Annotated in this window: 98 protein-coding genes and 3 pseudogenes; 45 read left to right on the top strand and 56 right to left on the bottom strand. The window is 71.5% G+C overall.

Features of this window, described 5'->3' with window-relative positions; genetic code table 11:
• Window positions 1-1,575 (bottom strand): AfsR/SARP family transcriptional regulator (locus ABD378_RS39440; protein WP_344529425.1); only part of this gene is annotated, 1,575 nt, incomplete at its 3' end.
• Window positions 1,576-1,789: 214 nt separating this feature from the next.
• Here ABD378_RS39440 and ABD378_RS39435 point away from each other — a divergent pair.
• Window positions 1,790-2,377 (top strand): hypothetical protein, encoded by a 588-nt coding sequence (locus ABD378_RS39435; protein ID WP_344529423.1) that lies wholly within the window; start codon window positions 1,790-1,792, stop codon window positions 2,375-2,377.
• A gap of 24 nt (window positions 2,378-2,401) precedes the next feature.
• On the opposite strand, the gene ABD378_RS39430 is transcribed toward ABD378_RS39435, so the two are convergent.
• Both ABD378_RS39430 and ABD378_RS39425 read right to left on the bottom strand, forming a co-directional pair.
• A complete protein-coding gene (locus tag ABD378_RS39430) occupies window positions 2,402-2,893 on the bottom strand; it encodes a hypothetical protein (protein ID WP_344529421.1) in 492 nt (163 codons plus the stop codon).
• A gap of 58 nt (window positions 2,894-2,951) precedes the next feature.
• Window positions 2,952-3,803 (bottom strand): GbsR/MarR family transcriptional regulator, encoded by an 852-nt coding sequence (locus ABD378_RS39425; protein ID WP_344529419.1) that lies wholly within the window; start codon window positions 3,801-3,803, stop codon window positions 2,952-2,954.
• A gap of 202 nt (window positions 3,804-4,005) precedes the next feature.
• On the opposite strand from ABD378_RS39425, the gene ABD378_RS39420 reads away from it, so the two are divergent.
• Both ABD378_RS39420 and ABD378_RS39415 read left to right on the top strand, forming a co-directional pair.
• On the top strand, window positions 4,006-4,881 hold the full coding sequence (locus ABD378_RS39420; RefSeq protein WP_344529431.1) for an ABC transporter ATP-binding protein: 876 nt from the start codon (window positions 4,006-4,008) through the stop codon (window positions 4,879-4,881).
• On the top strand, window positions 4,878-5,726 hold the full coding sequence (locus tag ABD378_RS39415; protein ID WP_344529417.1) for an ABC transporter permease: 849 nt from the start codon (window positions 4,878-4,880) through the stop codon (window positions 5,724-5,726). Before ABD378_RS39420 ends, ABD378_RS39415 begins: the two co-directional genes overlap by 4 nt.
• 159 nt (window positions 5,727-5,885) lie before the next feature.
• Here the strand turns inward: ABD378_RS39415 and ABD378_RS39410 are convergent, their stop codons facing one another.
• The 3 genes from ABD378_RS39410 to ABD378_RS39400 all read right to left on the bottom strand — a co-directional run bounded on the left by ABD378_RS39410 (window position 5,886) and on the right by ABD378_RS39400 (window position 7,704).
• Complete coding sequence (locus ABD378_RS39410; RefSeq protein WP_344529415.1) at window positions 5,886-6,293, bottom strand: CoA-binding protein; 408 nt, start codon at window positions 6,291-6,293, stop codon at window positions 5,886-5,888.
• 91 nt (window positions 6,294-6,384) lie between these two features.
• Window positions 6,385-6,960 carry a TerD family protein gene (locus ABD378_RS39405; RefSeq protein ID WP_344529413.1) on the bottom strand — a complete coding sequence of 192 codons (576 nt, stop codon included), beginning with the start codon at window positions 6,958-6,960 and terminating at the stop codon, window positions 6,385-6,387.
• A gap of 288 nt (window positions 6,961-7,248) precedes the next feature.
• Entirely contained in the window at window positions 7,249-7,704 is a 456-nt protein-coding gene (locus ABD378_RS39400; protein ID WP_344529411.1) for a tellurite resistance TerB family protein, read from the bottom strand.
• A 97-nt stretch (window positions 7,705-7,801) separates the two neighbouring features.
• Here ABD378_RS39400 and ABD378_RS39395 point away from each other — a divergent pair, with 97 nt between their 5' ends.
• The gene (locus ABD378_RS39395) at window positions 7,802-8,479 is read left to right on the top strand and encodes a TenA family protein (protein WP_344529409.1); all 678 of its coding nucleotides are present in this window, start codon (window positions 7,802-7,804) and stop codon (window positions 8,477-8,479) included.
• A 9-nt stretch (window positions 8,480-8,488) separates the two neighbouring features.
• Here ABD378_RS39395 and ABD378_RS39390 read toward each other — a convergent pair whose 3' ends face one another.
• Window positions 8,489-9,133: a TetR/AcrR family transcriptional regulator gene (locus ABD378_RS39390; protein WP_344529407.1), complete on the bottom strand. Its 645-nt coding sequence runs from the start codon at window positions 9,131-9,133 to the stop codon at window positions 8,489-8,491.
• A gap of 135 nt (window positions 9,134-9,268) precedes the next feature.
• Here ABD378_RS39390 and ABD378_RS39385 point away from each other — a divergent pair, with 135 nt between their 5' ends.
• Window positions 9,269-10,717, top strand: a complete 1,449-nt coding sequence (locus tag ABD378_RS39385) for an APC family permease (protein ID WP_344529405.1) — start codon at window positions 9,269-9,271, stop codon at window positions 10,715-10,717.
• Window positions 10,714-12,363, top strand: a complete 1,650-nt coding sequence (locus ABD378_RS39380) for an amidohydrolase (protein ID WP_344529403.1) — start codon at window positions 10,714-10,716, stop codon at window positions 12,361-12,363. Before ABD378_RS39385 ends, ABD378_RS39380 begins: the two co-directional genes overlap by 4 nt.
• On the opposite strand, the gene ABD378_RS39375 is transcribed toward ABD378_RS39380, so the two are convergent.
• On the bottom strand, window positions 12,338-13,018 hold the full coding sequence (locus ABD378_RS39375) for a 4'-phosphopantetheinyl transferase family protein (RefSeq protein WP_344529429.1): 681 nt from the start codon (window positions 13,016-13,018) through the stop codon (window positions 12,338-12,340). The genes ABD378_RS39380 and ABD378_RS39375 overlap by 26 nt on opposite strands.
• Window positions 13,019-13,118: 100 nt before the next feature.
• On the opposite strand from ABD378_RS39375, the gene ABD378_RS39370 reads away from it, so the two are divergent.
• The 4 genes from ABD378_RS39370 (at window position 13,119) to ABD378_RS39355 (ending at window position 18,071) form a co-directional block, all read left to right on the top strand.
• Complete coding sequence (locus ABD378_RS39370; RefSeq protein ID WP_344529401.1) at window positions 13,119-13,745, top strand: YigZ family protein; 627 nt, start codon at window positions 13,119-13,121, stop codon at window positions 13,743-13,745.
• 102 nt (window positions 13,746-13,847) lie between these two features.
• The gene (locus ABD378_RS39365) at window positions 13,848-16,214 is read left to right on the top strand and encodes an FHA domain-containing protein (RefSeq protein WP_344529399.1); all 2,367 of its coding nucleotides are present in this window, start codon (window positions 13,848-13,850) and stop codon (window positions 16,212-16,214) included.
• Window positions 16,215-16,284: 70 nt separating this feature from the next.
• Complete coding sequence (locus tag ABD378_RS39360; RefSeq protein ID WP_344529397.1) at window positions 16,285-17,049, top strand: hypothetical protein; 765 nt, start codon at window positions 16,285-16,287, stop codon at window positions 17,047-17,049.
• Window positions 17,049-18,071 (top strand): serine/threonine-protein kinase, encoded by a 1,023-nt coding sequence (locus ABD378_RS39355; protein WP_344529395.1) that lies wholly within the window; start codon window positions 17,049-17,051, stop codon window positions 18,069-18,071. Before ABD378_RS39360 ends, ABD378_RS39355 begins: the two co-directional genes overlap by 1 nt.
• Here the strand turns inward: ABD378_RS39355 and ABD378_RS39350 are convergent.
• Window positions 18,068-19,267, bottom strand: coding sequence for a streptophobe family protein (locus tag ABD378_RS39350; protein WP_425583964.1), 1,200 nt, complete (start codon window positions 19,265-19,267; stop codon window positions 18,068-18,070). The genes ABD378_RS39355 and ABD378_RS39350 overlap by 4 nt on opposite strands.
• A gap of 293 nt (window positions 19,268-19,560) precedes the next feature.
• Between ABD378_RS39350 and ABD378_RS39345 the strand changes: the two genes are divergently transcribed.
• From ABD378_RS39345 to ABD378_RS39335, 3 genes are all read left to right on the top strand, one after another.
• Window positions 19,561-20,763 carry a DUF6777 domain-containing protein gene (locus ABD378_RS39345; RefSeq protein ID WP_344529391.1) on the top strand — a complete coding sequence of 401 codons (1,203 nt, stop codon included), beginning with the start codon at window positions 19,561-19,563 and terminating at the stop codon, window positions 20,761-20,763.
• Between the two features lie 126 nt (window positions 20,764-20,889).
• Complete coding sequence (locus ABD378_RS39340) at window positions 20,890-22,059, top strand: exonuclease SbcCD subunit D (protein WP_344529389.1); 1,170 nt, start codon at window positions 20,890-20,892, stop codon at window positions 22,057-22,059.
• A complete protein-coding gene (locus tag ABD378_RS39335) occupies window positions 22,056-25,139 on the top strand; it encodes an AAA family ATPase (RefSeq protein WP_344529387.1) in 3,084 nt (1,027 codons plus the stop codon). The genes ABD378_RS39340 and ABD378_RS39335 overlap by 4 nt, the downstream gene beginning before the upstream one ends.
• 217 nt (window positions 25,140-25,356) lie before the next feature.
• On the opposite strand, the gene ABD378_RS39330 is transcribed toward ABD378_RS39335, so the two are convergent.
• Both ABD378_RS39330 and ABD378_RS39325 read right to left on the bottom strand, forming a co-directional pair.
• Window positions 25,357-25,602 carry a hypothetical protein gene (locus ABD378_RS39330; RefSeq protein WP_344529385.1) on the bottom strand — a complete coding sequence of 82 codons (246 nt, stop codon included), beginning with the start codon at window positions 25,600-25,602 and terminating at the stop codon, window positions 25,357-25,359.
• A 699-nt stretch (window positions 25,603-26,301) separates the two neighbouring features.
• Window positions 26,302-26,703, bottom strand: a complete 402-nt coding sequence (locus tag ABD378_RS39325; protein ID WP_344529383.1) for a hypothetical protein — start codon at window positions 26,701-26,703, stop codon at window positions 26,302-26,304.
• 293 nt (window positions 26,704-26,996) lie between these two features.
• On the opposite strand from ABD378_RS39325, the gene ABD378_RS39320 reads away from it, so the two are divergent.
• From ABD378_RS39320 to ABD378_RS39305, 5 genes and pseudogenes are all read left to right on the top strand, one after another.
• Window positions 26,997-27,359 carry a PASTA domain-containing protein gene (locus ABD378_RS39320; protein WP_344529381.1) on the top strand — a complete coding sequence of 121 codons (363 nt, stop codon included), beginning with the start codon at window positions 26,997-26,999 and terminating at the stop codon, window positions 27,357-27,359.
• Window positions 27,360-27,485 carry an SAM-dependent methyltransferase gene (locus tag ABD378_RS44280; RefSeq protein WP_425583963.1) on the top strand — a complete coding sequence of 42 codons (126 nt, stop codon included), beginning with the start codon at window positions 27,360-27,362 and terminating at the stop codon, window positions 27,483-27,485.
• Window positions 27,484-27,666 (top strand): annotated as a pseudogene (locus ABD378_RS44275) (SAM-dependent methyltransferase); the annotation flags it as partial. The gene ABD378_RS44280 and the pseudogene ABD378_RS44275, both read left to right, overlap by 2 nt.
• A 26-nt stretch (window positions 27,667-27,692) precedes the next feature.
• Window positions 27,693-28,478: pseudogene (locus ABD378_RS39310) on the top strand (RHS repeat-associated core domain-containing protein); the annotation flags it as partial.
• 28 nt (window positions 28,479-28,506) lie between these two features.
• Complete coding sequence (locus ABD378_RS39305) at window positions 28,507-29,526, top strand: hypothetical protein (protein ID WP_344529379.1); 1,020 nt, start codon at window positions 28,507-28,509, stop codon at window positions 29,524-29,526.
• 272 nt (window positions 29,527-29,798) lie between these two features.
• Here the strand turns inward: ABD378_RS39305 and ABD378_RS39300 are convergent, their stop codons facing one another.
• A complete protein-coding gene (locus ABD378_RS39300; RefSeq protein WP_344529377.1) occupies window positions 29,799-30,245 on the bottom strand; it encodes an Lrp/AsnC family transcriptional regulator in 447 nt (148 codons plus the stop codon).
• Window positions 30,246-30,339: 94 nt separating this feature from the next.
• Here ABD378_RS39300 and ABD378_RS39295 point away from each other — a divergent pair, with 94 nt between their 5' ends.
• Both ABD378_RS39295 and ABD378_RS39290 read left to right on the top strand, forming a co-directional pair.
• Window positions 30,340-30,867 (top strand): rhodanese-like domain-containing protein, encoded by a 528-nt coding sequence (locus tag ABD378_RS39295; RefSeq protein WP_344529375.1) that lies wholly within the window; start codon window positions 30,340-30,342, stop codon window positions 30,865-30,867.
• A gap of 75 nt (window positions 30,868-30,942) precedes the next feature.
• On the top strand, window positions 30,943-31,788 hold the full coding sequence (locus ABD378_RS39290) for an SDR family oxidoreductase (RefSeq protein WP_344529373.1): 846 nt from the start codon (window positions 30,943-30,945) through the stop codon (window positions 31,786-31,788).
• Between the two features lie 13 nt (window positions 31,789-31,801).
• Here the strand turns inward: ABD378_RS39290 and ABD378_RS39285 are convergent, their stop codons facing one another.
• Window positions 31,802-33,517, bottom strand: a complete 1,716-nt coding sequence (locus ABD378_RS39285) for a DUF885 domain-containing protein (protein ID WP_386545906.1) — start codon at window positions 33,515-33,517, stop codon at window positions 31,802-31,804.
• A gap of 36 nt (window positions 33,518-33,553) precedes the next feature.
• Entirely contained in the window at window positions 33,554-34,066 is a 513-nt protein-coding gene (locus ABD378_RS39280) for an Lrp/AsnC family transcriptional regulator (RefSeq protein ID WP_344529369.1), read from the bottom strand.
• A 60-nt stretch (window positions 34,067-34,126) separates the two neighbouring features.
• On the opposite strand from ABD378_RS39280, the gene ABD378_RS39275 reads away from it, so the two are divergent.
• Window positions 34,127-35,407 carry a trans-sulfuration enzyme family protein gene (locus tag ABD378_RS39275; protein ID WP_344529367.1) on the top strand — a complete coding sequence of 427 codons (1,281 nt, stop codon included), beginning with the start codon at window positions 34,127-34,129 and terminating at the stop codon, window positions 35,405-35,407.
• Here the strand turns inward: ABD378_RS39275 and ABD378_RS39270 are convergent.
• Both ABD378_RS39270 and ABD378_RS39265 read right to left on the bottom strand, forming a co-directional pair.
• On the bottom strand, window positions 35,346-36,833 hold the full coding sequence (locus ABD378_RS39270; protein ID WP_344529365.1) for a GNAT family N-acetyltransferase: 1,488 nt from the start codon (window positions 36,831-36,833) through the stop codon (window positions 35,346-35,348). The two genes, ABD378_RS39275 and ABD378_RS39270, sit on opposite strands and share 62 nt — an antisense overlap.
• Before the next feature lie 141 nt (window positions 36,834-36,974).
• Complete coding sequence (locus tag ABD378_RS39265) at window positions 36,975-38,558, bottom strand: alkaline phosphatase D family protein (RefSeq protein WP_344529363.1); 1,584 nt, start codon at window positions 38,556-38,558, stop codon at window positions 36,975-36,977.
• A gap of 307 nt (window positions 38,559-38,865) precedes the next feature.
• Here ABD378_RS39265 and ABD378_RS39260 point away from each other — a divergent pair, with 307 nt between their 5' ends.
• Window positions 38,866-39,294, top strand: coding sequence for a VOC family protein (locus ABD378_RS39260; protein ID WP_344529361.1), 429 nt, complete (start codon window positions 38,866-38,868; stop codon window positions 39,292-39,294).
• On the opposite strand, the gene pdxR is transcribed toward ABD378_RS39260, so the two are convergent.
• Window positions 39,252-40,712 carry a MocR-like pyridoxine biosynthesis transcription factor PdxR gene (pdxR, locus tag ABD378_RS39255; protein WP_344529359.1) on the bottom strand — a complete coding sequence of 487 codons (1,461 nt, stop codon included), beginning with the start codon at window positions 40,710-40,712 and terminating at the stop codon, window positions 39,252-39,254. The two genes, ABD378_RS39260 and pdxR, sit on opposite strands and share 43 nt — an antisense overlap.
• A gap of 124 nt (window positions 40,713-40,836) precedes the next feature.
• Between pdxR and ABD378_RS39250 the strand changes: the two are divergent.
• Window positions 40,837-41,673: pseudogene (locus ABD378_RS39250) on the top strand (DMT family transporter); the annotation flags it as partial.
• Window positions 41,674-41,697: 24 nt separating this feature from the next.
• Here ABD378_RS39250 and ABD378_RS39245 read toward each other — a convergent pair.
• Window positions 41,698-42,543 (bottom strand): alpha/beta fold hydrolase, encoded by an 846-nt coding sequence (locus ABD378_RS39245; protein WP_344529357.1) that lies wholly within the window; start codon window positions 42,541-42,543, stop codon window positions 41,698-41,700.
• Window positions 42,544-42,734: 191 nt separating this feature from the next.
• Between ABD378_RS39245 and sigJ the strand changes: the two genes are divergently transcribed.
• Both sigJ and ABD378_RS39235 read left to right on the top strand, forming a co-directional pair.
• The gene (gene sigJ / locus ABD378_RS39240) at window positions 42,735-43,625 is read left to right on the top strand and encodes an RNA polymerase sigma factor SigJ (protein ID WP_344529355.1); all 891 of its coding nucleotides are present in this window, start codon (window positions 42,735-42,737) and stop codon (window positions 43,623-43,625) included.
• Window positions 43,626-43,868: 243 nt separating this feature from the next.
• On the top strand, window positions 43,869-44,630 hold the full coding sequence (locus ABD378_RS39235) for a GntR family transcriptional regulator (RefSeq protein WP_344529353.1): 762 nt from the start codon (window positions 43,869-43,871) through the stop codon (window positions 44,628-44,630).
• A 40-nt stretch (window positions 44,631-44,670) separates the two neighbouring features.
• On the opposite strand, the gene ABD378_RS39230 is transcribed toward ABD378_RS39235, so the two are convergent.
• The 3 genes from ABD378_RS39230 to ABD378_RS39220 form a co-directional block, all read right to left on the bottom strand.
• Window positions 44,671-45,828, bottom strand: a complete 1,158-nt coding sequence (locus tag ABD378_RS39230; protein ID WP_344529351.1) for an ROK family transcriptional regulator — start codon at window positions 45,826-45,828, stop codon at window positions 44,671-44,673.
• A 106-nt stretch (window positions 45,829-45,934) separates the two neighbouring features.
• On the bottom strand, window positions 45,935-46,597 hold the full coding sequence (locus ABD378_RS39225; protein WP_344529349.1) for a response regulator transcription factor: 663 nt from the start codon (window positions 46,595-46,597) through the stop codon (window positions 45,935-45,937).
• Window positions 46,598-46,611: 14 nt separating this feature from the next.
• The gene (locus tag ABD378_RS39220; RefSeq protein ID WP_344529347.1) at window positions 46,612-47,829 is read right to left on the bottom strand and encodes a sensor histidine kinase; all 1,218 of its coding nucleotides are present in this window, start codon (window positions 47,827-47,829) and stop codon (window positions 46,612-46,614) included.
• Between the two features lie 108 nt (window positions 47,830-47,937).
• Between ABD378_RS39220 and ABD378_RS39215 the strand changes: the two genes are divergently transcribed.
• The 3 genes from ABD378_RS39215 to ABD378_RS39205 all read left to right on the top strand — a co-directional run bounded on the left by ABD378_RS39215 (window position 47,938) and on the right by ABD378_RS39205 (window position 50,225).
• The gene (locus ABD378_RS39215) at window positions 47,938-48,870 is read left to right on the top strand and encodes an ATP-binding cassette domain-containing protein (protein ID WP_344529345.1); all 933 of its coding nucleotides are present in this window, start codon (window positions 47,938-47,940) and stop codon (window positions 48,868-48,870) included.
• A 2-nt stretch (window positions 48,871-48,872) separates the two neighbouring features.
• Window positions 48,873-49,610 (top strand): ABC transporter permease, encoded by a 738-nt coding sequence (locus ABD378_RS39210; RefSeq protein ID WP_344529343.1) that lies wholly within the window; start codon window positions 48,873-48,875, stop codon window positions 49,608-49,610.
• Window positions 49,611-49,727: 117 nt separating this feature from the next.
• Window positions 49,728-50,225 carry a hypothetical protein gene (locus ABD378_RS39205; RefSeq protein ID WP_344529341.1) on the top strand — a complete coding sequence of 166 codons (498 nt, stop codon included), beginning with the start codon at window positions 49,728-49,730 and terminating at the stop codon, window positions 50,223-50,225.
• Here the strand turns inward: ABD378_RS39205 and ABD378_RS39200 are convergent.
• The 9 genes from ABD378_RS39200 to ABD378_RS39160 all read right to left on the bottom strand — a co-directional run bounded on the left by ABD378_RS39200 (window position 50,203) and on the right by ABD378_RS39160 (window position 59,607).
• On the bottom strand, window positions 50,203-50,748 hold the full coding sequence (locus ABD378_RS39200; RefSeq protein ID WP_344529340.1) for a GNAT family N-acetyltransferase: 546 nt from the start codon (window positions 50,746-50,748) through the stop codon (window positions 50,203-50,205). The two genes, ABD378_RS39205 and ABD378_RS39200, sit on opposite strands and share 23 nt — an antisense overlap.
• A complete protein-coding gene (locus ABD378_RS39195) occupies window positions 50,745-51,818 on the bottom strand; it encodes an enoyl-CoA hydratase/isomerase family protein (protein WP_344529338.1) in 1,074 nt (357 codons plus the stop codon). Before ABD378_RS39195 ends, ABD378_RS39200 begins: the two co-directional genes overlap by 4 nt.
• A gap of 90 nt (window positions 51,819-51,908) precedes the next feature.
• Entirely contained in the window at window positions 51,909-52,904 is a 996-nt protein-coding gene (gene meaB / locus ABD378_RS39190; RefSeq protein ID WP_344529337.1) for a methylmalonyl Co-A mutase-associated GTPase MeaB, read from the bottom strand.
• Window positions 52,905-52,906: 2 nt separating this feature from the next.
• Window positions 52,907-55,120: a methylmalonyl-CoA mutase gene (gene scpA / locus ABD378_RS39185; protein WP_344529336.1), complete on the bottom strand. Its 2,214-nt coding sequence runs from the start codon at window positions 55,118-55,120 to the stop codon at window positions 52,907-52,909.
• Window positions 55,121-56,971 carry a methylmalonyl-CoA mutase small subunit gene (mutA, locus tag ABD378_RS39180; RefSeq protein ID WP_344529335.1) on the bottom strand — a complete coding sequence of 617 codons (1,851 nt, stop codon included), beginning with the start codon at window positions 56,969-56,971 and terminating at the stop codon, window positions 55,121-55,123.
• Between the two features lie 141 nt (window positions 56,972-57,112).
• Window positions 57,113-57,655, bottom strand: a complete 543-nt coding sequence (locus ABD378_RS39175; RefSeq protein WP_344529334.1) for a hypothetical protein — start codon at window positions 57,653-57,655, stop codon at window positions 57,113-57,115.
• Between the two features lie 84 nt (window positions 57,656-57,739).
• Window positions 57,740-57,874, bottom strand: coding sequence for a hypothetical protein (locus tag ABD378_RS39170; protein WP_344529332.1), 135 nt, complete (start codon window positions 57,872-57,874; stop codon window positions 57,740-57,742).
• Window positions 57,871-58,671, bottom strand: a complete 801-nt coding sequence (locus ABD378_RS39165) for a GNAT family N-acetyltransferase (RefSeq protein WP_344529330.1) — start codon at window positions 58,669-58,671, stop codon at window positions 57,871-57,873. The genes ABD378_RS39170 and ABD378_RS39165 overlap by 4 nt, the downstream gene beginning before the upstream one ends.
• Window positions 58,672-58,782: 111 nt before the next feature.
• A complete protein-coding gene (locus ABD378_RS39160) occupies window positions 58,783-59,607 on the bottom strand; it encodes an SDR family NAD(P)-dependent oxidoreductase (protein WP_344529328.1) in 825 nt (274 codons plus the stop codon).
• A 528-nt stretch (window positions 59,608-60,135) separates the two neighbouring features.
• Between ABD378_RS39160 and ABD378_RS39155 the strand changes: the two genes are divergently transcribed.
• The 3 genes from ABD378_RS39155 to merB all read left to right on the top strand — a co-directional run bounded on the left by ABD378_RS39155 (window position 60,136) and on the right by merB (window position 62,670).
• Entirely contained in the window at window positions 60,136-60,540 is a 405-nt protein-coding gene (locus ABD378_RS39155; protein ID WP_344529325.1) for an SAV_915 family protein, read from the top strand.
• Between the two features lie 74 nt (window positions 60,541-60,614).
• On the top strand, window positions 60,615-61,955 hold the full coding sequence (gene lysA / locus ABD378_RS39150) for a diaminopimelate decarboxylase (protein WP_344529323.1): 1,341 nt from the start codon (window positions 60,615-60,617) through the stop codon (window positions 61,953-61,955).
• Window positions 61,956-62,046: 91 nt separating this feature from the next.
• Window positions 62,047-62,670 carry an organomercurial lyase gene (gene merB, locus ABD378_RS39145; RefSeq protein WP_344529321.1) on the top strand — a complete coding sequence of 208 codons (624 nt, stop codon included), beginning with the start codon at window positions 62,047-62,049 and terminating at the stop codon, window positions 62,668-62,670.
• 139 nt (window positions 62,671-62,809) lie between these two features.
• Here the strand turns inward: merB and purB are convergent, their stop codons facing one another.
• Window positions 62,810-64,252, bottom strand: coding sequence for an adenylosuccinate lyase (gene purB / locus ABD378_RS39140; RefSeq protein WP_344529319.1), 1,443 nt, complete (start codon window positions 64,250-64,252; stop codon window positions 62,810-62,812).
• Between the two features lie 329 nt (window positions 64,253-64,581).
• Between purB and ABD378_RS39135 the strand changes: the two genes are divergently transcribed.
• Both ABD378_RS39135 and ABD378_RS39130 read left to right on the top strand, forming a co-directional pair.
• Window positions 64,582-64,932, top strand: a complete 351-nt coding sequence (locus ABD378_RS39135) for a hypothetical protein (protein WP_344529316.1) — start codon at window positions 64,582-64,584, stop codon at window positions 64,930-64,932.
• A gap of 193 nt (window positions 64,933-65,125) precedes the next feature.
• The gene (locus tag ABD378_RS39130) at window positions 65,126-65,548 is read left to right on the top strand and encodes an Rv1352/Rv1906c domain-containing protein (RefSeq protein WP_344529314.1); all 423 of its coding nucleotides are present in this window, start codon (window positions 65,126-65,128) and stop codon (window positions 65,546-65,548) included.
• 44 nt (window positions 65,549-65,592) lie between these two features.
• Here the strand turns inward: ABD378_RS39130 and ABD378_RS39125 are convergent, their stop codons facing one another.
• A complete protein-coding gene (locus ABD378_RS39125; protein ID WP_344529312.1) occupies window positions 65,593-66,372 on the bottom strand; it encodes an SGNH/GDSL hydrolase family protein in 780 nt (259 codons plus the stop codon).
• Window positions 66,373-66,389: 17 nt separating this feature from the next.
• On the opposite strand from ABD378_RS39125, the gene ABD378_RS39120 reads away from it, so the two are divergent.
• Window positions 66,390-66,878, top strand: coding sequence for a GNAT family N-acetyltransferase (locus tag ABD378_RS39120; protein ID WP_344529309.1), 489 nt, complete (start codon window positions 66,390-66,392; stop codon window positions 66,876-66,878).
• A gap of 34 nt (window positions 66,879-66,912) precedes the next feature.
• Here the strand turns inward: ABD378_RS39120 and ABD378_RS39115 are convergent, their stop codons facing one another.
• Window positions 66,913-67,386 carry a DNA-binding protein gene (locus ABD378_RS39115; RefSeq protein ID WP_344529307.1) on the bottom strand — a complete coding sequence of 158 codons (474 nt, stop codon included), beginning with the start codon at window positions 67,384-67,386 and terminating at the stop codon, window positions 66,913-66,915.
• A gap of 349 nt (window positions 67,387-67,735) precedes the next feature.
• On the opposite strand from ABD378_RS39115, the gene ABD378_RS39110 reads away from it, so the two are divergent.
• Window positions 67,736-68,356, top strand: coding sequence for a hypothetical protein (locus ABD378_RS39110; protein WP_344529305.1), 621 nt, complete (start codon window positions 67,736-67,738; stop codon window positions 68,354-68,356).
• Here ABD378_RS39110 and ABD378_RS39105 read toward each other — a convergent pair.
• Complete coding sequence (locus ABD378_RS39105) at window positions 68,346-71,543, bottom strand: carboxyl transferase domain-containing protein (RefSeq protein ID WP_344529303.1); 3,198 nt, start codon at window positions 71,541-71,543, stop codon at window positions 68,346-68,348. The genes ABD378_RS39110 and ABD378_RS39105 overlap by 11 nt on opposite strands.
• 70 nt (window positions 71,544-71,613) lie before the next feature.
• Here ABD378_RS39105 and ABD378_RS39100 point away from each other — a divergent pair, with 70 nt between their 5' ends.
• Both ABD378_RS39100 and ABD378_RS39095 read left to right on the top strand, forming a co-directional pair.
• Window positions 71,614-72,240: a TetR/AcrR family transcriptional regulator gene (locus ABD378_RS39100; protein ID WP_344529301.1), complete on the top strand. Its 627-nt coding sequence runs from the start codon at window positions 71,614-71,616 to the stop codon at window positions 72,238-72,240.
• Between the two features lie 12 nt (window positions 72,241-72,252).
• Window positions 72,253-73,968 carry an AMP-binding protein gene (locus ABD378_RS39095; protein ID WP_344529299.1) on the top strand — a complete coding sequence of 572 codons (1,716 nt, stop codon included), beginning with the start codon at window positions 72,253-72,255 and terminating at the stop codon, window positions 73,966-73,968.
• On the opposite strand, the gene ABD378_RS39090 is transcribed toward ABD378_RS39095, so the two are convergent.
• From ABD378_RS39090 to ABD378_RS39060, 7 genes are all read right to left on the bottom strand, one after another.
• Window positions 73,919-74,608: an HAD family hydrolase gene (locus ABD378_RS39090; RefSeq protein WP_344529297.1), complete on the bottom strand. Its 690-nt coding sequence runs from the start codon at window positions 74,606-74,608 to the stop codon at window positions 73,919-73,921. The two genes, ABD378_RS39095 and ABD378_RS39090, sit on opposite strands and share 50 nt — an antisense overlap.
• Window positions 74,609-74,657: 49 nt before the next feature.
• Window positions 74,658-75,140 carry an Lrp/AsnC family transcriptional regulator gene (locus tag ABD378_RS39085; RefSeq protein ID WP_344529295.1) on the bottom strand — a complete coding sequence of 161 codons (483 nt, stop codon included), beginning with the start codon at window positions 75,138-75,140 and terminating at the stop codon, window positions 74,658-74,660.
• A gap of 114 nt (window positions 75,141-75,254) precedes the next feature.
• Window positions 75,255-76,457 carry a MalY/PatB family protein gene (locus ABD378_RS39080; RefSeq protein ID WP_344529293.1) on the bottom strand — a complete coding sequence of 401 codons (1,203 nt, stop codon included), beginning with the start codon at window positions 76,455-76,457 and terminating at the stop codon, window positions 75,255-75,257.
• A gap of 3 nt (window positions 76,458-76,460) precedes the next feature.
• Complete coding sequence (malX, locus tag ABD378_RS39075) at window positions 76,461-78,056, bottom strand: maltose/glucose-specific PTS transporter subunit IIBC (protein ID WP_344529291.1); 1,596 nt, start codon at window positions 78,054-78,056, stop codon at window positions 76,461-76,463.
• A gap of 218 nt (window positions 78,057-78,274) precedes the next feature.
• Entirely contained in the window at window positions 78,275-79,120 is an 846-nt protein-coding gene (locus tag ABD378_RS39070) for an ABC transporter permease (RefSeq protein WP_344529289.1), read from the bottom strand.
• Entirely contained in the window at window positions 79,117-80,670 is a 1,554-nt protein-coding gene (locus ABD378_RS39065; RefSeq protein ID WP_344529287.1) for a DUF1349 domain-containing protein, read from the bottom strand. Before ABD378_RS39065 ends, ABD378_RS39070 begins: the two co-directional genes overlap by 4 nt.
• Complete coding sequence (locus tag ABD378_RS39060) at window positions 80,667-81,662, bottom strand: ABC transporter ATP-binding protein (RefSeq protein ID WP_344529285.1); 996 nt, start codon at window positions 81,660-81,662, stop codon at window positions 80,667-80,669. The genes ABD378_RS39065 and ABD378_RS39060 overlap by 4 nt, the downstream gene beginning before the upstream one ends.
• A gap of 111 nt (window positions 81,663-81,773) precedes the next feature.
• On the opposite strand from ABD378_RS39060, the gene ABD378_RS39055 reads away from it, so the two are divergent.
• The 3 genes from ABD378_RS39055 to ABD378_RS39045 all read left to right on the top strand — a co-directional run bounded on the left by ABD378_RS39055 (window position 81,774) and on the right by ABD378_RS39045 (window position 85,628).
• Window positions 81,774-83,018 carry a sensor histidine kinase gene (locus tag ABD378_RS39055; RefSeq protein WP_344529283.1) on the top strand — a complete coding sequence of 415 codons (1,245 nt, stop codon included), beginning with the start codon at window positions 81,774-81,776 and terminating at the stop codon, window positions 83,016-83,018.
• Entirely contained in the window at window positions 83,015-83,722 is a 708-nt protein-coding gene (locus tag ABD378_RS39050; RefSeq protein WP_344529281.1) for a response regulator, read from the top strand. The genes ABD378_RS39055 and ABD378_RS39050 overlap by 4 nt, the downstream gene beginning before the upstream one ends.
• A gap of 85 nt (window positions 83,723-83,807) precedes the next feature.
• Window positions 83,808-85,628, top strand: coding sequence for a glycoside hydrolase family 15 protein (locus ABD378_RS39045; RefSeq protein ID WP_344529279.1), 1,821 nt, complete (start codon window positions 83,808-83,810; stop codon window positions 85,626-85,628).
• Window positions 85,629-85,637: 9 nt separating this feature from the next.
• On the opposite strand, the gene ABD378_RS39040 is transcribed toward ABD378_RS39045, so the two are convergent.
• The 7 genes from ABD378_RS39040 to ABD378_RS39010 all read right to left on the bottom strand — a co-directional run bounded on the left by ABD378_RS39040 (window position 85,638) and on the right by ABD378_RS39010 (window position 97,917).
• Window positions 85,638-86,375, bottom strand: coding sequence for a class I SAM-dependent methyltransferase (locus ABD378_RS39040; protein WP_344529277.1), 738 nt, complete (start codon window positions 86,373-86,375; stop codon window positions 85,638-85,640).
• 7 nt (window positions 86,376-86,382) lie between these two features.
• A complete protein-coding gene (locus tag ABD378_RS39035) occupies window positions 86,383-90,816 on the bottom strand; it encodes an aminotransferase class I/II-fold pyridoxal phosphate-dependent enzyme (protein ID WP_344529275.1) in 4,434 nt (1,477 codons plus the stop codon).
• A 173-nt stretch (window positions 90,817-90,989) separates the two neighbouring features.
• A complete protein-coding gene (locus ABD378_RS39030; RefSeq protein WP_344529273.1) occupies window positions 90,990-92,663 on the bottom strand; it encodes a right-handed parallel beta-helix repeat-containing protein in 1,674 nt (557 codons plus the stop codon).
• 5 nt (window positions 92,664-92,668) lie between these two features.
• A complete protein-coding gene (locus tag ABD378_RS39025; protein WP_344529271.1) occupies window positions 92,669-93,631 on the bottom strand; it encodes a UDP-glucuronic acid decarboxylase family protein in 963 nt (320 codons plus the stop codon).
• Window positions 93,628-94,992, bottom strand: a complete 1,365-nt coding sequence (locus tag ABD378_RS39020; RefSeq protein WP_344529269.1) for a UDP-glucose dehydrogenase family protein — start codon at window positions 94,990-94,992, stop codon at window positions 93,628-93,630. The genes ABD378_RS39025 and ABD378_RS39020 overlap by 4 nt, the downstream gene beginning before the upstream one ends.
• A gap of 24 nt (window positions 94,993-95,016) precedes the next feature.
• Window positions 95,017-96,081: a UDP-glucose 4-epimerase GalE gene (gene galE, locus ABD378_RS39015; RefSeq protein ID WP_344529266.1), complete on the bottom strand. Its 1,065-nt coding sequence runs from the start codon at window positions 96,079-96,081 to the stop codon at window positions 95,017-95,019.
• A gap of 6 nt (window positions 96,082-96,087) precedes the next feature.
• Complete coding sequence (locus ABD378_RS39010; protein WP_344529264.1) at window positions 96,088-97,917, bottom strand: glycosyltransferase family 2 protein; 1,830 nt, start codon at window positions 97,915-97,917, stop codon at window positions 96,088-96,090.
• Window positions 97,918-98,040: 123 nt separating this feature from the next.
• Between ABD378_RS39010 and ABD378_RS39005 the strand changes: the two genes are divergently transcribed.
• Window positions 98,041-98,745: a TetR/AcrR family transcriptional regulator gene (locus ABD378_RS39005; RefSeq protein WP_344529262.1), complete on the top strand. Its 705-nt coding sequence runs from the start codon at window positions 98,041-98,043 to the stop codon at window positions 98,743-98,745.
• A gap of 6 nt (window positions 98,746-98,751) precedes the next feature.
• Here ABD378_RS39005 and ABD378_RS39000 read toward each other — a convergent pair whose 3' ends face one another.
• Complete coding sequence (locus ABD378_RS39000; RefSeq protein ID WP_344529260.1) at window positions 98,752-99,150, bottom strand: MerR family transcriptional regulator; 399 nt, start codon at window positions 99,148-99,150, stop codon at window positions 98,752-98,754.
• Between the two features lie 64 nt (window positions 99,151-99,214).
• On the opposite strand from ABD378_RS39000, the gene ABD378_RS38995 reads away from it, so the two are divergent.
• Window positions 99,215-100,498, top strand: coding sequence for an MFS transporter (locus ABD378_RS38995; RefSeq protein WP_344529258.1), 1,284 nt, complete (start codon window positions 99,215-99,217; stop codon window positions 100,496-100,498).
• Here the strand turns inward: ABD378_RS38995 and ABD378_RS38990 are convergent.
• From ABD378_RS38990 to ABD378_RS38970, 5 genes are all read right to left on the bottom strand, one after another.
• Window positions 100,473-100,949 carry a (2Fe-2S)-binding protein gene (locus ABD378_RS38990; protein ID WP_344529256.1) on the bottom strand — a complete coding sequence of 159 codons (477 nt, stop codon included), beginning with the start codon at window positions 100,947-100,949 and terminating at the stop codon, window positions 100,473-100,475. The two genes, ABD378_RS38995 and ABD378_RS38990, sit on opposite strands and share 26 nt — an antisense overlap.
• Window positions 100,950-100,959: 10 nt before the next feature.
• Window positions 100,960-103,278, bottom strand: a complete 2,319-nt coding sequence (locus ABD378_RS38985; RefSeq protein ID WP_344529254.1) for a xanthine dehydrogenase family protein molybdopterin-binding subunit — start codon at window positions 103,276-103,278, stop codon at window positions 100,960-100,962.
• Between the two features lie 138 nt (window positions 103,279-103,416).
• Window positions 103,417-104,745: an aldehyde dehydrogenase family protein gene (locus ABD378_RS38980; RefSeq protein ID WP_344529253.1), complete on the bottom strand. Its 1,329-nt coding sequence runs from the start codon at window positions 104,743-104,745 to the stop codon at window positions 103,417-103,419.
• 78 nt (window positions 104,746-104,823) lie between these two features.
• Window positions 104,824-105,390 carry a TetR/AcrR family transcriptional regulator gene (locus ABD378_RS38975; RefSeq protein ID WP_344529252.1) on the bottom strand — a complete coding sequence of 189 codons (567 nt, stop codon included), beginning with the start codon at window positions 105,388-105,390 and terminating at the stop codon, window positions 104,824-104,826.
• Window positions 105,391-105,394: 4 nt separating this feature from the next.
• Complete coding sequence (locus ABD378_RS38970) at window positions 105,395-106,090, bottom strand: type 1 glutamine amidotransferase domain-containing protein (RefSeq protein WP_344529251.1); 696 nt, start codon at window positions 106,088-106,090, stop codon at window positions 105,395-105,397.
• A 109-nt stretch (window positions 106,091-106,199) separates the two neighbouring features.
• On the opposite strand from ABD378_RS38970, the gene ABD378_RS38965 reads away from it, so the two are divergent.
• Complete coding sequence (locus ABD378_RS38965; RefSeq protein WP_344529249.1) at window positions 106,200-107,192, top strand: LysR family transcriptional regulator; 993 nt, start codon at window positions 106,200-106,202, stop codon at window positions 107,190-107,192.
• Between the two features lie 5 nt (window positions 107,193-107,197).
• Here ABD378_RS38965 and ABD378_RS38960 read toward each other — a convergent pair whose 3' ends face one another.
• On the bottom strand, window positions 107,198-107,593 hold the full coding sequence (locus ABD378_RS38960; RefSeq protein WP_344529247.1) for a nuclear transport factor 2 family protein: 396 nt from the start codon (window positions 107,591-107,593) through the stop codon (window positions 107,198-107,200).
• Window positions 107,594-107,669: 76 nt separating this feature from the next.
• On the opposite strand from ABD378_RS38960, the gene ABD378_RS38955 reads away from it, so the two are divergent.
• Window positions 107,670-108,245, top strand: coding sequence for a PadR family transcriptional regulator (locus ABD378_RS38955; protein ID WP_344529245.1), 576 nt, complete (start codon window positions 107,670-107,672; stop codon window positions 108,243-108,245).
• Window positions 108,246-108,255: 10 nt separating this feature from the next.
• Window positions 108,256-108,948 (top strand): HAD family hydrolase, encoded by a 693-nt coding sequence (locus ABD378_RS38950; protein WP_344529243.1) that lies wholly within the window; start codon window positions 108,256-108,258, stop codon window positions 108,946-108,948.
• A gap of 109 nt (window positions 108,949-109,057) precedes the next feature.
• On the opposite strand, the gene ABD378_RS38945 is transcribed toward ABD378_RS38950, so the two are convergent.
• A partial coding sequence (locus ABD378_RS38945; protein ID WP_486389306.1) for a ferredoxin reductase domain-containing protein occupies window positions 109,058-109,880 on the bottom strand: 823 nt, incomplete at its 5' end.

Here is a 109,880-nt window from a genome sequence, read left to right as displayed (position 1 = left end):
GAGGGCGAAGGCGAGGACCGTGCCGCCGAACGGCTCGGCGAGCCCGACGGCCGCTGCCGCCAACTGCTCCGCCTGCTCCACCTCGCCCAGCAGCAGATGCAGCTCGGCGAGGTTGGCGCGCTCGAAGGCGGTGGCGGTGGGCCGCCCGGCCTGCTCGGCGAGCGTGAGGGCCCGCCGCCCGTGGCCCAACGCCTTGCGGTGCTGCCCCGCCCGGCGCGCGTTCTCGCGCAACACGGAAAGGACGGTGGCGAGGAGGGCCGGGTCGCCGGACTCCTCGGCCGGTGCGAGGGCCTTCTCGGCGGGCGCGATGGCAGCCTCGTGCCGTCCCAGCAGGCCGTGGCAGATGGCCTGTTGGGCGAGTGAGCGCGCGAGGAGGATGCCGCCCCCGCCCGGCCCGAGAGCCACGTGCGCGCCGCGAGCCGCCGCGAGGCCCGCCTCGTACCGCCCCTCGTGGAACAGGATCATCGACTCCGCCATGCGGTGCGCCGCACGCACGTCCGCCGTGGCGTCCGGCCCCGGCGGATGGGCGTCGAGGACGGTGCGGGCCTGTTGCGGCGTCGCGGTGTGCGCCAGGATCTCCGCGAGGTGGGTGGCCGCCAACGTACAGGCGTCCGCGCTGCGTTGGACTTCGTACGCCGTGAGCGCCTCCCGCAGGACGCGGACCGCCTCGGCGTAGCGGCCCGAACGCTCCAGGGTGCGGGCCAGGGCCACGCGCACCCGTGCCGCGTCCGCCTCGGGGCCCGGGGGCTGATCGAGCGCCGCGCGGTGGAGCCGCACCGTCTCGGGGCCCGGACGAGCTCCCGGGTCGGCGAAGTCGAGGGCCGCGGCGCACAACTCGTACTGCCGGATCGCCGCACGCCGCATCCCCTGCCGCAGCCAGGCCTTGATCAGCACACGGTGGGCCCGTTCGTCCGCCGGGGCGGACTCCAGGAGAAGCCTGGCGGTCGCGGACGCCTCCTGCTCCTCGCCCGCCGCGAGCTGCGCCTCCGCGAGGGCGAGCGCGACCCGGCCGCGCAGTTCGGCCAGGCGTGTGCGGTGCGGTTCGGCCCAGGGGGCGTAGCGGTCCTCGGGGAGCAGCTCTCCGGTGAACTCGGCCAGAGCGGCGGCCAGTTCGGGCGTCCAGCCGCCGGACAGCGCGCTTTCGGCCAGGGATTCCGCGCGGTCCGTGTCGATCTGGACCGCGCCCGGCGCAAGCCGCAGCAGTGCCCCGTCGGCCACCAGGTACGAGGATGCCGACCGGGGTGTCAGTTCGGGTTCGAGCGCGTGCCGGGCCGCGTGCAGGGCGACCCGCAAGTTCCGCTGTGCGGCCGGGAGTTCGGCGTGCGGCCAGCACGCAGCCATGATGTGCTCGCGGTGCAGCTGATGTCCGGGGGCGAGGGCGAGCAGTTTCACCAGGGTCCGGGCGCTGGGGCGCGGCCACCGCTCGGCGGGCGGCGCCCCGTCGGTCCGCTCCGCCCGGAAACCGCCGAGCAGCCGGATGCGAAGCACGGGGGGAGAGATGCCGGGGCTCCCCTGAGTGTCGTACGCGTGTGCCGTTCCGCCCGTGCCGCCCGTGCCGCCCATGAGGGCAGTCACTCTAACCGCTCGCCCCCACCGGCCTGTTACCGGTGGATTACTGGCCGGATCACGCCCCTCGTCGCGGCACGTCAGACGGGTGCGGCGGACCTCATCGCGTCGACTTCGTCCGGCCGCCCGCGAGTCCGCCGGTCCGCGTTGACCTGCGGAGAAAGCCTCCCGAAGATATTGCCGATCACAGCCGCCGTCCCCTGTGTCCCTCTCTGGAGGAAGCGTGAAGCGTTCCCAAGTCCTTTCCGTGGGTGTCGCGTTGCTGCTCTCGGGCAGTGCCGTGGCGGCCAACGCCGCCGACAGCCCCGCCGCGCCCGCGGCGGGGCACACCGCCGAGCGCGCGTCCGCCGACGCCACGTGGTGCGAGAAGCAGGGCGGTGCCGCGCAGAAGCAGGTGCCGTACTACACCAAGACCGGGACGCAGATCGTCCGGCTCGGCGGTGAACGCGAGATGTGCGTCTTCACCGGCGAGGACGGCACCAGGATCACGATCGGCGCCCATACCCTCGCCGCCGACAAGCCCACGCTGGCCGCGCTCGCCTACGTCCACAGGCCCGCCGACCCGGGCGGCCACCCCGGCAACCCGTCGCTCGGCTACTGCGAGTCGATCAACGGCACGGCGATGTACGGCCCGAAGTCCACGGACGGCGGAGGCTGGGCCAAGAAGGGCGAGACCAACCCCTCGAACGTCGTCTCCGCCTGCATGTTCGCGGACGGTTCGGTGATCGACGCCTGGGGTCTCAAGTACCACTCGGCCGACGTGATCCGGGGCGCGGACCTGACGAAGAAGTTCCGCGCGGACATCCCGTAGCGCCCCGAACCTGAGGTCCGGCCGCTACGCGTGGCAGAGCACGCAGCCCTCCCAGTGCGGAATGGCGCTCAGGACACGGTGCCGCACGCACGACGCGACGGCCGCCTCGTCCGGGCCGGGGAAGGTGCAGCCGCCGCGGGGCCGCGCGTCGGCCGGATCGAACGCGGCGACGACCTCGTGGTACTGCCAGAGGTAGCCCTCGGCATGGGGCGGGCTGTAGTCCAGCTCGTCCCATCGGTGGTGGCGCAGGGCGAGGTCGAGCACACGCAGGACGAAGTCCTTGGCGTCGGCCCGCTGCCGAGGGGACCGGCCCCAGTCGATGTCCTCCAGGTCGAACCCGACCGCCCCGCGGCCCATGACGTTCTGGTCCTGCAGCGTCAGCAGAGCGGCGAAACGGTAGTCCCACGGGCTGCGTGCGAGATCGGACACGGCGAGCGTGAGCACGTCGATGAAGACCGCTGTGCCCGAGTTGGACAGGTCGAGGCTGCGGCCACCGCCATGGAACATGTTTCCCATGACGCCACGCTACTGACCGGGGGCGGCACGCTCGCGCGAGGCCCTCGGCGGGAGCTATCTATCCCAAGGCCTTGAGCTGTGCCGGGGTGAGCCGGTCCTGTTCGGCGCAGTGCAGGGCCTTGGACACGCGGGCCGGGGGCCAGGCCAGGGCCGTGGCCAGGTGGTGCTCCGTCAGAGACGCGTTCGCGTGACGCAGTGCGGCCAGTACGGTCAGCGCGTCGTCGACGGCTTCGGTGCCGCCGCTCATGTCGTCGCTGAGGGTCGCGAAGAACTGGCTCATGTGGGCGAGCCTGGCCCCCGCGGGCGTCGCCGCGTCGAGGACGTCGACTCCCCGCTGCGCGGTCTCCGCCCACATCGCGTGCTGCTGAGCGCTCGTCATCCAGGCCTGGAGCCAGACGTCGTCGTCGATGACGTACCGCTGGCGACGGTGTCCGGGCTCCCGTACACGGCGGATCACCTCAAGGCCCTCCAGGTAGCCGACGGCCAGGGACACCGACGCGGGGCTGACCCGCAGCCGCTGGACGAGGTCCGCGGCGGTGAGGCTGCCGGAGTCGTCCGTGATCAGGCAGGCAAGCACCCGCGCGGCCATGCGGGGCACCCCGGTCCTGACCATCAGCGCCGCGAGCTGCTCGGCGAAGTCGCGTACGTCATCGGGGTCACGCCCGTACGCGTCGGCGGGCGGGGCCGGTTCATGGCGCGGGATCTGCCTGCGTCGGCGGGCGCGCCTCCCGGTGGCCAGGTGGGCGTGGTCGACGCGGTAGGCCTCGGGACCGCCGTTCCGGGTCACCTCGCGGCTGATGGTCGATGTCGGCCTGCCGATGCGCCGGGCGATCTCGGCGTATCCGAGCCCCTCGGCGAGGCCCGCGCCGATGTGCCTGCGGTCCTCGTGGGTCAGCCTGCCTCCCGGCATACGCGTCGGCCTCCTTGCGTTCATCGGCAAGTCCATTGCAACGAATCCTGGAAATCTCCCATTGGGGAGGCTTGCTCGGCCAGTTATTCATTGATCGTGCACTGAACGCAACGTAGCTTCGCCGGCATCTGAACGGCTACGGGGAGGAGTTGACGTGACGACGACGAGCGAGGAGGTCGTGCTCGATGTCGAGGGACTCCGCATGCGCTACGGCACGTCCGACGTACTGCGAGATGTGACATTCCGGGCCCGGCACGGCGAAGTGCTCGCCCTGCTCGGGCCGAACGGGGCGGGCAAGACCACCACCATCGAGATCATGGAGGGGTTCCGCATGCGCTCGGCGGGCCGGGTCCAGGTGCTCGGCACGGACCCGGCGCTCGGCACCGAGGCATGGCGTGCGCGCATCGGGGTCGTCCTGCAGTCCTGGCGCGACCACGGCAAGTGGCGGGTGCGTGAGCTGCTCGCGTACCTCGGGACGTACTACGCCCCCTACTCCACCGACACGATCAGGCGGCCGTGGGACACCGATGAACTCCTGGCGGCGGTCGGCCTGACCGCGCACGCGGGCAAGAAGGTCAAGACGTTGTCCGGTGGACAGCGGCGCAGGCTGGACGTGGCGATCGGCATCGTGGGCCGCCCGGAACTGCTGTTCCTGGACGAGCCGACCGCGGGCTTCGACCCGGAGGCCAGGCAGGAGTTCCATGAACTGGTCCACCGGCTCGCCGACGATCACGAGACCACGATCCTGCTCACCACGCACGACCTGCACGAGGCGGGCAAGCTCGCCGACCGCATCATGATCCTGTCCGGGGGACAGATCATCGCGGACGGCTCGGCGGACGACCTGGCGCGGCGGATCGCGGGGGAGGACGAGGTGCGCTGGACGTGCGGCGGGCGGCACTTCGTGAAGTCGACGGCCGAATCGACGGCGTTCGTCCGTGGGTTGTTCCGCGAGTACGGCGAGGCCGTGGGTGAACTGGAGGTCCGCAGGGCCTCATTGGAGGACACCTACCTGGCGCTGGTGCGAGGCCAGGGCGAGACGGGGTCGCGCACGGCCGGGACGGCGGTGGCCCGGTGAACGCGACGAGCGTGGCGGTCCGTGCGGGCTGGGCCCGTGGCCTGATCGAGCTTCGGCAGTCGTTCACCAACGGCGGCGACGTCCTGTCGCATCTGCTGTGGCCGGTGCTGATGCTGACCGTCTTGTTCTTCATGCGGGACACGGCGTTCGGCACGAGCGGACTCCTGCTCGGCACCCTCGCCCTGCCGAGCATCCTCGGCATGAACGCGGCGATGGGCATGGTCAGCATGAGCCAGGCGCTCACCGCCGAACGCGAGGACGGCACCCTGCTGCGCGCCAAGGCCACGCCGAACGGGATGCCGGGCTACCTCATCGGCAAGGTCGTCTCCGTGGCGGGCGGCCTGCTCGCCGACCTGGCGATCCTGCTGATCCCCGGGATGCTCCTCGTCGAGGGCCTCGCGATCGGCGGCCCCGGCTCCTGGCTGACGCTGACCTGGGTGCTCGTCATCGGCATGGTCGCGACCCTGCCCATCGGCGCGGTCCTCGGCTCGGTGTTCACCAGCGCGCGCAGCCAGGGCCTGATCCAGCTGCCGGTCCTCGGCATGATCGCGATCTCCGGCATCTTCTACCCGATCACGGCCATGCCGGACTGGCTGCAATGGGTCGCCCAGGCGTTCCCCGTCTACTGGCTCGGCCTCGGCATGCGCTCGGCCCTGCTGCCGGACGGCGCGGTCGGCATCGAGATCGCCGACTCCTGGCGGCACTGGGAGACGGCCGGGGTGCTGGGGGCCTGGGCCGTGCTCGGCCTGCTCGTGGCCCCGGTCGTGCTGCGCCGGATGGCACGCAGGGAGTCGGGCTCCAGCGTGGCGGCGCGACGGGAGAGGGCGTTGCGGCGGGTCGGCTGACGGTGCGGTCCCGCGCCCCGTAAGGGGCGCGGGGAACTGCGCGACCGACCCCCACCGACCCGCGGGCCGATCATCGGGTCCGCGGGCCGATCACCGGGTCCACGGTCCACGGGCCCATCACCGGGCCCGTGCACCCTCACCGCACCCCCGGCGGAACGTCTAGCGCAACATCGGCAGTTCGATCGCCGGGCAGCGGTCCATCACCATCTCGATGCCCGCCGCCCGCGTCCGCTCGTACGCCGCCTCGTCGATGACGCCGAGCTGGAACCAGACCGCCTGCGCGTCGATGGCGACGGCCTCGTCGGCGGCCTGGCCCGCGAGGCCGCTGTTGAGGAAGACATCGACGACGTCGATCTTGAAGGGCACGGCGGAGAGGGACGGGTAGCCCTGCTCGCCGTGCACCGTCTCGGCCTTCGGATGGATCGGGACGATGCGCTTCCCGTAGGCCTGCAGGACCCCCGCGACTCCGTACGCCGCCCGCCCCTCGTTCGTGGACAGGCCCACGACCGCCCAGGTGTCCCCGAGTTCCGTCAGGATCTTGCGCACTGCTGCCGGATCGCCGTACACGTCCCGCTCCCTCTGCCGCCGATGGTCGGATGACTGTCAAGCACGTACGTCAGACGCGTCAGCACGTACGTCAGACGCGTCAGCGCGTACGTCAGACATTCACGCCGAAGTCCGACGCGATGCCGCGCAGCCCACTTGCATAACCCTGGCCGACCGCACGGAATTTCCACTCCGTTCCGTGGCGGTAGAGCTCGCCGAAGACCATGGCGGTCTCGGTCGACGCGTCCTCGGTCAGGTCGTAGCGGGCGATCTCCGCGTTGTCCGCCTGGTTGACCACGCGGATGAAGGCGCCCCGGACCTGGCCGAAGCTCTGGCCGCGGTTCTCGGCGTCGTGGATGGAGACCGGGAAGACGATCTTCGTGATCGTGGTGGGGACCTCGGCGAGGTTCACCTTCACGGCCTCGTCGTCGCCCTCGCCCTCACCGGTGAGGTTGTCGCCGGTGTGCTCGACCGAACCGTCGGGGCTCTTGAGCTGGTTGTAGAAGATGAAGTGCTGGTCGGAGACGACCTTCCCCGAGTCGTCGCAGAGCAGGGCGCTGGCGTCCAGGTCGTAGTCCGTGCCGGTGGTCGTGCGGACGTCCCAGCCCAGGCCGACCAGGACGGCGGTGAGGCCGGGGGCCTCCTTGCTGAGCGAGACATTGCCGCCCTTGGCCAGGGAAACTCCCACGATGTCCTCCTGAGGTCCTGAGGTGAAGTGCGTACCGGCCGTGGTCAGGGCCGGGGAGTTAAATCTACAGCACTGTAGAAGTAGCCGGGGTGCCGCGTCCCGATACCGCGTCCCGTTACGATGTGGCGCCCTCGACGGGCCGTCAAGAGAGCCGTCAAGACAGCCGTCCGGAACGAGAGTTCAGGTGTCAGGGGCTGTGGATGCGCGAGGTGCCCCTCGGGGGCGGACGGTGCGCCACCGAGTGACCCCGCCCGCCCCGTGCGCCCCGCGCGAGGCTTGACGGCCGTGTCAGAGGTCGAACTCGTGCGGCGGCAGGTCGAGGGCGTAGCACGCCTCCCGCACGACGGCCCGCTCCGTCGGGTCGAAGTCGCCGTCCGCGCCGCCGATGACGATGCCGATCTGGACCACGGCGCGCGCCTCCGCCGGCTTCTTCTTCGCCTTGGCGACCTCCTGCAACACGCTGACCTTGCCGAACGCGAAGTCGGCGGTGAGCTTGTCGACGTTGTCGTCGAAGCGGCGCCGCAACTCGTCGGCAGGGAAGTTCTGCAGCACCTCGTTGGTGGCGATGAGTTGGGCCACGCGCTGCCGTTCGGACGGGTCGATGGAGCCGTCCGCGGCTGCCACGAGGGCGCACATCGCCATACTGGAGTCGCGGAAGGCGCCGCTCTTGAGGTCGTTCTTCTTCGCCATGAGCTGGGTCTGCATCGTCGATGCGGATTCCTTGACGCGGTCCCACAGGGCCATGAGAGCTCCGTACGTTGGTTTCTTGTTTCTACAGCACTGTAGAAACTAACAGGAGTCGGCAGCACCGAGAAGTTCCGCCGAAGCAGGAGGACGGACGATGACACGGACCGCACAGGAGCTGCTCGACGCCGTGACGACGCGGCTTGCCCCGGACCCGGCGGCCAATCCGCTCGTCCCGCTGTTCGCGGACGGCACCGCGAACGGTTCCGCGATCACCGCTCTCGCTCTGGAGCAGCGCTCTGTGATCCCCGCCGACCGCCGCTCCTTCCTGCACCTGGCCGAACGCTCGGCCGCCACGGGGGAAGCCGAGTGCGAGGCCTTCTTCCGCACCCTCGCCGAAGGGGAGGCGCTCGCCCTCGACCGGCTCGGCGCTCTCGTCGCGGCGTGCGGCGTGGGCGAGGCGGACGCCGACGCGTACGAGCCGCGCGCGGGCTGCCAGGCCTATCCGGCGTACGTGGCCTGGCTCGCCCTGAATGGCGCTCCCGTCGACGTGGTCCTCGCCCTGACCGCCAACTTCGCCTCCTGGGGTGCCTATTGCGCGACGCTCGCCCGCGCGCTCCCGGCCCATTACGGCTTCAGCGAGGAGGACTGCGGGTTCTTCGCGTTCTTCGCCGAGCCCGCGCCGGACCTCGAGCGGCAGGCACTGGCCGCGGTGCGCGCGGGCATGGAGCGGGGCCTCGACGCGACAGGCTCCGCTCTGCGTCACGGGAGGCTGCTGCAGCGCTACGAGGCGATGTTCTGGGAGACGCTCGCCGACCCGAAGCGCGACCTCTGACGAGGTGGCCTACTCCCCGCGAAACTCCGCGAGTTGAGCCACGAGCCCCCGGATCAGCGCGTCGAGCCCCGCCGCGAACGCCTCATCGGCCCGCCCCGCCTTGTCGCCGCCCACGGCACTGCCCAGCGCGGCCGCCAGGACGGGCACCCGAGGCGCGTGCCCGGCCGGGTCGATCATCAGCGGCGGCGCCACCAGGTCGAGCGCCGAGCCGAGCAGGAAGGACTCGACGCTGGTCAGCGCCGTGACCAGACGTTCCTGTGGCCAGCCGCCGCGGGCCAGCGCCGTGACGACGGCCTCGTACATGCTGAGCGTGGCCGGCGAGCTGATGGTCGTGGTGGCCAGCAGGTCGATGGAGTGCGGGTGCCTGGCGAACGCGTCACGGTACGAACGGGCCCACGCGGCAAGGGCGTCGGGCCACGGCAGGGTGTCGAAGGCGGAGACGTCCATCTCCTCGACGACCAGGCGCCGTACGCCCTCGATGACCTCGGCGCGGCCGTCCAGATGGTTGTAGAGCGATGCGGTCTTCACCCCTAGCCGCGCGGCCAGGCGGGGCAGGCTGAACACGTCGGCCCCCTCGGCGTCGATCAGCGCGAGGGCCTCCCGCGCTATCAGGTCCGCGCTGAGCACCGGTATGCGAGGCCTCCCTCTGTCCATGGCTTGGCAACTCCCGTCTTCGGATGGGGTCTTCACAGCCGCCCCCGTGCAGAGTACGGTCCTGCCCAGCTCGGACTAAAGGCTTTAGTTTCCTTGGACGTCCCCGCCTGCCGCCTGCCCCCTTGGAGCACCCGCGTGACCGCACCCACCTCCCGCGTCGCCAAAGGCCTCAGCGGCGGCGCCGTCGGCACCGGCGACCTCGTCTTCTTCGTCGTGGCCGCTGCCGCGCCGCTGACCGTGATGGCGGGAGTGGCCCCGCTGGCGATCGGCATGGCGGGTCGGGCGGCGCCGCTCGGCTACCTGATATCCGGGCTGCTGCTCATCGTCTTCGCGGCCGGATTCACCGCGATGAGCCGCTTCGTGCGCAACGCGGGCGCCTTCTACGCCTACATCGGCCGCGGGCTCGGACGCCCGGCGGGAGCGGGGTCCGCGTACGTCGCGCTCTACTCGTACAACGCCATCGAGGTCGGACTGCTCGTCGCCTTCGGATGGTTCACCGAGTCCGGGTTCCAGGACCTGACCGGGGTCCGCGTGGCCTGGTGGATCTGGGCCGTCGCCGGGCTCGTCGCCGTCGGTGTGCTCGGCTATCTGAAGGTCACGTTCAGCGCCAAGGTCCTCGGTGTCGCGCTGGCCCTCGAAGTCCTCGTGCTCCTGGTGTTCGAGGCCGGGCTGCTCGCGCACGGCGGCGGGCCGCAGGGCCTCGACCTGGGCACGCTCTCGCCGGGGCACCTGGGCGGAGCGGGAGTGGGCGGCATGTTCGTGCTCGCCGTCGGCGCCTTCGTCGGGTTCGAGGCGACGGCCATCTACGCAGAGGAGGCACGGGAACCGGAGCGTACGGTGCCGCGTGCCACCTACATCGCGGTGGCGTTCCTCGCGTTCTTCTACACCTTCACGGTGTGGATGATCATCAACGCGTACGGATCCGACCGCGCCCAGGCCGTGGCCGACGGGGAGGGCGGCGCCGACATGGTCTTCACGGCCACCGAGCGGTTCGCCGGGGCCTGGGCCGCCGACTCCATGCACGTACTGATCATCACCAGCGCCTTCGCCGCGACCCTCGCCTTCCACAACGGCGCCGCCCGCTACTTCTACGCCCTGGGCCGCGAAGGGCTGTTGCCGCGCCGCCTGGCCGCCGTGTCCCCGAAGACGCGGGCACCCGTCACGGCGGTCGTGGCGCAGTCGGTCCTCGCCCTCGCCGTGGTCGCCGTGACCGTCGTCAGCGGCGCGGACCCCTACACCGTCACCTTTCTGTGGAGCAACGGCTCCGGCATCCTCGGCGTGATGCTGATGCAGGCCCTCGCCGCGCTCGCGGTGTACGGCTTCTTCCGGCGCGACCGCAGGGGCATGCCCGCCTGGCGGGTGGTCGTGGCCCCGCTGATCGCCTGCGCGGGCCTCGCGGTACTGATCGCGCTGGTGTGTGCCAACCTCGATCTCCTGACGGGGGCTTCGGGCGGCGTCAACGCGGCTCTGATCGCGCCGCTGCCCGTGCTGTTCGTGGCGGGAGCGGCTCTTGCCCTGCGGATCGGACGGCGCGACCCACAGGCGTACGAACGGCTGACGACAGTGGACGCGGAGAGCGTGTGACGGAGGGTCAGGGCAGCATGGTGGACGAGACGGTGACGCGGGTCTTTCTCGGGGCGGTGCGCACCGGAAGCGATGTCCACGGGGACACCACGGCACTCGCCGTGCGCGACGGACGCGTCCTCGCGCTCGGGGACGGGGCCCGCGCGCTCGCCGAAGTGGCGGACGACGTCGTCGAGTTGGGGGACGGCCTGCTCCTGCCCGCCTTCGGAGACGGCCATGCCCACCCCCTCTTCGGAGGTCTGGAGAGCTTCGGCCCGCAGATCAAGGACCTGGCATCGGTCGACGCGATCGTCGCGGAGGTCGGGCGTTGGGCCGATGCGCACCCGGACGCGGAGTGGATCGTCGGCGCCTCCTACGACCCGGCGCTCGCGCCCGACGGTGAGTTCGACGCCAGGTGGCTGGACGCGGCGGTCACCCAACGGCCCGTCGTGCTGCGGGCCCACGACTACCACACGGTGTGGTGCAACACGGAGGCGCTGCGCCGGGCAGGCGTGCGGGACTCGACGCCGGACCCGCGCCTCGGCTGGATCGTCCGGCGTCCCGACGGCTCGCCGCTCGGCACCCTGCGCGAGTGGCACGCCTGCGACCTGGTGCTCGACCAGGTGCCGGCCCGCGAGGAGGCCGAACTGGTCGAAGCCGTGCGCCGGGCAGGCCGGGCGTACGCGCGAGCGGGCATCACATGGGTGCAGGACGCCTGGGTCGAACCGGAGATGGTGGAGGCCTATCTCGCGGCGGCCCGGCACGACGCCCTGAGCGTCCGCGTCGACCTGGCCCAGCGCGCCGACCCCGACCGCTGGCGCGAGCAGCGGGGGCAGTTCGACGCGACGCGCGGGCGCGTGAGCGCCGATGGCGGCCCGCTGCTGTCCGCGCGCACGGTGAAGTACTTCAGCGACGGCGTGATCGAGGGCGGTACGGCCGCCCTGCTCGACCCCTATCTGGACGCGCCGCACAGCTGCGGCATGCCCGTGTGGGAGCCGCGCGCGCTCGCCGAAGCGGTGTGCGCGTTCGACGCCGACGGCTTCCAGACGCACATCCACGCCATCGGCGACGCGGGCGTACGGGCGGCGCTCGACGCGGTGGAGTCCGCGGTCCTCGCCAATCCGGCCTGGGACCGGCGGCCCGTGATCACCCACGTCCAGCTCGTCGACCCGGCCGACCTGCCGCGCTTCGCCGCACTCGGCGTCATCGCCAACTTCGAACCCCTGTGGGCGCAGCCCGACCCGCTCCAGACCGAGCTCTCGATGCCGCGGATCGGCGCCGAACGCTCCGACCGGCAGTACCCGATGGGGGAGTTGGCGCGCGACGGCGTGCGGCTCTCCTTCGGCAGCGACTGGCCCGTCAGTTCGTACGAGCCGCTCGAGGGCATCCAAGTCGCGGTCACCAGGCGCACGTTCGACGGGGACCCGGAGAGCGGCTGGACGCCGCACCAGCGGCTCACCGTGGAGCAGGCGCTTGCCGCGGCCACCAGCGGTGTCGCCCACCAGGCGGGCGCCGACGACCGGCTCGCCCTGGTGCCCGGTGCGCCCGCGGACCTGGTCCGGCTCTCCGCGGACCCGCGCACCGTGGACCCGATGGCCATCCGGCACGTGCGGGTGCTCGGCACCTGGCTGGGCGGGGCCCCTACGTACCGGGCGCCGGAGGAGTGAGGGGCAGGACGATGGCGGTGACGGCGATGCCGTCCCGTATCAGCCAGTTGCCCCGGAACCCCGTCAGCTCGCGGCCCGCCACCGTCGGCCCGGGGACGAGGAGGTCCGCGGTGAACGTGCCGTCCGGGTGCAGGTGCACGCGGGCGTCCTCGAAGCCGAGCCAGCGCCCGGTGAGCGGGAACCACGTCTTGTAGACGGACTCCTTGGCGCTGAAGAGGAGCCGGTCCCAGGGGACGTCCGGATGCCGGAAGCCGAGCCCGGCGAGGGCCGCGCGCTCCGACTCGTCGGTGACCAGGGCAAGGACACCGGCATCGGAGAGCGGAGCGGCCGGCTCCGCGTCGATGCCGATGGAGGTGACCGCCGAGGCGCGGGCCACGACGGCGGCGCGGTAGCCCGCGCAGTGCGTCATGCTGCCGACGATGCCGTCGGGCCAGCGCGGCGCGCCCTTGGGGCCCGGCAGGATCGGCACGGCAGGTACGCCGAGCTCGGCAAGGGCGGTGCGGGCGCACTGCCGGACCGTGGCGAACTCGCGGCGCCGCTTGTCCACGGCCCGCGCCACGACGTCCGCCTCCTCGGGGAAGAGGAAGGGATCGGCCGGGTCCTCGCGGGTCTCCACGACCGTGACGGGAGCGGCGCCGAGCAGCGACTCCAACACGTCATGACCGACGATGACTTGGCGTACGCGATTCGAGGGTGACGTCACAACGGATCACCGTACCGGGGCCGCGGCGTGAGCGGGGGCCTACCCTGGCGGGATGCACGACGAGTACCGCACAGTGGCCCGCGAGGCCGTGCACGAGACCGAGATCAACCGCTCGCGCTTCCTGTGCGCCCTCGCGCCCGCGGCCACCGAGGGGGAGGCCCAGGACTTCGTCGCGCGCATCCGCAAGGAGCACCCGTCCGCCTCGCACAACTGCTTCGCGTACGTCATCGGGGCCGACGCGGGGGTGCAGAAGGCGAGCGACGACGGGGAGCCCGGCGGGACCGCCGGTGTGCCGATGCTCCAGATGCTGCTGCGCCGTGACATGCGGTACGTCGTCGCCGTCGTGACCCGCTACTACGGCGGGGTCAAGCTCGGCGCAGGCGGACTGATCAGGGCCTACGGAGGCGCGGTCGGCGAGGCGCTCGACGCGGTCGGCACCCTGACCCGCAGGCGCTTCAGGCTCGCCACCGTCACGGTCGACCACCAGCGTGCGGGCAAGATCCAGAACGATCTGCGGTCGGCGGGGCGCGAGGTGCGTGACGTGCGGTACGGCGACGCGGTGACCATCGAGATCGGCCTTCCCGACGCCGACGTCGAGACCTTCACGGCCTGGCTGGCCGACGCGACCGCGGGCAGCGCGGTTTTCGAGCTCGGGGGAGAGGCGTACGGGGACGCCTGACGCCGGGCGGGGCCCTCGATGTGGCCGGGCGGGACCCCCGGATGTGGCCGGGCGGGCGCCCGAGCCCAGGCGTGGACGCGCCCGAATGGGTAGAATTCGGGCATGGGAGAGCGGCCTGTAACGCCGACTGCGCCCGAACTCGTCCTTGAGACCGACACCGGTTCCACGGTGATGAGTCCGAGCCGCGACTATCACGTCGGGCGCGATCCACTGAGCGACATCGTCATCGACGATGCCCGCGTCTCCTGGCACCACGCCGTCCTGCACGCCGAGCTCGACCACTGGACGATCGAGGACGAGCACAGCACGAACGGCACGTACGCCGACGGCCGACGCATCCACGAGTGGGGTGTCGGACCCGGCAGCGTCCTGCGCTTCGGCAGCGTCGCGGACGGCCCGCGCGCGGTGCTCACCGGCCGTGAGCCGTCCCCGCCCGCCGCGCCCGCGGCCCGCGAGCGCCCCTCCGGCGTCCGCACGCCATCGGCCACCGGCACCTTCCGGAAGCCGACATCCGTGCGCCCACTGCCCGCGCGCACCGTCCGCATCGGCCGCGCCGCCGACAACGACCTGGTCATCGACGATCTGGTCGTCTCACGCCGCCACGCCGAACTGCGGGTCCTCGCGGACGGCACGTACGAGATCGTCGACCTCGGCAGCCACAACGGCACGTATCTCAACGGCCAGCCGGTCGGCCGCGCCCCGGTCTTGCCAGGGGACATCGTCGGCGTCGGCCACCGTGCGTTCTGCCTGGTCGGCGACGAACTCCAGGAGTACGTCGACACGGGTGAGGTGTCGCTCGACGTCCAGGAGCTGACGGTCGCCGTCGACAAGGGCCGCAAGACGCTCCTCGACAAGATCTCCTTCCCCGTCGGCGAGAAGTGCCTGCTCGCCGTCGTCGGCCCCAGCGGCGCGGGCAAGTCCACCCTCCTCAACGCCCTCACCGGCCTGCGCCCCGCCGACGAGGGCACCGTCCTCTACGACGGCCGCGACCTGTACCGCGACTACGCCGAGCTCCGGCAGCGCATCGGTCTCGTGCCGCAGGACGACATCCTGCACGCGCAGCTCACCGTGCGCCGCGCCCTCGGATACGCCGCGGAACTGCGCTTCCCCCAGGACACCGAGAAGGCGGAACGCCGGGCCAGGGTCGACGAGGTCATCCGGGAGTTGGGCCTCGAGCAGCGCGTCGACCAGCCCATCCACAGCCTCTCCGGCGGCCAGCGCAAGCGTGTGAGCGTCGCGCTCGAACTGCTGACCAAGCCGTCGCTGCTCTTCCTCGACGAACCGACCTCCGGGCTCGACCCCGGCATGGACCGCTCGGTGATGAACATGCTGCGCGGCCTCGCCGACGACGGCCGGACGGTCATCGTCGTCACCCACAGCGTGCTCAGCCTCGACGGGTGCGACCGGCTCCTCGTGCTCGCGGCGGGCGGCAGGATCGCCTACTACGGGCCGCCCGGGGACGCGCTCCCGTTCTTCGGCTTCGACGAGTGGCCCGAGGCGTTCGAGGCCTTCGAGGGAGACCGCGACCGGGACTGGGCCGGGGAGTACCGGCGCTCGCCGTTCCACCAGCAGTACATCGTCAACTCCTCCGCGCAGCCGTATCTGGCACAGGACGCCGCGAACCCCGTGGCCTCCTTCGCGCCACCGCCGAAGGCGCAGAGCTGGGGGTCCCAGCTGCGGACGCTGGTGCGGCGGTACGCGGCCGCGCTCGGCGCGGACCGTACGTTCCTGGCGATCATGATCGCGCTGCCGTTCGTGATGGGCGCCATGGCCCGCGCGCTGGCAGGGAGCAAGTTGACCCAGGAGACGGCGCTGAACGCCCTGCTCATCCTCTGCGTGGGCGGAGTCCTGACCGGCGCGGCCAATGCCGTGCGGGAACTGGTCAAGGAGCGCGTCATCTACCGGCGCGAACGGGCCGTGGGGCTCTCCAGATCGGCGTACCTGATGTCCAAGGTCGTCGTACTCGGAACGATCACTGTGCTGCAGGCCGTCGTGCTGACCCTGGTGGCGCTGCTCGGCGTCGACCTGAACGCGCCGGGCGGCGAGGGAGTGCTGCTCCCACCCCTTGCCGAGATCACCGTGGCGGTGGCCCTGCTGGCGTTCACGGCCATGATGCTCGGGCTCCTGGTCTCGGCCCTGGTGCGCAAGGAAGAGGTGACGATGCCGCTGCTCGTGCTGCTCGCCATCGTCCAGGTGGTGTTCTGCGGCGCGCTCCTGAAACTCAACGGGGTGCCCGGCGTCGAGCAACTGGCGTGGCTCGTGCCCTCGCGGTGGGCGCTGGGCGCGATGGCGGGGACCATCGGCCTCGGCAGAATCGTGCCGGGGGAGCTGACGGCCGACCCGCTGTTCCGGCACTCGGCGGGTGTCTGGCTGCTCAACATGGGCATGTTGGTGGCCCTCTCGGTGGTCTTCGGCTTCGTGGTCGCGAGGCTGCTGCGACGGCACGAACCCGCGGTCATGCGGAAGTAGCAGCCGACAAGCAGCAAAGCAGAGCAGAAGCAGACCGGAGCAGACGAGAGCAGGAGCTGGAGCAGACGAGATGACCACCGCGGACTTCCGCCCCACACACGTCGTCCCCCAGGACGGGCTCCCCGCCTGGGAGGCACCGGACGCCGACCGCCCGACGACGCCGCTCGACGCGTTGCTGCCCGTACAGCTGGTCGACCGGCTCGGCGACTGGGGCCGGATCGTCTGTGCCAACGGGTGGTCCACGTGGGTCGACGGCCGCCTCCTGATCGCCGTACCGCCCGACCCCCCGGCCGCGGGCCACCCCCTCACCCACACGGCGGACCCGGGCCCGCTCCTGGCCAGGACGGAGGACGCGCTGGGCCGCTACCGCCGCGCGACGGAGGAACTGGCGGCAGGCAGGACGGACGGCGAGTCCTTCCGGAGCCAGACGCGCGGGCTGCGCGTGGGCATGGTCGTGGACGGCGGATCGACGTGGCTCTACGACGCCGAACACGAGCGGTGGGTGTACTACGACGGGACACGGCTCAGCACGTACGCGGCGGGGGAGGGCCCAAGCGTGCACGGCGACGGTGCGGACGGGGTACCCGCGGGCGGCGAGGAGCCAGCGGGCCCGGAGCCGACGCAGGTCGTGGCCGCGGCGGACGGAGTCCAGGCGCGCGCGCCGTACGGCGCGGGTGGTGCGGGGGATGTGGAGGCGACGCAGGTGGTGGGTGTGGAGGGCCGGGGGCAGGCCCATGGGCCGTATGGCGGAGGTGGTGGCGGGGCTTCTGAGGCGACGCGGGTGGTTGATGATGTTGCCGATCCCGACCCGGCGGCCCGGTCCGGTGACGCCTGATGGGGAGCGCGCCGCGCGACGACGTGCCGTCGGGCGCGAGTCCCCATTCCGGGCGGCCCTCCGAGCTGATCGGGAAGCAGATCGCGGGCTACCGCGTCGAGAGCGAGATCGGGCGGGGCGGGATGGCCGTCGTCTATCGCGCCAAGGATCTGCGGCTCGACCGGACCGTCGCCCTCAAGCTGCTCGCCCCCGAGCTCGCGCGCAACGACACCTTCCGGCAGCGCTTCACGCACGAGTCGCGCGTGGCCGCCGCGATCGAGCATCCGCACATCGTGCCGGTCTTCGAGGCGGGCGAGACCGACGGAGTGCTCTACATCGCCATGCGGTACGTCCCCGGGCTCGACCTGCGCCACCTGCTCGACGACTCGGGCCCGCTCCCCGTCGGAGCCGCCCTCCGCATCGCCGCGCAGGTCGCGTCCGCGCTCGACGCGGCCCACGATCACGGGCTGGTCCACCGCGACGTCAAGCCCGGCAACATCCTCGTCGCCAAGGGCACGGACAGCGACCACCCGGAGCACGTCTACCTCACGGACTTCGGCCTGACGAAGAAGTCGCTGTCGCTGACCGGCTTCACGACCGTCGGCCAGTTCGTCGGAACCCTCGACTACGTGGCGCCGGAGCAGATCTCGGGACGCCCGGTGGATGGCCGCTGCGACGTCTACAGCCTCGCTTGCGTCGTCCACGAGACCATGGCCGGCGGCCCGCCCTTCCAGCGTGACGACGACATGGCCCTGCTCTGGGCCCACCAGTACGACCAGCCGCCCCGCCTGACCGAGAAGCGCCCCGACGTCCCCGCGGCCCTCGACGGCGTACTGGCGAAGGCGCTGGCCAAGAGCCCCGATGACCGGTACGGCTCCTGCCTGGAATTCGCGGCCGCGCTGCGCGCCGCGGTCACGGGAGGCGCGCACGGGCACACTCCTACGCAGGTGGACCGCCACGTAGTGGGAGCCCCGCAGAGCCCGGGGGCGCCTCCGGAGCCGCCGAGCTGGGCGCGGCCGGTCTTCAGGCGGCTGCCCGGCTAGGACTGTGCGGGCTCGTCTTCCTGCACCTCGCCGCGCCGGTGGACCCGCCGCGCCAGCAGTCCGCCGATGAAACCGGTGACCAGGCCCCAGGCCACGGCGAGAATCAGCGCGGTCCCCAGCTGCGGATGCAGCTTCACCAGGCCCGACAGGCCGCCGCCCAGATCCCCGATGCCCAGGAGGGACAGGCCGGCGTGGGCGGAGAGGCGGGCGAGCAGACAGACCGCGAGCACCGTGAGGGCCAGCGCCACTGCCATGTGCACGGCGTGCTGCCAGGCCCGCATCCGCGCGGGTGAGCGTGCCGCCATCAGGAACGCGGCCCCCAGGACCAGGACCGCGGCGACGACCAGCAGCCACCACACCCGGCCGTCGTGTTCGGAGAGCGTCCGCAGACTGAGCGTGGAGTCGTCCGGAGTGCGCAGTACGTCGTCGAGGACGCGCGGCATGGGCAGTCCGAACGGCCCGTCCACGCGGCCTTCCCAGGACGCACCGAGCCCGATGGTAAAGGCGAGCCAGACGAGGTTGGGCAGCCCGAGCAGCAGCACCGCGAGCGTCTCGGCTGCATGCCCCTTGGTCACCGCCACGATCACTCCGATGACGAACCCCAGGGCGACGTACGCGAGCAGCAGGACCACCATGGCGTAGGCCCCGGGACGTACCGACTCCTGGAAGCGGAGGAGACCGGCGGGGAGCGGCGCACCGCGCGAGACCAGCAGCGCCACGACGAGGACGCCCACCAGCCACAGCAGCCCGAACACGAGGGTCAGCGGCACATCGGTCTCGAACCCGATCTTGGGCGAGCCGGCACCCAGCAGGTCGCCGATGTCGGCCGCTTCCCCCTCCCCGAGCGAGATCGTGAACCGGTGGCGGGCCAGCAGGCCGAGGCCGATGAGGACCAGGATCCACAGGACCGCGAACCGGGCGGCCCAGCCGATCAGTTCCCTCGTTCCGGCGACCGCCCGGTGCCGCAGCGGCCTGAGGAATCCGGCGCCGAGCACCAGAGCCCCGGCGAGGGTGATCGAGAGGGGGAGCACGGACAGCTCCGCGTTCGTCTCGGCGATGGCACCGGCGTCGCCGGAGAGCCCGACGGAGCCGCCGACCGCCATCACGACGACAGCCGCGACGACGCTGGGGAAGGCACCGTCCGGCAGGTCCGTCGCCCCGGCGGCCCACAGGCCGAGCGCGGCGAGGACGGCCATGGCCACCAGCGCGGCGAGCACGGCCACGAGGGCGTGGATCCAGCCATGGGGGGCCCGCCTGCTCTGCGGCGCGGGCTGCGCGCCTGCCCGCCCGGGCGGTCTCTGGTCGTTCACGTTGTCACGCTAAGCAGCGTCGCGGCAGCCCGCCCCTCGGGAGGGCCGACCGCGTCGGCTTGCGGGCTTCCGGGAAGCGGGACACACAATAGGCGCGTAACGGTAAAAGGTGTGCAGAACGGTTGAAAGAGTGACCGGATCTGTGCGCCGCAGATCCCCAACGCAGGGAAGAAGTGTTCGTGAGCGTCGAACCGCCGTCGTCAGGACGCCCCACAGGACCCCCGTCAGGCCCGATCTCGGGCCCTTCTCAGCCGGGCGCGACCCAGGCGGGTTCGACGCCACCACCCAGCGGGGACCGGCCGTCGGGCCCGCCGCCGGGCGGTCCGCTCAGCGGCGGCGGCCACGGCGGGGGACCCGGTGGGCCGGACGAGAGCCCCGGCGGGAGCCCGGAACCGGACCGCCCCTGGTGGAGGTCGGCGCCGCGCGTGGCGGCGATCTCCCTCGTGATCGTCGCCGCGGTCGTGCTGACCGTCGTGCTCACCCGGCCCGACAGCTCGGACGGCACCAAGGAATCCACCGGCGAGGTCATCCTCCAGCCCGCGGGGAAGCCGGGCCCTGATCCCTACACCGAGTCGACGGCCCGGGACGACTCCACGCCGTCGTCCCCGAGCGCACTGCCCAGCTCCTCGGCGTCGGCCAACGTGACGCGCGGTGTCGACGGCTCCGCCCCCGGCCTCTACGGCGGGACGCGCAAGGTCGGCAGCTGCGACGTGGAGAAGCAGGCCGCCGCCCTCAAGAAAGACCCGCTGAAGAACAAGGCGTTCGCCTCGGTCCTCGACATCGAGGCGTCCGCCGTCCCCGCGTACCTGCGGGCGCTCACACCCGTGCAGCTGCGCATGGACACCCGTGTCACCAACCACGGCTACCGCGACGGCGCCCCCACCGCCTATCAGGCCGTCCTGCAGGCCGGCACCGCCGTACTCGTCGACGACCGGGGCGTGCCGCGCGTGCGCTGTGCCTGCGGCAACCCGCTGCTGCCGCCTGTCGCGCAGAAGAGCACCCCGAAGCGGACGGGCGACGCGTGGCCGGGGTACAAGGCGTCGAACGTCGTGGTCGTGGCGCCCGCCACGCAGGTCGTGAACGTGTTCGTCATGTACGACCCGAAGAGCGGCGAGTGGTTCGAACGTGACAAGGGCGACACGGGCGCGGGCGACACGAAGACCCGGCCGCCGGTGCACCAGCAGTCCCCCTCCCCCTCTCCGTCCCTGTCCTCCTCGTCCCCCTCCAATTCCCCGTCCACTTCCCCGTCCACTTCCCCGTCCTCCGGGGAGCCCTCCTCACCGTCCGCCTCGTCCCCCACGCCGCAGCCGCCCTCCTCGGAGCAGGAGCAGCCGCCCTCGTCGCAGCCCGCGCAGCCGCCGTCGTCGCCGGTGGCAGATTGAGGTTCGTGATCGAGCAGGGGCCGACAGGCGCTAGCGTGGTGGGTGCTGTCGGCGGGGCCCGTGCTGGGGCGGTCCTTGATCCGGGGCGTAGGAGGGGAGAGCGAGCATGCGGGGCGGGGCGGCATCTTGAGAATTCTGCACACGTCCGACTGGCATCTGGGCCGGGCGTTCCACCGCGTGAACATGCTCGGCGCCCAGGCCGAGTTCATCGGCCACCTCGTCGCCACGGCGCGTGAGCGCGAGGTCGACGCCGTCGTCGTGTCCGGCGACGTGTACGACAGGGCGGTGCCACCGCTCGCCGCCGTAGAGCTGTTCGACGACGCGCTGCACCGCCTTGCGGACCTCGGCGTCCCGACGGTGATGATCTCCGGCAACCACGACTCGGCGCGCCGCCTCGGTGTCGGCGCCGGGCTCATCGGCCGCGCGGGCATCCACCTGCGCACCGCGCCCGCCGCCTGCGGGGAGCCGGTGGTCCTGGCCGACGGCCACGGGGACGGGGACGTGGCGTTCTACGGCCTGCCCTATCTCGAACCGGCACTGGTCAAGGACGAGTTCGGGGTGACGCGTGCGGGCCACGAGGCGGTGCTGGGGGCCGCGATGGACCGGGTGCGCGCCGACCTGGCCGCCCGGGCGCCGGGCACCCGCTCCGTCGTCCTCGCCCACGCCTTCGTCACCGGCGGCGAGGCCAGCGACAGCGAGCGGGACATCACGATCGGCGGGGTGGCCGCCGTGCCCTCCGGGGTCTTCGACGGCGTCGACTATGTGGCACTCGGCCACCTGCACGGCAGCCAGGCCATCAGCGAGCGGGTGCGCTACTCGGGCTCCCCGCTGCCGTACTCGTTCTCCGAGGCCGCGCACCGCAAGAGCATGTGGCTCGTCGACATCGGCGCGGCGGGGGAGATCGAGGCCGAGCGGATCGACTGCCCGGTGCCGCGGCCGCTCGCCCGCATCCGGGGAGACATCGAGACGCTGCTCGCCGACCCGGAGCTCGCCCGTCACGAGGAGGCCTGGGTCGAGGCGACGCTCACCGACCCGGTGCGCCCCGACGACCCCATGGCCCGCCTCTGCGAGCGCTTCCCGCACACCCTCAGCCTCGTCTTCGACCCGGAGCGCGCCCCCGAGGACCCGGACGTCTCGTACGCCCAGCGCCTGAAGGGCCGCAGCGACCAGCAGATCGCGGAGGACTTCGTGACCCATGTGCGGGGCGCGGGACCCGACCCGCGCGAACAGGCGGTGCTGCGGGCGGCGTTCGACACCGTCCGCACCGACGACACGCTGCGCGAGGTGGCCCGATGAGGCTGCACCGGCTCCGGATCACCGCGTTCGGCCCCTTCGGTACCACCCAGGACATCGACTTCGACGAGCTCTCCGCCGCCGGGCTCTTCCTGCTGCACGGACCGACCGGCGCGGGGAAGACGTCCGTCCTGGACGCCGTCTGCTATGGCCTGTACGGCTCGGTGCCAGGCCCCCGGCAGGGCAGCGGCCAGGGAGTGACGCTGCGCAGCGACCACGCGCAGCCCGCCGTGCGGACGGAGGTGTGCCTCGAACTCACCGTCGCGGGGCGCCGGTTGGAGGTGACCAGGCAGCCGCCGTGGGAGCGCCCGAAGAAGCGCGGCACCGGCACGACCATGGAGAAGGCTCAGAGCTGGCTCCGGGAGTACGAGGCCGCCGCCGATGGCGGCGGCGCGTGGAAGGACCTCAGCCGCTCCCACCAGGAGATCGGCGAGGAGATCACGCAGCTGCTCGGCATGAGCAAGGAGCAGTTCTGCCAGGTGGTGCTGTTGCCCCAGGGCGACTTCGCACGCTTCCTGCGGGCCGACGCCGAGGCCCGCGGCAAGCTGCTCGGGCGGCTCTTCGACACGCGCAGGTTCGCCGCGGTCGAGCAGCGACTCGCCGAGCAGCGGCGCGATGCCGAGGGCGCGGTGCGGGAAGGGGACGGGGAGCTCCTCGCCGACGCGCATCGGATGCAGCAGGCCGCCGGGGGCACCCTCGAGGCCCTCGAGAACGCCGAGTCGCCGCTGCCCGAGCTTTCGCCCGGCGATCCGGGGCTCGCCGAGTCCGTCCTTGCCTGGGCCGCCGTCGCCCGCACCACCGCCCGCGAACGGCGAACGATCGCCCGGTGCGCCCTCACGGCCGCCGAGTCCGCGCAGACCGCCGCGGGGCGGCGCCTTGACGACGTACGTGAACTCGCCCGGCTGCAGAGCCGGTTCGCCCAGGCGCGGGAGCGCGCCGGGCGCCTTCAGGAGCGCGCCGATGAGCACCGGCAGCGGCAGACCCAGATGGAGCGGGGCCGCAAGGCCGAGACGGTCGCCCCCGCGCTCGGCCTCCGCCGGGCCACCGAGGAGGAGCACCGCCGCGCGACCGCCGAAGAGGCACGCGCGCGTGGCCACCTGCCCGCCACGTTCGCGGACTCCGGCGCGTCGGGACTCGCCGCCGCCGCGCGCAAGGCCGCCGAAGAGCTCGGCGGCCTCGAATCCGCCCGGCGCGCCGAGCAGCGCCTGACCGAACTCGGCACGGAGCGCACGTCCTTGGAGCGCGAGGAGCGGGCCGACGACGAGCTGCTGCGCGAAGCGGCGGGCTGGCTGGACGGCTGGGAGGCGACCAGGACCGCACTCCAGGAGCGCATCGAGTCCGCCCAGGACGCGGCCACGCGCGCGGAGCATCTCGCGGGCCAACTGGAGCCCACGCAGGGCAGGTTGGACGCGGCGCGCCGCCGTGACCGCCTCACCCAGGAAGCCGCCACCGCGTACGAAGGCACCCTCGCGGCCCGCGAGCGTGCCACCGCGGCCCACGAACACTGGCTGACCCTGAAGGAACAGCGCCTCAACGGCATCGCGGCGGAACTGGCCGCGGGCCTGACCGACGGCGCCCCCTGCGCGGTCTGCGGAGCCACCGAACACCCCGTGCCCGCCCCGAAGACCGCCGGTCACGTCGACCGCGCCACCGAGGAGTCGGCGCTCGCCGCTCACCGGCAGGCGGAGGAGCGGCGCGCGGATGCCGAGCGGCACCTCGGCGAGGTGCGCGAGTCGTTGGCGGCGGCGAGGGCGGCGGCGAGTGGGTCGTCCGGCGGGGACTTCGCGACCCAGGAGCCGGAAGGCGTCCCGGAGGGGCCGTCCGTCGAGCGACTCGCCGCACTCGCCGAGGAGCTGCGAGGAGAACACGCCGAGGCGCGCAGTCGCGCCTCCGGGCTGCACGCTGCCCGGGAAGCCCTCGCTCAGGCCGAGCGCGAGCACGACCGCAGGGTCACGGTGCAGCAGGAGGCAGCCGTACGGGCAGCGTCGCGTGCCACCCTGCGGGACACTCTCGACCGCGAACAGGCAGCTCTGGACGTCGAGTTGACCCGCGCGCGCGGAGCGGGCGGCAGCGTCGCGGCCCGCGCGTCCCAGCTGGAGCGGCAGACCGCGCTCCTGACCGAGGCGGCGGAAGCCGCACGCGTCGCCGACGACACAGCCCAGCGGCTCAAGGACGCCGACGCGCGACTCGCCGACGCCGCCTTCCGCGCCGGGTTCGACACGCCGAGGGCCGCGGCCGATGCCCTGCTCGACGACGCGCGCCACCGCGAGCTGCAACACCGTATCGACGAGTGGCGGAACGAGGAGGCGGCGGTGCGTTCGCTCCTCGCCGAGCCGGACGCGGCAGCCGCCGCCCAACAGCCGCCGGCCGACCTCGGAGCCGCCGAGGAGGCCGCCGAGCAGGCCGACAGGCAGGCCCGCGAGAGCGCCTCCGCACTCGACGCGGCCGCGCGTCGCTGCGCCGAACTCGACCGGCTCTCCGACCGGTCGGCCACCGGAGCCCGGCGGCTCGCGCCGCTCCGAGCCGAGTACGACCGCGTGGCGCGCCTCGCGGGCCTCGCGGCGGGCACATCGGCGGACAACGAACGCAAGATGCGCCTGGAGTCCTACGTCCTCGCCGCCCGCCTCGAACAGGTCGCGGCGGCGGCGACCGCACGGCTGCGGCGCATGTCGTCCGGCCGCTACACCCTCGTCCACTCCGACGACCGCACGGGGCGCGGCCGTTCGGGCCTCGGCCTGCACGTGGTCGACGCCTGGACGGGCCGCGAGCGCGACACGTCCACGCTCTCGGGCGGCGAGACCTTCTTCGCCTCGCTCGCCCTCGCGCTCGGCCTCGCGGACGTCGTCACCGACGAGGCGGGCGGCGTACGGCTCGACACGCTCTTCATCGACGAGGGCTTCGGCAGCCTCGACGACCAGACCCTCGACGAGGTCCTCGACGTACTGGACTCACTGCGCGAGCGGGACCGCAGCGTCGGCATCGTCTCGCACGTCGCTGACCTGCGACGACGTGTCCACGCACAGCTCGAAGTGGTCAAGGGGCGAGCAGGGTCGGTCGTACGGCAGCGGGGAGCCAGCGACTGATCCGCCGGTGTGCTGCGGCCGTCAGGATGGATTCCTTCCCCGTTTTGCCCTCTCTGTCCTTGATCATCTTCGTCCTCATGTCCCCCGGCCGTCCCCCGGACTGCCCCTAGGTCTTGGCTGCCAGCGTGGTTGAATCGATGGTCCGTCCATCCCTGCAGATAGCGGGCCCATATCGATTCGAGTGACTACCGCTCCAAGTTCGCGGACGGCACTGGAGTTAGACGGGATCGGCCAGCCAAGCCGTCGAGGGTCCGTCCTTGCTGTTGGCCACGCGGTGGAAGTCCACGGGCGGGATGCCGGGGTGCCCGTGCCGTACGGTCCCTTGGTATACGGAGTCAGAGACGCATAGGGCGAAACCGTCGTCGCGTTCGTGCGATGCAGTCCTGAGGAACTCGGCGTCCAGCAGACGGCAGGCGTCGTTGAGGTCGGAGCCGACCCACCCGTCGAGCTCGTCGACCGCCACGTGTCCTCGATTCGCCGCCCGCAGCTGCCTCGGTGAGCAGGGTACGGAGGACCGCCGTCAGCGGGGCCTGAACGACGATCAGTTCGGTTCGGACCTGGCTCTCGACCTGCTGGCGGCGTCGCTGGTTGCTGTCCCGCTGTGGCTGCGCGCATCCAGAGGGCATGCATGGGTTCCAGTTGCTGCTCGGCTGTGACGACGGGTGCCTTGGGCGAGAGGATTTCGACGGGCGCCTCGACGACTGGCCATCGAGGAAGGCAGGGGCTGGGCTGCTGAAGGCGTTGTGGATCGAACTTTGAAAAATTCCCGCGTCCCGCGGCTCACGGGCCATCTCTGTAGGGCTGGGTAGAGCAGCCAGTAGGTGCAGGTAGTGGAGGGTGTCGTTGAATTCGCGGTGCTCACGGCCAGTCAGATCCGGCTTGTGGAATAGCCCTGGTCGCCCCATGCCCGCTCTTCGTCCAAGACCGTCCGAGACAGTCCAACAGCGTGGCATCTCAGCTGATCCCAGAGGATGGCATCCGTAGATGTTCAGGGCTGGCCCCTAGGCCGCTTCTGACGGCTCTTGAAACCGACTCGCGGCTGCAACAGGCGGTCTCCATGGGGGGCATACAGTGGCTCAGGGAGCCGGCTTACGTAATGCCAATCGATCACTCCATGCTGGAGGGATGCCCGGGGGCAGGGGAACAGTCGGCTCCGAGTAGGTCAGGTCACGAACAGCAGCGAGACCCACAGAATTGCCGCCATCAGCGGCAAGCCGTAGGTGATTAGTAGGAGAGCAATGGGCTTCCGCGCCCATGTCGCCCGCGTCGCCGCAAACTCCGGCAGTCTGTGGTGCGCCCGGTTCTGCACCACCCGGTAATAGTGAAACTGTCGATGACACACGAACATGCACGTCAGGGCCATCAGCAGACCGAAGGCCGCCAGAAGTCTCGCCGCGGTCAGATGCTCGCCTGAAGCGAGAAGTGTTGTGTAGGCAACCGCGAACAGGGACTGCCCTACCAGGAACAAGTTGTTGCCCGAGAACAGGAGGCTGTTCTCGTGAAGCATGTGCCCCCACAGCCTTGCATCCTCAGCGAGCCGCTGGGCTTCGCCATCATCGGCCATGCCGCCTGTGTGCCCGCCAGCAGCCCGGAGCTATCCGCTCCGGGCTGCGTATTTCGGCCTGACAGGTACGGTCACGGCGGAGCCCCCGGCGATGCCAGCGCCGAGGGCTCGTTGCGTGCCGGGATAGGTCGTTTCTGGTGGCTCTTGGGCGGTGGTGCGGAGCCAGATGACGATTGCGCCGATGGTCAGGGCGCCCTAATACTTGAGATGCAATGAAGCCCTCCTGGGAGGACATTGGCCTCATGAGGTCCGACGCTATTCGGGCCCCGCGGTGGAGATGGTGTACAGCAGGTTTGGTATCGCTGCTGCTGTTTTTCGCTGGTGCGACCGCGTGTGGTGGCGATGATTCCCCAGGCGAGACGCCTGCGCCGACGAAGACAGTCACAGAGACCACCGAGGCGCCCGCGGAAACTGAGCCAGCGGCCGAGCAAGCAGTCCTGCCGGACATGGTGGGCAAGTCCCTGCAGGACGCACAAGACATCGCCCAAGCTCACGGGTTCTACCTCCTCGATTCCACCGATGCCACGGGAATGGATAGGTTCCAGGTCTTGGACCGTAACTGGGTGGTCTGCTCCCAGGTGCCAGAGCCAGGGCGACACTCCACCGACGTCACGGTCACCTTTGACGTGGTCAAGGACGACGAGAGTTGCCCTTGAGTGACGCGCCGGGCCGGGCACTTCCTCGCCCAGGAACATGGCGTCCGGCAGTTCCTCGACATCGGCACCGGCCTGCCCACAGCCCCCAACCTGCATGAGGTCGTGCAGGGGGTGGTACCGGAGTGAGTACGCCCAGCAGGGCATGCCCATGGTGCTGCGCGACCTGCCGACCGCCGCCTCCCTCTTCGACGGGATGGATCTGGTCGACCCGGGTGTCACCCAGGTTCACAAGTGGTGGCCGGGCCCCGAGCAGGACGGCATCGACGACCGGGCCTTAGCCATGTACTGGGCGGTGGCACGTAAGCCCAGACAGGTCAGGTCGGGCGGGGGCGAGGCACCCCCACAGAGCTCGTCTATGAGGACGGCACTATCGCCTGGCACTCCCGAGCCACCCTGTGGGGAAGGACCAGTTGGAACCGCGACGCCACCGCATACACGCCCCTGCGTTTCCCCGGCCAGTACGCAGACCCCGAGACCGGCCTTCACTACAACTTCTTCCGGCACTACGGCCCGGACACCGCCCGCTACACCACACCGGACCCCTTTGGCCTCGTCCCCGCCCCCAACCCGGTCACGTACACCCACAATCCGCAGACCTGGAGCGATCCTCTCGGCCTTGCCCCGAAGGCATGCCTGACCGACAGGTACAAGTGGGACGGAAGCGCCCGGTTCGGGAAGCTGGACGACCTGAACCGCCCGACCGGCGTCTTCGCTTCTCTGCGAAAGGACATGCTGGACACCGGTACGCCGGCCGGTTCTACCTGGACGCCAGGCTGGAGGGGCCACGGGCCCAGCTTCAATGAAGCACGCGGGCACCTGCTCGCCAACCGCCTCGGTGGCCCAGGAAAGGGATCCCTGTCACGCCAGAACCTGGTCACGCTTACCCAAGACCCCGTGAATACGCCTGTCATGAGGGCAATCGAGGACAAGGTGTACCGTGCGGTCGACAAGGGAGAGAATATCCAGTATTCGGTGGTTCCCAAATATGAAGGAACTAATCCGGTTCCGACCAGGCTGGAAATCTCCGCGTACGGAAACCGGGGATTCTCATTGACCGAGAAACTGGAGAATCCCGCCGCAGGAGTACGGGCCGGTACCATCCCCATCCCGAAGCTGTGAGCCAACCGTTGCAACTCCAAGGACGATCATGACGCGCACCACCCCGCCGCGACCGGTGGACGTCGAGGCACAGTTCCCCGAACTGTCCAGCTACCGAAGGATGTGCACGCGGCTCCACCCGCGTCCCGGAGCGCCGAAGCCGACTGAGAGTTCGGTCAGCGGCCCCTTCCTGTGGCCTGCGCACGAGCCCTGGCCGACGTGCCGAGAGTCTCACGCCCGAGACAGGGGGCGGCGCATCGATGACGTACATCAGGAGCGTCGCATCCTGCAGGACGCCTGGCGTCGCAATCCCCAGACGGGCCCGTCGGCGGAGGACCTGGCCGCGCTGTCGGCACTGGAGCAGGAGCATCGCGTCCCAGGCCTCGGTGAGGCCGACCCGATCCCGCTCCTCCCGCTGGCCCAACTGTTCGCCAAGGACGTCCCCGGCCTCATGCCTCCCGATGGTTGTGATCTCCTTCAGGTGCTGTGGTGCCCCTTCGACGCACACGGCACCCCACGGACCCCGGACGTTCACCTGCGGTGGCGGAACTCGGCCGAGTGCGGCGAGGCCCTCGAAACATCTCCTGCCCCCGAAGTCGTCGGCAACGAGGGGTACGTGCCCGAGCCCTGCACGGTGGCACCCGAGCAGGTAATGGAGCACGAATATCAAGAGCTCCTCAGTGAGAACCTGCGATATCGAATCGAAGAATGGGAAGCGGAACTCGAAGAAGAAGCTGAGGAATCCGGCGACGAAGAGGAGTTCGTCACCTATCACCATGACCTTTCCATTGCACCAGGGTGGAAGGTCGGAGGCTATGCCTCATGGGCAGTGACCGGACCATCCGAAGACGTCTGTGCGTGTGGCGCCCCCATGCGGCTTCTGCTGACCATCGCCAGCCACGAGTGGGACGGAGGCACGCGCAGCTGGGTCCCTCTGGAAGACCGTGATCTCATCGCCACTTCGGGTGCGAACATCCCAACCCGGGTGACCGTTGGCCGAGGCGGTTCCTTGAACATCTTCGTGTGTGCTGCAGATGCAACCCACGCGCACAAACTCAGCCTGCAATGAACAAGTGCCTCGTGGCCGACTACCGAGGTGCCGATACCGCGGCGGCCTGGCTCGCGGGACTGCTCCTGCCGCGCTCAAGCCATGTCTGTCCGTCCCGGATGGATGTATGTATGTCCCGGGTCATCCAAGATTTTCGTAGCTGGTGATCGGCTCGGTCCGGTGGTCAATTGAGCAGGGTCCGCCGGCGGAGGAGAGCGTGCCTGGCGCGGTACCGGCAGACCGGCGGCGGCGCGCACCGTGATCCTCACCAAGCTCTCGCTGAGGGAGCCCGGTCAGCGGCCCAGTGGGCGCCTGGGCAGGGGGGAGGAGTAGACGATGCTGGTGGTCACGGAACCCAGCGCGCCGATCTTTCCCGCGACCTCCTCCAAGTGGTTCATCGAGCTCGCCGCGACCTTGATCACGAAGCAGTCGTCGCCGGTGACGTGGTGCGCCTCCAGGATCTCGGGAGTCGTCTCGACCAGGTCGTGGAACGGCTTGTAATTGCCGTTCGGGTAGCGCAGGCGCACGAACGCCAGGATGGGCAGGCCAAGGCGCTCCGGATCGACCACGGCCGCGTACCCCTGGATCACGCCCGCCTCCTCCAGGCGGCGGACCCGTTCGGTGACGGCGCTTGCGGACATGGAGACGGCGCGTGCCAGCTCGGCGTAGCTGGCGCGGCCCTCACGCTGAAGGACATCGAGGATGCGCCAGTCGGTGGCGTCCGTGGAATAACCGGTCATGCCTGAGAGGTAACAGGGGATTCCCCGGCTGATCAAGGGGTACGCCGGTGATCGGCTCTTCTGGGTCGGCGGCTTCGCCCGTAGATTTTTGGCCATGAGCAGAGAGACGACCACAGAGTCGACGGCCGCCACCAGCACGCAGGCCGCCGCCACCGGCGCCCCGAATGCCGTCCTACGGGTATCCCCCGCGTCCCCGGCGGCCGCCGCCGCGTACTTCGGCGCGAGCCTCGCCTTCCACGCCGACGTGTCCGACGTCGCGTCGGCGCTCGCCGGCGACGGCGACCCCGGCTTCGTCGTGGTCGACTCCCGCTCGACGGCGTCCTGGGACCAGGGGCACATTCCCGGGGCGATCCATCTGCCCACCGCCCTCATCGCCGAGCAGGCGGAGCAGCTCCTCGACAAGTCCGTCCCGGTCGTCACGTACTGCTGGGGCCCCGGCTGCAACGGCGCGACCCGCGCCGCCCTCGCCCTCGCCCAACTGGGCTTCCAGGTCAAGGAGATGCTGGGCGGCTTCGAGTACTGGGCCCGTGAGGGCTTCGAGTTCGAGACCTGGGAGGGCAGTGAGCGGCGTACTCCCGACGCCCTGACCTCCCCGGTCGACGCGGCGGACTGCGGCTGCTGAGAAGGCGGCGGGGCGGGGCGGCGAGCGCGTCAACTCGGATGCGCCCGAGCCGCGCACCCCGCATCATGATCTGTCATGCCCCTCCTTCCGCACCCCGCACCCGAAGCGCTGCGGCGCGACCCTCTGCCGCTGCGCGGCCGAACCGCCCTCGTCACCGGAGCAAGCCGACGCGGCGGCATCGGATACGCCGTGGCCCGGCGCCTCGCCGCGTACGGAGCCAGCGTCTATCTGCACCACCACGTACCGCACGACGCCGCGATGCCCTGGGGCGCCGACCGCCCGGCCGATGTCGTCGCCGGAGTGCGCGAGGCGCTCGGAGATCCGGAGGCGAGCGTCCACCACGGGCCCGGTGATCTCGCGGACCCCACCGCACCGGCCGACCTGATCGCCACGGCCGCCGACGCGCTCGGCGGGCGCCTCGACATCCTCGTCGCCAACCACGCGGTCAGCGGCGACGACGGCACCCTCGACACCATCGACGCCGCCATGCTGGACACCCACTGGGCGGTGGACACCCGGTCGGTGATCCTCCTCGTGCAGGCGTACGCCCGGCTGCGGGCCGACCTGCCGCCCCGTACGCCCGGCGGGCGCGTGGTGATGATGACGTCCGGGCAGGACATCGCGGGCGGCATGCCGGGCGAGATCGCCTACAGCCTGCAGAAGGGAGCCCTCGCCTCCGCGACGCGCTCCCTGGCCACCACGCTCACCGACCTCGCCGTGACCGTGAACGCCGTCAATCCCGGCCCCGTGGACACGGACTACATGACCGGTGACGACTACGCGGCCATCGCCGCCATGTTTCCCGCGGGGCGGTGGGGCATGCCCGATGACCCGGCCCGGCTCATCGCGTGGCTCGCCACGGACGAGGCCGAGTGGATCACCGGGCAGGTGATCGACTCCGAAGGCGGGTGCCGCCGTTGAGACGGCCCCGTTCTCAGAGCGCCGACAACTCGTCCACCAAGTCGTCGAGCCCCAGCGACCCCTGCGACAGCGCGGCCATGTGCCACGCCTTCGCGTCGAACGCGTCACCAAGACGCCGCCGCGCGTTCTCGCGGCCGAGCAGCCAGGCCCGCTCGCCCAGTTTGTAGCCGATGGCCTGGCCGGGGATGGAGAGGTAGCGGGTCATCTCGCTCGCCACGTACTCCGTGGGACGGCTGCAGTGCGCGTCGTAGAACTCCTGCGCGAGGTCAGGGGTCCAGCGCTCGCCCGGGTGGAAGGGCGCGTCCGCCGGGATCTCCAGCTCCAGGTGCATGCCGATGTCGACGATGACGCGCAGCGCCCGCATCATCTGGGCGTCCAGATAACCGAGCCTGCGCTCGGCGTCCGTGAGGAAACCGAGCTCGTCCATGAGCCGCTCGGCGTACAGCGCCCACCCCTCAGCGTTGGCGCTGACGATGCCGATGGTCGCCTGGTAGCGAGAGAGGCTCTCCGCGACGTGCGCCCACTGTGCCAGCTGGAGGTGATGGCCGGGGACGCCCTCGTGGTACCAGGTGGAGACCAGGTCGTAGACGGGGAAGCGGGTCTCGCCCATCGTCGGCAGCCACGTCCGGCCGGGGCGCGAGAAGTCCTCCGACGGGGCCGTGTAGTACGGGGCGGCCGCGCCGCCCGGCGGGGCGATGCGGGACTCCACCTTCCGTACCCGCTCGGCGAGTTCGAAGTGCGTGCCGTCAAGCGCCTCGATCGCCTCGTCCATCAGCTCCTGGAGCCAGACCCGCACCTCCGCCACGCCCTCGATGTGCGTGCCGTGCTCGTCGAGGTGGGCGAGCGCCACCCACGGCGTGGCCGCGCCGGGCAGGATCTTCTCGGCCTCGGCGCGCATCTCGCCGAGCAGCCGGTGGAACTCGGACCAGCCGTACGCGTACGCCTCGTCGAGGTCCAGATCGGTGCCGTTGAAGTAGCGGGACCAGCGGGCGTAGCGCTCGCGGCCCACCGTGTCGGGAGCGCCCTCGATCGCGGGCGCGTACACGTCCCGCATCCAGTCGCGCAGCGCGACGACCGACGCGGTGGCGGTGCGCGCGGCGGCGTCCAGTTCGGCGCGCAGCGAGTCCGGCCCCTCGGATGCGAACTCCTCGAACCAGCCGCGGCCCTCGCTTCCGCCGGCCCACTCGCCGAGCTGCTCGATGAAGGTGGCCGTCGGGCGGGGCGCCGCGAACAGCTTGCGATCCAGGCCGAGTTCGAGCGAGGCGCGATATCCCTCGTACGCGGCAGGCACGGCCCGCAGCCGTTCGGCGATCGCGGCCCAGTCCTCGTCTGTCTCCATCGGCGTCACGGTGAAGATCTCGCGCACCGCGTGTGGGATCGTGTGCAGATTGCCGACCGCGCGCAGCCCCTCATCGGCCTCGTGCACGGCGAGTTCGGCGGTGAGCCGCTCCCGCAGCAGTCGCGCGCACCGGCGCTCGGCGTCACTGTCGGCGCCGGGCAGACGCTCCGCCTCGTCGAGCCGGGCGAGCGTCGTGCGAGCGAGCTCCGCGACGGCGTCCTGTCCCGCCGGTGAGGTGTCCGGGAGCCTGCTGTGGCTGGCCTTGACGCCGAGATACGTGCCGTTGATGGGATCGAGGGCGATGAGCTCGTCGACGTAGCCGTCGGCGAGCTGGCGAGGCAGAAGCGGGCTCCTGCTCGCGTCCGCGTTCGGGATCTTTGTGTCTGACATGCGGATCATCCTCGTATGCGGGACGCGCCCGCGTCATCACGATTGGCCGGAGGCTTGCCCTTGGTCATCGGCGTCGGGCCCCGGAGGCAGCAGCGGCCCGCACTCCCACTGCTGGAAGATCAACCGTGTCTCCACGCGGGCCACTTCGCGCCGCGCCGTGAACTCGTCGAGGACGAGCCGCTGCAGATCGGCCGTGTCGGCCACCGCCACATGCACCAGATAGTCGTCGGGCCCAGCGAGATGGAACACCGACCGGGACTCCGGCAGCGCCCTGATCCGCTCCACGAACGGCCCGACCAGCTCCCGGCGGTGCGGCCTGACCTGCACGGAGAGCAGCGCCTCCAGACCGCGGCCGAGCTTCGCGGGGTCGAGCCGCAGCTGGTGCCCGAGGATCACACCGGAGCGGCGCAGCCGGGAGATACGGTCCAGACAGGTCGACGGCGCGACCCCGACCTGGGCCGCGAGATCGCGGTAGGTGATCCGGGCATCGTTCTGCAGCAGCCGCAGTATGCGGAGATCCACCGGGTCAAGTACGACAGATTCAGCCACTCGCCGAACGTAGCACGGGGTTCAACTATCAGGCACCGGCCTTTGTTCAGGCTGTCGTGCATGGACACGAACACGGAATCCCGCACCGGATCCGGCCACCCGGCCCCCACGGCAGTGTCGCCCGCACCGCGCGCCCTCGCCACCGAGGCCGTACACGCCGGACGCGACGACCTCGCCGGACTCGGTCTGCACGCCGCGCCGATCGACCTGTCCACCACCTACCCGTCGTACGACACCCGCGGCGAGGCGGCGCGCATCGACGCCTTCGCCGCCGACGGCGCCCTGGACGAAGGACCGCCCGTCTACGCCCGCCTCGCGAACCCGACCGTGGCCCGCTTCGAGACAGCCCTGGCCCGTCTCGAGGGCACGGAGAGCGCGGTCGCGTTCGCGAGCGGCATGGCGGCGCTGACCGCGGTCCTTCTCGCACGGGGAGCGGCCGGACTGCGCCATGTCGTCGCGGTCCGCCCGCTGTACGGCTGTAGCGACCACCTGCTGACGGCGGGGCTCCTCGGCTCCGAGGTGACCTGGGTCGACCCCGCCGGGATCGCCGACGCCATCCGCCCCGACACGGGCCTGGTCCTCGTCGAGTCGCCCGCCAATCCGACCCTGGCCGAACTCGATCTGCGCGCGGTGGCGCACGCCTGCGGCACGGTGCCGCTCCTTGCCGACAACACGTTCGCGACGCCCGTCCTGCAGCGGCCTGCCGAGAGCGGGGCGCGGCTCGTGCTGCACAGCGCCACCAAGTATCTGGGCGGTCATGGCGACGTCCTCGGCGGAGTGGTCGCGTGCGACGAGGAGTTCGCACGGCAGCTGCGGCAGGTCAGGTTCGCCACCGGCGGGGTGCTGCATCCGCTGGCCGGATATCTGCTGCTGCGCGGCCTTTCCACCCTGCCGGTGCGGGTACGGGCCGCCTCCGCGAACGCGGCGGAACTGGCGCGGCGCCTGGCCGGTGACCCGCGCGTGCGCCGCGTGCACTATCCGCGGCTCGGCGGCGCCATGGTCGCCTTCGAGGTCCACGGCGACCCGCACGCGGTGACCGCCGGGGTGCGGTTGATCACCCCGGCGGTCAGCCTCGGCAGCGTCGACACGCTCATCCAGCATCCGGCGTCCATCAGCCACCGCGTCGTGGACCCGGCGGACCGGCGGTCGTCGGGCGTGAGCGACAGCCTGCTGCGTCTGTCGACCGGGCTCGAGGACGTCGAGGACCTGTGGCGGGACCTCGACCGCGCCCTCGGCCCTCAGCCGTCCGGCGCCGACGCGTACGCCGGTGTGCCCAGGGTCAGTGCTGCTCCGCCCGCCCCTGCGGCTGGTCGTACGGCAGTCGCGAGCTCACCGGCGTAGCTTCGAGGCGGGCGGTGATGACCAGCGTGCCCTCCTCGATCTGGTAGTCGAGGGGAAGCCCGAGGCCGCGCATCGCGGCGACCATGCCCGTGTTGGACGCCTGCGTCACCGCGTACACGCTCTCGCAGCCCGCCTCGACCGCCAGCGTCACCAGGCGGCCGAGCAGTTCGCTGCCGATGCCGCGGCGCTGCCAGTCGTCCTCGACGAGCAGCGCGATCTCGGTCTCGTCGCCGTCCCAGAGCAGATGGCCGATGCCGACGATGCGCCCGGACGCGGTCTGCACCGCCAGGGTGCGGCCGAACCGCGGGCTGAGCAGGTGGTTGAGATAGCGGTCGGCGTCCCGCACGGGGCCGTGGTAGCGCATGCTCAGGGTGCGCTGCGAGCAGCGCTCGTGCATGGCCTTGGCCGCCTCGACGTCGGCGGTGTCGGCCCGGCGCACGGCGATGGAGCTGCCCTCGGCGAGCGTCAGTACGTCCTTGCTGCGCGGGATGCGCGGGCCGAGCCGGGTGTCGAGCTCGACCAGAGCACGCGCGCGGGCGAACTCGGTGGGCGTGAACGGCAGATACGGCCGCTCCACGGTGATCACTTCGCCGTCCGGGACCTGCAGCCGCAGCACCGTACCTTCGCCTTCCAGCGCGCCCTCGACGGGTGGGCCGTCGGCGGGCTCGTCCGCCCGCGGCCCGGACGACGCGGCCTGCGACTTCGCGGGCAGCGACCGGATGGTGCAACGGCCGAGCAACTGCCGCAGCGCTAGCGGCAGTTCGGCGGCGTCCAGGGCGGTGCGGGTGGCCAGGCCGAGGATGCGCGTCGGCGCGTCCACCAGGTCGTGGGCGTCCGCCCGCTCGATCCAGGTGCCCGAGCCGCCCGCCTGCGAGACGCCCCGGGTGATGTCGGCCGCGGCCAGGTCGGCGGGGGCGCGCAGCAGGAACTCGTCGACGGTGCCTTCGGCCAGCGGGTGCGCCTGGAGGCTCAGGATGTCGACCTTGCCGTGGGCGAGCGCCGTGCACAGGGCGGCCAGTGAGCCCGGCTCGTCCCGCACCGTGGTGCGCATCCGCCACAGCGTCGTCGCCCCTGCGGACGACTCTGTGGCGATGGCCCCGGCCTGTTCCATCGACGTCATGGGCCCGCTCCGCTGCCCGTTCTGCCGCCCGGCGGTGTACGGCCGGGCGCCGGTATCGTCCGCTGTCGGGGGTGCGTGGTTGTGGCGGCGTGCCCACCACGTGTGGAACCCGACCGTGGCGAGGAGCACCACGGCCGAGATCACAAGGAGGGCGGGGCCGTCGGGGCCGTGCCCGACCAGGTTCGCCACCGCGTCCGCCACGGCCACGGCCGTGAAGAGGGCGGCGAGCTCCACCAGATCCCGCCGCCAGTGGTGGACGGGACGGCCGTGTTTGGTTCGCGTCACATCAGACATGTCAGCACTCATACAGCCACTGTGGAGGAAGGGTGTTGCGTGATCACGAACGTTTTGTGACTGACGAGTTAAGAGACCTTCTGCCCGTTTAGTTCATCTTTGCTCTTTCGTGGTGTCCGGGCGTGACCTCTCGGTGTCCGTTCGGGGGCTCGATCACTGCTGCCCCACCCGGCCCGGCCGCAGCACCTTGGTGAACAGCACCCCGCCGCCCTCCTGCCGAAGCCGTACGGTCAGCTCCCCGCTGTCGCCGTCGATGTCGACCTCGCCGAAGTACTGCGGGGTCTCGGCCGGCGAGGTGTTGGCGCGGTTCGGGGCCTTGATGAACTTCTGCTCGGCGCCGAACGTCCCGTCGAGCTTGAGGGCCTGGAATCCGCCCGCGGCCAGCGGCCCCGAGACGAACTCCCAGAACGGCGCGAAGTCCTTGAACGCCGCACGCGAGGGGTCGTAGTGCTGCGCCGACGTGTAGTGCACGTCGGCGGTCAGCCACACCGTTCCGGTGACCTTGTGGTGCTTGATGTGCCGCAGCAGTTCGGCGATCTGCAGCTCGCGGCCCAGCGGCGCCCCGGGGTCGCCCTGCGCGACAGCCTCGAAGTTCGCCGAGCCGTCGGGCACGACGAGGCCGAGCGGCATGTCGGACGCGATGACTTTCCAGGTGGCGCGCGAACGCGACAACTCCCGCTTCAGCCACTGCAGTTGCCGGGCGCCCAGGATGCCGGTGGTGTCGTCGGGCTGCCGGCCGGGCGAGTTGGCGTTGCGGTAGGAGCGCATGTCAAGGACGAACACGTCGAGGAGCGGTCCGTGCCGCAGCACGCGGTACACGCGCCCGTCCTCGTCGCCCGGCGGGAGCGTCGAGACGGGGTAGTACTCGCTGAACGCGCGCAGGGAGCGCCCGGCGAGGACGTCCACGTTCTTCTCGGTGTAGCGGGCGTCGGTCAGGATCTGGCCCGGGTACCAGTTGTTGCGCACCTCGTGGTCGTCCCACTGGACGATCGAGGGCACCTGCGCGTTGAAGCGCCGCAGATTCTCGTCGAGCAGGTTGTAGCGGAAGGCGCCACGGAACTCCGCGAGCGACTCGGCGACCTTCGACTTCTCCTCCGTGGTCACGTTCCGCCACACCCCGCCGTCGGGCAGGGTGACGCTCGGCAGGATCGGCCCGTCGGCGTAGATGTTGTCGCCGCTGCACAGGAAGAAGTCCGGGTCCCTGCGGCGCATCTCGTCGAAGACGCGCCATCCGCCGCGGTCCGGGTTGATGCCCCACCCCTGCCCCGCGATGTCGCCCGACCACAGGAAGCGCACCCCTTCCTTGCGCCCCTTGGGTGTCGTACGGAACGTGCCGGTGACCGGCTCGCCGGTGCGTCTGGGGTCGTCGGGGTCGGCCAGGACCACGCGGTAGTGGATCTGCTCGCCCGCGGGCAGCCCGCGCAGCCGTGTCGTCCCCGTGAAGTCGGTGTCCGGGCCGAGCACAGGACCCTTCCAGCGGGTGGGGTTGCGGAACGACTCCGTGGCGGACGTCTCCACGATCATGCGGGCCGGGCGGTCGGAACGTACCCACACCAGGCCCGCGTGCGCCGTCACGTCACCTGCCTGCACACCCCACTCGGCCCGCGGACGTCCCGACCGGGCGAACGCGGGAGCGGCACCGGCGATGGACGGCACGGCCAGCGCCGCCGGCACGGCGAGCGAGCCGCGCAGCACACTGCGGCGGCGAGGGGACGGGCTCGGCTGAGGGTGTGACATGAATGCGCCTCCAGTGACAGGTCCGACCAGTGTGCAGGGCCACAACTAGTGGTGCGCGGCGGCGCACACACAAACCCCAAGTGAACAACTGCCCATGGGTGCAAGGGAACCAGTGTGCGAACGCCATGTTGCCCACACCGTCAGCCGTGTCCCCCCGAATCCCCTACATCCCTGGTCGCAGGTCCCGAGTCGCAGGGCCCCCGCCGAGCGCCCGAGGCCGGACGGCTGATGCCGGAAGATCACCCGTTGCCTAGGCTCGGCGGCACAGGCGCGCGGTCGGGCGCGCCGCGTCCTGAGGGGGAGTCCTGTGCCGGTCAACGGTCAGAGCCACATTCGTATCGCCCGTCCGTCCCGCGATCTCGCGGCGGCGGAGCGCTTCTGGGTGACGGGCCTCGGCCTGGACGTCGTGTGGCGGTCGCAGGGCGGCGCCGCTCCCGGTGAGCACGACCTGCTCATGGCCGGATGGCCGGACGCCTCCTGGCATCTCGAACTCGTGCACGAGGCGAACGGGGCGGAAGAGGCGGACGAGCCGGTCGAGCCCCGTCCCACGGAGGAAGACCTGCTCGTCATCTACCTCGACGAGCCTGTCCCCGACGAGCTGGTGACCCGCCTGGAGGCGCACGGCGGGACACGTGTCCAGTCGCCCAACCCGTACTGGAACGAGTGGGGCGTCACCGTCGAGGACCCGGACGGCTACCGCCTGGTGCTCTGCACGCGCGCGTGGTCCAACTCCTGAGCCGGATCCCGGGCCGCCTCGGCGAGCAGCCGCACTCCCTCGGCGATCTGGGCGGGCGTGAGGTGGGCGTAGCCGAGCACAAGGCGGACCCCGGAGCCGGCCGCCGAGCCGTAGTCGCTCAGCGGCCTGACCGCGACCCCGGCCGCTGAGGCGCACCGCAGGAAGGCCTCCTGCGGTCCCAGGTGCTCGGGCAGCCGGGCGATGACGTGCAGCCCGGCGGCGATGCCGGTCACCTCCGTACCGGGAAAGTGCTCGTCGAGCGCCGCGACGAGCGCGTCGCGGCGCTCCCGGTAGGCGCGCTGACAGCGGCGCAGCTGGCGGTCGTAGTCACCGCGTTCGACGAAGCGCGCGAGCAACGCCTGGTCGAGCACCGGATTGCCCAGGTCCATCATGCGCTTGCGGGCGACGACCTCATCGGTCATCGACTCCGGCACGAGCAGCCAGCCCAGGCGAAGGCCCGGAGCGAGCGACTTGCTGACCGAGCCCGTGTACGCGACGTGCTCGGGGTCGAGACCTTGCAGCGCGCCCACCGGGGCGCGGTCGTAGCGGAAGTCCCCGTCGTAGTCGTCCTCGATGATCAGACCGTCCACGGCCCGCGCCCAGTCGAGGAGTTCGGTGCGCCGCCGTGCCGAGCAGCCGATGCCCAGGGGAAACTGATGGGCGGGCGTGGTGACGACCGCGCGCAGCCCCTGCTCCCTCAGTGCGCCGGTGGCGACGCCCTCGCCGTCGAGGGGCACCGGCACCGTGGCGACGTCAGCCGATGCGAACAGCTCGCTGTGCTGAGGGCTTCCGGGGTCCTCGACGCCGACGGTGCGCACCCCGCGCGCGTGGAGCACGAAACCGACAAGGGCCATGGCCTGCGCCACCCCGGAGCAGACGACGATCCCCTCCGGGTCCGCGACCACGCCCCGGCGGCGTACGAGCAGTTCGGCGAGGGCCGTACGCAGTCGGGGCAGGCCCCGCGGGTCCGGGTAGCCGAGTACGTGGTGGGGCAGTTCGGCCAGGACACCGCGGTGAGCGGCCGCCCACGCGGCGCGCGGGAACAGGGACAGGTCGGGGGTGCCCGCGATGAAGTCGACGCGCGCGTGGTCGGGACGCGGGGCCAGATCGCGTGCGCCTCGTGCGGACTGCCGCGCCGCGCCGCCCACCCAGGTCCCCGCGCCGTGGTCGCTGCGCAGATAGCCCTCGGCCGTCAACTGCTCGTACGTCTCGGTGACAAGCCCCCGGGAGACGCCCAGATCGGCGGCGAGCTCACGGCTGGACGGCAGCCGTGTCCCCGGAGTCAGCCGCCCGGACCTGACCGCCTCGCGCAGCGCCGACTGGAGGCTGCGGCCACGGCTGCGGGCGGGGGCGGACGCGGCGGGGAGCAGCAGCTCCCAGGCGGCGGTGCCGGGCGCCTCACCCGATCCTGATGTCACAGGGATGCGCCTCCTGAGCGTGACGGCGGACGACTGCTGATGACCGGGGCCCGCGAAGTGGTCCCCGAACAGGCCCCGGAAGTGGACCTTAAACCGGTCCGCGTCCGTTCCTAACGTCAGGGACATGAACGCGAACCTCACACGCGGGTCCCTGCTCGCGGCCCTCGCCTGCCTCCTCGTCGGCGGCTCCTTCACCGCCAACAGCCTTCTCGGCGACTACCCGTACGCGGGCGGCCAGTTCCTGCGCTACGGCCTGGCCTGCCTGCTGCTCCTGCCGCTGCTCGGGCGGGGCGGCACGGCGCCGCTCGGCCGCCTGACGCGGCGCCAGTGGGGGCGGCTCGCGGTCCTTGCCGCCGTCGGCATGGTCGGCTTCAACCTGGCGATCCTGGCCGCCGAACGCACGGCGGAACCTGCCGTACCGGGTGTCTTCGTAGGGTGCGCCCCGGTCATCGTCGCGGTCATCGTGCCGCTACTGGAGGGACGGCAGCCCCAACGAGCCGTCATGTACGGGGCCTTGATCGTGGCCGCCGGGGCCTTCACGGTCCAGGGGTGGGGCCGTACGGACACGCTCGGCATTCTCTTCTCCGTGTGCGCGCTGGCGGACGAGGTCGGTTTCGCCGTCCTTGCCGTACCCGTGCTGCGGCCGCTCGGTCCGAAGCTGCTCTCCGCCACGGTGTGCGGGATCGCCGCCGCCGAGTCCGCCGTCATCGGTGTCGTGACCGACGGCGGGGACTGGCTGCGGGTGCCCGACACCACCGAGGCGGCGGCCCTGCTGTGGCAGGCGGCGATCGTCACCGTCATCGGCTTCGTCTGCTGGTACTCGGGCATCCAGCGCATCGGCGCCGAGCGGGCCACCCTCTTCTCCGGACTCATTCCCGTCGCCGCGGCCTTCACCGCACCCCTGGTCGGCACCGGCACCTATGGCGTCCCGCAGGCCGTGGGGAGCGCCCTCGTCGGCGCCGGTGTGGCCCTCGGCTCCGGGGTGCTACGCGGTCGCCGCGCGGCGGCACGTGTCGAGGACGACGCGCGCGACGAGCGCGGGATCGTCGTTCATCGGGACGTGTCCGCAGCCGGGAAGGCGCACCAGGCGGGCCTCGGGGACGGCGTGCTTGGCGCGGACGCCCTGGCGGCGCAGCAGGATCCGGTCGCGCGCACCCCACGCGACGGTGACCGAAAGGCCCGGCACGTCGTCGCTGAAGAGCACGTCGCGCCCGGCGGCGAGGGTCTGCTCGAAGCCCGTGGCGTCGCGCAGCGCGAGCGTCTCGGCGACGACGGCCTCGGGTGAACGGCGCCCGGGGCGGGCGTAGATGGTGCTGGTGAGCGCCGCGCGCCCGGCGGCCGTCCGCGAGAGCCGCTGGATCATCGGCAACGGAAGGAGCCGCGCCCCGTGCCGCATCGCGAGCAGGGTGTTGAAGGCGTACCGCCGCTCCCCGGGCGTCCAGAAGCCGGCGGGGGAGAGCGCGGTGACCGAGCGCACGAGCTTCTCCCGGCCGAGCTCCAGGGCGAGCAGGCCGCCCAGCGAATTGCCCGCCACGTGCGGCCGCTCGATCTCCAGCGCCTCGCACAGCGCGCCGAGCACGGACACCACCGTCGATATGTCGTACGGAAGCCCGTCGGGGAGCGCGGGGGATTCCCCGAAGCCCGGCAGGTCCACCGCTATGACGTCGCACTCGGCGGCCAGAATGCCGAACACCGGGTCCCACGCCTGGCGGTGGTGGCCGATGCCGTGCAGCAGGAGCAGCGGCTCGCCCTCGCCCGCGCGTTCGTACGCGACGGACAGCGTCCGCGGGCCGCCGGGAGTTTCGACGCTGAAGGACACCTCTGCGGCCATTGCTGCTCCAGTCCCCGCCGCCTTGCGACGGTCCTCAGACACCTTAGACACCTTGTCAGCAACAATTACCGCTCAGTAGCCCGCAGTTCAAGAGGGGTGGCCCCGCAAGGTGAACGGCAGCCGGGCCGGTGTGGGGCGCGACGCACCCGTTTCGCCTGGACAGCCGGTGATCCGTCGGCTGGGATGGAGAAGTGACGACCGACACCGTGACCGACGTCTTCGAAGAGCACCGGCCCGTCCTGATGGGCGTGGCCTACCGCATGCTCGGCCGGGTGGCCGACGCGGAGGACGTGGTGCAGGACGCCTGGCTGCGCTGGTCGGCGGCCGACCAGGGGCAAGTGCGCGAACCGCGTGCCTACTTGGTGCGCGTCACCACACGGCTCGCCATCGACCGGCTGCGCCATGTGCAGTCCCGACGTGAGTCCTACGTAGGCCCATGGCTCCCCGAACCGCTGGTCACCGACTACGGCCCGATCGTCCCCGACACCGCCGAGCGGGCCGTGCTCGCCGACTCCGTGTCCTTCGCCGTCCTGGTCGTCCTGGAGTCCCTTTCGCCTCTGGAGCGCGCGGTGTTCGTGCTGCGGGAGGCCTTCGGGTTCCCGTTCTCGGAGATCGCCCTCACGCTGGACCGCGGGGAGCCCGCCGTGCGGCAGCTCGCGGCGCGGGCCCGCAAGCACGTCGATGAGGGCAGGCCGCGCTACGAAGTGGATCCGGGCGAGCGCCGGGATCTGACCGAGCGGTTCCTCGCGGCGGCGACCAGCGGCGATCTGGACGGCCTGATGTCCCTGCTCGCCCCGGACGTACGCCTGGTCGGCGACAGTGGCGGCAAGACCAAGGGGCCGCTGCGCGTCATCGAGACGGCCGACAAGGTGGGCCGCTTCCTCGACGGCGTGGCCCGCGCGGGCCTGCGGGAGGGGGCGGAGCTGGAGTTCCGGTTCCTGGAGCTCAACGGCGCGAGCTCCGTACTGCTCCTGATCGACGGCAAACCGGACTCCGTCTTCCAACTGGACGTCGTGGACGGGAAGATCGCGAGCGTCTACATCATCCGCAACCCGGACAAGCTGGTCGGGTTCGCCTCCTAGACAGCAGATGGCAGACCCCCGTCCACATGGACGGGGGTTTTGTCTTGTTCGCTACGCGTGGGTGACCCGGCGCCAACATCGCGTGAATGCTCTGTGGCATCGTCCCTGTGCGGGCTGTAACGGATCGAGGATTGGTCTTGACCAAGGGTGGGTGCCGCTCTATCGTCGCAGAGATAGTGCAGGAACCTTTAATAAACAAGGGCACTAAAAAGCCGCCGGCACATGGCGATTGCGGAGGACAGGGTGGGGACCACGCAGCTGGAAACGGCGCCGGAGCCGAAGTACTGGCACCTCAAGACCGTGCTCAGCGAGGCACTCGACTCAGAGTTCGCCGTCGGAGAGATCCTGCCCAACGAGCGTGATCTCGCGGCCCGGTTCGGCGTGGCCCGCGCCACGCTCCGTCAGGCACTCGAGCAGCTGGAGCTGGAAGGCAGGCTGCAGCGCCGCCGCGGGGTCGGCACGACCGTCGCCCCGCCGCGGATGGGTGTGGCCGTCGGATCCGCACAAGGCACCTGGCCGGGCGAGGTCGGCGACGCCTGGCAGCCCGCTGACTGCGCACCGGCGGCCGCGCCCGCCGAGGTGGCCCGCATGCTGGCGACCGACCCCGACGAGCAGGTGCACGTGGTGCGTCGTACGCGCGTCTCGCACGGCCAGCCCGTGGCCGCCGAGCTGCTGTACGTATCGACGTCGTCCGTCCCCGAGCTCTCCGCCATCGACGCCCCGTCCGGACCGGCACGCGCGCGTGCCGAGCAGCGCGAGCTGCACCGGCTCGGCCTCGAAGGACAGGACCGCGCCGTCGAGCTCGGCTCGGCCCGCGCGGACGACGCCAAGGCGCTCGACCGGCTGCCCGGAGCCCCGGTCCTCGTCGTGACGACGCGCTTCCTCGCCGAGGGACGCACCGCGGCGGTATCGGTGGCGACGTACCGCGCCGACACCTGCCGCCTCACGTTCGGCGACGCCGGCGGCGTCGAGATCCACCACGGCCCGGAGCGCCAGGCCTCCTGACAGCGTTCTCGCGCCGACGCGGGGCCGACCCCGCGTCGGCTCAGCGCCGCGCCGTGACCGTCCCCTCGACCGCGAACAGCTGCTCCTCGACATGGTCGAGGGCGAGCCGCAGCGCGCCCGTCGCCACGGCGGCCTCGCCGAGCACCGAGAGGGCCACCCGGGGCGGCCGCAGGCAGTAGCGGGCCAACTCGCGCCGCAGCGGCTCCAGTACACCGTCCAGACCGGCCGCCCAGCCGCCCACGACGACCAGTTCGGGGTCCAGGGCGAGCACCAGAGCCGCCACGTCGTGCACCAGGCGCTGGATGAACCGCTCGACGGCCTGCCGCGCCCGCTCGTCGCCCTCGCGCGCGTGGGCGAACACTTCCGCCACCGCCTGCTCGTCGAGCGGGTGCAGCGGCTCGTCCGTGGTCGACAGGAGCGTCTCCGGGGTCACGTCACGGCCCAGCAGGTGCAGGGCGCCGATCTCCCCGGCGGCTCCGCCGTAGCCGCGGTGCAGCCGCCCGCCGATCAGCGCGCCCGCTCCCGGGCTGAGCCCGGCGAGCACGAACACCACGTCGTCGCACTCGGTCGCCGCGCCCTTCCAGTGCTCGGCCACGGCAGCCGCGTTCGCGTCATTCTCCACCAGGACCGGGCACTTGAAGGACCTGCGCAGGCGTTCGCCCAGCTGGAGCCCCGTCCACTCGGGCAGCGCGGTGCCGAGCCGGACCGTGCCGTCCGCCTCCACGATGCCGGGGCTGCCGACGCCCACCGCGCGCAGTGAACTGCGGGCGATCCCGCCACGGCGCAGCAGATCGGCGACCGCCGTGCGCAGCCGCTCGATGCGTTCGTCCGCCGGGGCCGTCTCGTCCACGTCCCTGGCCGCCGTGCCGAGCACCCGGCCGTCCAGGTCCGACAGGACGGCGGCCACCCGGTGCGGACCGATCTCCAGGCCGAGCAGATGCCCCGCCTCGGCCCGGAAGCGGAATCTCCGGGCGGGCCGTCCCTGGCGTCTGGCCGCGCCTTCCTCGGCGGCGGTCTCCACCACGAGCCCGGCCTCGATCAGCCCCTCGACCACGCCCTCGACGGTCGGCCGGGAGAGCCCGGTCACCCGGGTGACCTCGGTGAGTGTCGCGAAGTCCGCCCCACGCAGAGCGTGCAGCACCACCGCGGAGTTGATCCGCCGCAGCAGAGAGGGATCCCCGCCGGTCAGCCGCCCCAACGTCCGTCCTCCCAGCTCGTGCGCATGATGGGCGGATCGTACTCGCCGGGGCCGACCGCTGCGAGTGCCGGGCCCACCTGTGACGGAGAGTGCCGGTCGGTCGTGCTCACCCCGGAGCGACGAAACCGGATTCGTACGCGGCGATGACCGCCTGCGTCCGGTCGCGGGCCCCCAGCTTCGCGAGCACGGAACTCACATGCGATTTGACCGTCTCGGCCCCGACGATCAGCTCCGTCGCGATCTCCGCGTTCGACAGGCCGCGCGTCATGAGCCGCAGCACGTCCGCCTCGCGCTCGGTGAGCGCGGCCCGGTCCAGGGCGGCCCTGGCCTCCTCGTTTCCGGGCCGCCGCCCGTACTCGCCCGCCAGCTGCCGCACCGCCGCCGGGAACAGCAACGACTCGCCATCGGCGACAAGACGGACGGCGTTCACGATCTCCGCGGGACGCGCGCGCTTGAGCAGGAAACCGTCCGCGCCCGCGCGCAGCGCCTCGTACACGTACTCGTCGTTCTCGAAGGTCGTCACGACGAGGATCTTCGGCGGGTCCTGCACGGTGCGCAGGACCGCGCGCGTGGCCTCGATGCCGTCGAGGAGCGGCATGCGGACGTCCATGGCGACCACGTCGGGCCGCAGTTGGCGCACGAGCGGAATCACCGCGGCGCCGTCGGCCGCCTCACCGACCACCTCGATGTCGGGCTGCGCCTCCAGAACGGCACGCAGTCCGGCGCGTACGAGAGGTTCGTCGTCGACCAGGAGGACTGTGACCGGCATCCAGTCAGCGTAGGTCACCCGAGGGGCAGCTCGACGTGCACCTGCCATTCGCCCTCACGCGGGCCCGTGGTGGCCCGGCCGCCGAGCAGCGTGGCCCGCTCCCGGATGCCGCGAAGGCCGCTGCCGCCACGGCCGGTGACCTCTCCGCCCTGGGGCAGCGCGTTGCGTACGTCGATCTCCAGGGCCGCGTCGCCGACCGCGAGCCGCACCCGCACCGGAACCGGCCCGGAGTGCCGCAGCACGTTCGTGAGGGCCTCCTGGAGCATGCGGTAGGCCTCGCGGGAGACCGGGCCCGGCAGCCGCTCCAAGGGGCCCGTCACCTCGGTGTCGACCTTGGCCCCCGAAGCGCGCGCGGAGTCGAGGAGCTGGCCGGCGTCGGCGAGCGTGGGCCGCCCGCTCGCGGGCCGCTCGTCCTCGCGCAGCACCCGCAGTACACGCTCCAGGTCTTCGAGGGCCGCCCTGCCGGTCTCCTCGATGGCGTCCAGTGCGCGGTCGGTGAACTCCGGGTCGGCGGCGGCCCGCGCGGCGCCCGCCTGGACGACCGCCACGGTCAGCGCGTGCCCGATGGAATCGTGCAGTTCGCGCGCGATGCGGTTGCGTTCGAGGAGCTGCTCGGTGCGCTCCTCCAGGGCGGCGAGGCGCTCCTTGGGCGAGGGGCCGAGCAGCTGCCGGGCGGCGCCTGTCATCAGCCGGCCGGAGACCACCATCACCGCCAGGAGCACCGCGACCGGGATCGGCACGAGCAGCGCGTTCAGCGGGTTCTGGTCCGGCAGCGGAATCAGCAGACCGGACGCTTCGCCGGGCTCGGACGTCGTGCCGATCAGGGCCAGTGCGGTCCCGAGGAGCTGCACGGTGACGAAGACCGCCGCGCAGCCGGCCTCCAGGCGCAGCACGGCCCACAGCGCGGTCCTGCCCCGGTCGCGCCATGACGCGGAGGGGGCGACGGAGATGCCGGGATGCTCGTCACCTCCCGGCACGCGCGCGTGCTGCCCCGGGAACAGCATCAGCCGCGCCTGGAGGCCCTCCGCACTGCGCAGGGACGCAAGCAGCAGAGCGGCCCCCACCACCAGGGGGATCGGCTGGAGCGCGATCTGCGCCCACTGTCCGAACGAGGGACTGCTGAGCCCCGGCGTGATGAACGCGCCCATGAAGGCGATGGCCGAGCCGATGAGCAGGTGCAGCCAGCGCGTGTAGGTGACCGCCCGCGTGAGCGGCCTGAGGAAGCGGGGCATCACGTCATCGTGCCAGCAGGGACGGGCCGCACGGCTCCCCCATGAGGGGGAGACGGACTCCCCGGGCGGGGGAAGCCCCACCGCACTCCCGGCCGCGAGTCTGAGGCCATGACCAGCATCGACGTCCAAGACCTCACCAAGGAGTACGGCACCACCCGCGCGGTGGACGGACTGACGTTCACCGTCCGCCCGGGGAAGGTCACCGGGTTCCTCGGCCCCAACGGCGCGGGCAAGTCCACCACCATGCGGCTCGTACTCGGCCTCGACCGGCCCACTTCGGGCACCGCCACCGTGGGCGGCCGCTCCTACGCGGCCATCGACGAACCCCTGCGCCACGTGGGAGCCCTGCTCGACGCCCAGGCCGCGCACGGATCGCGTACCGCCCACAGCCACCTCCTCGCCCTCGCCGTCAGCAACCGCATCCCCGCGCGCCGCGTGACGGAGGTCCTCGAAGAGGCCGGGCTCGCCGGCGTGGCAGGGCGCCGGATCAAGACGTTCTCGCTCGGCATGCGCCAGCGCCTCGGCATCGCGGCGGCGCTGCTCGGAGACCCGAGCGTCGTCATGCTGGACGAGCCTTCCAACGGCCTCGACCCCGAAGGCATCATCTGGATCCGCGAGCTGATGCGGCGCCTCGCACGTGAGGGCAGGACGGTCCTCGTGTCCAGCCACCTCATGAACGAGACGGCCACGTTCGCCGACCACCTGGTGGTCCTCGGCCGGGGCAAGCTGCTCGCGGACACCTCGATGCCGGACTTCATCGCGGCGCACAGCAGCCCGCGGGTGCGGCTGCGCACCCCTTCGGTCGACCGGCTGCGGGGCCTCCTGACGGACAAGGGGTACGCGATGGCGGCGGGGGACGACGGCCGCTGGACGGTGGACGGCGCGAAGGCCGACGAGATCGGGTCCATCGCCGCAGGTCACGGCATTCCCCTCGTCGAACTCTCCGACGAGCAGGCCTCCTTGGAGCAGGCCTACCTCGCCCTCACGGCCGACGACACCGAGTTCGCCGCTGCCACCCCGACGCCCCGCCAGGAGGCCTGACCATGTCGACACCTGCCGTGCTCCGCTCGGAGTGGATCAAGATCAAGTCGGTGCGCGCCAGCCTCGGTTCGCTGATCGCCGTCTTCGTGGCCACCGTCACCATCACCGTGCTCGCGTTCGCCGCGGTCGGCACGGCGGAGGCGGACAACGCCGACTTCGAACCGCTCTTCGGCGCCTTCTACGCACTCAACTTCGGCCAGATCGCCGCCATCAGCTTCGGTACGACGGCGATGTCCAGTGAGTACCTGAACGGCGCGCTGCGGATCTCGCTCTCCGCGGTGCCGCGCAGAGGGCTCTTCTACGGGGCCAAGGTCGCCGTGGTGGGCGCGCTGGCCCTCGGCGTCGGCATCCTCACCAGCTTCGCGGGCTTCCTGTCAGGTCAGGCCTTCATGGGGGACCACGCCATCGGCCTCGGCCATGACGGCGTCCTGCGTGCGTGCGTCGGCGGGGGCATCTATCTCGCGCTCATGGCGCTGCTCGCCGCGGGCCTGACCATGCTCCTGCGCAGCGGGATCGCCGTCCTGAGCATCCTCATCCCGTTCACGCTCATCGTGTCCTTCGTGGTCGGGGACGTCGCGAGCGGCGTCGCGGACTTCCTGCCGGACCAGGCGGGACAGCAGGTGCTCCACGAGAACCCGTCGGGAACTCTCGGCCCCTGGACGGGACTTGCCGTCACGGCGGCGTGGGCGGCTGCCGCGCTGCTCGCGGGCTGGTGGGCGGTGCGGCGGCGCGACGCGTGAGGCGTCGTGGGGGCGCGGTGAGGCCTCGTGGGGGGGGCGTGGGGCAGGTGTCCGGATGGTGACGCCGGGGGCCTGACGGCGGGCCAGTTGTCAGTGGCGGCGGCTTTACTGGGTGTCATGAGTACCGCAGAGCATCTCGCCGCGATCGACGCGCTGCGCTCACGGGATTTCCCCGTGGAGCGCGGCAGGTCGCCGTCCGGCGTCGGCGGTCCCGGGTATCACATCGCCGAGTTACTGACGAGTGGCGACTTCTGGGAGGACGACGGCACGGAGTGGGAGGCGACATCGGATCAGTACGACGCCGAGCGCGACGGCCTGACGGTCCTCCTCGCCGAGCGCTGGGGAGCGCCCCAGATGTTCAGCCTGGCGAGCGTCTTCGAGCGTGCGCAGGGCGACGGTTTCGCTGACGCTGATGGAAACGGTGATGACGGCGCGGGCGAGGACGTGGACGCGGGCGAGGACATACCGGAGCCGTGGGACTCGCTGAGCTGCTCGGTGCCGGACCTCCATCTGTGGCGGGTGGACGGGCGGTGGATCGCTCTCGGCGTCTCCCAGTGGGACAAGGAGTCGCCGTTCCAGCTGCTCGCCGTGGTCACGGAGATCGATCCTCCGTAGCGGGAGCGTCGATGGCGTGGATGCGGAGGGCGCGGCCGCAGGTGGGGTCGAAGGTGCCTCGCTCCACGCGCATGCCGAGCTTGTGCATGATCCGCTCCGAGGCCTCGTTGCCCACCTGGGCGATGCTGACGATCCGCTCCAGACCGCGGTCGGTGAGGCCGAAGTCGAGGGCTGCCCGTGCCGCCTCGGTGGCGATGCCCTGCCCCCAGAAGGAGCGCCCGAGCCGCCAGCCGATCTCCACGGCGGGCAGCACCTCGGGGAGGTAGTGCGGCACGGAGAGCCCGGTGAACCCGGCCAGTTCACCCGTGGCGCGGATCTCCACCGCGAAGAGTCCGAAGCCCTCGGTCTCCCACCCGTGCTCCCACCTCGCGATGGTGGACCGGGTCTGCTCCTCCCCTTCGTGGACGGAGCCGTCGCGGATCCAGCGCATTACCTCGGGGTCGGAGTTGATGGCGGTCATGGGGGCGACGTCAGCCTCGCGCCAGCGGCGCAGTACGAGGCGGGGTGTCTGGAGCAGGGTCATCGCGGGGCCGCCTCGGGCGCGAGGCCGAGCTCGTCGCCGTCGCGCCGGGCGAAGTGGCGGGCCACCTCCGCGTCGGTGACCTGCGTGAGCTCGGCGGGGGACCAGCGCGGATTGCGGTCCTTGTCGACGACCTGGGCGCGGATGCCCTCGACCATGTCCGGCGCGGTGATCGCGGTTGCCGACACGCGGTACTCCTGGTCGAGCACCTGCTCGAGCGAGGTGAGGGCGCGGGCCCGTCGCAGGGCGGCGAGGGTGACCTTCAGGGAGGTCGGCGACTTGCCGAGGATGGTCTCGGCCGTCTCCTTCGCAGCCCGGTCGCCGGAGTTGTAGAGCCGGTCGACGATCTCCTCCACGGAGTCGGCGGAGTAGCAGGCGTCGATCCACTCGCGATGGTCGGCGAGTTCACCCTCGGGCGCGGTGGTGGCGTACTCCGCGACCGCCTCGCCCACCTCGGCGTCGGCCAGCGCGGCGATGAACTCCGCCAGCCGCTCCGAGGGCACGAAATGGTCGGCGAGACCGCACAGCAGCGCGTCGCCCGCGCCCACCGCCGAGCCGGTCAGCGCGAGGTGGGTGCCCAGTTCGCCGGGCGTGCGCGTCAGCAGATACGTACCGCCGACGTCCGGCACGAAGCCGATCCCGGTCTCCGGCATGGCGATCCTGGAGCGCTCGGTGACGATCCGCACGCTGCCGTGCGCCGAGACGCCGACCCCGCCGCCCATCACGATGCCGTCCATGACGGCGACGTAGGGCTTCGGGAAGCGGGCGATGCGGGCGTTGAGGCGGTACTCGGCACGCCAGAAGGCCACGGACGCGGCGCCGCCGCCGGCCTTGATGTCGTCGTGGATGGACCGGATGTCGCCCCCGGCGCAGAGCCCGCGGGCACCTTCACCGGTGAGGAGGACGGCGCTGATCTCGTCCGCCCGCTCCCACGCGGAAAGGGCCTCGTCCATCAGGCGGACCATGGTGTGGTTCAGGGCGTTGATCGCTCGGGGACGGTTGAGCGTGATGTGTCCCGTGCGGCCCTGGACGTGCCGGAGGACAGGGGCTTCGTCGTTGGCTGCTGTGGTCATGGGGCAAATCTAGACCGGCGCTTCGCGGCGGATGTTTCCCGCCCACCCGCCTGAGCACCCCGCAGTAACACCCTCCACGTAGGGGCCGGCTCAGCGCCCCGGATCCTGAAACGCCTCCAGAATCCGCTCAGCCGCCATCGTGGCCGTCAACGTGCCCTCCCGTACCCGCTGTTCGAGGCCAGGGGCCAGATCCCGCACAGCCTCGTGCCCCCGCAGCCGGTCCAACAGCTCGTCCCGCACCATCGTCCACGTCCAGTCGACCTGCTGGTCACGTCGCTTGGCGGCGAGGCGGCCCGTGGAGTCCAGGAGCGTGCGGTGCTGTTCCAGGCGGTCCCAGACCTCGTCGAGGCCGCTGGATTCCCGGGCACTGCAGCTCAGCACCGGGGGAGTCCAGGCCGCGTCCGCCGGGTGCATGAGCCGCAGGGCGCCGGCCAGTTCACGCGCCGCCGAGCGCGCGTCGCGTTCGTGCGGGCCGTCCGCCTTGTTGATGGCGAGGACGTCCGCCAGTTCGAGTACGCCCTTCTTGATGCCCTGCAGCTGGTCGCCGGTGCGGGCCAGGCTGAGCAGCAGGAACGAGTCGACCATGTTCGCGACCGCCGTCTCCGACTGGCCCACGCCCACCGTCTCCACGAGCACCACGTCGTAGCCCGCGGCCTCCATCACCACGATCGACTCGCGCGTCGCCTTCGCGACACCGCCGAGCGTCCCGGCGGTAGGGGAAGGGCGCACGAACGCCGCCGGGTCCACCGCGAGGCGCTCCATCCTCGTCTTGTCGCCGAGGATCGAGCCGCCCGTCCGGGTGGACGACGGGTCGACGGCGAGGACCGCGACCCGGTGCCCGAGCCCGGTCAGCATCGTCCCGAGCGCGTCGATGAACGTGGACTTGCCCACGCCGGGCACCCCACTGATGCCGATCCGCCGCGCCCGCCCGCTGTGCGGGAGCAGCTGGGTCAGCAACTCCTGGGCCAGTGCCCGGTGTTGGGGCCTGGTCGACTCGACGAGCGTGATGGCGCGCGCGATCTGCGCCCGCTTCCCGTCGAGTACGCCCTTGACGTACGCGTCGATGTCGATCCGCGGCGCCGCCATGCTCACAGCTCGTGGCCGAGGTCGGCCGCCAGCCGCTTCACCAGGTCGAACGCGGCGTCCGGGATCACCGTGCCGGGCGGGAAGACGGCCGCGGCGCCCATCTCGAGGAGGGTCGGCACGTCCTGCGGCGGGATCACGCCGCCCACGACGATCATGATGTCCTCGCGGCCCTCGGCGGCGAGCTCCGCACGCAGCGCAGGTACGAGGGTGAGGTGCCCGGCGGCCAGCGAGGAGACGCCGACGATGTGCACGTCCGCCTCGACCGCCTGGCGCGCGACCTCCGCGGGGGTCTGGAAGAGCGGGCCGACGTCCACGTCGAAGCCGAGGTCGGCGAAGGCGGTGGCGATGACCTTCTGGCCGCGGTCGTGGCCGTCCTGGCCCATCTTGGCGACCAGGATGCGCGGACGGCGCCCCTCGGCCTCCTCGAAGGAGTCGACGAGCGTGCGGGTGCGCGCCACGGACGGGGACGAGCCTGCTTCGGTGCGGTACACACCGGAGATCGTACGGATCTGTCCCGCGTGCCGCCCGTACGAGGTCTCCAGTGCGTCCGAGATCTCGCCGACCGTCGCCTTCGCGCGGGCCGCGTCGACCGCGAGCGCGAGGAGATTGCCCTCGAGGCCCGGGCCGGGGTCCCGCTCGGCCGCAGCCGTCAGCGCCCGCAGCGCGTCCTGGCAGGCCGACTCGTCGCGCTCCTCGCGAAGGCGCTTCAGCTTGGCGATCTGCTGGTTGCGTACGGACGAGTTGTCGACCGCGCGGACATCGATCTGTTCGTCGGTCTCCACGCGGTACTTGTTGACGCCGATCACGGGCTGACGCCCCGAGTCGATCCGCGCCTGCGTACGGGCCGCGGCCTCCTCGACACGCAGCTTCGGGATGCCCGCGTCGATGGCCTGCGCCATGCCGCCCGCCGCCTCGACCTCCTCGATGTGCTGCCAGGCGCGGCGCGCCAGGTCGTGCGTCAGCTTCTCGACGTACGCGCTGCCGCCCCACGGGTCGATCGTCCGCGTCGTGCCCGACTCCTGCTGGATGAGCAGCTGGGTGTTGCGGGCGATGCGCGCGGAGAAGTCGGTCGGCAGGGCGAGCGCCTCGTCGAGGGCGTTCGTGTGCAGCGACTGGGTGTGGCCCTGCGTGGCCGCCATCGCCTCGACGCACGTACGCGTGACGTTGTTGAACACGTCCTGCGCGGTCAGCGACCAGCCCGACGTCTGCGAATGGGTGCGCAGCGAGAGCGACTTGGCGTTCTTCGGGTCGAACTGCTTGACCAGCTTCGCCCAGAGGAGACGCGCCGCGCGGAGCTTGGCGACCTCCATGAAGAAGTTCATGCCGATCGCCCAGAAGAAGGAGAGCCGCGGCGCGAACGCGTCGACGTCCAGGCCCGCTTCCTGCCCCGCCCGCAGATACTCCACGCCGTCGGCGAGGGTGTACGCCAGCTCCAAGTCGGCCGTCGCGCCCGCCTCTTGGATGTGATAGCCGGAGATCGAGATGGAGTTGTAGCGCGGCATCTTCTGCGAGGTGTACGCGAAGATGTCGGAGATGATCCGCATCGAGGGCTTGGGCGGATAGATGTAGGTGTTGCGGACCATGAACTCTTTGAGGATGTCGTTCTGGATGGTCCCGGCCAGCTTCTCGGGCGGTACGCCCTGCTCCTCGGCGGCCACGATGTACAGCGCGAGTACGGGCAGCACGGCGCCGTTCATCGTCATCGACACCGTCATCTTGTCCAGAGGGATGCCGTCGAAGAGCTGACGCATGTCGTAGATCGAGTCGATCGCCACGCCCGCCATGCCGACGTCGCCCGTCACACGCGGGTGATCGCTGTCGTAGCCGCGGTGGGTGGGCAGGTCGAAGGCGACCGAGAGGCCCTTCTGGCCTGCCGCGAGGTTGCGGCGGTAGAAGGCGTTGGACTCCTCGGCGGTGGAGAATCCCGCGTACTGCCGGATCGTCCAGGGCTGGTTGACGTACATCGTCGGGTAGGGGCCGCGCAGATACGGCGCCACACCCGGGTACGTCTCCAGGAAGTCGAGGCCCTCAAGGTCGGCGCCGGTGTAGAGCGGCTTGACCGCGATGCCTTCCGGGGTCTCCCACAGGAGGTCGTCGTCGGCCTTGCCGGTGGACTCCTTGACGGCGCTGCGCCACTGGTCCCCGGAGACCTCGGAGGGGCCGCCGGTGGGGGCGTCCGACGTCAGGTCGACGCCTGAGAAGTCGGGGATCGGCATTTACACCACTCCCATGTGGTCGAGGGTGGAGGAGAGCACGGACACGGCGTCGCAGCCCGCGAAGACGTACGCGTCGACGGATGTGTACTCGGCAGGGCGCCCGGCAAGGAACACCCGCTGCGCGCCCGCCGACTTGAGGGCATCGGCGACCGCTTCGGCCTGCTCTTCGTAGAGCGCGTCGCTGGAGCAGAGGCACGCCACCGTGGCACCGCTGGCCCTGAACGCCTCCGCGGCCGTCGTCGCGTCCACCGTCACCGGGTCGTGCACGGCTTCGATGCCGCCCGCCTGGAAGAGGTTCGACGCGAAGGAGGCGCGCGCGGTGTGCGCGGCGGCGGGGCCGAGACCGGCGAGGAAGAGCCGGGGGCGGGCCCCCGTCGCTGCGAGGTGGGCGTCCGAGCGGGAGCGCAGGATCTCGTACGCCTCGTCGCGGCGGACGCGCGGCAGGCCGCCCGACGGTTCGGCGGGCGGGGCCACACGCTCGACCGGACGCTCCGTCAGATTCGGGAACTCGCTGACGCCGGTGATCGGTTCACGCCGCTTGGCCAGCTTCTCGCTGCGCTTCGCCCAGGTGGCGGCGAGGCGTTCACCGACCAGGCCGGAGCGCAGGGCCGCGGCCTGGCCGCCCGCGCGCTCGATCTCCTGGAAGAACTCCCAGCCCGCGTGGGCGAGTTCGTCCGTGAGCCGCTCCACGTACCAGGAACCGCCCGCCGGGTCGATCACGCGGGCGAGGTGTGACTCTTCCAGGAGGATCGTCGAGGTGTTGCGGGCGATGCGGCGCGCGAACGCGTCCGGCAGGCCGAGCGAATGGTCGAAGGGCAGGACGGTCACGGAGTCGGCGCCGCCGACGCCCGCACCGAGGCAGGCCACCGTCGTCCGCAGCATGTTCACCCACGGGTCGCGGCGCGACATCATCACCGGCGAGGTCACGGCGTGCTGGCGCTGAGCCCCCGCGTCCGGGGCGCCGCAGACCTCGGCCACGCGGGCCCAGAGCCGCCGCGCCGCCCGCAGCTTGGCGATGGTCAGGAACTGGTCGGCGGTGGCCGCGTAGCGGAACTCCAGTTGGGTGCAGGCCGCTTCGACCGTGAGCCCGGCCTCGGTCAGCTCGCGCAGGTAGGCGACCGCCGTGGCGAGCGAGGCGCCGAGTTCCTGCGCCGCGGAGCCGCCCGCCTCGTGGTAGGGCAGGGCGTCGACGGCCAGCGCGCGGAGGTTCGGGTACTCCTGCCCGCACAGCCGGGCCAGTTCGGTCGCGGCGGCCGGGTCGAGCCGCTCGCCGGTGCGGGCCTCGTGGCCGAGGGGGTCCGCGCCGAGGGTGCCGCGCGCCGCGTCCTTCGGGATGCCCCGCTCCTCGTAGAGCCGGAACAACTCGCGTGCGGCGGGCTCGACTTCGCTGCCCGCGTCCAGCGCTACCGGCGCCAGGTCGAGGAAGACTCCGTCAAGGGCACGCTCGATGCCGGACACCGGGAGCGCGCCGGGACCGACGCCGAGCCACAGCGAGGTGACGCCGTTCTCCAGGTCCGCGAGCACGGTCGTGTTCGTGCCCGCGGGATCCGTGGTCGCGTGCCGCTGCCGTACGTCCCAGCCGGCCGCGGCACTGCCCGCGGCGGTGCCGCCCCTGACAAAGGGGGCGAAGCCCGGATAACCGGCGTCAGGCGCGGCTTCCCGGGCGGTGTACAGGGGGCGGGTGCTGAGCCCGTCCTCGAGTGCGGTGGACAGCGCTTCCTCCGCGGCCGGCCCCGATACGTCCTTACCCGATTTGCGCAGCACGCCTTCCACCAGGCGCTGCCACTGCTCATGGGTCGCATCAGGGAACTCGGCGGCCAGGGAAAGCCCGTCGTCAGGCAGGACCGTCATGGGCATGATGCTAGGGCGGAACCCCTGGCACTCGGTGCCGTGTAGGGCTGTGACCTTGACCTCTTCCGGACGCTCTTGATCTCAAACGAGCGGGCGGCTACGGCGGGGCGGGGTCCCGGCCCCTCCACGCCCGCTCCGGAGTCATTCAAGGCCAGAGGCCTTGAAGACCCCCTCGGTCGTCTCCCGGTCGATACGTTCCGAGAGTCGGCGCAACGCGGTCGCCCCACACAGGAGCGAGCCGTCGGCGACAGATGCGCGGGCTCCCTCGGCCACGAGGTGCCAGAGCGCCGGATTGACGACGAGCACCTCGGGGTCGAGCGCGACCTCGCCGCCTGCCGCGTCCCGCAGGATCAACCGCGGCGAGATGCCATCGCGGCGGCGCATCGCCACGAGACGGTCGAGCCGCACCGATCGGGCACGGAGCGGGCCGCGTGAGACCAGGGTCGTCCCGTGCGCCGCCACGCGCGGCGGCGTCAGCACGGCGAACAGTAATACGCCAAGGCCCAGCCAGAGCAGCGCGCGCCAGGCGGTGAGCCTGCCGGTCGCGCCGTCGAGCGCGAGCAGCAGCCCGAAGAGCAGCGCGGCGCAGGCGGCGGCGGAGCGGGCGTCACCGGCCCAGGCGCGGTCGTGGGTCCACGGATCGTGCTCCGTGGGCCGTGCGGGGGGCGTCATGCGTCGGGCCATGAAGGTGACGCGAGGCACCTTCATCGGACGGAAATTCCGCCGCGCCGAACCTTGATGGGCCACTGACGCGGAGCACGGCGACATTTACGGGCGCCTGACGGACGGGTCCGGCGGGGGAGCGGGGCGCCCGCTGAGGCTGCCGTCCGTGTGGGCGGCGCGTTCCGGGATGCCGTAGGCGCCGCGGTGCAGGCGGAAGCGGCTCATGCGGACGCGGCTCATGCGGACATCCGCGCCGCCTTCGGCGCGCGGCGCGCGGCCGGGCTGCCGGTGGCGTAGTGGACATACTCCCGCTGGAGCCGGAATCCCGCCGTCCAGGCCAGGAGGCGGCTCGGCCGGTTGTCGCGCCCGCAGGACCAGCTCGCGGTGCGGCCGCGGGCGGCGATGTCCCCGCACAGCGCGGTCACACACGCCAGGGCGAGGCGCTCACGGCGGCGCTCGGGCGCGGTGACGACGGCGACGTCCTCGCATGCGTCCGAGGTGAAGTATCCGCAGGCGACGGCGGCGACGCGGCCGTGCCGGTCGAAGGCCGCCCAGCCGTGGCCGGACGCGGCGAGACCCTCGGGGCCGCCCCAACTGGCGTGGATCCAGGCGGAGTCCGGTGCGGCAGCGGTGAGCGCGGCAAGCGCGGAGGCGTCGCCGGAGACCAGGCGGCGCACCGTCACGCCCCGCGGTGGGTGGGGCGCCGCGACGTGCTCGCGGTGCACGTAGAGCATGCGCTCGGCGGGCACGATCCGGTCGAACGCGGCGCCGAGCAGGGGAAGGAAGCGCGCCATGGCCCCGACGTGGCTGTGAGCGAAGGGAGCGAGCTGTGCGGGATCCACGGCGTCGGGGTCGCCGCGCAGCAGCACATGTCCCGCGCAACTGACGCCCACGACCCGTGGATTCAGCGCCCGGTCCGCCCACCACGTGCCCACACCGGTGGTGAACGCGTGCTCGGGCAACGACGCGGTGCCGGGTGCCCCTGAGGGGAACCAGCGGGCGAGCGCGGGCAGTTGGTGGGTCGGGAGCTGAATCACGGGACGGTCCTCCTTGGAGTGAAGCGGAGCGGGCGCGCCGACCGGCGTGACCGCACCGCCGACGGCGGCCTCAGCGAGAGGCGGCCTCGATGCCTTTCAACTCGATGCCCTTCAAGTGGTGACGGTGTGGCCGACGAGCAGGTCGGCGAGCTTGTTGAGGCGCTTGACGGTGCGGTCCTCCGTGGCGGCCGCGGCCGGTTCGACGCGTTCGTCGCGGTCGTAATAGGCGCCGTTGACGATCTCTGTCGCCGGGTCGCAGAGGCTCACCACGTGCGCGGCGCCCTGCGCGGCCGACGCGCCTTCCTCGGCGTACAGGGGAAGAAGCGCGGTGTCGCACACGCCGGGGTGCACGGAGACAGCCGTGACGCGCGGGTCCGACGCGAAGACGGTGAGCGCCAACTGCGACTGAGCGTACGCGGCGAGCCGGGAGTAGCGTCGAGCGCGGTTGGGGTCGCTCCACTGGATGGACGCCGTGCGGTGCAGCGAGGAGGAGACGCTCACGACACGGCCGCCACGGCCGCCGCGGCCGGTCGTCAGCGCGGGCTCGAGCAGGCCGGTCAGGAGGTAGTGCGCGAGGAAGTTGACCTGGAAGGCGATCTCGTTGCCGTCCGGGGTCACGGTGTGCCGTTCGGGCGCGGCCATGCCCGCGTTGTTCACCAGGACGTCCAGGTGCGGGTGCTCGGTGATCACGCGGTGCGCGAGCCGCTCGACCTCGTCGAGGTGGGTGAAGTCGGCGGAGAACGCGCAGAGTTGATCGGCGTCGATGCCCTCGGCGGCGACCAGACGGTCGGTCGCGGCCTGTGTCTCGTCGGCGGTGCGGCCGTGCACAAGCACGGTGGCCCCGCGTTCGGCGAGAAGCCGTGCGGTCTCGTAGCCGATCCCGGAGGTGGCTCCGGTGATCAGGACGGTCCGTCCGGACAGGGGTGCAGAAGACATGGCTGGTTCCTGGATTCGTGAGTGGGCGCACGCCGAGCGGCCCCCTGTGGGGGCGGTGCGCGCGCGGGGTGGTGAGAGGGCCGATGACGGCCGATGGATGCGGTGCGGTGCGGTGCGGTGTCAGCGCACCGTCGGATGAACAGCGCGCAGGACCGGCACCGCCGTATGAGGCGGCCGCTCGTCACGGCGCGAGAAGCTGTTCACATCCCCTATCCAACTGGCAGGCGGTCAGGGCCTCAAGAGGACGGCGGGGTCCTTGATGAGGCCCTGACGTGCGCCCGGCGCCGCGGTGCGCGGAGGTCAGCCGAGCGCCCGAACGGCTGGTGCACCTGGGTATTTACGAGCCTCAGACGGCGCCCGCACGACCCCGTCAAGCCCTCGTCAACGCGGGGCGCGTGACCGTCAACGTCGCGTCATGGAGGGGCGGATGGCGCCCGGTGCCGGGCATAGCGTCGTCACAGGCCCCCGGGTTCCTGCCCGGCCCCGGGGGTCACCCTTCACCGAACAGGATCATCGAGGAGTAATCCCATGGCAGAACTTCAGTGCGGCGAGGACCCCGAGCCCTCTGAACCCGGCCCGGCCGGGCCGCTCTTCGTCCCCGTCCGGCCGGGACCCGCGGGCTGCGTCGCCCGCCTGTTCCGCACGCCCGTCGGCGGCCGTACCGCCGTCGCCTTCACCACCCCTCAGCGCCTGAGCGCGGCCCTCGGCGGCCGCCAGGCCTGGATCAGGCTCTCGGAGCCCGCGCTGCGGGCCCTCACCAAGCCGCTCGGCGACCGCGAGGTCGCCGTCGACCCGCGGCTCGCCGCGCACGCCGTCGACGCACTGGGGCGGCGCACGCCCGCCTGGCGCGAGTGGGACCCGCAGGCGGTCGGCGCGCTGCGCGTCACAGGGGCTGTCGCGCTGGTCGGCGCCCTGACCACCTGGATCGGCTGAGGACGCGGAAGCGGAAGTCGAAGCAGAAGCCGAAGCGGAATCGGTAGAGGACGAGGCGAAGAGAGAACCTGCCCATGACCACCCTGCATGCACCCGTGACCACGGACGCCACCGCCGACGACGACCTGTCCGTCTGGCCCGCGTCCACCGTGCGTCTCGCCCACGGCGACCTCGCCGTCGGCGGCGTACCGCTCACCGAGATCGCGGAGCGCTTCGGCACTCCGGCGTACCTCATCGACGAAGGCGACGTACGCGAGCGCTGCCGCACCTACCTGCACGCCTTCCCCGACGCCGAAGTGCACTACGCCGCCAAGGCGTTCCTGTGCCGCGCGATGGCCCACTGGGTGGCGCAGGAGGGGCTCGGGCTCGACGTCTGTTCCGCCGGGGAGCTGGAGCTGGCCGTCACCACGGGCTTCCCCGTCGAGCGCATCGTGCTGCACGGCAACGCCAAGAGCCCGCACGACCTTCAGGCCGCGCTGCGCCTCGGCGTCGGGCGCATCGTCATCGACAGTGCCTCCGAGATCGCGCGGCTCGCCGCGGCCGTGCCGCCGGGCAGCCGCCAGAAGGTGATGGTCCGGGTGGTGCCGGGCATCGCGGCGGGCGGCCACGCGAAGATCCGCACCGGGACCGACGACAAGAAGTTCGGCCTGTCGATCACCGACGGCTCCGCGCAGCACGCCATCGCCCGCATCATCGGCCAGCCCGGCCTCGAACTGACCGGCCTGCACTGCCACTTGGGCTCACAGATCACCACCGACAAGCCGTTCATCGCCGCCGTACGCCGACTGGTCGGCCTGATGGCCCGCATCAAGGACCAGCACGGCCTCACCCTCCCCGAACTGAACCTCGGCGGCGGCCACGGCATCGCCTACCGCCCCGGCGAGGAAGCCCTCGACATCACCACCCTCGCCCGCAAGGTGCGCGCCGAACTGATCGAGAGCTGCGCGGCGGCCGGGCTCACCGTGCCCAAGCTGCTCATCGAACCAGGGCGCGCCATCGCGGGCCCCGCCGGAGTGGCTCTCTACCGCGTGCTCGCCGTCAAGCGGACCGCCGGACGCACCTTCGTCGCCGTGGACGGCGGGATGAGCGACAACCCGCGGCCCGCGCTGTACGGAGTGCGGTACGTGCCGCGTCTGATCGGCCGGCACTCCACGGTGGCGTCAGCGCCGGTGACCGTCGTCGGGCGGCACTGCGAGGCGGGCGACGTGCTCGCCTCCGACATCGAACTGCCGGGCGACGTACGGCCGGGAGACATCCTGGGCGTGCCGGTGGCCGGTGCGTACCACCTCTCGATGGCGTCCGGCTACAACCTCGTGGGGCGCCCGCCCGTGGTGGCCGTGACCGACGGGCACGCGCGGCTCCTGGTGCGGCGCGAGTCGCTGGAGGACTTCCGCAGCCGGGATGTCGGTCTGTAGCGCGACGCCTCCGCCGGTACGACGCGCCGTGGTTCGAATCAGTCCGAATCATGCCGATAGGGGAAGATTGCCGCACCATCGAGGAGGCGGCGTGGACGAGCGCGTGCGGCAGTTGTCGGACCAATTGGTGGCCAAGTGGACCTCGCCCGAAGGCGTGCGGCTGATGGCCGCCGGAACCGCCGTGGTCGGCGGACTGCTGGAGCACGGCCCGCTGACCGAGCCCCAGGCGGCCGTGCTCCTCGGCTGGCCGGACGACGAGGTCCTTGCGCGCTTCCGGGCGATGAACTTCGGCCTGGAGATGGATCCGGGTGGCGTCGCCGTCGTCGGAGCGGGAGTGTCGCTGAACCCCGCGCTCCCGCACAGCATGGAGCTGCGGGGCGGGCGTCGCCACGGGTGGTGCGCCATGGACGTACTGATGTTCCCCGTGGCGTTCCAGGAGGAGGCAAGCCGGGTCACCTCGCGCTGTGCCGCCACCGGGCAGCCGATCTCGCTCACCGTGACGCCCCGGGGCGTGGACGACGTGGACCCGTCCACGGCAGCGGTCACCTTGGCACCCGCGACGGGCGGCGACATCCGTGACGTGTTCTGCGACCGCGTCAATTTCTACGCGACGCCCGAGCTGGCCCGGCAGGCCGTGGACGTCGATCCCGAGCTTGCGGTCTGCTCCGTGGCCGAGGCCTGGGGCATCGGCAAGCGCCTCGCCGACCTGTTCTGAGGCTCGGCCTGAACAGCGAGGCAGCAGCCGACGAGGCAGTAGCCGGGACCATCGGGCCCCGGCTGCTGCCTCGCTTAATGACGAGCGGCGGCCCCGGAAAGAAGCTCCCCCAGAGGGAAGCCGATCCAGAGAGAAGCGGCTAGAGAATCGCGCCCGGGGCGTAGGCCGCGGCCTCGGGGTGCTCCTTGAGCACCGCCTCGATCTGCGCGACGACGGCGGCGACCTGATCGCCGGCCGCGCCCGTGAACGACAGCTTGTCGGCCATCAGCTCGTCGAGTTCCGCGCGGTCCAGCGGAATCCGGGAGTCGGCGGCGAGCTTGTCGAGGAGTTCGTTGCGCTCGGCGCCCTGCTCACGCATGGCGAGCGCCGACGCGACGGCGTTCTCCTTGATGGCCTCGTGGGCCTCCTCACGGCCGACGCCCGCCCGCACCGAGGCCATCAGGACCTTGGTCGTGGCGAGGAAGGGGAGGTAGCGGTCCAGCTCACGCGCGACGACGGCCGGGAAGGCACCGAACTCGTCGAGCACGGTCAGGAAGGTCTCCAGGAGCCCGTCGAGCGCGAAGAACGCGTCGGGCAGGGCGACACGGCGTACGACCGAGCAGGAGACGTCGCCCTCGTTCCACTGGTCACCCGCCAGCTCGCCGGTCATCGACGCGTAGCCGCGCAGGATGACGGTCAGGCCGTTGACGCGCTCGCAGGAGCGGGTGTTCATCTTGTGCGGCATCGCGGACGAGCCGACCTGGCCCGCCTTGAAGCCCTCGGTGACGAGCTCGTGCCCGGCCATCAGACGGATGGTCTTGGCCAGCGACGAGGGCCCGGAGGCGAGCTGCACCAGGGCGGTGACGACCTCGTAGTCGAGCGAGCGTGGGTAGACCTGGCCGACCGAGGTGAAGGCCCGGTCGAAGCCGAGGTGCCCGGCGATCCGCTGCTCCAGGTCCGTGAGCTTCTCGGCGTCGCCGCCAAGGAGGTCGAGCATGTCCTGGGCGGTGCCTACGGGGCCCTTGATGCCGCGCAGCGGGTAGCGGCGCAGCAGGTCGTCGACGCGGCGGTACGCGACGAGCAGCTCGTCGGCCGTCGTCGCGAAGCGCTTGCCCAGCGTGGTCGCCTGCGCGGCGACGTTGTGCGAGCGTCCTGCCATGACGAGCTCGGCGTACTCACCCGAGAGCTTCCCGAGCCGCGCGAGCACGGCGACGGTGCGATCGCGCACCAGCTCCAGGGAGAGCCGGACCTGCAGCTGCTCCACGTTCTCGGTCAGGTCGCGGGAGGTCATGCCCTTGTGGACCTGCTCGTGCCCGGCGAGCGCGTTGAACTCCTCGATGCGGGCCTTCACGTCATGGCGCGTGACCTTCTCGCGCTCGGCGATCGAGGCGAGGTCGACGTCGTCGATGACGCGCTCGTAGTCGGCGAGGGCGGCGTCCGGCACCTCGATCCCCAGGTCCTTCTGCGCCCGCAGCACGGCGAGCCAGAGCTGACGCTCCAGTTTGACCTTCTGCTCGGGCGACCAGAGGGTGGCGAGTTCGGCGGAGGCATAACGCCCGGCGAGGACGTTCGGGATACGGGGCTTTGCAGGCGCGGCAGTCACGTGTACGGAGTTTACCTGCCGTCCGACCTGGCCTTTGACCGTCCGCACAGTCTGGAAAGTCCGGGGCATTGGAGGTTCGTCCAGGGCGTCGCTCCGTGCGGCGTGCGAGGCGTCGCTCCGCGCGGCGCGCGAGAAGGGTGCGCGACACGGGCGCCCCGTGGCCCCTGTCCGGCCGAGGCGCAGGGCCGCGCCCACCCAACTCACCTTCCGGGCCCGCCGATCCCTGTACCCCGACCCCTGTACACCGGGGCGGACCGGCCTTGTTGGCGCGCTCGCGTCCCGGCCGTGCCGCAACTCGTGGTGATCCGCGTGCGTCTAGGCTTCAACGTATGGAGCAGCGCGAGATCATCCAAAGAGTCGTCGGCATCCTGACCGAGGCGATCGAGATGCGGCGACAGGTACGAGAGAGCCCGGACGGTGAGATCGAACCCAGCGGCGCGGTCGGCACGATGCTCGAGGAGATGCTGCCGCGCATCGAGATCCCCGCCGACGCCACCCCCATCGAGGTCGCCGAGGTGGTGGGCAGGGAGCTGAGCCCCGTCATCGAGCAGATCACCTCCGCCTTCGCCTTCTCCTTCGCGCAGCTCGCCGAGGCCCACGACGAGGGCCGCACCGATGTGACGTCGGCGGACGTGCTGCAGTCCATCGCCCTGCACTTCGAGGACGAGGTGGAGGAGTAAGGGTGCAGGTGAAGCTCCGCGTGCGGGATGGCGAGGTGGGGCGGAACCTGAAGGAATGAGCGACAAGACGCCGCGGGGGAGGCAGGGGGATCCGCCTCCGGGGCCGCCTGGGGGGCCTCTGCGGTGGGGAGCGGCGGTACCGCCGAGAGCGCCGCGCTCCAGGCGGGGCTGGCTCACTCATGGGGCTGCGGCCGTGGCCGGGTTCGCCGTCGGCGCCGTCATCGTAGCGGCAGCCACCGGAGGGCCGGACTCCGGTGACGGCGCGAAGTCGTCCGCAACGGTCACCGCGACGGAGACGGTGACGGGAAGCGTGAAGCCCGAATCCACGTCAAAGCCCAGTGCCTCCGCTTCCAAGGAGGGAGCGGTCGGCGACGGCATACCCGGCGACGGCACATTCGTCGTCGGCGCAGAAATCAAGCCGGGCACGTACCGCACGGCGGGACCTGCGGACAACATCATCGACAACTGCTATTGGGCACGCCTGAAGAGTACCTCCGGGGATGTCGGCGACATCATCGCCAACGGCAACACCAAGGGCCCGGCTACCGTCACCGTCTCCCCCGGCGACAAGGCATTTCAGACGACCGGCTGCAAGGACTGGGCGAAGGTCGACTAACCTCGCCGGATCACAAGATCATCGCGTCGTATCCCGGAGCGCGCCTACGCGAACGGATCCTCGTACGGCAGCAGATCAGGCCGCTTGGCCGGCAGGCCGTCGCCGGAGGAGCGGCCCGTGAGGCGGCGGGCGATCCAGGGGGCGAGGTGCTGCTTGGCGAAGCGGATGTCGGCGACGCGGCGCGTTGCCCAGGTGGGCGGGGCGGTGGACGGGAGCAGGGCCTGCCAGTCGTCCTCGGGGGCGTAGCCGAGCGCCTGCCACACCGCTTCGGCCACCCGGCGGTGGCCCTCGGCCGTCAGATGCAGCCGGTCCACGTCCCAGAGGCGCTGGTCGCCGAGTGCGGCCGATCCGTACAGGTCCACCACCGTGGCGCCGTGCCGTACCGCCAGCTCGTCGATGAACGCGAAGAGCTCTTCCATGCGCGGGCGGAAACGCTCCATGACGGGACCGTTCCGGCCCGGGCTGCGCATCAGGACGAGCTTCTTGCACGACGGGGCGAGGCGTTCCGCCGCCTCCTCCAGGAGGTCGCGTACGCGCACCATGTCGCACTTGGGGCGCAGGGTGTCGTTGAGGCCGCCCACCAGGGTGATCACATCGGGCTGCATCGCGGCGGCGACGTCCACCTGCTCGGCCACGATCTGCCCGATGAGTTTCCCGCGCACCGCGAGGTTGGCGTACCGGAAACCGGGGGAGGCGGCGGCCATCCGGGCGGCGAGCAGATCGGCCCAGCCGCGGTAGCTGCCGTCGGGCAGCAGGTCCGACATGCCCTCGGTGAAGGAGTCGCCGACCGCGACGAGACTGGTGTAGTTGGCATTCATCTGCATGGCGGGAGCGATCGTACATGGAGCTTCGACCCTTCGCCGTGGCGGACGCGGCGACTGTGGCGGGCTGGCCGGCCTCCGCGGGTGAGGTGGCCCTGTGGTGCGGGCTGCGGGACTTCCCCGTGGCCCCGCGGGTGGTCGCCGGGTGGCAGCTGGACGGGGATGTGCGGGGCCGTGTGCTGGTCGAGGGGGAGCGGCTCATCGGGTACGGGGAGATGTGGTGCGACGCGCAGGAGGACGAGGCGGAACTCGCCCGGATCATCGTGGCGCCCGGCGCCCGTGGGAGAGGGGCGGGGCGTGTGCTGGTGCGGGGGTTGGCCGAGCTGGCCCTGCGGGCCGGGTACACGGAGATCTTCATGCGGGTGCACCCGGCGAATGCCGCAGCCTTGCGCTGCTATCACGCGGCCGGATTCCTGCCCGTCGACCCGGCGCTGACCGCGGAGTGGAACGTCCCGCAGCCGGTCAGCTATGTGTGGCTTCGGCACGCGGGCGGGGGCGCGGGGGCGTGAGCCGCGTCGCCGCCGCGTCGGGCCCGCGGAGCTCTCACGGGCCCGGAGGGGTGGCTTCCGGGTCGATCGATGTGCGGCCGACCAGCCGTTCGTAGCGCTGTCTCGCCGCCTGCGGAGTGCCGAGGCCGAGGCCGAAGGCGATCTCCGGCCAGGTCATGCCGCGACCGCGCGCCATCTGCAGGAGCGCGGCCTCCACCTCGTCCATCTCGCCGCGTGCCGTCGGCATGAGCGTCAGGGCCGCGGTGATGTCCGCGTGGTCCACCTCCGGTTCGCCCTCCGCGGGCCGTGCGATTCCGCTCAGCAGGAACGTCACGAGCCGGGCCGCCTCGTACGGGCCGATGGTCGTGGCGTGGACCTGCCGGCGCCGCTGCTCGTCGGTGGCCGCGTGCCGCTCGGCGATGCGGAACAGGGACGTGTGGGCGCGGCCCGCGCGCACCTGGTCCGGGTGCGTGGGGCTGAAGGGGTCGGTCTCGGCGGTAGCGGGCCGCTGTTCCGGGGGCGAAGGCATGAGATTAGCGTCGTCGCCGCACGTCATGTTGTCAACGGATTGTTGTGAACAGTTTGTTTGTGTCCTTGTGCTTGCGTCTGTATGCGCATGAGTCCGAGGTCCGGTCGCCGGGTGGGTCTCTGTGTGGAACGGTGGAAAACGTCATAAATGCCACTCATGGCGAACCCGGCGAGAGGGGAATCGCATGTCATCGAAGCGACGCCGTAAGAAGAAGGCACACCGCAAGCACCCGGCCAACCACGGCAGCCGTCCCCAGTCCTGACCGCTGGCCGCTGACCGCGCAAAAACGGTTTCTGTGTGATCTCGTCAACAGCCTTGCCACCTGGGCCAACAGGTGAACAATGGTGCAATGTTGGAGTTGTTGCGAGAAGTCGGCGTGGAACTGCCGGGCGGCGCGGGACTGTTGAAATTCGGGATGACTCCCGGCGAGGTCCTGGAACTGCTGCCGCCCGACAGAGTCACGCACCACCGGCAGTGCATGGGGCTGACCCTGGACCAGTACGCGGAGCTGCGGCACGCGCACGACGCCTGGCTCGGCGGCCTCCTCTTCGAGCCGGACTGGAACTTCGACGCCGAGCTCGACGGCGTCGTCCTGGGATTCGGCGGGGGCGGCCCCGGGGTGACGGACCGGCTGGCCCGCGTGGAGATCCAGGCGGGGAACCAGGCCCGGACGCAGGCGGAGGGCCCGGAGGTCACTCCGGTGGCCTGGGACGACATCGACCTGTTCGGTTATCCCGCCGCGGAGATCGTGGCCGTGCTGCCCGGTGTCACCGCGTCGCCCGCCGGCCCGCCCCTCGCCGAGATGGCGGTGGACGAACTCGGCCTGCGCCTCTCACGGGCCACGCCGACGGTGGAGCGCTGGGAGCGGGTGACCCTCCTCGGGCCCGGATCCGGCAGTTGGGGCGCTTGCTGCGCGGGCGGACTGGTCTGCGCCGAGCAGGGGGACGGTCTCGTGGGGATCATGTACTGACTCGTGGGGGTCCCGCGCCCTCCAGCGCCGCCAGGATCCAACTCCTCGACTCCGCAGGGTCGATGACCGCGTCGATCTCCAGCGCGGCCGCGGCGTTCACCGCCTTGCCGTGTTCGTACAACTCGGCGACATGGGCGTCGAACACCCGCTGCCGCTCCTCGGGATCGGCGATCGCGGCCAGCTCCTTGCGGTAGCCCAGACGGACGGCGCCCTCGAGCCCCATCCCCCCGAACTCACCGCTGGGCCACGCCGCCGTGGCCACGGGCGCCCGGGTGGAGCCTCCCATCATGGCCATCGCGCCGAGCCCGTACGCCTTGCGCAGCACCAGGCTCACCAGCGGGACGCGGAGCTGGGCGCCGGTCACGAAGAGCCGGGAGAAGTGCCGTACGGTCGCGGTCCGTTCGGCGTCCGGGCCGACCATGAAACCCGGTGTGTCGCAGAGCGAGACGACAGGAAGCCCGAACGCGTCGCACAGCCGCAGGAAGCGCTCCGCCTTGTCCGCGGCGTCGCGGTCAATCGCCCCGCCCAGGTGCCCGGGGTTGTTGGCGAGCAGCCCCATCGGCCTGCCCTCGACGCGTACGAGAGCCGTGATGATGCCGACGCCGAAGCCGCCCCGCAGTTCCAGGACCGAGTCCGTGTCCGCGATGCCGTCGATCGCGGCCCGCACGTCGTAGGCGCGGCGCCGGTTCTCCGGGACCGCGTGCCGCAGCAGCCGCGGGTCCGGCGCCTCCCAACTGCCGCCCGCCCCTTGGCCGTACGAGGAGGCTTCGGGTGAGAAGTAGGCGAGGTACTTCCGTGCGACCCGCACCGCATCGGCCTCGTCGGCCACCGCGATGTCCACGACGCCGTTCGGCACCTGGACCGACAGGGGGCCGACCTCCTCCGGGCGGTACACGCCGAGGCCGCCGCCCTCGATCATCGCGGGGCCGCCCATCCCGATGCTCGCATCCGGCGTCGCGATCACCACGTCGCAGCAGCCGAGCAGGGCGGCGTTGCCCGCGAAGCACCGCCCCGACGCGACGCCCACCAGCGGGACCTGGCCGCTCAGCCGCCCCATCTGATGGAACGTCGTCACGTCGAGCCCGGCGACGGACGTCGTGTCGGTGTCCCCGGGGCGCCCGCCTCCGCCCTCCGCGAAGAGCACCACGGGCAGCGCCCGTTCCTCGGCCAGCTGGAGCATGCGGTCCGTCTTGCGGTGGTTCTGCAGGCCCTGGGTGCCGGCGAGCACGGTGTAGTCGTACGACATCGCCACGCACCGCACGCCGTCGATCCGCCCCGTGCCGGCGACCATGCCGTCGGCGGGCGTCGAGGCGATCAGGTCGTCGAGGGAACGGCGGCGGCGCTGGGCGGCGATCGCGAGCGCGCCGTACTCCGTGAACGTGCCGTCATCGCACAGGTCCTGGATGTTCTCGCGTGCCGTGCGGCGGCCGATGCGGTGGCGTTTGGCGACGGCTTCCGGGCGGTGCGCGTCCAGGCCGAACGCGTGCCGGGCCAGGGTCTCGGCCAGGTCGGGGCGGATGGCGTCGGGGTCGGCGGTCTCCTCCGCGAGCGCCGCGGCCGCCTCGCCCGCCGACGACGCTTCCACCGTCACCAAGGTGTGGCCCTCCGCGGCCGTGTCGCCCACGCGCGCGTGGAGGGCGGTCACGGTGCCCGAGGCGTCGGCGCGCAGCACGTGCTCCATCTTCATCGCTTCGAGCACGAGCAACTGCTGTCCCGCCGCCACCTGTTCGCCCACCGCCACGTCGACGGTGACGACCGTCCCCGTCATGGGGGCGGTGACGGTCGCGTCGCCGGAGAGCACCTGCGGCGGCTCGTCGGGAAGAAGCTCCGCGATGTGCTCGGCCACGAAGCCCGTGTGCGCGCCGCCCGCGGTGAAACCCGGGTGGGTGAGCAGCGCGCGGAGCAGCGGAATGCCGGTGCGTACGCCCTCGACGGCGAAGTCCGCCAGGGCGCGCGATGCGCGTTCGCAGACCGCCGCGAAGTCCCCGTGCGGCGCGTGCGTGATGACCTTCGCGAGCAGCGAGTCGTAACGCGCCCCGATCTCCGAGCCGCCCCGCGCCGCGGTGTCCACCCGCACCCCCGGGCCCGTCGGCACGTCGAAGCGGGTGAGCGTGCCCGTGGAGGGGAGCGCGGCGCCGTCGGCCGTCGGGGACTCGGCGTTGACGCGCGCCTGGAGGGCGTACCCGCGCGGCTCCGGCGGAGGGCCCGCGAGGCCGAGTGCCGCGAGGGAATCGCCTGTGGCCAGGCGTAGTTGCGCCACCACCAGGTCGACGCCCGTCACCTCCTCGGTGACCGTGTGCTCGACCTGGAGGCGCGGGTTGGCCTCGATGAAATGGAACTCCTCGCCGAGGAGCAGGAATTCGAAGGTGCCGAGACCGGTGTAGCCGCACTCGCGGGCCATCAGGAGGGACGCGGACAAGAGCTTCTCCCGGACGGCCGGGGAGAGCCCGGGCGCCGGAGCGATCTCGACGAGCTTCTGGTGGCGGCGCTGGGCGCTGCAGTCGCGCTCCCAGAGGTGGGTGACCTCGCCGGTCGTGTCGCCCAGGATCTGGACCTCGATGTGGCGGGCGCCGGTCAGCAGCTCCTCCACGTACAACTCCGCGCGTCCGAAGCCCTGCAAGGCTTCCGATCGGCAGCGCTCCCAGGCGTCCGCCAGTTCTTCCGGGTGCCGCACGGCCCGCATGCCGCGCCCGCCGCCGCCACCGATGGCCTTCACCATCACCGCTCCCGAAGGGCCGAGCCCGGCTAGGAACTCGGCGGCCTCGGCCAGGCTCGTGGGCCCCTCCGAGCCCGCGAGGACGGGCACGCCCAGGCGCAGGGCGTGCGCACGCGCGCGTGCCTTGTCGCCGAACAGGCCGAGCACTTCGGGGGACGGCCCCACGAACCGCAGCCCGGCCCGCGCGCACCGGGCCGCGAAGTCCGCGTCCTCGCTGAGGAATCCGTAGCCGGGGTGCACCAGTGCGCAACCGGAGCGCCGGGCCGCGGCGAGCACCGCGTCCGCGTCCAGATAGGCGGTCGGTCCCGTGCCGCCCAACGGCTGTGTCTCATCGGCGAGTTGGACGTGCCGTGCGTCGGCGTCGTCCTGCGCGTACACGGCGACGGTGCGCAGTCCGGCGTCGGCGGCGGCCCGCAGGACGCGGACGGCGATCTCCCCGCGGTTGGCGACGAGCACGGCGGCAGAACCCATGAAGCCCTCCTGAAGTGTCTGGCGCCGTCATGCTCATTGACATTGGCGTCAACGTCAATAAGCTCGCCGCGTGGTACGAAACCAACAGCCCTGGGCGACCCGCACCGCCCGCGACCGCAGCGACGCCCCGGCCCGCGGACGGCTCCTGGACGCCGCCGAGGCCGTGTTCGCGCGGCGCGGCTACGGCGCGACGACCATCGCCGACATCACGGCGGAGGCGGAGGTCTCGCGGGCGGGCTTCTATGTGTACTTCGCGTCCAAGGAGGAGATCTTCCGCGTCCTCGCGGTGCGCGTACGGGACGCGTTCCTCGCCGCGCAGGACGTGCCGGGCGTCGACCGGGACGACGCCCGCGAGGTCGCGGGGGCGTCCACCGCCGCCTTCATCGCCGCGTACGCCCAACACCTGCCGCTGCTCAGGCTGTTGGAGCAGCAAGCACAGACCGACGAGGACGTGCGCGCCCTGTGGGAGGAGACCCAGGAGCGCCCGATCCACCGGTCCGCCCGCTACATCCGGCGGCTCGCGGCCGAGGGCAAGGCCCGGCCCGTCGCCGATCCGCTCGCCGTGGCCCGCGCGGTCGGCGGCATGAGCATCCAGTTCGCCCGCCTCACGGCGTCCGCCCCTCAGACGTACGACGCGGCCGTGCGCGATGTGACCGCCATGTTCCTGCACCTGCTCGGAGTCGATCCCCAACGCTGAGGAGCCGCCCCCATGCGTACCGATGACCAGGCCCAGCGCCCCGGAGACCGGCTGCCGCGCGCCGATGACCAGCTGCGCGACCTGCGTGCCCGCCAGGCAAGGGCGCGGCGCGGACGCCAGCCGGACACCACGGAGCACCGCGCGGGGATGCGCACCGTGCCGGGGTACGTGGAGCACTGGGCGCGGACCGCGCCGGACAGGCCCGCGCTGGTCTTCGGCGATGAGGTCATCTCGTACCGCCAACTCGACGAGCGCACCGACCGGTTGGCGGGCTGGCTCGACGCGCGGGGTGTGCGGCCCGGTGACCGGGTGGGCGTGCAGCTGCCCAACTGCCCGCAGTTCGTGATCGCGATGCTCGCCGTGCTGCGGACCGGCGCGGTGCACGTGCCGGTCAATCCGATGTTCCGCGCGGCGGAGCTGAGCCATGAACTGCGGGACGCGGGGCCCGGGATCGTCATCACGCACTCCTCACTGGCCGGCGTACTCGACGAGGCGCGCGAGGGGACGGCCGTGCGGGACGTCCTCGTGGCAGACGACAGCGCGGCCTGGGACGCCGCCGTGGGCCATGCTCCGCTCGGGCGAACGGCCGACGACCTGGACGCGCTCGCCGCCCTCAACTACACCGGCGGCACCACCGGAATGCCCAAGGGCTGCGAGCACACCCAGCGCCACATGGTCTACACGGCCACCGCCATCGACAACGGCCGCGGACCCCGGCCACCGGACGAAGGCATCGTCTCGCTCTGCTTCCTGCCGGTCTTCTGGATCGCGGGGGAGAACCTCGGGATCCTCGCCCCGCTCGTCTCCGGCGGCACCAGCGTGCTGCTGCCCCGCTGGGACCCGGACGCCGTGCTCACGGCGATCGCACGCCACAAGGTCACCACCATGGCCGGAACGGTCGAGAATTACCTCGAACTCCTCACCCACCCCGACTTCGCACGCCACGACCTGAGTTCGCTGACGGCCCCGCTCACCGTGTCCTTCGTCCGCAGGCTGACCCCGGAACTACGCGCCCGCTGGCGCGCGGCCGTCGGCCCGGACAGCGTGCTGCGCGAGGCGTCGTACGGGATGACCGAGACCCACACCAGCGACACCAACACGCTCGGCTTCCAGGACGGCGACCACGACCTGTCGGGCGACGCGACGTTCTGCGGCCTGCCCGTCCCCGGCACCGACTTCCTGATCGTCGACTTCACGACCGGCGAACCGCTGCCCATCGGGGAGCCCGGCGAGATCACCGTCAGCGGCCCCTCGGTGCTCACCCGCTACTGGCGGGCCCCCGAGGCGACGGCGGCCGCCCTGCGCGACGGCAGGCTGCACACCGGCGACATCGGGCGCATCGACGAGGACGGCTGCCTGCACTACCTGGGCCGCGACAAGGACATGATCAAGGTCAAGGGCATGAGCGTCTTCCCCGCCGAGGTCGAGACCCTGCTCGCCCGGCACCCCGACGTCATCGCGGCGGCCGTCGTCGCCGTCGCGGACGCGGAGTTGGGCCAGCGGCCTCACGCGTACGTACGCACGGTGGCGGGCAGCGCGGTCACGGCGCGGGAGCTGCGCGCCTGGGCGGCCGGTGCCATGGCGACGTACAAGGTGCCCGCCGTAGAGATCCTCGACGAGCTGCCCCTCACCGCCACCGGCAAGATCAAGAAGACGGAACTGGCGGAGCGGGCCATGGCTACGGGCGCGTCAGCGCGGCCAGGTGGTCCCACGCCGCCTGCGCCGTGAACTCGGCCTGACCGCCCCGCAGCAGCAGCCCGGCGGACGCGAAGGCGGGTGCGTCCGCGTGGGCGGCGACATACGGGATCGCGATGCAGCGCATGCCCGCCGCGTGCGCCGCCGTCGCGCCCGGGGCGGCGTCCTCCATGACCACACAGTCGGCCGGGTCCGCGCCGATGAGCGCGGCGGCGGCCAGGAAGACGTCGGGCGCGGGCTTGCCGTGCGCGACCTCGTCGGCCGAGACGACCGTGGTCAGGTGCGCGTCGAGGCCGGTGCCCGAGAGGATCGCCTCGATGGCCGCGCGCGAGGACCCGGAGGCCACGGCCATCGGCACCCCTGCTCCGTGCAACTGCTCCACGAACTTCCGCATCTCCGGGAAGACGTGTGTTTCGGCGCGGGCGAGGGCGAGATAGCGGCGGTCGAGGTCGGCGAGCAGTTCGTCCACGGGTTCGCCGATGCCGTACCGGTCCTTCCAGATGGCGAGGGTCTCCTGGGTGCTGATGCCCACGTACTGCTCATTCTCGGCCCAGGTGTAGTCGACGCCGTGCTCGGCGAGCATCTCGCGCTGTGCCGCGTAATAGTTCGGCTCGCTGTCCACGAGTGTGCCGTCGAGATCGAAGATGACCGAGGTCCTGCCGAAGATGCTCATGCCCTCCAGCATGCCAAACCCGCAGATCATCGCCGCACGGCCGCCGGGATCACCGCTGCGCGGCGGAGGCCCGGCCGATCGACTCGACGAGCGGCAGCAGCCGGTGCGGGACGCGCTCACGCAAGGCCATCTCCGTACGGGTACGGACCACGCCCGGCATCTGGATCAACTGCTGGACCACGTCCTCCAGGTGGCCGTTGTCCCGGGCGACCACGCGGGTCAGGAGATCGCCGCCACCGGTGATCGAGAAGGCCTCGATGATCTCCGGTACGGCGGCGAGCGCGTCGCCCACCTCGTCCAGATGTCCCTGAGTGACCTCGATGTGCACGAAGGCGAGCACCGGGTGCCCGAGCGCGGCAGGCGAGAGGGACGGCCCCGTCCCGGTGATCACACCGTCCCGCTCGAGCCGGTCGAGCCGGGCCTGCAGGGTGCCACGGGCGACACCGAGCACGCGCGCGTACTCACGGACGCTGGTGCGCGGCTGCTCCAGGAGGAGACGCAGAATGCGGGTGTCGAGTTCGTCGACGGCCATGGGGCGGGGTCTCCCGGGTACGAGGGATGAACCTCGTGACTGTACCAATGGAACAGTCCGGGAAGCCCTGAGGAGTGCGGTGTGACCTGCGGATACTGGCGCGGGCAGCACGCCTCAGCCAGAGCCGTCCCTCCGGTGGAGCGCCCGTACCGCATCGACCAGCGCCGTGACCCCCCGCTCGGCCTTGGCCCGCGGGCAGCCCACGTTCAGGCGCAGATGGCCGGGGGAGCCGTACGCCGTGCCGGGCATGACGGCCACCTTCTGTGTCTCGATGAGCTCGCGCTGCAGCGCCTCGTCGTCCACCTCCAGGGGGCGTACGTCGATCCAGGCGAGGTATCCGGCCTCGGGCGGAGTCCAGTCCAGGGTCGGAAACGCCGTGTTCAGGCGGTCGGCGACGAGGTGGAGATTGCCGCGGACGTACGTGCCAAGGGCATCCAGCCAGGGGGCTCCCTCTCGGTACGCCGCGATGTGCCCGACCAGCGAAAGCACCGCCGGGGACGAGAGGCCGTCGGCCTCCTTGAGGTGGCGCAGGTACGCGTCGCGCGTTGCGGGGTCGCCGATGATGCCGTAACTGCCTGTCAGCGCCGGGATGTTGAAGGACTTCGACGCTGAAGTCACCACTGCCCAGCGGGCGTCGGGGCCGGCGTGCAGGGCCCATGGGCGGTGGACGTACGGCGGATGCGCGAGGTCCGAGTGGATCTCGTCGCTGATCACCGCCACGCCGTACCGCGCGCACAGCACCGCGACGCGGTCCAGCTCGGCCTCCGTCCATACGTGGCCGGTGGGGTTGTGGGGCGAGCAGAGCAGCAGCACGGCCGTGTCCGGCAGCGCGAGCAGCCGCTCCAGTTCGGCCCAGTCGCCCAGCGGGCAGCCGAGCAGGCGTCGTTCGTTCGCGGCGATGGTCTTGGGGAAGGCGTCGTACGTCGGCGTGTGGACGACCACGCCGTCACCGGGGGCCGACCACAGCCGCAGGAGCAGGGAGATCTGGTAGATCACGGACGGGCCGTAGACGATCGACTCGGGGGCGACCTCCGTCGCGTGGCGTGTGCCGTACCAGTCGACGATCGCGGAGAGGAAGTCGGCCTGGCGCCAGCGGGAGTAGCCGAGCACGCCGTGGTCCAGGCGGCCGCGCAGCGCGGACAGGATCTCGGGCGCCGTCTCGAAGTCCATGTCCGAGATGGTGAAGGGCAGCAGGTCCGGGACGCCGAAGCGGTCCTCCACGTAGTCCCACTGCGTGCACCAGGTGCCGTGCCGGTCGACGGGGGTGTCGAAGGTGTTGGCGTAGGCGAAGTCGTAGGAGGGGGACGGGTGGTGCACGGCTCAACCCACCCGGACCAGCGACGCGATAGCGTCCTTCACCGACTGCACCTGCGGGCCGATGATGACCTGCACGTTGTGCGCGTCGAGTTTGATGACGCCGACCGCGCCGAGCTTCTTGAGGCGTGCCTCGTCGACTTGTTCCGCGTCCGCGACCGTCATGCGCAGGCGCGTGATGCAGTTGTCGAGGGACTGGATGTTGTCGGCGCCGCCGATCGCCTCCAGGATCGCCACCGCGTCGTACTTCCCCGCGATCAGCTCACGCGGAGCCTCCCCGGCCCCCTCCGTGTCCGAGGTGTCCTCCTCCGTCGCCGGCTCGTCGCGGCCCGGCGTCTTGAGGTCGAAGCGGACGATGGCCCAGCGGAAGAGGAAGTAGTAGGCAGCGAACCACACCGCGGCGATGACGGGTATCAGGTACCACTTCGTGGTCGTTCCCTGCAGGACGCCGAAGACGAGCCAGTCGATGACGTTGCCGTCGGTGTTGCCGATGAACACCCCGAGGACGGCTGCCGTCAGGAATCCGAGGCCGACCAGGACGGCGTGGATCAAGTACAGCCACGGCGCGATGAACAGGAACAGGAACTCGAGCGGTTCGGTGATGCCGCCGACGACGCACGCGACTACTCCGGAGATCAGGAGCGCCTTGATCTCGGGGCGCATCTTCTTGTTCGCGCAGTGGTACATCGCGAGGGCCGCGCCCGGCAGGCCGCCGAGGTACACCGCCATCTTGCCCTGAGAGAGGAAGTGGGTGGCGCTCGTGACCGAATCGGTGGGCGCGTGCGAGCAGTTGAGCTGGGCGTAGAAGAGGTTCAGCGCGCCGGAGACGTTGTCGCCGCACACCGCGCCGGAGCCGCCGACGTCGGTGAAGCGGAACATCGCGACGAGGATGTGGTGCAGGCCGATCGGGCGAAGCAGCACCTCTCCCATGCCGAAGAAGAACGGGCCGAAGACGCCCGCGTGACCGATCGCGCGCCCGAGGTCCGTGATCCAGCCGTTGAACGTCGGCCACACCAGAGGGATCAGCAGACCGAGCAGGCTGAGGGTGAGGGTGGAGATGATCGGCACGAATCGCAGGCCGCCGAAGAAGGCCAGCGCGTCCGGCATCCGCTGGGCACGAAAGCGCCGGTGGAGCACGCTGACAACGATGCCAACGGCGACGGCGCCGAGCAGTCCCGTATCGATGGACTGGATGCCGATGACGTCGGCGATGCCGTAGTGGGCGATGGCATCGTTGTCATCGAAGTCGACGCCCTTGGCGGTGAGGTAGAAGTTCACCGCCAGGTTCATCGCGGCGAACCCGACGAAACCGGAGAACGCCGCGACGCCCTTGTCCTCGCGGGCGAGGCCCAGCGGGATGGCTATCGCGAACATCACGGGCAGGAACTTGAAGGCGACGAGGCCGGTGCTCGCCATCCACGTGAAGACGAGGTGGAAGCCCTCGCCCTGGAGGAAGGTCAGGTTGTCGGTGACGGCCTCGCTGGAGAGCGACGAGCCGACGCCCAGCATGATGCCGCAGAACGCGAGCAGGGCCACCGGGAGCATGAACGTCTTGCCGAGGCCCTGGAGGAATTCCCAGAGCGCGGACTTGGTCTTCTGCATGTGTGGGGGTCTTTCGGGCCTGAGCGGAGACGTGCGATGACCGGCCCACGGGCACGCGGGCCAGGACGGTGGCCGGTCACATGCTGCACGCGGGGATCGCCCGCCGATCAGCGTGGAAGGTCCATCGATCCACGCCGAAGGTCGATCGATCCGCCCGGACGGATGAGATCACAGCAGCTCGGGCGCTGTCCATGGGGTACCAGCGCCCATGCGCGGCCTCAGGCGTCCCGCATCCGAAGCACCGATCCCCCCGCGAGGAGCGCCGCGCCCGCGTAAGCGGCGAGCACCCCGATCCCCGCCCACGGCCCGATCGGCAGCTGGTCCAGATCGACGGTCGCCTGGATCGCGAGCCCCGCCGTCGCGGGGGCCGCCCCCCGGGCGTACTCCTGCCAGTCGGGGTCGGCGAGCAGCCCCGCGAGCAGCGGGAAGGCGTAGAAGAGGCCGAGGACGGCGGTGACGGCGGTCGCCGTGTCGCGCAGCGCGGTGGCCGCGCCAAGGCCGATCAGGGCGGCGAGCGTGAGGTAGAGGACCGTGCCGACGGCCGCGCGCAGGGTCGGACCCTCCGTGAGGCCCGGGGTCGCGAAGCCGTCGGCGGACAGCAGCATCCGTCCCGCCAGGAGCGAACCGAGCACACCGACGGTGCTCGCCGCCGCGGTCAGTGTGCACAGCACGAGTGCCTTGGCGGCGAGCAGCCGTACGCGGCCCGGTTCCGTCGTCAGTGTCGTACGGATGGTGCCCGTGCCGTACTCGCCGCTCATGGTGAGCACCGCGAGGACGACGACCGCGCCCTGGCCGAGCCAGACACCCGTGAGGCTGAGCTTTACGGTGTCCTCGTGGCAGTCGGCAGGGACAGGGCAGTCACCGGCGGTCAGCGACGCGGTGGTGGCCGCGCCCGCGAGGACGGTCAGGGCCACCACGGCGAACAGGAGCCACCAAGTGCTGGGCAGCGTACGGAGCTTGGTCCACTCGGCGTGCACTGTGCCGAGCACCCGGCCGTCCCCGCCCCGGGCCTTGCGGCCGTCCCCGCCCGGGGCCTTGCGGCCGTCGCTCAAGCGGCTCTTCACGCGTCCCGCTTCCGGATGCGCCACACCGCGATGCCGAGCACCACGACGGCGTACGCGGCCAGTGTCGCGAAGCCGGTCCACGCGCCCTGCGGGTAGCAGCCGTCCTCCGGGAGACACAGACCGGCCACCTGGTCGTAGCGCGGCGTCGTCTCCTGGATCGCGAACCCCGCGACGGGTGTGAGCCGTTGCAGCCACTGCGACAGGCCGAGCGGCAGCACGCTGACCAGGATCAGGGGCAGGACGATCACCACGACCACGGTGGTGATCGCGGCGGCGGTGCTGCGCAGCAGCGCGCCAAGTGCCAGGGCGAGCACGGCGATCAGGGCGAGGAGGGCCGCGGTGCCGAGCACCGCGCGCAGGACCGGGCCGTCGGTCAGCGCGAACTCGGGGAACTGCGGCGGCTTATGGCCGTTGTCCCGCAGCACGGGCATGCTGAGCAGGAACGAGGCGATGGCCGCGACGAGCCCGGCCGCGAAGGCGACCGCGCCGACCACCACGGCCTTGGCGACCAGGACCCGGCCGCGCCGCGGACTGGCCACGAACGTGGTGCGGATCATGCCGCGCCGGTACTCGGCGGTGATGAACAGGACGCCGAGCGCGGCGATCAGGACGAGGCCGAGCTGGGAGCCGTTGAGGGCGGTCGCGACGAGGTCGGGCTGCATAGGGGTGCCTGGGGCGATGTCGCCCGAACCGGTGAGCGTGAACGTGCCGCCGGAGCGGTCCAGTTCGCCCTGAGAGCCGTTCGGTCCGTCCTGCCTGCCGCCGTCCTGCCTGCCGCCGTCCTGCCCGACGTCTGTCAGCTGCCAGTCGGCTCCGCCCGCCGCGCCCTTGACCGTCACCTTGTCGAAGCGCGCGGTCGAGCGCGACGGACCGTCGTTGAGCGAGACGTTGCCGAACTCGCGCTTCATGGACTGCACGTCGGGTGACGCCACGAAGAGGCCGACCGGGACCGCGCCCGTGGGCTTGTCGAGCTCGGACGTGCCGATCTTCTTCCAGCCGTGGCCGTCGTCCGACGCGTACGCCGTGACGGTGGCGCCCGTACGCGTCAGCCGCAGCCAGTACGGCTTGTCGGCGGACGCGGCGCCGCCCGCGACATCGCGCGTGAAGTCGCTCTGGAACCGCACCCCGTGCCCCGGGGTCACCATCAGCGCCGCGTAGTCGGAGCCGCTCTCGGTGTCCTCCTTGACGAGCACTCCGGCCTTGGCCCACTCGGGCGCCCGGTCGGGGCGCACACCGGTGGGCCCGGTCACCCGCGCCGTGATGCTGCCGTCGGCGGGGAGCGTGCGGTGCACGAAGGTGAAGTCGTCACGGATGGACTGGCCGCCGGGCCCGGTGGGCGCGGGCGAGCCGCCGCCCGCGATCTCGACGCGAGAACTTGACGCGGAGAAGAGGGAGATCAGTACCGTCACCAGAATCGCGGCCAGCAGGGTGAGGCCCCAGCGGCGCACCGTGCGCAGCTTGGTCCACTCGGCGCGCAGGAGCTGCGGGAAGCCGTCGCGGCCGACCACGACCGTGCCGGGACGGCGAGGTGGCGTCGTAGTGGTCGTCATCGCTTGCCCTCCTCGACCGAGTGGTCGGCAACCGGGTGCCCGGAAACCGGGTGCTCGGCGGCGAACTCCACGTCGTCCCTGGTCAGTTCCATGTACGCCTCTTCGAGCGTGGCCCGGTGCGCGGCGACCCCCGAGAAGGCGACACCGGCGCCGCCGAGCAGTTCCACGACCCGTTCCGCATCGAGGCGGGAGACGGTGAGCGTGTCGCGTCCGGTGGCCGCGACACTCGCCCCCGCGCCCGCGAGGACGGTCATCGCCGTCGTCCGTTCGGCCGTCCGCACCTCGACGCGGTCGCCCGAAGCGGCGGCGAGCAGCTCTCGTACGCTCGTGTCGGCGATGACGCGCCCGCGGCCCACCACCACCAAGTGGTCTGCGGTGTCCTCCAGTTCACTCATCAGATGACTGGAGACGAGCACGGCGCGGCCCTCGGCCGCCAGGGACCTCAGGAAGCCGCGGATCCATCGAATGCCTTCCGGGTCGAGCCCGTTGACGGGTTCGTCGAAGAGCAGCACGGGCGGATCGCCGAGCAGCGCCGCCGCTATGCCGAGCCGCTGCCGCATGCCGAGCGAGTACCCGCCCGCCCTGCGCCGCGCGGCCTGTCCGAGCCCGACGAGATCGAGGACTTCGTCGACGCGCCGCACCGGCAGGCGATGCGAATGCGCCATCCACAGAAGGTGATCGCGCCCCCGGCGGCCGGGGTGCACGGCCGCCGCGTCGAGCAGCGACCCCACTTCGAGCAGGGGCGTACGCAGCGCCCGGTAGGGACGACCGCCGATGAGGGCGGTGCCCTCGTCCGCGGAGTCCAGGCCGAGGACGATGCGCATGGTGGTGGACTTGCCCGCGCCGTTGGGGCCGACGAACCCGGTGACCTGGCCCGGCTCGACGGTGAAGGAGAGGCCGTCCACCGCGGTGACCGACCCGAACCGCTTGCGCAGGCCGCGCACTTCGATGGTCGCTTCGCCGCCATCGGTTGTTGCTGTGATGCCATCCATGAGAAGCGAGGCTAGAGAAGCCGTGACCGCAGGTCGTCACGCCGTGGAGCCGTCTTCGTATCCCTCACGTGAGGGACTCCTCCGGGGTCCGAGCCGGTGACAATGACACGTGTGAGGTCGAAATCTTCCGGAGCGGGCCTCGGGCGCGGCGCGGTGCGCTGCCGCCTCGCGCACCGCCCGGAGTCCCCGGTCGTGGCCGCGGCGCTCCTGGCACTCGGCGCCGTGAGCGAGGTGCTGCTGCGCGCGGACGGCGATGTTCCGCTGCCGCTCGCCCTGTCACTGGCGTTGGGCACGACGGTGCCGGTCGCGGTGCTCGCGGGCGGCGACCCCGTGACGCGGCAGCCCTTCGCCCCCACAAGAAGCCCCCGCGGTCTCTCCGCCGCGGCGGCCGTCGTCGTCGGCGCCGCGGGAATGCTCTCCCTCGCGCCGTTCCATGTGCTGACCGGCGCCGGTCTGTGCGCGCTGCTCGTCTCGCTCCATCAGGCCGGGCGCCGGGGCCTGAAGTACCTGACCGCTCTCCTCGCCCTGCCGTTCATCGCGTACGCGGTCACCACGCCCGCGGGGTCCGGGGTGGGGGAGCGGTTCCTCACCGTTCTCACCGCGGTGGGCGCGGCCGTCGCCGCCGGTACGGGTCTGGCCCGGAGCGCGCGGGACACCGCCCTGGTGAACAGCGCGGCCGAGCAGGCCATCGCCGACACCCTCCTGGAGCACGCCGCACGGGGTGAACGGGCCAGGATCGCCCGGGAGTTGCACGACGTCGTCGCCCATCACATCTCCATGATCGCGGTTCAGGCCGAGACCGCCCGGCTGACCACACCGGGCCTGCCCGCCGTCGGCGCCGAACGCTTCCTGGCCATCGGCGACACCGCCCGCACGGCCCTCACCGAGATGCGCAGGCTGCTCGGCGTGCTGCGCGAGGACGCGGGCGGCAGCGCGCCGGACCGCCGCCCCCAGCCGGGCCTTGAACAGCTCGGCGAACTCGTCGACGAGGCACGCGACGCGTCTGCCGCCGCCGTGCGCCTCATCGTCGAGGGCCCGGTACGCCCGCTGGACCCCGGCCTCGAACTCACCGCGTACCGCATCGTGCAGGAGGCCCTCACCAACACCCGCCGTCACGCCCCGGGAGCCGCGGTGGACGTCGAACTCCGCTACACGCGCGATGCGTTGCGCCTGCGCGTACGCGACAACGGCCCAAGTCCGCACACCGCGAAGGGTCTTGACGCGGGGCACGGCCTGGTCGGCATGCGTGAGCGCGCCGCGATGGTCGGCGGCGAACTGCGCGCGGGCCCGGCGCGGCGCGGCGGTTTCCTCATCGAGGCGACGTTCCCGGCGCCGGTGAGGGAGCATGCCTCATGAGCACCCCCAGCGCCGCCGACACCCCCAGCACCGTCGGCGCGCCTCCGCTGCGCCTCGTCATCGCCGACGACCACGAAGTCGTCCGCGCGGGATACGCCGGCCTCCTCGCCACCCAGCCCGACTTCACGGTCGTCGGCACGGCGGCCGACGGCGCACGGGCGGTCGAGCTCTGCCGGGAGCTGCTGCCCGACCTGGTCCTGATGGACGTACGCATGCCGGTGATGGACGGCATCGAGGCGACCGGGCGCCTCGCCGGGACCGGTGCGCGCGTGCTGATCCTCACCACCTTCGACCTGGACGAGCATGTGTACGACGCGCTGAGCGCGGGCGCCGCCGGGTTCCTGCTCAAGGACGTCACGGCAGAGCGTCTCTTCGACGCGGTGCGTGTGGTGGCCGCGGGCGAGGGGCTGCTCGCCCCCACCGTGACCCGCCGCCTCATCGCGGAGTTCGCCCGCCTCAGGCCCGGACCGCCCGCGGGACCCGCGGCCCGCATCGACGCGCTCACCCCGCGCGAGACGGAGGTGCTCCGGCTGATCGCGGAGGGCCTGTCCAACCCGGAGATCGCCGGGCGGCTGCACGTCAGCGAGGAGACGGTGAAGACCCATGTGAGCCGGGTGCTCGGCAAACTCGGGCTGCGCGACCGCACACAAGCGGTGGTCGCGGCGTACGAATCGGGTCTTGTGGTGCCCAGGGCGGGGGCCTGAGCCCAGGCCGCCGTGGCCCGGGCCCGTCGTGCGTACCCGCCGTACAATGGAAGGGCGGCAATGTGCACGACGGCGTAACTCGATCATGAATACACGCATCGAGGACTACGCCCTCATAGGTGACCTGGAATCCGCTGCCATGCTCGGCAGGGACGGGTCGATCGATTGGCTCTGCCTGCCGCGCTTCGACTCACCGGCCTGCTTCGCCGCGCTGCTCGGCACGGCGGACAACGGATTCTGGCGGGTTTCCCCCATCGGCGCGGAACCGTGCGCCCGGCGGGCCTACCGCCAGGACACCCTGATCATGGATTCCCACTGGGAGTGCCCGACCGGTGCCGTCCGCGTCACCGACTTCATGCCGCCCCGTGCCCAGCTGCCCTGCGTCGTGCGCATCGTCGAGGGCCTCTCCGGCGCCGTGGCCATGCGCAGCGAACTGCGACCGCGCTTCAACCAAGGCCGCGTGGTGCCGTGGGTGCGGGCCAAGGAGCACTGCACGGTTGCCGTGGCCGGGCCGGATTCCCTCTGGCTGAGCGCCGACGGCCCGATGGAGATTCGCGCCGGTCCGGACTCCACCGCCCATGACCCCGGTATCCGCGACTCCACCGTCCTGGACTTCACCGTATCGGCGGGCCAGCGGCTCACGCTGCAGCTCGTCTGGGCGCCCTCGCACCTGCCCGACCCGCCCGCTCCCCTGAGCGTCCCGGCCGAGACTGCGCTGAAGGCGACCGGCGACTTCTGGCGGCGATGGACGGCACAGTGCCGCTACCAGGGCCCCTGGCGGGAGGCCGTCACGCGCTCGCTGATCACGCTGAAAGCCCTCACGTACGCGCCCACGGGCGGCATCGTGGCGGCACCGACCACCTCGCTCCCCGAGTGCGTCGGCGGCGAGCGCAACTGGGACTACCGCTTCTGCTGGCTGCGCGACTCCACGCTGACCCTGTCCGCCCTGCTGCGCAGCGGCTATCGCGACGAGGCGACGGCCTGGCTCGACTGGCTGGTGCGTGCCGTGGCGGGCGACCCCGCCGATCTCCAGGCGGTGTACGGGGTGGGGGGACAGCGGCGGCTGCCGGAGGCCGAGGCGTCCTGGCTGCCCGGCTACGAGGGCTCGCGCCCCGTGCGGTTCGGGAACGCCGCGGTCGATCAGCTCCAGCTCGACGTGTACGGCGAGGTCATCGACACGCTCTACTTGTCGCTGCGGGCCGGGATTCCGATGCAGCCCCATCTGTGGAGCCTGGTCGAATCCCTGATGAGCCATCTGCGGGAGCACTGGCGTGAACCGGACCAGGGCCTGTGGGAAGTCCGCGGCGCGAGACGGCAGTTCGTCCACTCCAAGGTCATGTCGTGGGTCGCCGCCGACCGCGCCCTGCGGATGGGCGAGATGCTCGGCAGGAACGAATCCGCGGGGGAGTGGCGCGCCATGCGGGACGCGGTGCACCGGGAGGTGTGCCGCGAGGGATGGGACGAGGGGCGGCGATCGTTCGTGCAGTCCTACGGATCGCCCGCCCTGGACGCATCGGCCCTGCTGATCCCCAAGGTCGGCTTCCTCCCGGCCGACGACCCGCGCGTGGGCGACACCGTCCGGGCGATGCGGGCCCTGGACCACCATGGATTCGTACGGAGATACGCGCACAACGGCCGGGGCACGCACCATGTGGACGGCATGCGCGGAACCGAGGGCACGTTCGTGGCGTGCTCCCTCTGGTACGCCGACGCGCTGGCGGCGACCGGCAGCCTCCGTCAGGCGAGCGAGACCTTCGAGCGTGTCCTGGACGTGCGCAACGACGTCGGGCTGCTCGCGGAGCAGTGGGACCCGGACGGCCACCGCCAACTGGGCAACGCACCCCAGGCGTACAGCCACATCGCGCTGGTGGAGACGGCGTTCGCGCTGCAGGAGGCGGGAGCCTGAGAGCGGCGGTCACGCACCGCGCCGCGCCGCCGTCAGGAGCACCATTCCGGAGTCGCCGTAGTCCGGCAGCGTCGGGTCGGCGTCGATCCGGGTGACCGCGAGACGCTCGGTGAGCGGGGCGAACACCTCCGTGACGACAGCAGGGTTCACCGGGCAGCCGGGCCACCGGGACGCGGGTCCGATGCGGTACGTCGGCATGTTCTCCATGAACGCCGCGACGAGACGGCCGCCCGGCGCGACGGAACGCACGAAGCGATGGCAGAAGTCCGTGAACTCCGCGAAGTCCTCGGTGACGCCCTCGGCGACGAAGTTCATCGACGCGATGTCGTACGTGCCGGGCGCAAGCGCCCGGATGTCGCCGTGGACGACGCGCACACCCGCGAGCGCCTCCGGCAGCGTCGGCGGCAGATCGGGGTTGAGGCGGCGGCACAGCGTGTGGAAGGGCAACCAGCTGTCGTCGGGGGCCTGTTCGAGCTGCCGGGTCAGATAGGCGACGCCCGCCGCGCTCGCCTCGACGGCGTCGATGCGGCGGCTCGCCCCGGCGGCGAGCATCAGCGGGTAGAGGTTGGGCCCGGCCCCGAACTCCAGGGAGCGCGCGGCGCTCCGCGGGGCGAACTGCCGGTAGAAGGCGGAGTGGTGGGTGATGACCGCGGCGTCGGAGGGATGCAGCTCGCGGTAGTTCTCGACGAGATAGTCCTGGACGGGCCAGCTGTCCCAGTCCACGTCGTCGTTGCGGGTCGGAGCCATGGCGGTGTCAGCTTCCCGGCCGCAGCGGGAACCGTTCGGCAAGGCGGGTCAGGGCGGCGTTGAGCCGGTCGATGTCCTCGTCGGAGTTCAGGGCCGTGAGCTGCACGCGGAAGCCGACGCGGTCGTGCGGCACGAGCGGGTAGACCGCCAGAGTCACATAGATGCCCTGCTCCCACAGGAATCCGGCGACCGCGTCCAGGTCCGCCGCGTCGGCCAGGGGGATCTCCACGATCGGCAGCTGATCGGAGTTGAGCGTCTCCAGGCCGAGCCCGGCCACGTGGTCGAGCACCCGGACCGTCTTGCGGTGCAGATCGGCGCGGATGGCGTCACCCCGCCGGTCATTGACCTCAAGACCGGCGAGCGCGGTCGCGAGCGAGGCCGTGGGTGAGGGCCCCGAGTACAGATAGGGGGCGGCGGCGACCTTCAGGTGGTCCTTGAGCCAGGGCGGCAGCGCGAGAAAGGCGAGCAGCGACGAGTAGGCCTTGGAGAAGCCGCCGACGAGCACGATGTTGTCGTACGTCTCGCCCGTGTGCCGGACGACGCTGTTGCCGCGGAGTCCGTACGGGCACGGTTCGTCGGCGCCGCGTTCGCCGATGACGCCGAATCCGTGGGTGTCGTCGATGTACAGCGTGGCGTCCAAGTCACGGCATATGCCTGCCAGTTGAGGAACATCGGCGATGTTTCCGCTCATGCTGTTGACGCCGTCGAGGCAGACAAGGCGGGCCGAGCCGTTCGGCGCCGCCCGCAGCTGGGCGGCCAGTTCGTCGGGGCGGTCGGCGTGGAACCTGCGCAGCGTCGCGCCCTGCCCGCGGGCCGCCACGCAGCCGTCGTACACGGTGCGGTGCGCCGCGGCCTCGACGAAGACATGGCCCTTGTCGGCGAGGACGGGGATCACCGAGGCGTGGATCAGCGTGGCCGTCGGGAGCAGCAGGGTGTCCGGCGCCCGGAGCAGCGCGGTGAGCCGTTCCTCGATCTCGGGGTAGAGCCGGGGGCTGCCGAGCAGCCGGGACCAGCTGGGGTGCGTTCCCCAGCGGCGTACGGCGGGTTCGATGGCGTCCATGATCTCCGGGTCGCAGTCGAAGCCCAGGTAGTTGCAGGAGGCGAAGTCGATGAGCCAGTGGTCCCCGCTGCGGATGTGCCGGCCGCGGACCTCGTCCAGGACGCAGTCGCTCATCGGGCTGGTCCGCCGCAGGTGGTCGAGATCTTCCCAGCGCGGATCGCGCCGTACCCCCAGGAGTTCCGTGCCCGGTTCGATCACGGTGCTCTCGCTCTCCGAGGGGGCGGGGGCAGCCGCGGCGGGCGGGGTGACCGCGGCGTCCGGGACGGCAGCCGCGACCTTGCGGCCATGCCCGGCTCCGAGGACCGCGGCGGCGCCGTCGCCTCCCCGGCGCCCGCGCAGCAGCCGCTCCCCCTGCTCGGCCGTCAGCGGACGTGCGAAGAAATAGCCCTGACCGAACCCGCAGCCCATCCCGGCAAGCAGGTCCCGCTGCGCGCACCCCTCGATCCCCTCGGCGATGACCTGCAGGCCCATCGTGTCGGCGAGGTGCACGATGCCCTCGACCAGGGCGAGCTGCCGGGGGTCGTCGGCGATGTCGTCGATGAACGTCTTGTCGATCTTGAGTACGTCGATGGGGAACTCGCGGAGATAGCGCAGCGAGGAGAATCCCGTGCCGAAGTCGTCGACCGCGATCCGCACGCCGAGGTCCTTCAACGCCTGCATGACCGCCTGGATCTGTCCGTCGCGCCGCATCAGCACCGACTCGGTGAGCTCCAACTGCAGTGACCCCGGGGCGAGTCCGGGTGTCTCAAGGGCGCCCCGCACCTCGTCGAGGAAGCCCGGGTCGCGGAACTGCCGCGCGGACACGTTGACGCTGATGTAGGGGCGACGCTCCGAAGGGGGCCCCACGCCCTGCAGACCGGCCATGGCCGTGGTGGCGTTGCCAAGGACCCAGGCGCCCAGCGGCGTGATGTGCCCGGTCTCCTCGGCGAGCGGGATGAACTGCTGCGGCGGCACCAGGCCGCGTCGGGGGTGCGGCCAGCGGGCCAGGGCCTCGAAGCCGACGATCTCGGCGGCGCCCGCGCCACTGCCCGCAGGGCCGCCGTTCGCGCTGATGTCCACGACGGGCTGGTAGCGCAGCGCGAACTGCTCGTCGGTGATGGCCCGTTCCAGGCTCGCCTGCAGGTCGTGCCGCTCCAGCATGCGTATGTGCAGCCGCTGCTGGAAGCGGCGCCACTGACGCTTCCCCGCGGCCTTGGCGGCGTACAGCGCCAGGTCGGCGTGCGCCAGGAGCTCCTCGGCGTCCGCGCTGTCCACGGCCGTGGCCACGCCCACGCTCGCCGAGACGCTCACGGAGTCGCCGGACAGGTGGAAGGGCCTGCTGAGCGCCTGCACCACCTGCGCGGCGAGGATCTCGGCGTCGACGGGCTCCTTCGCGTCCTCCATCAGGACGGCGAACTCGTCGCCGCCGAGACGGGCCGCGGTGTCGCTGCGGCGCAGCGACCGCGAGAGGCGGGTACCGGCGGCGGCCAGGAGCCGGTCGCCGACCGAGTGGCCCAGCGTGTCGTTGACGACCTTGAAGTCGTCGAGGTCGATGAAGAGCACGCAGGTCAGCGTCGACTCCCGGCGGCCACGCAGCAGTGCGCGCTCGATTCGCTCCAGGAGCAGGGTCCGGTTGGGAAGGCCGGTCAGCGCGTCGTGGAAGGCCCGCTGGGTGAGCTCGTGCTCCAGCTGACGCTGCTCGGTCACGTCACGCAGGGTGACGACGAGCCCCCGGACGGTCGGGTCCTCGCGCAGGTCGCTGCACCGCACCTCCACCTCGACGCGCATGCCGCCCCGCGACATCCACCAGTAGTCGTGGGGCTCCTGCTGAGCGCCGCTGCGCATGGCCGTGAGCACCCGCGCCGCCCGGTCGCTGTCGCGTGGGTCCACCAGCGCGGGCAGCTCCGCACCGATCAGCGGGGCGGCCCCGAAGACGGCCTCTGCGGACGGGCTCGCGTACCGGACGGTGTTGTCGTCGTCGACGATGAGGATGACGTCGGACGCGTTGCGCACCAACGTACGGAAGTAGGCCTCGCTCTCCCGCCGGATGATCTCCCGCCGCAGTGAGATGCGCTCCTTCGCCAGGCCCGCGTGCGAGGCGAGGATCTCCAGGGAGCCCCAGAACTCGGTGAGCTGCTTCTCGGGGCCTGCCGCGATGAGCACACCCGGCGGCTCGTGCCCCGCCGGACGGTCGCGCTGGATCATCGGGCACACCAGTACGCTCTGCGACGCCCCGAAACGGGCGGCGATCTCCGGGCCGAGAGCGGCGGGCCGCACCAGACGCGTGTGGCGGAGATCCAGCGCGGCGTAGAGGGCCGGTAGTGAGTCGCCCGCCTCCAGGAGCAGCGTCTCGGGCCGGGGTCCCGGCCCTGACAGCGCGGCGACCGTCTTCTCGCAGGTCTCGGTGATCTCCTCCGGCGTGGTCGCCGCCACCAGCGAGGAGGCCGCGCCGCGCAGCGCCAGCTCACGGTCCACGGCCTTGCGGTGCGCCACGACCATGCCCGCGAGCCGCAGGATCACCAGGAGGAACAGGGTGCCGGAGAAGGCGGCGATCACGGCCGCGTCATGGGCGCTGTCGAGGAGGCCCTCGGTGAGCAGGATCGCCGGGGCGATGAGGGTGGCCGCGGCGAGCAGCACGAGCCTGCGCGGCGGCGGGAGCAGGGTCTCGCGCTGATGCGTGTACGAGGTCAGCTCCGCCATCGAGGGGTGCAGCGCGGCAAGGCCCCACGCCGTGTAGAAGACGATCCAGCCCGTGTCCAGGAGCGTGCCGGCCTGCCACAAGCCGTTGAGCTGCAAGATTCCGTACGTGATGTCGAAGGCGAGCAGGGTGAGTGTGCCGAGCACGAGCAGGCGTACGGCGGGGTTGCGGCCGGTCACGAAGCCCGGGGTGAGCAGCCGGGCGAGGAGAGCCAGGACCAGTACGTCGCCCAGCGGATAGGCGATGCTGATGGCGCGCTGGGGCCAGGTCAGGCCCTCGACCTCGGTGAGCGGCTGGACGAGATAGACCCAGACGGGCAGCGCGAGTCCACCGGTGATGATCAGTGCGTCGAGGAGACTCGGCAGGTCGCGGCCCGCCCAGCGGTAGCGGACCAGGCCGAAGAGGCCCGCCGCGAGCAGCGGATACACCGTGAGGTAGCAGGCGTCGGCCGGGGACGGGAACGGATTCTCCGCCTGGAAGTACTCCTCGTCCACGTTGTAGTACGTGTCGCCCGCGGCGAACGCGAAGAGCCCGGCCGCGAGCACCCACCACGGCCAGCGGTGCGCGGGACGGTGGACGTGCACACCGACGAGGACGGCCGCGACGCCACCTAGGCCGATGAGCGCCCAGAGCGGGGCACGCAGGCCCGGAAGCGTCATATAGGCGATGGTGAGAGCGGCGACCAGGACGAGGTAGGCGGCCATGAGCCGATGCGCCCGTGGTTGATCCCGAGTAGGGGCCCGAAGCAATGGCAAAGCGCCTCCCTGCGTGGCAGGGACACCCGGCCGAGAATCACGCGTCAACCTGGGGTCTCGCTGCTTCGATCGTAGGCCTGGGCGGCGGGCGCCTGCATCTTCAGACGGCTTGGGGTCAGCCCTCAGTCAGGCGGGGGCAGCGCGGCCCCGACCGGCGGAGGCGTACCGACGGTGCGGCCGAAGTAGTCGACGGACCCGGGGTCGATGCCGAACAGCTTGCGCAGATCCAGGCCCTTGTCCGCGAGGGCGGCGCAGTCCGGGCGGAACAGGTGTGCGTCACCGGGGGAGTCGGCGGTGGGCAGCTCGCCTCCGGCGAAGCAGGGGTCGACGGTCAGGCCGGTCGGCTTTCCGTCGACGCGCTCCTGTCCGGTCGCCGCCCGCCAGGCGCCGATGCCGGTGTAGGAGTGGTCGCCCCACTGCACCATCCACTGTCCTTGCGGCGCACGGTAGTTGTTGCCCTGCACGACGACGTTCTTGGCGGTGAGGCCCTCGTCCACCAGGGCCAGCGGGGAGCCGTCGGTGACGAAGTTGTTGTTGCGGACGCTGACGCCCGTCTGACCGTCCATCAGACGCAGGGCGGGGCCGCTCTTCCCGTTCTCCAGGGCCGTCATGACCACGGTGTTCTGGTAGATCCGCAGGTTGCGCACATCATGGCCGTAGACGGCGAGCCCGCCGAAGCGGGGCAGCTTGCGGCCGTCGTCGGAGGTGATGTTGTAGCGGATCGTGTTGTCGGTGTGGGCGCCGTTCACCTTCCTGGTGTAGGCGTAGAAGCCGGGGCCGTCGTTGTGGAACGCCAGGTTGTACTGCATCGTCGAGCCCGAGACGTTCTCGTCGAATCCGAACCCGGCACCGTCGACGTCGGATCCCGTGTGGTTGCGGTAGGCGGTGTTGTGCTCCAGGCGCACATCCCTGGCGTCGTAGGCCCAGATGCCCACCGGACCCGACGGCGCCTCGGTGGCCGACGTGCTTCCGTTGTCGTGGGCGCTGGAGTCGCGCACTGTGGCGTTGCGCACCGCGCCGAGGATGATGCCGTCACCGGTGTGGCGGTCAACTGCCTTGGGATCACCGGTGTTCCGGTACGCCGAGACGTCCGAGACGTCGACGTCCTCGTGGGCGTAGGCCGGCTGGCCGGGGTCGAACGCGGGGCCGTAGGTCAGGAGACCCGCGTCCTTGTTGCCGTGCAGCTGCGCCTGACGGACCGTCAGGTCCTTGAATCCGTCGCCCTTCTCGATGCCGCCGACCGCGATGCCCACCTGGAACCCGGAGACGGTGACGTCGGAGACGGAGACATGCTCCAGCTTTCCGCCGCCGGGCCGGTCGGCGTAGAGGTTGATGCCGCCGTCGCGGGCGTAGGCGGCGCGGTCCCCGGTGAAGGTGAGGTCGCGGATCTCCACGCCCGCGGTGTTGTGCACGGAGATGCCGGGGCGGCCCTTGGCCTCGACGGTCGCGCGGCCGTCGCCGTACGACCCGACCACCACGGGCTTGTCCGCACGGCCCGCCTCGGTGCTGCCGAGGGTGATCGTGCCGGTGAACTCGGCGCCGCCCTCCAGGAGCAGCCGGTCACCCGGTTCGAGCGCCACACGCTCGGCACGGGCGAGGGAACGCCAGGCCTGACCGGGCGAGGAACCGTCGTTGTCGTCGTCTCCCTGCGAGCTGACGTAGTACGTGGCGGACGTGGTCTCGGGCGCGTAGTGGGGCGTGGCCGCACAGGCGCTCGCGCCGAGCAGCACGATGGCGGCGGTCACGGCGCCGGGGGCGGTGCGGCGCCCGGCGGCTCCGGCGGCTTTTCTGCGCATGGGAATCAGGCCTCCACCGGTACCCGCGTGAGCGGCGGTCCGGACCGCGCGGCGAACCACGCCACCGTGCGCCGCAGGCCCTCATCGAGGGTGACGCGGGGCATCCAGCCGAGCTGTTCCACGGCCCGGTTGATCACCGGGCGGCGGCGGGTCGGATCGTCGACGGGCAGCGGGCGGTACGCGATCCGGGAGGGCGATCCGGTGATGCGCAGGACGAGTTCCGCGAGCTCGCGGACGGTGCGTTCGCTGGGGTTGCCCAGGTTCACCGGACCGCTGCGCTCGCTGTCGAGCATCGCGACCAGGCCTCGGACCAGGTCGTCGACGTAGCAGAAACTGCGGGTCTGGCTGCCGTCGCCGAAGAGGGTCAGCGGCCCGCCCGCCAGGGCCTGGCGGATGAAGGTGGAGACCACGCGTCCGTCGTGCGGCCGCATCCGCGGACCGTACGTATTGAAGATCCGTACGATGCCCACGTCGACGCCGTGACTGCGCCGGTAGGCCATGGAGAGCGCCTCCGCGAACCGCTTGGCCTCGTCGTAGACGCTGCGCGGGCCGACCGGATTGACGTGCCCCCAATACTCCTCGGGCTGCGGGTGGACCTCCGGGTCGCCGTAGACCTCGCTGGTGGAGGTGAGCAGGAAGCGGGCGCCGTGCCGTTGGGCCAGGCGCAGCGCGTTCTCGGTGCCGCGGCTTCCGACGGCCAGGGTCTCCACGGCAAGACGGTGGTAGTCCGGCGGCGACGCGGGGCTCGCGAGATGGGCGACGGCGTCCACGGGGCCCGGCACGTCGAAGGGCACCGTCACGTCGGCGCGGACCAGCCGGAAGCGGGAGTCGCCGCGCAGGTGGGCGACGTTCTCCGGTTCACCGGTGCAGAAGTTGTCCAGGCAGTGGACCGTGTCTCCTCTGCGCAGCAGGGCCTCGCACAGATGGGATCCCACGAATCCGCCGCCGCCGGTCACCACGACCCTCATGACGCACCTCCGGTGAGTGCGGCCGCCTTGGCCTTCGAAGGGGTGGTCGAGGAGAGCCGCGGGCGGCCCGGGGCGTGCACGGCCCAGCCGGCCGCCGACCAGGACCGCGGGTCGAGGCTGTTGCGGGCGTCCAGGAGAACGGGCGAGCGCACAAGGGCGGCGAGAGCGGCCGGGTCGATGTCCTGGTACTCGGGCCAGTTGGTGAGATGCAGGACCAGGTCGGCGTCCTCGCACGCCTTGTCGATGTCCAGGGCGTAGGCCAGCTCGGGATGGGCGGCGCGCGCGTTGTCGACGGCCTGCGGGTCGTGCACGCGGACCTCCGCACCTTGCTGGTGCAGGGCCGCCGCCACGGCCAGGGCGGGCGAGTCGCGGACGTCGTCGCTGCCCGGCTTGAACGCCGCGCCGAGCACGGCGATCCTGCGCCCGGTGAACGAGCCGCCGAGGAGCCGGCGTGCCCGGTCGACGGCGCGCGAGCGCTGACGGGTGTTGATCCGGTCGACCTCGTGCAGGAACACCACCGCCTCACCGGCGCCGATCTCCTCGGCGCGGGCGGCGAAGGCCCGGATGTCCTTGGGGAAGCAGCTTCCCCCGAAGCCGAGACCCGGTTCGAGGAAGCGGGGGCCGATCCGTGAGTCCGCGCCGATGGCCCGGGCGAGGACCGACGCGTCGGCGCCGGCGGTGTCGCACACCTCGGCCATGGCGTTGATGAAGGAGATCTTGGTGGCGAGGAAGGAGTTCGCCGCCACCTTGACCAGCTCCGCCGTCGCCGGGTCGGTGCAGAAGAACGGGACTCCGTCGAGGATCATCCGCGTATAGACCGCCCGCAGCACGGCTTCGGCGTGCCGCGACGTCACGCCCACCACGAGCCGCTCCGGCCGCATGGTGTCCTGGACCGCGGATCCCTCGCGCAGGAACTCGGGGTTCCAGGCGACCTCCGTGTCCGGGGCCGTCTCGGCGAGGCGCTCGGCGAGCCGGGCCGCCGTGCCCACCGGCACGGTCGACTTGCCCACGATCAGACTGCCGGGCCGCAGATGCGGGGCCAGACCGTCCACGACGGCGTCCACGTACCGGAGGTCGGCGGCCTTGCTGTCGGGTCGCTGCGGGGTGCCCACGCACATGAAGTGCGTCCTGGCGAACGCGGCGCCCTCGGCCAGCGAGGTGGAGAAGCGCAGCCTGCCCGACGCGACGGTCCTGGCGAGCAGTTCGTCGAGGCCGCTCTCGTGGATGGGCGCCCGGCCCGCCGACAGGGATGCGATCCGTTCGGCGTCGATGTCGATGCCGAGGACCTGGTGGCCGATGTCGGCCATGCACGCGGCGTGCACCGTTCCCACGTATCCGGTGCCGATCACTGTCATCCGCATGACGTCACTCCTTACGGTTGTGCCTCACGAGTTGCGCTGCTTGCCGTTGGCGCGCCGGCCGGAACCGGCGTAGCCATGGGGGTTGAGCTGCTGGAAGCGCCATGCGTCCCGGCACATGGCGGGGAGGTCGCGGGTGGGGCGCCAGCCCCAGGCGCGCGCCACCGCGCTCGCGTCGGCGACGAGTTCGGTCACGTCTCCGGGGCGGCGCGGCATGATCTGGTACGGGATGGCCCTGCCGCAGGCCTCGCCGAACGCGGTGATGACGTCCAGGACCGAACGGCCCTTGCCGACACCGAGGTTGAACACCCGCATGCCCGGTCCGTCGGCGAGGTGGTCAAGGGCGATGCGGTGGGCCTCTGCGGTGTCCATGACGTGGAGGTAGTCGCGGATCGCGGTGCCGTCGGGCGTGGCGTAGTCGTCGCCGAACACGGGGAGCCGCTCACGCCGTCCGACGGCGACCTGCGCCACGTACGGCATCAGATTGTCGGGGACCCCGCCCGGGTCCTCGCCGAGGAGCCCGCTGGGGTGGGCGCCGACGGGGTTGAAGTAGCGCAGGGCGAGCACGGTGAACTCCGGGCGGCGGGCGCACACGTCGGCGAGCACCTGCTCGCACATCCACTTGGACGCGGCGTACGGATTGGTGGGCCGGGCGGGCGTCGACTCGTCGAGCGGACCGCGCCCGGCGTCGCCGTAGATGGAACAGGACGAGGAGAACACCAGCTGGTGCACGTCGTGTTCGCGCATGACCCGCAGCAGCGCGGTCGTGCCGCCGACGTTGGTGTCGTAGTACTGAATGGGCATCCGTGTCGACTCGCCCACGGCCTTTTGCGCGGCAAAGTGCACGACGGCGTCCACAGAGTGGCGGTCGAATACGGCCGACAGGGCGCGCCGATCACGGATGTCCAGCTCATAGACGGCGCCGACGAATCGGTCGGCGATCCGTTCAACCCGCGTGAAGACCTGCGGGGTGCTGTGGGAGTAGTCGTCAATCACGATCAGTTCGTAGCCGTGGTCGAGGAGTTCGACGCAGGTATGGCTTCCGATGAAGCCCGCCCCGCCGGTGACGAGGACCGTGGAAGGTGCACTCATGACCGGTCACCAACTCAGGACGGCGGCGGCGTACGCCGGGTAGAGGACGAGGCCGGTGGCGACCGGAAGTGCCGCCAGGAGGCCGAGGGCCAGGGGGAGCCGTGCGGGCGCAAGGGCGCGGGTGAAGCGGACGTCCGCCGCCCGTGCCGCCTCCCGCACATGGAGCAGGGGGACGGCGATGGCTACGGCCGCGTAGGCCGTGGCCGCCAGGAGACAGAGGAAGACATAGCCGGCGGCCGGGCTCGTCAGCTCGCCCACCACGGCGACGGAGGACAGGGCGGTGGCCAGCACGACGAAGGGGAGGGTGAGCCGGACGGGCAGCGGGCGTGGGCCGCCGGTGTCCTTGGGCGTGACCTTGAAGGTCACAGGACGTGGGCGCAGCTTCTGTCCGACGGCGCCGAACAGGCCCAGGATGACGAACGGCCAGCGCGCGAGCGCGAACAGCCACGTCTCCCAGCTGATCAGCGGGGCGGTGCGCGGGCGCAGCATGCCGCGGCGGCGCATCAGGTACAGGGTCAGGAGCAGCCACACGGGCATGGACCAGAAGTGGATCAGGAAGTCGAAGTAGTTGACGTTCATCCACGGCAGGCCGGTGAGGATGGCGATCGGCGGCAGCGTGAGGCCCGCGGTGATCATCAGGCCGAGGAGGGGGTAGTAGGCCAGGGCGTAGGAGAAGCGAAGCCGCAGCAGGAGGGGCAGCCGGCGCAGATGGCGCGGCAGCAGCCCGAGGAGCATGGTGGTCAGGCTCCGTGACCACTGGTACTCCTGAGTGATCATGTCGGCGAAGGTGAGCGGTCCGTCCCCGTGCGCCTCGGCGTCGATGGCGAACGCGCCGTGCCAGCCGGCGGAGTTGAGCAGGTACGTGGTGGAGAAGTCCTCGGCGAGCTCGGGGCCGAGGCCGCCGATGTCCCGCAGGGCGCGGGTGCGTACGGCGTAGTGGGAGCCGATGCACATCGGCGCGAGCCCGTCGCTGTGCCCCAGCTGCACCGCGCCGTGCCAGACGGCTTCGCGGTGCAGGCGTCCGCGGGCCGCCCACGACACCGTGCCGTTGGCGTCGCACATGCTGGGCGCCGCGACGTAGCCGATGGCGGGGTCGTCGAAGGGGCGGACCATCTCGGCGAGGTAGGTCGCCGCGGGCACGTGGTCGCAGTCGAGCTGCGCGACCACCTCATAGCGGCGGTAGCCCCAGTTGTCGTAGAAGTAGGCGAGATTGCCTTCCTTGCAGCGGGTGCGGCGCGGCCAGTCGCCGCGGTGGTAGGGGGTCACGCCCCGGCGGCAGGACATCCGCACCCGGTGCGTGCGGCACCAGGCGGTGATCTCCTCGGTCGGGTCCTCGTCGCACAGCCAGACGTCGTAGCTGTGCGGATAGTCCTGGGCCAGCATCGCCTCGAGCGTCAGCCGGGCGGTGGGCCACGGCTCCGAGGGGGCGCGGGTCACGGCGAAGGCGACCGGAAGCGCCGGGACCGGCAGCTCCGGGCTGACGCGGCGCAGGCGCAGGGCAGTGACGAAGAAGTAGCAGGGGAGGCCGGTGAGGTAGAGCAGCAGGGCGCTGTTGATGATCAGGCCCGCCCAGCCGACGCGGTGCTCCGGCTGCAGCCACCAGGTCCAGAACCACAGGAAGCTCAGCGCCCAGCTCACGGCGATGACCATGAGGGCGGCGCGGTCGCGCCGGTGGAGTGCGGGCACGAAGGTCGTCGGCCGGACGGTGCGCACCGGGTACGGATGGCCGAAGACGGGGCCGCCCGCGGTGACGCGGACGACGTTGCCGTCCGACATCAGCGCGAGATCGCGCTCCACCTGGACCAGATCCGCCGACATCGGCTCGCTGTGCGTCATGGCTGACGCTCCTGAGGGGTTCTGACGCTGTACGCTGACTACGTACGTTTACGTCGTATATGTACGACTTTGCACCCGATGCTCCCTGAGGTCAAGGGGGCCAGAGAGGCGGAGGCGGCGGAGATGGCGAAAGAGAAAGAGGCGGCCGGGGCCGAGAGGCGGCGCGCCAGTGACCGTGGGCGCTACGGACGGCTCAGCAGGGAGCGTGTCCTGGCCACGGCCCTGGAGGTCGTCGACCGCGACGGGCTCTCCGGCCTGAGCATGCGCAAGCTCGGCGCGGAACTGGGCGTGGAGGCGATGGCCCTGTACCGGTACGCGGCCGGCAAGGGAGACCTGCTCGACGGCCTGGTCGAGGCGTTCTGCCAGGAGCTGGAGGGCGATCTGGCCGCGAAGCCCCGAGCGGCGGACTGGCAGGCGGAGCTGCACCGCATCGCGCTCGCCACCTACCGCGTCGCCCTGCGGCACCCGAACATGGTCCCGCTGCTCGCCACCCGCCTGCTGTCCACCCCGCTGGCCCGCAGGCCCGCGGCCGTACTGCGCAGCGACGAGCGCGTCCTGGCCCTGCTCCATGACGCCGGTCTGAGCGACCACCGCGCGGTGCAGATCCACCGGGCGTTCACGGCGTGGCTGCTCGGCTATCTCCTCGTCGAACTGCGGGCCATGGACGACGAGCCCGGCGAACCTGACCCGGCCTTCCGGCTCGGCCTGCACCGCATGCCCGCCCAGGAGTTCCCGAGGCTGCGGGCCACCGCCATCTCGCTGGACGGCCGGGGCGGACCGAAGCAACTGGCCGCCGGGCTCGACGCGTTGCTCGGGTCACTCGGGTAACTCGGGTCATGAGGCCGTCGACTCCTGGGGCACCCGGTCCGGAGGATTGCCGTCACGCACCGCGTCGAGGTACTCCGCGATGGCGTCGCGGTTGCGGGTCAGGCACTCGACGCGCTCGGACATCCGGTCCCGCTGGTGTTCGAGAGTGGCGATCATCTCCGGTGTCGCGTCCGGGAAGTAGATGGTCCGCGGCTTGTCGAGGCACGGCAGGATCTGCTTGATGATGCGGGTGGGAAGGCCCGCGTCGAGCAGCCCCCTGATCTGCACGACCCGGTCCACGAATCGCTCGTCGTACTCGCGGTAGCCGTTCGGCGCGCGCTCGGCCATGATGAGGCCCTGCTCCTCGTAGTAGCGCAGCAGTCGCCGGGGTGTCCCGGTGCGCTCCGACAGCTCTCCGATCCGCATCCGATCTACCTCGCAGCCCCTCGCTTGACCTTCACATCAATGTGAGGGTCCGAGCATACTCAGCATGAGCAACCACACCGCACAACACGTGGGTTCCCGGGGCGGATCCGGGAACCAGAAGCTGCCCCTGGCCGCACTCCTCGCCCTCGCCACCGCCGTCTTCATCACCAGCCTCACCGAGACCCTGCCCGCGGGCCTGCTGCCCGCGATGAGCGCCGACCTGGGCGTCGGCGAGTCCGCGATGGGGCAGACCGTCACCATCTACGCGATCGGCACCGCGCTGACCGCGATCCCGCTGACCGCGGCCACCGCAGGGTGGCGGCGCAAGCGGCTCCTGCTGACCGCGATGGCGGGATTCGCCGTAGCCAACACCGTCACGGCGCTCTCCGGGAACTATCCCCTGACCATGGTGGCCCGGTTCGTCGCCGGGGTCGCGGCAGGTCTCGCCTGGGCGCTGCTCGCCGGATACGCCCGCCGCCTGGCCCCCGCCCATCTGCAGGGCAAGGCCATCGCCATCGCCATGGCAGGCATCCCCGTCGCCCTGTCGCTCGGCGTGCCCGCCGGGACGTTCCTGGGCAAGGCGCTCGGCTGGCGTTTCGCGTTCCTGCTCATGACCGTGCTCACCGTCGTGCTGCTCGCCTGGATCACCGCGACGGTCCCCGACCACCCGGGGCAGCGCCGCGAAGGCCGCACCCCTGTCCTGAGCACCCTGCGTCTGCCCGGGGTGACCCCGGTCCTGACGGTCACGCTGGTCTTCGTCCTCGCCCACACCATCCTCTACACCTACATCGCCACGTTCCTCGACCACCTCGGCATGGGCGGCTCGACCGACGTCGTCCTCCTGGTCTTCGGCGCCGCGTCCCTCGTGAGCATCTGGATCGTGGGCGCGCACATCCACCGCAGGCTGCGTGCGCTCACCATCGCCGCCACCCTCCTGGTGGCCGTGGCCGTAGCGCTCCTCGCGGTGCTCGCCGACAGCCCCGCCCTCGTCTACCTCGCGGTGACCCTGTGGGGGCTCGGCTGGGGCGGCGCGCCCACCCTTCTGCAGACCGCGGTCGGCGACGCGGGCGGCGAGTCGGCGGACGCCGCGCAGGCCATGCTCATCACGCTGTGGAACGCGGCCATGGCCGCGGGCGGAGTCGTCGGCGGCATCCTGCTCGGACAGCTCGGCTCGGAGTCCTTCCCCTGGAGTGTGCTCGCACTCCTGGTGCCCGTCCTCGTCGTGGTGATCGCCGCCCGCAGGCACGGCTTCCCCGCCCGCCGCGCGACAGCGGGTCCCGACGTCGCCGGGACACCGGAACCCGCCCTGGACGCGAGGGAGTTCACATCCGCTTCGCCCCGGCCTTGATGGCCTCGCGGATCCGGGTGTACGTACCGCACCGGCAGATGTTGCGGATCTCGTCCAGGTCGCCGTCGCTGATCTCACGACCAGCGGCGGCGGCCTGCCGTACTTTCGCGACGGCGGCCATGATCTGGCCCGGCTGGCAGTACCCGCACTGCGAGACGTCGAGCTCCAGCCAGGCCTCCTGCATCGGGTGCAGCTCCTTGCCGACGGTGCCTGGCAGGCCCTCGATCGTGGTGATCTCGTCGTCGGTGCCGATCTTCGACACCGGCACCGAACAGGGGTTGAACGCCTTGCCGTTGATGTGCGACGTACAGGACTGGCAGACGCCGAGACCGCAGCCGTACTTCGGCCCGGTCACGCCGAGCAGGTCGCGCAGGACCCACAGAAGGCGTACGTCGTCCTCGGCCTCGACGGTGATCTGCTCGCCGTTGAGCTTGAAGGTGTGGCTTGGCACGGAAGGCTCCTCAGTAGGCGCGGTCGAGACCGTCGGTCGGGGACTGCGGCGTGGACGGCTCGAGCGGCAGCGGCTCGAAGGAGAGCGTGCCGTGGTTGATCGGGAAGCTGGTCGGCATCGTGCCGGTGGCGTGCGCGTAGGCGCAGGCGATGGCGGCGAACGCGGGCGCGACCCCCAACTCGCCCACACCGGCGGGCTTTCCGGTGGTCTCGCCCATCACGACGACGTCCAGTTCGAGCGGGGTGTTCCACTGCCGCGTGTAGAAGTAGTTGTCCCAGCTGCCCTCCAGCGGGATGCCGTCCTTGATGTGCAGGCTGGAGGTGAGCGCCATGGCGAGGGCGTCGTTCATCCCGCCCATCATCTGGGCCTCGATGCCACGGGGGTTGATGGCGAAGCCCGCGTCCACGACCATCAGCGCCTTGGTGACCCGCGGCCCGGTGACTCCGTCCCTGACCTTCCGGTTCACCGTCTCGGGCCTGCAGTCGATCTCCACGAGCGAGGCCACCGCTCCCCGGTACTCGGCGTGCAGCGCGATCCCCTGGGCGACACCGGACGGCAGCGGCCTTCCCCACTCGCCTGCCTCGGCAGCCTTGTCCAGGACGGCGCGCAGCCGCTTCTCCTTGACGAACTCCCGGCGGAACTCCACCGGGTCCTTGCCCATCTTCGCGGCCAGTTGGTCGACGATGAGCTCCCGCGCGCACGCCACGTTCGGCGAGTAGATGTTGCGCATGCTGCCCGTGTTGAACTTCAGCGGCACCTCGTTCAGGAGCTGCGTGGTGGCACCGAAGTGGTAGGGCGAGGACTGGGTGAGCTGGAAAATGGTCTGGGCGAACGTCGGATTGCCCACCACGGGAAGCTTCGCGGCCGTCGCAGTGAGCACCTCGCCGAGGCCGTGCCCGAAGTCCGTCCGTGAACTGGTGTGCCGCTGCTCGTAGCTGAGGACATTGCCGAGGGCGTACGTGGCGCGTACCCGGGAGATGCACATGGGGTGCGTGCGGCCCTGCCGGAAGTTGTCCGTGCGGGACCACGAGAGCTTGATCGGCTTGCCCATCTTCTGCGATATCTCGGCGGCTTCGGCTGCCACGTCGTGGAAGAGATGCCGTCCGAACGACCCGCCGCCTTCCACCACATGCACGGTGACGGCCTTCTGCGGCAGCCCGAGCCGGGTGGCGATCTCGCGCTGCGCCACGATCGGCACCTTGAGGCTCGACCAGATCTCGGCGCGGTCGGAACGCACGTCGGCGATCGCGTTGTCGGGCTCCAGCGGGCTGTTGCTGGCGAAGGCGAAGGTGAACTCGGCCTCGACCTTCTTCGTCAGGAGCGGGGGCACGACAAGCGGCAGCGCGGCCTTCTTCAGCTTGGCCAGGACGGTGTCGTCCGACTCCTTGTCCACGGTGCCGGGACCCCAGGTCACCTCCAACGCCCGCAGCGCGTCGATGCACTGGCCGAACGTTTCACCGCGCACCGCCACACCGTGCTTGACGGTCGCCACATCGGTGATGCCCGGCATCCCGCGCACCGCGTCGGCGTTGGCGACGGACACGACGGTGCCGTTGATCGTGGGCGGCCTGCGCACCATCGTCGGCTTGGCGTCGGGGACTTGGATGTCCATGCCGAACGTCTTGCGCCCGGTCACGGCGGCCAGCGCGTCGACGCGGTTCTGCGGGGTGCCGATGACGGTGAACTCCGACGGGTCCTTCAGCCTCGCCGAAGCCGCCACGACGTGGGTGCTCGCCGCCGCCTTCGCGAGCGATCCGTACGTGGCGCTCTTCGCGGAGCCGTACGAGATGACGCCGTCCTTGGTGGACAGCTCGGACGCGGCGACGCCCCACTGCTCGGCGGCGGTCGAGACGAGACGCTGCCGGGCCACGGCCGCCGCCACGCGCACGGGGCGGTAGATGCTGCGCATCGAGTTCGAGCCGCCGGTGAGCTGATTCATCATCAGCTCCGGCCGGGCGTCGGCCAGCGTGACCCTGACCTTGGCGAGCGGCAGGTCCATCTCCTCGGCGATCATCATCGCGACCGCCGTGGTCATGCCCTGGCCCACCTCGGCCCGGGGCACGGCGAACGACGCGGTGCCGTCGGTGTGCACCTGGACCGCGATCAGACCGGACGTGGGCGCCGCCGCGAGGTTCTGCAGGTCACCGAGGTCGAGCAGGTTCTCGGGCTGCGGAGGCGAGGGCACCACGGCCTCGGCCGACTCCCCGCCTGCCGAGTCGACGCCGAGCCGCACGCCGACGGCCAGCGTCGGCGCCGCGAGCAGATACGCGAGGACTCTGCGGCGGTCGGGTCCGCCAGATGTGTCGGGCAGCGGCTCTTGTTCTGCCATGTGTGCTCCTCTCGGGGAACGCGAACGACCTGGACGGTGCCGTTGCGTTGATCAACCGCGCAGCTTATGGCGCGGCAGCCGAGAGGAGCACAGGGAGGGCGGAAACTGCACAGGGCCGCCACAGCGAGTGGCCGGGAATCAGCCCAGCGGCACGTCGAGCCGGGCCTTGCGGTGGCTGAACGTGGCGATGGAGTGCGGGCCGTGGTAGTTGCCCACGCCGCTCTCGCCGACTCCTCCGAACGGCAGCTCGGGGACGCGGAGATGAGCCATCGGAAGGCCGAAGCCGAGCCCGCCCGACGACGTCTCCGCGGCGAGGCGCCGCCGCGTCGTCTCGCTCTCGGTGAAGCCGTAGAGGGCGAGCGGCTTGTCGCGGTCGTTGATGAAGGCGATGGCCTCGTCGAGGCCGTCGACGTTCACGATCGGCAGTACGGGGCCGAAGATCTCCTCCCGCATCACCGGCTCGTCGGGCTGCACGTCGGTGAGCACGGTCGGCGCGATGTAGACGTCGTCGCGGTCGCTCTGCCCGCCGAACGCCGTCGTCCCGGAGCCGAGGAGAGCGGAGACCCGGTCGAAGTGCCGTTCGTTGACGATGCGTCCGTACGTCTGCGAGGACTTGGGGTCCGCGCCGAACACCCGCTCCACGGCGGTGCGGAGCTCCTTGGCCAGCGTGGGCGCGGTGTCCGGGTCGGTGAGGACGTAGTCGGGGGCGACGCACGTCTGTCCTGCGTTGCGGAACTTGGCCTCGGCCAGGCGCGTGGCGACGGCGGTCAGGTCGACGTCCCGGTCGACGAACACCGGTGACTTGCCGCCGAGTTCGAGGGTGACCGGGGTCAGGTGCTCGGCGGCGGCGCGCATCACGATGCGGCCGACGGCGCCGTTGCCGGTGTAGAAGATGTGGTCGTACCGCTGGGCGAGCAGCGCGGTGGTCTCCGGCACGCCGCCCTCGACGACGGCGACCGCGTCCGTGTCCAGGTACGCGGGAATCAGCCGGGCGATCAACTCCGAGGTGGCCGGGGTGACTTCGCTCGGCTTCAGGACGGCCGTGTTGCCCGCGGCGAGCGCACCCACCAGGGGGACGAGCAGAAGCTGGACGGGGTAGTTCCACGGCGCGATGATCAGGACGGTACCGAGCGGTTCGTACTGCGTGCCGGCGGTCGAGCCATCGGGCAGTCCGGCGAGCGCGCCGGACGCGAGCGGCTGGGGGCGCAGCCACTCCTCCAGGTGGGCCAGCGTGTGGTCGATCTCCCTTACGGGGAAGTCGACTTCAGCGGTGTACGCCTCGGTGCGCGGCTTGTGCAGATCGGCGTACAGGGCGTCCGCGATGTCCTCGCGGTGCTCGGTGAACAGGGAGCGCAGCTGGGTGAGCTGTTCCTCGCGCCAGGCCAGGGGCCGGGTGCGGCCGGTGGCGAAGGTGGCACGGAGCTTGGCGACGAGCGCCTCGGGGGCGGGCGACTCGGGTTGGTGCATGAGGGGTCTCCTCGGAGGTCTCAGATGAGCTGGTGCGTGGGGGTGGGGTGAGCGCGAGGGGTGAAGGTGGAGGGCCGGTCACTCGGGCGTCGTGGTGACCGGCGAACCGAGGAGGCCGGTCAGGAGCGCGTCCGTGGCGGGCCCGAAGAGATGGCGGCCGTCGGACACCGACTCCAGGCCTATGACCAGGGCGATGCAGATGTCGGCGGCCTCGGCGGGCTCCACCGTGGCCGGGGTCCCCGCTTCGGTGAACAGATCGATGAGCAGGTGCCGCAGCGAGCCGGTGAACCCGTGGCAGATGTCGCCGAAGAGGCGGGCCTTGGCGTCGAGGAGCTCGGCGGAGTGCGGCGAGTCCCCGGCCAGGCGCAGGACCAGGTCGAGCTTGGCGGCGAGGACGCCCCTGATGCGCTCGGCACTGGAGGTGTCATCGGCCGCCGCCTGCCGGGCCCGCGCGAGCGCCTCGGCGTGCAGACGCTCGGCGAGCCTGCGGAAGGCGTCGTCCTTGTTGCGTACGTACTGATAGACCGCTGACCGGGACACGCCCATCGTGGAGGCGATGTCGTCCATCGTCGTGCGCCGTACGCCATACCTCGTGAGGGAGTCGTAGGTGGCGTCGAGGACCTCGTCGAGCCGGTCGGTGCCCATGCGGTCAGGCCAGCTTCTTGAGGAGCTCGTCGGCCAGCGGCGCGGAGGATGCCGGGTTCTGACCGGTGACCAGGTTGCGGTCGACGACCACCTTGGGGGCCCACGCCTCGCCCTCCTGGAAGTCGGCGCCCGCCGCGACGAGGCGGTCCTGGAGCAGCCACTTGGCCTTCTCGGCGAACCCGGACTGCGTCTCCTCGGCATTGGTGAAGCCGGTCAGCTCGTACCCCGCGAACGCGTTGGAGCCGTCCTCCTTGGTGGCGGCGAGCAGTGCGGCAGGACCGTGGCAGACGACGCCGAGCGGCATGCCGATCTCCAGGGCGGTGGTGAGGAGCCTGCCGGATTCCGCGTCGACGGCGAGGTCTTCCATGGGGCCGTGGCCGCCGGGGTAGAAGACCGCGGCGTAGTCGGCGAGGTCGATCTCGGCCAGCTTGACCGGCCGCAGGAACTCGCTGATGCCCGCGAGGGTCGCGGAGACCTTGTCGGCGCCTTCCTGGCCGCCGTTGAACTCGGGCGCCAGACTCGCCTGGTCGACGGTCGGCACGACGCCGCCCGGTGTCGCGACGACGATCTCGTGTCCGGCGGCCTTGAACGCCTGGTACGGCGCGACGGCCTCCTCGGCCCAGAAGCCGGTCGGGTGCTGGGTGCCGTCAGCCAGCGTCCAGTGGTCGGCGCCGGTCACGACGAACAGGATCTTGGACATGGTGTCTCTCCGAGGCTGGAATCTCTGACGTTCTGTGCTCAGAGCGTCAGTCGGTGCTGTCCTCGAAGGTAGGTCGGCGTGACCAACGAAATCCAATAGGCTGACCCACATGGAAGATAGGAATTCCAATGGGTCAGCGGGAATAGCGCCGAATGCCGCGCCGGACGGGGCAGGCGTGGCGCGGAGCGCCGCCGGGGGCCCACTGGACCTGAACCTGCTGCGTACGTTCCTGGCCGTGTACCGGTCGGGTTCCTTCACCGCCGCGGCCCGTCTGCTCGGCCTTTCGCAGCCCACCGTGACCACGCAGATCCGGGCCCTGGAGCGGCAGGTCGACCGGGAGCTGTTCGAGCGGCTGCCGCGCGGTGTCGCCCCGGCGCCGTACGCGGACGCGCTCGCCGCCCGTGTGGTCGACCCCCTCGACGCCCTCGCGGCGGTCACCGGACACGGCGGCCCCTTCGACGGCGCCCCCGCGGAGCCCGTCCACCTGGCGGGCCCGGCGGAGATGCTCTGTCACTGCGCGCTGCCCGCGCTCGCCCCGCTGGTCGAGAAGGGGGTCAGGCTGCGCGTGACGACCGGCCTGACCGATCCGCTCCTGGACGAGCTGCGGGCGGGGCGGCACGACCTGGTGATCGCCACGGCCCGCCCGCGCGGGCGTTCCCTGAGTTCCGTGCCGCTGGCGGACGAGGAGTTCGTGCTGGTCGCGGCCCCTTCGTGGGCCGAGCGCATCGGTGGCCCCGCGCGGATCGCCGCCGACGGCCCCGGGGTGCTGCTCGGCGTCCCGCTGGTCACCTACGCCGAGGATCTGCCGATCGCCCGCCGCTACTGGCGGCACGTCTTCGGCAAGCGGCTGGCCTGCGAGGCCTCCGTCACGGTCCCCGACCTGCGCGGCGTGCTTTCGGCCGTCATCGCGGGCGCCGGATTCTCCGTCCTGCCCCGCTACCTCTGCCGCGACGCGCTGGCCGCCGACACGCTGGTCCTCCTCCACGACCCGCAGGACGCCCCGATCAACACGGGCTTCCTGGTGCAGCGCCCCGGATCAGCGGACAACCCGCACGTCACCCTCGTGCGCGACCACCTCATTCAGTCGGCCCGCGCCTGGTAGCCGCGTCACGCGCCGTCCGCCGCCTCCTGCGTGATCCGGTCCCACTGGGCGCCCATGGCCGCCGCGAGCGCCTGGGCGCCTGACAGGGGGCGGACCATCACCATGAACTCGTCGATCAGTCCGTCCTCGTCGACGTGGAGGAAGTCGCAGCCGGTGATCTGCCGGTCGCCGACCCGCGCCTCGAAGACGAGCGCCGAATCGCGCCCTCCGGGGTCGTTGATCTCGCGTACGTAGCGGAAATCCTCGAAGACCCGTGTGACGCCGCGCAGGATCGCGGCGGTCGTCGCCTTGCCCGGGTAGGGCCGGAACACGACCGGGCTCGAGAAGACGACTTCCTCGGCCAGGAGCGTCTCGATGGCCGCGTGATCGTTGGCCTCGACGGCCTTGCGGAAAGCCTGCATGCCCACGCCTCATCTAGCTAGTCAATTTGTTGAGTAGGTGCGATGGAGAGTAATCGCATCGGTGTACGGTGTCCAGATGTCTCTCAAGTACGCGGTGCTCGCGGCGCTCCTGGAGGGCGAGTCGTCCGGCTACGACCTGGCCAAGATCTTCGACGTGTCCGTGTCGAACTTCTGGTCCGCGACTCCCCAGCAGCTCTACCGCGAGCTGGAGCGCCTTGCGGGCGACGGGCTGATCGACGCCCGCGTGGTGCAGCAGGAACGCAGGCCGAACAAGCGGATGTTCACGCTCACCGAGGCCGGCCTGCGGGATCTGCACGCCTTCTCCGCCGAGCCGCCCCGGCCCATCGCCATCCGGGACGAGCTCATGGTCAAGGTGCAGGCCATGGACGGCGGCGACCCGGCCGCCACCCGCGCGCTGATCGAGGAGCGCATGGAGTGGTCGCGCGGCAAGCTGGCCCGGTACGAACGGCTGCGCCTCCATCTTCTCGGCGGCCGTGACGAGGCGGAGTACCTGCGCGACGCCGGGCGCATCGGCCCCTACCTCACGCTGATGGCGGGCCGGTCCCTGGAGGAGTCGAATCTACGCTGGGGCGAGCGGGTCCTGGAGATCCTCGACCGACGATTCAACTACGCCGACAAGGGCGGGACTTGAGGAGGCAGACGTGAACGACGCGGACGACATGCCTGAGGTGCGGCCGGACACGGCACCGCGCGCGGTGCTCACCGACTTCGGCGGTGTGCTGACCACCAGCGTGCTCGACTCGTTCCGCTCCTACTCCGCGCGGCTGAGCGACGATCCACTGCTGATCGAGCGGCTGTTCCGGGAGGACGCGGAGTCGTCGGCGCTCCTCGTGGAGCACGAGTGCGGGCGCATGAGCGAGGCGGAGTTCGAGCGGGGCATCGCGGGGCGGCTGCGCGAGAAGGGCGTGGAGGCGGAACCGGAGGGCCTCGTCGCCGCGATCGGGGCGGGGATGCGGCCGGACGAGACGATGCTCGCCGCGCTCCGTGAACTGCGGGCCCATGGCGTCCCGGTGGCCATCGTGTCGAACGCCCTCGGCGACGACTGCTACCAGGGATACGACCTGGACGCGCTCGCGGACACCGTCGTGATCTCCAGCGAGATCGGCTCCCGAAAGCCGGGCCGCCGCATCTACCGGACAGCTTGCGACCGCCTCGGCGTCGAACCGACCGCCTGCGTCATGATCGACGACCTGGAGCACAATCTGCGCGGCGCGTCCCGCCTCGGCATCCGGGGCCTGCACCACCTGGACAGCATCGAAACGACGCGCGCCTTGGGCGAGTTGTTCGACATCGGCCCACAACACGCCGGGCCTGGTGCGCCGACCCCGACGTGAGCCGCCTGGCTGGGTGTGGACTGCGCGGCGCCGTGTCCTGGGGAGTTGTTCGGCGAAGCCTGCACGCCGGGCTCGGGGTGCCCGGCCCGGCGTGTGTCGCTCGCCCGGCTTATCCGGCCGCGTACACGTCCTCCACGTAACGCCCCTCCGCGGTCAGGTCGTCCAGCCACCGTTCGGAGTCAGCCGCCGTGGCCCCCGGCGTACGGTCCCGATGGAGTGTGCGCAGGGCGTCACGCACGCCCGGCGCCATGCGGGAACCGTCGCCGCACACGTACACCCGGGCTCCCGCGGCCAGCAGCTCCCACACCTCGTCGGCCTCCGCCGCGATGCGGTGCTGGACGAAGGCCACCCCGTCGACGGGGGAGGCGCTGAAGGCGGGGCGCAGCGAGACCGCTCCGGCGGACTCGGCGGCGCGCAGCTCATCGGCGTGCAGGAAGTCCGCGTCCGGGGCGTCGCATCCGAAGTAGCAGAGCGCGAGGGGTAGTTGGGCCCCCTCGGCCGCCAGGCACGCGCGGTCGGCGATCGTGCCGCGGAACGGGGCGATGCCGGTTCCCGCGGCGACCATGATGACGGGCGCCGCGTCCGCGTGGTCGATGCGGAAGGCCTCGCGGCACGGCTGCACACGGGCCAGGACGGTGTCGCCCGGACGCACCCCGTTGAGGTGGCCGGAGCCCGTGCCGCGGTACAGCCGCCCGTTGCCCGAGCGGGCCGGGGCCTCCAGGAGGGACACCATCAGGTCGGCATGGCCGGGTCGCACGCCGGGCGACGAGGACACCGAGTAGTGGCGGGGCCGCAGAGGCGTGAGGACGTCAAGGAGCCGGGCCCACTCCAGCACCCCGCGCAGGGCCGGACAGGCCTCGACCACCGCGAGCAGCGTGCGCCCGTCGGCCGCGCGGGCCGCGGCATCGTCGGCCAGAGCGGCGAGGGCGGCC

Origin of the sequence: Streptomyces rectiviolaceus, assembly GCF_039533825.1 — a bacterium.
Classification (GTDB): domain Bacteria; phylum Actinomycetota; class Actinomycetes; order Streptomycetales; family Streptomycetaceae; genus Streptomyces; species Streptomyces rectiviolaceus.
This window is presented reverse-complemented; position numbering and strand designations above follow the sequence as displayed.

Excerpts from the sequence above, each read along its gene's own strand:
- ABD378_RS39430 (WP_344529421.1), bottom strand. The coding sequence starts at position 2,893 with ATGGGAAACATGTTCCATGGCGGTGGCCGCAGCCTCGACCTGTCCAAC.
- ABD378_RS39425 (WP_344529419.1), bottom strand. The coding sequence starts at position 3,803 with ATGCCGGGAGGCAGGCTGACCCACGAGGACCGCAGGCACATCGGCGCG.
- ABD378_RS39420 (WP_344529431.1), top strand. The coding sequence starts at position 4,006 with ATGCGCTACGGCACGTCCGACGTACTGCGAGATGTGACATTCCGGGCC.
- ABD378_RS39400 (WP_344529411.1), bottom strand. The coding sequence starts at position 7,704 with ATGGCCCTGTGGGACCGCGTCAAGGAATCCGCATCGACGATGCAGACC.
- ABD378_RS39395 (WP_344529409.1), top strand. The coding sequence starts at position 7,802 with ATGACACGGACCGCACAGGAGCTGCTCGACGCCGTGACGACGCGGCTT.
- ABD378_RS39390 (WP_344529407.1), bottom strand. The coding sequence starts at position 9,133 with ATGGACAGAGGGAGGCCTCGCATACCGGTGCTCAGCGCGGACCTGATA.
- ABD378_RS39370 (WP_344529401.1), top strand. The coding sequence starts at position 13,119 with ATGCACGACGAGTACCGCACAGTGGCCCGCGAGGCCGTGCACGAGACC.
- ABD378_RS39365 (WP_344529399.1), top strand. The coding sequence starts at position 13,848 with ATGGGAGAGCGGCCTGTAACGCCGACTGCGCCCGAACTCGTCCTTGAG.
- ABD378_RS39360 (WP_344529397.1), top strand. The coding sequence starts at position 16,285 with ATGACCACCGCGGACTTCCGCCCCACACACGTCGTCCCCCAGGACGGG.
- ABD378_RS39355 (WP_344529395.1), top strand. The coding sequence starts at position 17,049 with ATGGGGAGCGCGCCGCGCGACGACGTGCCGTCGGGCGCGAGTCCCCAT.
- ABD378_RS39350 (WP_425583964.1), bottom strand. The coding sequence starts at position 19,267 with ATGGCCGTCCTCGCCGCGCTCGGCCTGTGGGCCGCCGGGGCGACGGAC.
- ABD378_RS39335 (WP_344529387.1), top strand. The coding sequence starts at position 22,056 with ATGAGGCTGCACCGGCTCCGGATCACCGCGTTCGGCCCCTTCGGTACC.
- ABD378_RS39325 (WP_344529383.1), bottom strand. The coding sequence starts at position 26,703 with ATGGCCGATGATGGCGAAGCCCAGCGGCTCGCTGAGGATGCAAGGCTG.
- ABD378_RS39305 (WP_344529379.1), top strand. The coding sequence starts at position 28,507 with ATGACGCGCACCACCCCGCCGCGACCGGTGGACGTCGAGGCACAGTTC.
- ABD378_RS39300 (WP_344529377.1), bottom strand. The coding sequence starts at position 30,245 with ATGACCGGTTATTCCACGGACGCCACCGACTGGCGCATCCTCGATGTC.
- ABD378_RS39295 (WP_344529375.1), top strand. The coding sequence starts at position 30,340 with ATGAGCAGAGAGACGACCACAGAGTCGACGGCCGCCACCAGCACGCAG.
- ABD378_RS39290 (WP_344529373.1), top strand. The coding sequence starts at position 30,943 with ATGCCCCTCCTTCCGCACCCCGCACCCGAAGCGCTGCGGCGCGACCCT.
- ABD378_RS39285 (WP_386545906.1), bottom strand. The coding sequence starts at position 33,517 with ATGTCAGACACAAAGATCCCGAACGCGGACGCGAGCAGGAGCCCGCTT.
- ABD378_RS39275 (WP_344529367.1), top strand. The coding sequence starts at position 34,127 with ATGGACACGAACACGGAATCCCGCACCGGATCCGGCCACCCGGCCCCC.
- ABD378_RS39270 (WP_344529365.1), bottom strand. The coding sequence starts at position 36,833 with ATGAGTGCTGACATGTCTGATGTGACGCGAACCAAACACGGCCGTCCC.
- ABD378_RS39265 (WP_344529363.1), bottom strand. The coding sequence starts at position 38,558 with ATGTCACACCCTCAGCCGAGCCCGTCCCCTCGCCGCCGCAGTGTGCTG.
- ABD378_RS39245 (WP_344529357.1), bottom strand. The coding sequence starts at position 42,543 with ATGGCCGCAGAGGTGTCCTTCAGCGTCGAAACTCCCGGCGGCCCGCGG.
- ABD378_RS39225 (WP_344529349.1), bottom strand. The coding sequence starts at position 46,597 with ATGCCGGTCACAGTCCTCCTGGTCGACGACGAACCTCTCGTACGCGCC.
- ABD378_RS39220 (WP_344529347.1), bottom strand. The coding sequence starts at position 47,829 with ATGCCCCGCTTCCTCAGGCCGCTCACGCGGGCGGTCACCTACACGCGC.
- ABD378_RS39215 (WP_344529345.1), top strand. The coding sequence starts at position 47,938 with ATGACCAGCATCGACGTCCAAGACCTCACCAAGGAGTACGGCACCACC.
- ABD378_RS39210 (WP_344529343.1), top strand. The coding sequence starts at position 48,873 with ATGTCGACACCTGCCGTGCTCCGCTCGGAGTGGATCAAGATCAAGTCG.
- ABD378_RS39205 (WP_344529341.1), top strand. The coding sequence starts at position 49,728 with ATGAGTACCGCAGAGCATCTCGCCGCGATCGACGCGCTGCGCTCACGG.
- ABD378_RS39200 (WP_344529340.1), bottom strand. The coding sequence starts at position 50,748 with ATGACCCTGCTCCAGACACCCCGCCTCGTACTGCGCCGCTGGCGCGAG.
- ABD378_RS39195 (WP_344529338.1), bottom strand. The coding sequence starts at position 51,818 with ATGACCACAGCAGCCAACGACGAAGCCCCTGTCCTCCGGCACGTCCAG.
- meaB (WP_344529337.1), bottom strand. The coding sequence starts at position 52,904 with ATGGCGGCGCCGCGGATCGACATCGACGCGTACGTCAAGGGCGTACTC.
- scpA (WP_344529336.1), bottom strand. The coding sequence starts at position 55,120 with ATGCCGATCCCCGACTTCTCAGGCGTCGACCTGACGTCGGACGCCCCC.
- mutA (WP_344529335.1), bottom strand. The coding sequence starts at position 56,971 with ATGACGGTCCTGCCTGACGACGGGCTTTCCCTGGCCGCCGAGTTCCCT.
- ABD378_RS39175 (WP_344529334.1), bottom strand. The coding sequence starts at position 57,655 with ATGGCCCGACGCATGACGCCCCCCGCACGGCCCACGGAGCACGATCCG.
- ABD378_RS39170 (WP_344529332.1), bottom strand. The coding sequence starts at position 57,874 with ATGAGCCGCGTCCGCATGAGCCGCTTCCGCCTGCACCGCGGCGCCTAC.
- ABD378_RS39160 (WP_344529328.1), bottom strand. The coding sequence starts at position 59,607 with ATGTCTTCTGCACCCCTGTCCGGACGGACCGTCCTGATCACCGGAGCC.
- ABD378_RS39155 (WP_344529325.1), top strand. The coding sequence starts at position 60,136 with ATGGCAGAACTTCAGTGCGGCGAGGACCCCGAGCCCTCTGAACCCGGC.
- lysA (WP_344529323.1), top strand. The coding sequence starts at position 60,615 with ATGACCACCCTGCATGCACCCGTGACCACGGACGCCACCGCCGACGAC.
- ABD378_RS39135 (WP_344529316.1), top strand. The coding sequence starts at position 64,582 with ATGGAGCAGCGCGAGATCATCCAAAGAGTCGTCGGCATCCTGACCGAG.
- ABD378_RS39125 (WP_344529312.1), bottom strand. The coding sequence starts at position 66,372 with ATGCAGATGAATGCCAACTACACCAGTCTCGTCGCGGTCGGCGACTCC.
- ABD378_RS39120 (WP_344529309.1), top strand. The coding sequence starts at position 66,390 with ATGGAGCTTCGACCCTTCGCCGTGGCGGACGCGGCGACTGTGGCGGGC.
- ABD378_RS39115 (WP_344529307.1), bottom strand. The coding sequence starts at position 67,386 with ATGCCTTCGCCCCCGGAACAGCGGCCCGCTACCGCCGAGACCGACCCC.
- ABD378_RS39110 (WP_344529305.1), top strand. The coding sequence starts at position 67,736 with ATGTTGGAGTTGTTGCGAGAAGTCGGCGTGGAACTGCCGGGCGGCGCG.
- ABD378_RS39105 (WP_344529303.1), bottom strand. The coding sequence starts at position 71,543 with ATGGGTTCTGCCGCCGTGCTCGTCGCCAACCGCGGGGAGATCGCCGTC.
- ABD378_RS39095 (WP_344529299.1), top strand. The coding sequence starts at position 72,253 with ATGCGTACCGATGACCAGGCCCAGCGCCCCGGAGACCGGCTGCCGCGC.
- ABD378_RS39090 (WP_344529297.1), bottom strand. The coding sequence starts at position 74,608 with ATGAGCATCTTCGGCAGGACCTCGGTCATCTTCGATCTCGACGGCACA.
- ABD378_RS39085 (WP_344529295.1), bottom strand. The coding sequence starts at position 75,140 with ATGGCCGTCGACGAACTCGACACCCGCATTCTGCGTCTCCTCCTGGAG.
- malX (WP_344529291.1), bottom strand. The coding sequence starts at position 78,056 with ATGCAGAAGACCAAGTCCGCGCTCTGGGAATTCCTCCAGGGCCTCGGC.
- ABD378_RS39065 (WP_344529287.1), bottom strand. The coding sequence starts at position 80,670 with ATGACGACCACTACGACGCCACCTCGCCGTCCCGGCACGGTCGTGGTC.
- ABD378_RS39060 (WP_344529285.1), bottom strand. The coding sequence starts at position 81,662 with ATGGATGGCATCACAGCAACAACCGATGGCGGCGAAGCGACCATCGAA.
- ABD378_RS39050 (WP_344529281.1), top strand. The coding sequence starts at position 83,015 with ATGAGCACCCCCAGCGCCGCCGACACCCCCAGCACCGTCGGCGCGCCT.
- ABD378_RS39045 (WP_344529279.1), top strand. The coding sequence starts at position 83,808 with ATGAATACACGCATCGAGGACTACGCCCTCATAGGTGACCTGGAATCC.
- ABD378_RS39040 (WP_344529277.1), bottom strand. The coding sequence starts at position 86,375 with ATGGCTCCGACCCGCAACGACGACGTGGACTGGGACAGCTGGCCCGTC.
- ABD378_RS39035 (WP_344529275.1), bottom strand. The coding sequence starts at position 90,816 with ATGGCCGCCTACCTCGTCCTGGTCGCCGCTCTCACCATCGCCTATATG.
- ABD378_RS39030 (WP_344529273.1), bottom strand. The coding sequence starts at position 92,663 with ATGCGCAGAAAAGCCGCCGGAGCCGCCGGGCGCCGCACCGCCCCCGGC.
- ABD378_RS39025 (WP_344529271.1), bottom strand. The coding sequence starts at position 93,631 with ATGAGGGTCGTGGTGACCGGCGGCGGCGGATTCGTGGGATCCCATCTG.
- ABD378_RS39020 (WP_344529269.1), bottom strand. The coding sequence starts at position 94,992 with ATGCGGATGACAGTGATCGGCACCGGATACGTGGGAACGGTGCACGCC.
- galE (WP_344529266.1), bottom strand. The coding sequence starts at position 96,081 with ATGAGTGCACCTTCCACGGTCCTCGTCACCGGCGGGGCGGGCTTCATC.
- ABD378_RS39010 (WP_344529264.1), bottom strand. The coding sequence starts at position 97,917 with ATGACGCACAGCGAGCCGATGTCGGCGGATCTGGTCCAGGTGGAGCGC.
- ABD378_RS39005 (WP_344529262.1), top strand. The coding sequence starts at position 98,041 with ATGGCGAAAGAGAAAGAGGCGGCCGGGGCCGAGAGGCGGCGCGCCAGT.
- ABD378_RS39000 (WP_344529260.1), bottom strand. The coding sequence starts at position 99,150 with ATGCGGATCGGAGAGCTGTCGGAGCGCACCGGGACACCCCGGCGACTG.
- ABD378_RS38995 (WP_344529258.1), top strand. The coding sequence starts at position 99,215 with ATGAGCAACCACACCGCACAACACGTGGGTTCCCGGGGCGGATCCGGG.
- ABD378_RS38985 (WP_344529254.1), bottom strand. The coding sequence starts at position 103,278 with ATGGCAGAACAAGAGCCGCTGCCCGACACATCTGGCGGACCCGACCGC.
- ABD378_RS38980 (WP_344529253.1), bottom strand. The coding sequence starts at position 104,745 with ATGCACCAACCCGAGTCGCCCGCCCCCGAGGCGCTCGTCGCCAAGCTC.
- ABD378_RS38975 (WP_344529252.1), bottom strand. The coding sequence starts at position 105,390 with ATGGGCACCGACCGGCTCGACGAGGTCCTCGACGCCACCTACGACTCC.
- ABD378_RS38970 (WP_344529251.1), bottom strand. The coding sequence starts at position 106,090 with ATGTCCAAGATCCTGTTCGTCGTGACCGGCGCCGACCACTGGACGCTG.
- ABD378_RS38965 (WP_344529249.1), top strand. The coding sequence starts at position 106,200 with ATGGAAGATAGGAATTCCAATGGGTCAGCGGGAATAGCGCCGAATGCC.
- ABD378_RS38960 (WP_344529247.1), bottom strand. The coding sequence starts at position 107,593 with ATGCAGGCTTTCCGCAAGGCCGTCGAGGCCAACGATCACGCGGCCATC.
- ABD378_RS38955 (WP_344529245.1), top strand. The coding sequence starts at position 107,670 with ATGTCTCTCAAGTACGCGGTGCTCGCGGCGCTCCTGGAGGGCGAGTCG.